Below are 115,343 nucleotides of genomic sequence, written 5' to 3'. Positions count from 1 at the left end.
ACATCGGAACCCAAACGTCCGCTTCCGGTAAATTTTCAATCAACGTGCCTTCGTCGGGTACCACACTGGTTTTTACCTTTATTGGGTTTGCGAAAACCGAAATGCCAATTGGTAGCACCGGGGTTGTAAATGTAGCTTTAGCTAACGATTTTAAGCAACTGAGCGAGGTTGTTGTAACAGGATCGGGTGTGGCTACCAGTAAGGCTAAATTAGGCATCTCCGTTGAAGCTGTTGCAGGCAAAAGCCTTTCATCTTCTCCGCAAGCTTCTATTGACCAGGGTCTGATAGGTCAAGTTGCCGGTGCCCAAATTTCATCTGTCGACGGTACCCCCGGGGCAAAAACCAACATTGTACTAAGAGGTATAAACACCGTTCAGGGTAGTACATCGCCCATGATTTTGGTGGATGGTATCGAATCGCGGTCAACCGATATTAGTCAGCTTGATCCTGCTACAGTTGACCACATTGAGATTGTACAAGGTGCTGCCGCTTCAACTATATATGGTGCACAGGGTGCCAATGGGGTTATACAGGTTTTCACTAAAAAAGGTAAATTAGGTAAGGCCCGGATAGATATCACATCAAGCGTAAGTGCGGGTGACTATTTGAATATAGGGGATGTACACCAGGCAAAACTGAGCAGCTTTAAAGTTGATGCCAGTGGTGTATTTATTGATGCATCAGGCAACCCGGTAGTAAGGAATCAGGATGGAAGATACCTGGGTATCCAATGGGCATACGGTGCCGATCCGTCAAACGGCCATCCTACGGCGATGTCAAACCCGTTAAATATTGCGCATCAGCAATACGGTACCAACTTAAAATATTATGACCACCTGGCACAATTATTTAAAACAGCGTATACAACTAATAATAGCGCAGCAATTTCGGGTGCCAATGATAATTCTGATTATAATTTAACCATATCTAATAACCATCAGCAAAGTAATATCAGGAACAACGGTTATAACGACAGGACAAACTTAACCGCGAATATTGGCGCTGAATTATTCAAAGGATTTACAATCCGGTCGATAACGCAACTTATTTATACCAAAAACACACTTAATCCAAATTACGGTATTGGTAATGCCGGCGGGATATTTGATGTTTTAAATGCGTCGCCGTATTACGATTTTAATCAAAAAAATGCAGATGGCAGTTATCCATTATCGTTAAACTCGGGTACAGTCAGCGTAAATGGCTCTAACCCTAATTATTATACCCAATGGGCAAACCGGGTGTCAAACCGGGAAGATATATTGCAAAATATACAGGCCGACTACAAAATCAATAAGTTCATAACATTAAACGCCAAATACGGGATCAATTATCAACATACCGAACAAAATACTATTTACAAAAATCAGTCGGGTACGCTTACCGCTATCGATCTTGGCTCGTACTATGGCGCCTATGCCGCTAACCCTAAAGGCGAGTTAGACAAAAATACCAGCAGCACTACGTTCCAAAACTTTAATGCTTCGGCAATTATTAAAACCGACTTTGAAAAAGATTTTCATATCAATTTGCCCATTACAACAAGCACGTTGGTAGGTTACGATTATAGAAAAAATGTTGATAAACAATACAATACCTATGGATTGGAGTTGCCGGAATACGCTATTTATAATTTTAACCAAACAGCAACACAGGCAGTGGCTTATGATTACACCACTCCATTTATTACCTACGGTTTTTATGTAAACCAGAAAATTGACTTCGGCGATTATGGCGGCGTAGCCGGCGGGTTCAGAAGCGATTATTCATCGGCGTTTGGTGGCGGTTCAAAGCCGTTTACTTTCCCGAATGCAAACGGTTATATCAGGCCGTCGTCGTTTGATTTCTGGAAAAACTCAACTTTGGGCAACGTAATCCCTGAATTTAAGTTAAGGGGCGGTTACGGCGAGGCTGGTACTCAACCAATGCCTTTTGACAGATATCCTACTATCAACCCCGGAAACCTTGGTTCGGCCCTTACATTTAACTTGCCAACTTCACTTGCTAACCCGAACTTAAAAGTAGAGGTTTCAAAAGAATATGAAATTGGTACCGATATAGCTATAAAAGGAGCATCGGGCAATTGGTTTAGCGAAATCAATGTTAGTGGTACCTATTGGAACCGTAAGTCAGATAACGTTATTTACAATATCAATACAGCTCCATCAACGGGCGGCAATCAAATAAAAACCAATGCAATAGGCCTTTCTTCTCACGGTATTCAGGCTTCATTAAATATTGGCATACTGAAAACCAGGGATTTTAACTGGAATTTCACAACCAATTTTAGTAAGGCAACAACAATGATAACCAGCACCAGTGGCGCACCAATCATCCTGAATACAGCAGCGGGTAGCACCTTTTTAACTTTGACTGCCGGTCAAAAGATTGGTCAGATCTTTGGCAATAAAGCACTAACAAGCCTGAGCGAGACAAACAGCGCGGGCGTGCCATACATACTCCCTGCCGATTACAGTAAATATACAATTGTTGATGGTCGGGTTGTTAATATAGCTACAAAGGGGATTCAATTTGCAAGCGAGGCTTCTTCCTTCGGCGATCCAAACCCTAAGTTCAACGCGGCGTTTATAAACAACTTTACCTATAAATCACTTTCATTTGGTTTCCAGTTTGACTGGGTTTACGGCAGCCACCTTTATAACCAAACCAGGGAATGGCAATACCGGGATGGCATAAGCGGCGATTATGACAAAGCTGTTAATATAGCTGGCACATCCGCCGCATACACTGCTTACTACAGAAGCGCTTATGCAGATATTATTGGGGGGGTAAATGGTGCAAGAAACGGCACTAAGGATTATTTTTACGAAGGGGCCTCTTTTTTACGATTGAGAAACGTCTATCTGGGATATGATTTCTCTCGCCTTATAAGTAAAAAGGTATTCAAAAGGGCAGTTTTAACATTTACAGGCCGCAACTTGCTAACCTTTACCAAGTATACCGGGTTTGATCCGGAAATCAGCTCCGGCACATCTAATTCTCCGTTTGATAGAGGGGTAGATCATGATTCTACACCTAACAGCAAATCATACCAGGTAGGTTTAAATCTTGGGTTTTAATTGACTTTAAATAAAATAAAATGAAAAAATATAAATATATTATAACATCAGTACTCTTAGCTGGTTTTGCTGTGTCGTCCTGCAAAAAGGAATTAGACGTAAAAAACCCTAATTCGCCTACGCTTGAACAGGCAAAAACAGAATCGGGCTTAACCTCGCTTGCGGCTGGAAGCGTGTACATTAATGGTTTTGTAAATGGTGACGGATGGTTAGGAGATAGCTTTTTCTCCCTATGCTATGGATATCATGAATTATTGGCTGATGATGTATCGGCACAGGCTGCAAATCAAAACGTTAACCTTGTTAATGTGCCCGATTATGCGATACTTGATGATGGAACAAAAGTAGTAAACACCCAGCCCCAGATAGCAAACTTAAGGCTTAATAACACCCGTGATAAGCAAAGCCAGAATATGTTCTACTATGAATGGCAAAGCATGTATGGGTTAAATAATGCATGTAATCAAATTCTTGCTTTGGCAGGTTCGGTAAGTTTATCAGGCGATGCGGCAACAAAGCTGGCCACTTACAAAGCCTGGGCTTACTGGTGGAAAGGCTATGCTTACGCAAGGCTGGGTTCGGTTTACTATGCAGGTCTTATTAACAATGAAGTAAGTGCAACAAATGCCATTTATGTTAACAGCGCCGCCTTATTAGCAGAATCAAACAAAAACCTGGCGCAGGCAGCTTCTATTTTGAATGGAATAACCGCTACCGATACCTACACCGCTTTAATGGGAAAGTTGATCCCTTCATTTTTCCAGGTAGGCAATGGCAAAGTGCCTACCCCGGCCATGTTTGTACATAGCATAAATACACTAATGGCGCGTAACCTGTTGGCTAACACCAGTACATCTGCCATGACAGCCGCCAATTGGCAAACTATCCTGACATTAACCGCTGCTGGCATTCAGTCCACCGATAATGTTTTTGCGGGATTTTCAACAGAGAATAACTACGTATTTTCACCAGGCGGAGGATCAGTGGCTGTTAATACTGCTGGTGACGAAACTGCAAGCAGTTTTACAATAAGCGAAAGGCTGATACAGGATATTAAACCGAAGGATAAACGTTTAGCTCAAAATTTTTTACAAGTTACGCCATTCTACAATCAGGTTGGCGGGTTTACTTTTAGCACAAGATGGAAGCTATATGATGCGAAAATTGACGCTGTCCCGGATAGTGGCGCTATCCAGCTTGCCAATAAAACAGCTGGTAAGCAAGAAGTTTATATAGGTGCAAGCTACGAAGAAAATGAGTTGATGAAAGCAGAAGCGCTGATCAATACCGGTCAGATTGATCTTGGGTTAGCAAGTATAGACAAGGTAAGAACTTACCAGGGAGCCGGCCTTGCAAAGGTCTCAGGTACCGGGTTGACTTTGGCTGCCGCGAAAGAAGAGCTGCGCAAAGAAAGACGCATTGCCTTATTGTTCAGAGGAACAGCATTTTACGATGCCAGGAGATGGGGCGTAATTTATGATATATCAAAAGGCGGAGGCCGCACTAATGCGGTTATACTATCGCCCAATGGTGTATTAAGCACGCATGCAACTATCAACTATAATTTCCTTGATTATTGGGATGTGCCGGCAGATGAGGTGGTGCTAAACCCGCCTGGTGCAGGAAGCGCACCTGTTAAAAACCCGAATTGATTTGTATCGTTCTTTATATAATATCAGTTAATACTGTTAAGGCCGCGCAACAAATGTGCGGCCTTTTATATTTAAAAAAAGTAAATAATTATATCTCCACTACGCCATCAAACACCTGCACAGCGGGGCCTTCTAAAAATATATCGGTAAAAACTTTGCCGTCGTAATTAAAACGGATGTTAAGGTTGCCGCCCAATACTTTTATAGGCGTATCAATGTGCCCGGTTTGCTGGTTGTGGCTGGCCATGGCAAGCGCTACAGCTGTAACTCCCGTTCCACAGGCAAATGTTTCGTCCTCTACACCCCGTTCAAAGGTGCGCACAAAGTATCCATCATCGGTAGGTTCAACAAAATTTACATTGATGCCTTTTTCGCGGTAGGTGGCGTTGTTGCGAATGGCTTTACCTTCATGGAAAACGTCGCGGTGGGCCAGGTCGTCAACCAATTTAACGTAATGTGGCGATCCGGTGTTGAGCACATAGGCATCCAGGTCGGTTTTCAATTCCTTTACGTCTATCATTTGCAGGCTTACCCAGTTGCCTTCAGCTGAAATTTTGGCATGGTGCGGTCCGTCAACAGCCAAAAATTCAGTTTCGGCGTCAATCACACCCAAAAATTTTGCAAAGGCTACAATACACCTGCCGCCGTTGCCACACATGCTGCTGGGCTGGCCGTCGGCATTATAATAAACCATCTCAAAATCAAAGCCCTCCTTGTTTTGCAAAAACATCATACCATCGCCGCCGATGCCAAAACGGCGGTCGCAAAGGCTGGCAATCAGCTTCGGATTGTTATGATCTACTATATTTTCGCGGTTATCCACCAGTATAAAATCGTTACCGGCACCCTGGTATTTATAAAATCGTAACTTCACAATAATGTCATTTAGTATCAACTACTTAACCCAAACAATTCTTTAACAACAATGGTTACAGTTTAAGTAAAATCATTTTAACAAATTTTAACAAAAAACCTGATAACTTATCGTTGCTTATGTAGTCTATATGGTATTAAATTTGATTTGTTAATTATAAACAAAATAAAGAAAGGCAAATATAAAGATGAAAAAGATTGGTTTAACATTATTAACCGCTTTTGTTGGAGGAGCCATGGCTTTAGGCACTTACAAGGTTATCGAAAACAAATATTCTGACAACCTAAGCTTCGAAGACAAACAAAAAGTTTATTTTACCAGTAACCCGTCGGCACCGGTGGTATCCTCAACCGGTTCGCTTGATTTTACCGAGGCTGCTGCTGCTGTAACGCCTGCGGTGGTTTACATTCGTACTACCTATAGCAGCCAATCGGGTAGTAGCGGGCAAGACCAGTTTGAGCAGATGTTTGGCGACATGTTTGGCCAGCGCATACGCCCGCAGGGGCCGCAAATGGCATCAGGGTCGGGCGTAATCATCTCTAATGACGGGTACATTGTAACCAATAACCACGTGGTTGAAAAAGCCGATAAAATTACCGTAGCTACCAACGATCACCGCACCTTCCAGGCTAAGGTGATTGGTACCGACCCAAGCACCGACCTTGCCCTGATCAAAATCAGCGCTACCGACCTGCCTATTGTAAAATTAGGCAACTCAGACGATGCACGCGTAGGCGAATGGGTGCTGGCAGTAGGTAACCCTTTTAACCTTAATTCAACCGTTACAGCTGGTATCATCAGCGCCAAAGGCCGCAACATAGGCATTATTGGCAGCGAAGACAATCAGGACGAGAGCAACCCGTTTGGCCGTACCCGTAACCAGCAAACCACACCAAAATTAAACAAGGCGATTGAATCGTTTATCCAAACAGATGCTGCCATTAATCCAGGTAACAGCGGCGGAGCCCTTGTAAACACAAAAGGCGAGCTGATAGGCATTAACGCCGCGATAGCATCGCATACCGGCTCATATGAAGGCTACGGCTTTGCTATCCCGGTTAACCTGGCCAAAAAAGTACTGAACGATATTAAAAAATATGGCACTGTAAAACGTGGCTTTGTTGGTGTAAGCTTTACCGAACTTAACCCTGATGTAGCACAAAAATTAAACATCAACAATACAACCGGCTTATATGTTAACGACCTGGTTGAGGGCGGTGGCGCGCAAGCAGCCGGTATCCAGAAGGGCGATATCATTGAAAAAGTAGAGGGCGTGCCTGTTTATGAATCGTCTGATTTACAGGAGCACGTAGGCCGCTTACAGCCCGGCGACAAAGTAAACATGACCGTGCTGCGCGATGGTAAAGAGAAAACGTTTGCAGTAACGCTTAAAGCAGACGCCAATCCTACTGGTACCAAAACTGCAGCGGTATCAAAATCGGCCGAGGAGTTGTTTAACAAGCTTGGAGCAAGCTTTCAGCCATTAAGCCCGGCTCAAAAGGCAAAATTCCATGTAAACTCTGGTGTTATGGTAACCCAGGTGCGGGAAGGCAGGGTGTTTGATAGCTTCGAAATTCCAGTGGGCTCAATCATCACCAGTATCAATAAATCGCCGATAAACAGCGTAGCCGATATTGATAAAGTGATTACCAACCTGCGCAATGGTAACCTGGTAATTTCGGGCTACTATCCGGATGGCACAAACTTTAACAACATGTTCCAGGTACAGTAAGCAGATGTGCAGATATGCAAATTTCAGATGTGCAGATGAACTAATAAATACAAAGCCGGCTTAAGCCGGCTTTGTATTTATAGGAGATTTAGCTGCGATGACCTGTTATTTAATATAGCGAAAGGAATAAGCCAATGAGGTATAAGACTATATAAGCATCAAGCGATACCGGGTGTTTTATAGTCTGATCCTGATTAAGAGATCCAGATCGCTTTGGTATTGTTTTGACCAACAACAGGCACAAAGTATAAATACGCTAAATTGCGCAAAACGCCACTTTAATGTTAACCATGTAATATTATAAATTGCTTATTGCCAGGTATTTATAAATTGCATATCTGAAATCTGTTAAGTTATGTTAACCCAATTTAGATGCGTTTGCCCTGAATCGGATCTAATCGCTTTTCAGCTTTCCGCCTTTTGCTTTCCGCTTTAAGCTTTCCAAACTAATCTACCGAGTTATCAATCACCAACTTACTCCAGCCCTTTGAGCCGGCGTTTTTAATCTCTTTTTTCTGAGCCTCCATGGCCTTTTTAATACGGGTGCTGTATGCCCAGCAGGTACTTTGACGGATAGATAGTATTTCTGATAATTTGTGCGATGAGATTTTACCCTTGGTAGAGTACATCAAAAAAATCATGTAAAAAGCTTTATTGATGGGAATGCGGGTATTTTGTAAAATGGTATAAGCAATCACCGATTCTTCGTAACCGCATTTGGAACAACGGCGGCTGTACGGCAGGTGCCCGCCCCCGTAATGTGTACTATTACACTTGCGGCAGGCATAACCATTTTCCCACTTCAAATTACTCAGGAATTTAAAACAGGTTTCCCTGTCGGGGTAAATCCTGCTAAACTCCTCAAAATCAACTTCTGCCGACATCACCCTGTCGTGAGTCACCTTTTCAATATCGTTATGCAACGTAACATTGTCTTTCTCAAGCAGCACGTTCATGCGCGAAATTTCTTCGGCTTGCTGCTGCAGCAATTCGTTTACAGATAGTAGCTCATCGTTCTGGTCGGCTATCATGGATGATTTTTCAACCAATTCCCTGGTGCGTTCCTGTACTTGTTCTTCCAGGCGTTTGTTTAGCACATCTTTTAGCTCCTCGTTCTGCTTCATCTGCTTAATGATAGCCACCTGGGCATCGTCTTTTTCTTTTTTCAGGATGCGTACCTTGTCGCCAATAGCAAAGGAGATGAATAGCATTTCGGTAATAAAGCAAACGCTAAGGCTGTAATAATCAAACTCGGTAACAGGCAGCCACCACATGTTTAGGGCAATACAGCTTTTGATGATAAAACCCGTGAGTAAAAACAAATACCCGATAACAAAAAAACGGGCCGGTTTGTACCCTTTTGCCCAGGTATAACAGCCAGCGTAAAATGCCAGGAGTAACGGTATAAACTCGATGATCTTGTAATTGAACCAGCTATTGTTTATGGTGATACACGCCACAAAAAACAGGCAACGCAGTGCAATAACCCAGCTGGTAGCTTTATATAAACGCGGCGCGTTCACTTTTAAATTGAGCAGGCTTTGCGTAAACAACACGGCAAATATACTGGCGGCAAACAGGGCTATGCCATAAGCATATTGATTCCAGCCCGGGTTATTTGGCCACATGTACTGGTAGGCAATTCCATCGGCGCACATTTCATAAAGGCCAATGCTAATGTTGTAGGCAATGTAATATAAGTATTGCACCTTGCGCATGGCAATAAACATCATGAGGTTATACAGGCCGAAAACCAGGATCATCCCATAAAAAACACCGAAAAAGAAATATTCATCCAGTGCATAACTGATAAACCAGCTCACGGTGCGCAACACCATAATTACGTTAACCGAATGGTGCGACCGGATACGGATGTAATAAATCGCGTCGCCCGTTCCGGGGTTATTTAAATTAAGGCTAAAGTTTTTATGGTGATAAAACCGTTCTGAAAACGGGCGGCTGCTCCCCAAAAGTATGGGTGTATATTTATTTGCGGCTATCGGCGAATAAACGGTAATACTATCAATCGTTTGATCAAAAAACTCCAGCAGCCAACTGTTTTTGGTAGCAGGGTTACCGCCAATTTTGATGCGGTACCAATAGGTAGAATTTACGTTCCTGGTAACAGGTGTTGGCTCGGGATTTACTTTAAAACGGCTATCAAAAGCTGGCAGGCCATCGCCGGTAAACTGCAGGCGGCCGGTGGTATCTTCAAAATAATAAACCTGTTTGTATTCAAATATATGCTGCTTAACATGGTCATCCAGCCGGACAATATTTTGGGCGGAAGCGGGGGTAATAATGTAAAAAAACGATAGTAAAACAGCGGGAAAGTATCTCGTTAAAAGTTTACACATACGCAGGTAAAAGGGGTAATTATCTTTCGTACCCGCAGCTTGGTTTTGCGGGCACGAAAGCTGTTTAATTTGGTTAGCGTCAGGCCGGGTACAATGATAATATATTTCTTTTTATAATCCTATTAAAGGTGTATAATACAGTTATTTAATATGATTTTTATCAGGCTTAAATGCCTTTTTAATCTATCTTTTTGTTTTTTTTTATAAAGTAACCAAACTTGCCGAACATATATAAAAACCACACCCGGGGCAATCATATCATTTACGAATTTTAACGCTGCCGGCATCAATCAATTAACCGCGTAACAAGCTTATATTTGTAGTGTTCAGGAGGCCTGGTAACACCATTAAGCTAAAAAAGAGCTAATTCGGCTGCCTTTACCAAACAAATAAAACAGATACGCATGAAGCATAAAAAATACAATAGCAAGCCATTTAAAATTTTCCTGATGGCCATTTGCACCATGGTGCAGTTGCCTGCTTTTGCTCAAAATGTGAGGGTTGCCGCTGCTGCTAACCTGCAATCGGTTATTGAAGTGTTGCAAAAGGATTTTAAACAAAAAACAGGGATCGGCATTGAACCCATCGTAGGTTCATCCGGTAAATTGGTAGCGCAAATTAGCAACGGAGCGCCCTTTGATGTGTTCCTATCGGCTGATATGAACTTCCCCGAAGCGCTTTATAAGGGAGGCTTTGCTACCAAACAACCAGTGGTGTACGCTAAGGGCAGCCTTATTATCTGTAGTTCGCAAAACATTGGATTTGAGAATTGGGAGCGGTTGCTATTAACTGCGAGGGTAAAGAAAATAGCTATAGCCAACCCGGCCATCGCCCCTTACGGTAAAGCTGCCGAAGAGGTTTTAAAATATAAAGGCGTTTTAGACGAGGTAAAATCTAAAGCCGTTTATGGCGAGAGCATCTCGCAGGTAAATACCTACATTACTACCGGTGTGGCCGATGTTGGTTTTACCACCCAATCATTAATAAAAGAGACTAACCCTAAAATGGTGCTGTACTACAAAGTTATCGCCCCTAAATACTATAAACCTATTTTACAGGGCATGGTGTTGTTAAAACATGGCGCAGGCAACCCTGATGCTGAAAAGTTTTACTGGTATATATTAAGCCCGGCGGCCAAAAGTATTTTTGCAAGCTATGGCTACCGTGTGCAATAACTACTATTTTTGTTGATGGATTTATCCCCAATATGGCTCACTTTAAAGCTGGCAGGTGTTACCACGGCGCTGTTGTTTATTGTGGGTGTGCCTTTTGCCTGGTGGCTATCCCGGGGGCGGTCGTTTTTTAAGATCATTGTGGAGGCTATTATCACTATGCCACTGGTGTTGCCGCCATCGGTATTGGGGTTTTATTTGTTGCTGGCTTTTAGCCCGCAATATGGTTTAGGCAAATGGTTACATGATAACTTTGATGTGCAGTTTGTATTTTCATTCCCGGGCCTGGTGCTGGCATCGGTAATTTATAGCATGCCTTTTATGATTGGCCCGGTAAAATCGGCATTGCAACAGTTGCCCGCTGCGCTGGCCGAGGCCTCATATACCTTGGGCAAATCGCGCTGGCAAACATTTAAGAGTGTGTTATTGCCCAATATCAAACCATCGCTATTGACGGCTATTGTACTTAGTTTTGCGCATACCCTGGGCGAGTTTGGAGTTGTGCTGATGATTGGCGGTAATATTCCCGGCGTTACCCGCGTGGCCTCTATTGCGGTTTATGATTCGGTAGAGAAAATGGATTATGCATCGGCCAATAACTACTCACTCATTTTATTTTCCATAACCTTTGTGATGGTGATAGCTGTTTTTGTATTTAATAAATATCAAGCCAAAAGCCCTTTAGGATGATCAGTATCAATATCGAAAAGAAGCTAAAGGCCTATCACGGGCAGCAGGTATTGCATATTGATAAACAATTTGCAACGGGCAGCATCACCAAAATATACGGGCCATCAGGCTCGGGCAAAACAACATTTTTAAAAGTAATAGCAGGGCTTATCAATCCCGACAAAGGGGTTATCAAAGCAGATCATGAAACGTGGTTTAATGCGGAAACAAATATCAACCTATCAACCCAAAAAAGAAATATCGGGTTTGTTTTCCAGCAGTATGCCCTGTTCCCCAACATGACCGTTCGGCAGCACCTGGAATATGCAACCGCTGATGAAAACTGGATAAACCGCCTGTTATTACTGGGCAAATTAGAAACGCTGCAAGCGCATAAACCCGATTATCTATCGGGCGGCCAGCAGCAACGCCTTGCCATATTGCGGGCACTGGCTACCAAACCCCGGTTACTTTTAATGGACGAACCCTTTTCGGCCCTCGACGCAAAAATGAAGACGGAGCTGATAGCAGCATTAAAAGAATTGCTGAAAGAGCTAAATGTAACCACCATCATAATAAGCCACAACCCGCAAGAGTTAGACGGCTGGGCTGATAACGAAATGGTATTCAGTTAAGCCGAAAGTCTTAAGCCGGAAGCCTCAAGTCCTTTTTTACCCGGCAAATACCCCCAGTTGTTTTATATAAATACCATTTCCCTGACTTAGAATTTAAGACTTTCCACTTAAGGCCTGGGCTTTATATTCTTTGTTCCAGTCAATATACCCTATGGTGGCTAAAACGAGCAGGATAACGTATAAAATAGCAGTTACATACAGGTTTTTGTAGATGTACAGCGGCACATAGCAAATATCCACAAATACCCACAGCGCCCAGTTTTGCAGAATCTTCCGGGTCATCAGCAATTGGGCCATAAAGCTTACCGAGGTGCAAAAGCCATCGATATAAGGCACCGTGCTTGATGTAAAGTGCTGAAGATACAAACCCAGTAGTCCCGATAGCAGCAGTGTGATCAATAGCGCCAATAAATATTCTTTGTGGCTAAGGCTAATTACCGGCTTTTCTTGCCGCTCTTTTTTCCGCAGCCAAAAATACCAGCCATAAACGCCTGTACCCAGGAAATAGATTTGTAAATAAGCGTCGCCAAATAAACCACTCTGGAAAAACACCACCATATAAGCTGTTACTGCAATAATGCCGGCCAGCCAGTTCCAGATGTTTTGCCGCGCCGCCAGGTAAACGCAGGCAATAGTAGTAGCGGCCCCAAGCCACTCCAGGTAGCTGGTTTGTTTGATGCCCTGGATGATGTTTTGACCGATGGAAAGGTATTGCATTTATATCAAAGATATAATTTTTGATATTTTGTAGCCATAACAGGGAAAGCAAGTGGCAATAAATGGATGACGCAGAAAAACTTACGAAGTTTGAAAAACCTCGTAAGTTTAAAAAAATGTGTCTTTATTTTATATCTCCACCACAACTTTCCCCACAGCCCTTCCGCTCTCCAGCAAGGTATGCGCTTCACCCACCTGCTCCAGCTGGAAAACTTTGGATACATGCGATTTGATGATGCCTTTTTCTAACAAGCCTGCAATGGTTTTCATATCATCGCCACTTGGGTAAACCAGTACATTGTGGCCATGTACACCTAATTCCTTTGCTTTTTGAAGCAACTCGTCGTTGAAAGCATGTAAGATACAGATTACCGCACCTCCTTTATTTACGATATGGAGCGACTGTTCGGTATTTGCACCACCTATCGGATCGAAAATAAAATCAATATCACTTACTGCTTCTTCAATTTTTTGTGTTTTATAATCTATGTGCTCATCTGCACCTAATGATAAAACAAAATCTTTATTGGCTGCCGATGATGTACCAATAACGTAGGCCCCCAAATGCTTGGCTATTTGTACCACGTAGTGTCCAACACCGCCCGCGGCAGCATGAACTAACATCCTATCGCCTTTTTTAACTTTTACCTTGGTAGTTAAAACCTGCCATGCTGTAAGCGCGGCAAGGGTGGCCGCCGCAGCCTCGTTATGAGTTATGTTTGCAGGTTTTATCGCCAGCTCAGACGGTTTGGCAACAACATATTCTGCATAAGTTTTACCTAATACCGGAAAATTAATCATCGCAAACACTTCGTCGCCGGGCTTAAAGCCGGTAACCTCGCTGCCTGCTTCGGTTATTACGCCCGAGATATCCCAGCCTAAAATTATAGGCAACTCCATTTTGGTGCGACCTGCTGCGCCCTTTCCCTGCCGAGTTTTCGCATCAACCGGGTTTATGCTGATGGATTTTAACTTTATCAATACTTCATCGGCCCCGATGGCTGGTACTGGTATGTTAACGGCCTCAAAATTTTCTATACCGCCAAATGCTTTTAAAATTATTGCTTTCATTCTTTCTTTTTTTGACAAGGCAAATATCTACCAATAAAAATAATCAAATTGGTATATATTTACTATAATTTGGTATTTTTGCTTTATGATAAAGGAAAATCTGTACGAACCATTTTCAATTGCTTATCTAACATTAGATAAATGCCCAAAGTTTGAACATCAGCATAGCTTTTTTGAATTAATTTATGTGATATCCGGCACCGGCAGGCAATGCATCAACAAAAGTCACTTTGATTACCGGGCCGGGCATATGTTTTTAATCACCCCCGAAGACTGCCATTCGCTGCATATTGAAACTACTACCGAATTTTTCTTTTTGCGTTTTAACGATATCTATCTCAAAAATGGCAGCCTCCTGCACGAAAATATCCAGCGGTTGGAGTACATATTGCACAACGCCAATCACCAGCCAGGCTGCATTCTTAAAAACCTGCCCGATAAACGCCTGGTAGGGCCAATGGTAGAAGCCATCGTCCGCGAATATGAAAATAAGGACATTTACAATAAAGAGCTTATTCAGCAACTGGTAAATACGCTGATCATCGTGGTAGCCCGGAACATTGCCCGCTACCTGCCAGAGCAGTTAAACATGGGCACCGAAGAAAAGGCGATGGATATTTTACAATACGTGCAAAGCAATATCTATTATCCCGAAAAACTAAAGGCCGATGTAATAAGCAATACCTTCAGTATCTCTGAAGCTTATATGGGCCGTTACTTTAAAAAGCACGCCAGCGAAACTTTGCAGCAATACATTATCAATTACAAAACCAAACTAATTGAGCACCGCCTGCAGTTTAGCGATAAGCGCCTGAATGAAATTGCCAATGAGTTTGGCTTTACCGATGAAAGCCACTTTAACAAATTTTTCAGAAAGCAAAAAGGCAATAGTCCTAAAGAATACCGTAAAATGATACAATTGCCGCGCGCATCGTAACCAGGTGTAACACTTTGGATTGGCAGGCGTCTTACTCCTGAATTCTGATTACATTAGCTGATATGACCCTTAAAACCCGGTGCCTGCTTGTCTTGCTTTTTTTATCATCAATTACGTTTGCACAATCCTCCGGGGCCGCGAAACCCGATTTCACCCTGGTTATACTAACCGAAACCGGGCAGGCTGCAGAAGGTGCTACAGTAAAACTGATAAAAGACGATAAGCCAGTAAAATCGGCTATTGCAGATGCCCGCGGAGCGGCCCGCTTTGATGTTATACCAGCAGGTTCCTACCTGTTTTCGGCCACTTATACAGGCTACAAATCGCAATTTAGCCGCACCTATATATTTCCGGGACGTAATTATGCCGATACCATTAAGCTGCAGCCCTTAAACACGGCGCTTAAGGAGGTGAATATTGTGGCCCACGCGCCAGTGGTACAGCAAAAAGATGGTAAAACCATATTAAATGTTGATGCCTCGGTTACCAATACAGGCTCGACAGTATTAGAAGTGCTGGAGAAATCGCCGGGCGTTAGTGTTGACAGGAATGGAGGCATTTCTTTACAGGGCAAGGCCGGCGTTATGGTGATGATAGACGACAAACAAACCTATTTATCAGGTGCCGATTTAAATAATTTATTGAGCAGCATGAGCTCGAGCCAGGTTTCCCAGATTGAGTTGATTACCAACCCAACCGCTAAATACGATGCCAGCGGCAATGCCGGTATCATCAACATAAAAACAAAAAAGAATAAGCAAAAGGGATTTAACGGCACATTTACCACATCGGTAGGGCAAGGCGTTTACCCAAAAAACAATAACAGCTTGTTACTTAATTTCCGTACCGGAAAAATTAATACCTTTTTTAATTATAGCATGAACCTGGTGCAATACCTCACCAATATATATGCACTAAGAAAGTATTATGATGCCGGCAACAACATAACGGCTAAGCTCGATCAGCCTTCCTATTTTTCGGGCACATCGTTCAACAACACCATCAAAACCGGGTTAGATTATTCCGTAACCGATAAAACTACCATCGGCGTTGTATTAGGCGGCACGCTGGTTAACCGCAACGGCAACAACCGCGCAGTGGCAACATGGTTAAATACCAGCGACGTAGTTGACTCGGCGATATCAACCACCAACCACAACAAAAACCGGTTTAAAAACGGCTCGGTCAACTTAAACTTACGGCATACGCTCTCATCGTCGCAAACGCTTGGGGCTGATGTTGATTACCTGCATTACAATATCCAAAGCGAACAAAATTTTAACAACTCGCTGCTTGCACCGGGCGGCTACCAGGAACTGTCCAGGAGTAACATCCCCACATCCATCAGTATCTTATCCGGCAAGGTTGATTACAGCATTAAAACAGACCAGTATGGCACATTTCAATCGGGCTATAAATCATCTTACAGCAGCACCGATAACGCCGCTTTATATGAAAACCTGAATAGCGGGCTATGGGCCGAAGACTACAGCAAAAGCAACCGGTTTTTATACAAGGAAAACATTAACGCGGTGTATGGTACTTTCGAGAAAAAGTATACTAAGATAACCGCGCAGGCCGGCTTGCGGTACGAGTACACCAGCTATAAAGCCCACCAATTGGGCAATGTGCTGCAACAGGATTCGGCTTTTAAAAGAAATTATGGCGGTTTTTTCCCCAGTGGTTTTATCAGCTACCAGGCCGATTCCTCGCATAGTTTTACATTAACCGCCGGCCGCCGCATCGACCGCCCTATTTTTCAAAACCTGAACCCTTTTTACTTTATCATCAATAAATACACCTACCAAACCGGCAACCCCTATTTGCTACCCCAATACAGCTGGAATTTGGAGCTAAGCCACCAGTACAAAAACCTGCTTACCACTACGCTGCTATACAGCAATATCAAAAATTATTTTTCGCAGCTGTTTTTAAACGATGCCGCCAAGGGAATCCTGTTGTATTCGCAGGGGAACGTAGGCAGCACGCATAATTATGGCCTGTCATCAACACTATCGGTATCGCCGGTTAACTGGTGGAGCCTTACCTTTCAGGCATTATATAACCATAAGCAACTGAAAGGATTTAATGGCAATACCTATACCAGCCAGGCAGATCAATTGAACATAAACACCAACAACCAGTTCACCATCGCTAAAATTTACACTGCCGAGCTATCCGGTTTTTACACCACCAGGGCCCGTAACGATATACAGGAGCAATTGTACCCAACAGGGCAGCTATCTTTAGGTATATCAAGGCCAATACTTAAAAAGAGGGCTACCCTAAAATTCAGCGCACGCGATATTTTTTACACCAACGCCATGGAAGGGCTTACGCAATTCCCCAATGCTACCGAGTATTTTAAATTGACACGAGATACCCGTGTATTTACACTGGCGTTTACCTATCGCTTTGGCAAATCATACAAAGTGGCCAGCCGGTCGGATGGTAGTGCAGGAGACGAGAAAGACCGGGTTGGGAATGGCTAATAAAAGGAGCTAAAAGCATAAAGCTGAAGGCTAATTGAGAAATTAAAGTATACTGGCCGGGCAGGCGTTATTTTTTTGCCTTTGCTTCTCGTTTTTTTGGCGATATCATTTTGGTGATGGTTTTGCCATGAACAATATCCTTAGGATTCTTGACTTTGGCCAATGAATTTTCCCAGGCCTGCTCAATTAAAGCAGTAATATAATCTTTGGGGAAATCATCAAGGTTGTTTACAAGCAAGTATCGGTATTGACTGCCGTTACCCAACAAAAGGTTTTGTGGGTCGGCAATTTCTGATCCCCAGTAAAATCCGAAATGTACGTTTTGATTGCCCCCGCGATAAGCCGCTACCGAACAAAAAGTCTGCCCCAACTTTTCGGTAGGCGACCAGCCAAAGGCCAATGCATTGTAGTTGTCATATATAAGTTCATTAGCCTGGGGGTATAAATCCCACACAAATTCGCGTAGCCAGATTGCTTTTTCACGTACCTCGGGCGAAAACTCATATAGAAACCTGAGTAAATCGGTTACTTCATCTTTTGGCATGGCTTGCTGGTTTGGTATGTTAAATATATTAACATAAACCTTGCAAAGCAACAGTCAGGATGGGATGACGAAATCAAAAAAATATAAAGAAGAGCAAAATTAACCTGCGATTGGCATAAGTGTGACAGGCGAAGTAACGCAGGTTTACAGCATCTTCTTTATAGTTTTTATACAATAAGCAATTAGCCCCCAAGCCCCCTAAAGGGGGAATGTAATTTTACACTCGCCCTTTAGGGGGCTTGGGGCTAAAAAAAGGGCAACAGACAATAAGTATCTCTGCATCATGCTCTAACCAAACTGAGCTACTGCGGTTGCCCGCAGGCTGGACTTGAACCAGCGACCCTGACGTCCCAAATCGAAGTATTACTTATTTACGACACCTTTATTAGTTTCCCAGCCTCAAAAAGGGTTGGGTATTCATTAAAAAAATGGCCTGCAGACCGCGCATAATATCAAGAAGGGTAACTGACAACAAGTGACTTGCACCTTGCGGTGCCCCTGCTCTATCATCTGAGCTACTGCAGCCTTAGCTACAGGCCGGACTTGAACCGGCGACCCGGGGGTTATCAATCGAAGTAACACTCGTTTACGACACCTTCTTTTTATTTTTAATAACATAAGAAGCAACAAACGACCAGGAAACGGGGACTCGCGTTAGGGACTCGAACCCTCATCACAGCTTGCGCCACAATGCCCTCCCCTTATTGGCGAAGTAATCCTGATCTACGGCATTCTTAAGCCCCCCAGCCCCCTAAAGGGGGAGCCAGAAGTTTTCTTAATTCCCCCTTTAGGGGGTTAGGGGGCTCAGATTTCCACCTTATTGATTTCGCTTAAAGCCGAGTTTTCTTTTTCAAGGGCTTCCAGTACTTCAAACACTTTATCGCTCCAGCCAGCTACCAGGTAAACATCGTTTTTCATTACCTGCAATGGTACCTTGCTGTAGCCTTTTAAATCAAACAGGTATAGTTTTGCTTTTGGCGCAACTGCTGTTTTATAACGCGACCATAAGGCGTTAATGTTATCGCCCTTAGCTGGCATGCTGTCATAAAGCTGGCAATCGGTAAATAATATTACTTTATCCATTTGCACGTTACGGTCAAGCAGGTCTTTGATTACCAGGTAACCGTTGGTTGAATAACCAACCTCGCCTTCGCGTTTGTAAAATTCCTGCACATTGTTCAATATGTTGTGGCGTGGTACCGTAATAGTTTTCCATGTATCGCCAAACATACCCACTTCTACATTTTTACAGCGCGATTGCAGCAACATGGCCAACATCAAGCCCACATCGTACAGCAAAATTTTTGATTTTGCCGATACCGCTGTTTGCATCGAGCCGGATACATCGCAGGCCAGCAATACCCTGGTATCGTGATCAAAGCCTTTGATGTTCACCGCGCTTGCCTGTGCCGCTTTTTCCAACGCATCCAATAACTCGCCGGTATAGCCTTTGTTGCCTGTTAATAACGCTTTAAGCTTTTGGCCCAAACCTTGTACAGGGGTTACGCTTCCGGCACTTAACAGTTCACGGTATGCAGCCAGGTAACGGAACGGAAACTGCTTTGCATTTGCCACTTTATCGGCATCGGCAAGCGTTGCGCATACCTTTTGGATATGGGCATAGCTTACACCGGCTTCCTGTATATTGCGCAGGTTACGCAGCAGGGCCATATAACCCAACTTGCGACTATCTATCAACTCCTCCCATTTGTTGCGGAAAGCCATCGCTTTGGCCTCCTGGCTATCGTAATTAAGCTGGCCTAAAGCCGATAGCTCAGTTTCCCAGGTGTATGGGGTTTGCAACGTACCGCTTACTATGTTGTTAAATACCAGTTGCTGTGCATCATCCTTTGCCTTTGGGTGCACCAGGAACAACGCATCGCGCATTTTTATAGCGGTATCGCGGTTGTACTTGGCAAACTGGTACTCGTCAAAGTTATTAAATGCGGCTTGCAGGCCTTTTTGTATTTGCTTTGATAAGCGGTTCAGTTTTTTAGTACCGGTGCGCTGGTTCAGCATTTCGTAACAGGCCAGCAATTCGGTTATTTCATCGGCGCGGTTAACAACCCCGGCTGTAACTCGGGCAACCAAATCGTCGCCCGAGTGCAGCTTAGCCAATTCAGTAGCCAAAACCAATGGCACCGAACGCATGTACATTTTGGTACGGGCATATACTGCCAGCCTGCCCACAAATTCGGGCTTGCACTTATGTATAATGTTGCGCAGGCGCTCCATACGGTCATCGTTTTTTTCGTAAAAGGAATCGCTCAGGCTCCAGGTTACTACCAGGGTATACAGTTCCATCTCGGGCGATAACGCAAACGCTTTTGCACCCTCGTGATTAGTGAACTGATTTTTTACTTTGCTTAACAGGTTAAATTTCATTGTTACCTCCTTTTATTTGTTTTGATGATACAAAGGTTAAGAGGCGCTGCGCAGCCTATTTGCGCAGTGAAAATTATTTTTATTTTTTTTGAAAAAAAGATTAGAAGGAGTGGTAACTATACATAACCTTACGAAGCATTTATGAAATTCTTTCCCTACGAAAACTGTTATATTACCAGCGCCCTATCATATGAAGAGGCACAACTGAAATTAGAAGAAATTTTATCACCGGGTAAGGGCTTGTTTTCACCAATACCATATTTTAAAGGCTACACGGCAAATGGCGTGTTCCAAATCTCGCCCGATATAACTTACCGTAACTCATTTCTGCCTCAAATAAAAGGGTCAATACAAGCAAATTCAAAAGGATGTAGCATACATTTGACAATGAGAATGTATACCGCAGTTGAGATATTTGCAACGTTGATTGCAATCGGGTTCGGTATTGCAGGATTAATAAATGTAATTTACGGTAACATCGCCAATAATCTCAAACCGGTCGACTTCAGTCTGTTTTTAGGGGCGTTATTTGTGTATATGTTAGCGACCGCGGCCTTTAAGGCAGAAAGCTTCAAGGCAAGGGAGAAGTTACTGGAAATATGGGATGGTGAGTTGATTAAAAAAAAATAATTAAATATTTTCTTGTTTAATAAATATTTATGTATCATTGCATCATGAAAAATACAATATGTATACAGAGCCAATACCCCCAGCTGATTTATCAGAGGAGATAGCTATGTATTCATAAAAACGACATAAACTAATGCAATCCTCTTAGATAAACCTAAGGGGATTTTTTGTTTTACAGGGTAGTATATCAATGGTCAGATTACTCCGTTTGGAACGGAGAGGCTCCCGGTTCGAGTCCGGGTTACCCTACTATGGAAATGTAGCTCAATGGTCAGAGCAGCACCCTTATACGGTGTCGGTTAAAGGTTCAAGTCCTTTTATTTCCACTATAAAACAGTTGTTTATATAAATAGAGTTAAAAAACTAAAACGATGCGATGAGCGGATAAAGATAATTTTATAATGCCTTGGCCGGTTGCCCGAGTGGTTTAAGGGAGTCCTCTGCAAAAGGAATGTTCGCAGGTTCGAATCCTGTACCAGCCTCTGTTTATTTTCCTGTGGTGCAACTGGCAGCACAACTGATTTTGGTTCAGTTAATCGTGGTTCGAATCCATGCAGGAAAACCCATGCATTTTATTTATTATAATACGTATTTTAATTATAAATTACGTATTATTTTACGTGAGCTGTCGTATTTAATGAATTATCTCACCTGCGCTATTTTTAATATCAGGCTTTTATTTTTTGCCTATGGTTTAAACCCCACTGCACCAATGTTTCCGTAACAGGAAAAACACTCAGCCCATAATCGGTGATAGAATAATTTACGGTAACAGGCCTGGTATCCATCACTGTTCTGGAAACAAGCAGGTTCATTTCCAGGTCCTGCAATTCTTTAGACAGCATCTTGGCCGAAATCCCTTCAATTTCGCGCTGGAGCTTTTTAAATGTATTTTTCTCGCCAACATGGTTATTCAGGTGCCGCATAATGCGCAATTTCCATTTTCCGCCCAATATTTCCAGGCTGTCTTTAATGGCTGCCAATTCCTGGTCGCAGCTTGCTTCCTGTATGTTCCCGTTGATGATGATAGTGGCCATAATTATTGATAGTTAACCAAAGGTAACCGGTTACCTTTGGTTAACCCATAACAAAAATAAACTATCGGGCCTTACTTTTGGCATCATGTTAATTAAATAAAAATGAAAAAACTTGATTATTACGTGCTGGATGTATTTACCGATCAGAAATATAAAGGCAACCAACTCTCGGTAGTTTATACCGATGATGAACTTGAGCTGAGCCAGTACCATGCCATTTCCCGGGAATTTGGCTACTCCGAAACTTCATTTGTAAATTATTCAACAACCGAAAACGCGCTGAAGGTACGCTCGTTTACCCCGGCAGAATTTGAGGTAGTAGGCGCCGGCCATAACCTGCTGGGTGCGGTGTGCCTGGCTTTGATAAAAGGTTGGGATATTTTTAAACACCAGGATGGGCCTCCGTCTGTAATAATCGCGGATACAAGAATCCCGCTGCAGGTTACCCAACATGGCGGGCTTCCGTACGTGGCCATGAAACAGCAGCCCGCCAGGATAATAACAGAATTGCCTGCCGGGGAGGTTGCCAAAGCTATTGGATTGGATTTAAAAGATTTAGAATTAAACAACTGGAAGGTTAACGTTGTTGAAACAGAAGTTGCCCACCTGATGGTACCTGTAAAAGATCTGGACGCATTACAACGTGCGGTGCCCGATAAGGCACTTTTGAAACAACTCTCTGCAAAATACCAATTTGAGGGCTTTTACCTGTTTACCACAAATGGCCAGGATGCCGGTTATGTTGCCGAAACACGTTTTTTTAATCCCGGTATAGGGATTGATGAGGACCCTGCAACAGGTACGGCTGCGGGCCCACTGGCCGGTTACCTGGAAAAGCTGGGACATATTAAGCAAGGGCAGGATTATCGAATATTGCAGGGCACAGCCGTTAAGCACCCATCGTCAATCCATATCAAAGTTGAAGAAAACGGTATTTGGGTAAGCGGCTCGTCAGTTATTGTTATGGAAGGCACCATATACCTGTAAAAGGCGGGCAAGCGGCGTTTATTCCTTTTCATAATAATCTACCGGCGCATCGGCCGCACTGCCTATAGCGACGCCCAGGCTAAACTTGTTCCCGGTAAGGCCTATATATTTTGCCTCGCTGTTGTAATCGTTATCAAAAACAATACGGTTAAGCTCGGTGCCGTTTACGTTTTCTTTAAACAGCTTATAAGTGCCGCTTTTTTTCAAAACGTGTTTAAGATAGTATTTGTAATTAGTGGCCGAAAAGTTGTAAACGGTGCCATTGCCCGGCTTATAAGCGCTGCTGTCGGTTGGTGGCGGGCAATAACAGGTTGTCCCCCGGTATTCCCAGCTCCCGTTAAGGTTAATGCCTGTGTTATTATCTTTTTTACAGGCGAATAAAAATAAAGCGATGGCGCCTGCCAGTAATGTTTTTTTCATTGATACTCAGGTTTATTAAGTTTATTACGTTTGCGATAACGAAAATGCTACAGTAATTTATTGGCCAATAACTAAAATTTCAGTATTATCGTGACAGGAACCTTTTACAATTAAAATGAATATTATTAAACATCTTACGAAGATATCCGTCTTTTTACTTTTCATAGCCGTATTGCAAAGCTGCGGCGGCCCCAGTGGTCCGGGCATTTATAAAAACGAAAAAATAAGTTCAGGCGATCAAAGCCGCTTTCATGATTTAAACGACAAACTGTTTGCCGCGCTGAAAACCAATGACGAACCCCAGCTGGAATACATCATGTCGCAGGATTTTATAGCTGTTACCAACAGGAAAAGAGTTGTTGAACTGGTAAGTAATCGTTTTAAGGAAGATGATTACAAAATACTTGACGAGTACTATGTGGTTAACCGCTACATTCGTGGCGATACCATTAAACCGGCCTTAACGGGCGGCAAATACACCGTTTACTGCCCCGGCGGTGTTAAAGAGATGTACATTGCCTTTTTTGTGCCCAAACGCATTGCCAACCAGTATATGATAACCGCACTTTATTGCAAGTATGATTATGGCTGGAAGCTTAGCCAGCTGGAAACCAACGCCTATGCCAAAAACGGGAAAAGTATGACAGCGCTTTTAGCAGATGCTAAGGCTGCTTACACAAAAGGCTTCCTGGTTAACGCCCTGAATGACGGCGCTTCGGCTATCAATTGTTCAAGACCAAGCAGCCTCTGGAAATATGATAGTGAAGCCGAAGCCGGTGAGTTTTACAGCAACGTTTTAAACCAGGTATCTGCGAAGTATCGGGTTCCGTTGCCCATTAAAGGCGCGCCAACCCACCTTGAAATTATACGCATTTTTACCCAGGAAGATAAGGAAGGCACATTCCCGATGATATATTACCTAACCAATATTAAGCTAAGCGACACTACAGCTATCAAAAAAGAGAATGAAGTGATCAGGAAAGTGATAGACAAAACCATTCCCGGCATTGATAAGGATAATAAATATGTGCTATATTCTGCTTTTAACGAATGGCCAACGGGCGTTAAAACCGTCGAGCATTTTGATATGAAGCAAAAAATGTAATTAAGCAGAAGGCTTAAGGCGGAAATCTAAAAGCCAGATTGCAAAGAAAAGGAGCTATGGATAATAGTTCCTTTTTTGTTTGCTATTCGCTATCCTCGTTTTTAATACCTTTTAGCAAAGCATAAATAGCCATGGCATGGCCGTGGCCAAGGTCAAAGTCGGTTTTAAGCCAGATCACAATGTCGCCTGCTTTTGCTTTCAATTCGCCGTCTTGTGTAAAACCCTTTTCTTCAGCTATCGCCCTGAAGTCTGCCGGGCCTTTGCCTGTTTTGGTTTTGATGGGTTTTAAATATCCCTGGAATGACATAGTTGGTTATTTAGTATTGATTTATCGGGATAAATATAAAAAAACGACAATTGATGGGGCTGCATTAAAAAGCCTTGTTGGTAACCTCAACTAAATAAGTCAGCCCGGTTTCATCAACCTGCAATTTCACTGCATAGTTTTCCAGGCCGCTATCTGCCAGCAGGCGGTAAATATCCTGTTCTGTGCGTTCAATCAGGATCCAGTCTGATAGGTATTCCATGTAAATGCGGTAGGGATTATGGTGCTTAATGTTGGTGAAAAATATCTTCCCGCCCGCAGCCAGGTTTTGTTTTAAGGCAGATAAAACCCTGGTTATTGCCTTATCACTTAAGTAATCAAATACACCACCAATAATAATCAGGTCATATTGTTGGTTAAGCGTGCGGGCAATTTTATAAATGTTGCCATGAACGGCACTCACATTATACTTAATGGCTTCGAGGTTTTGCATCGAACAGGCCAACGCATCCCTATCCGCATCAACAATAGTAATATCAATTTGTGTACCCTTTATCAGGTCGATGTTTAAGCGGATATCTTCAGATGTGCCGCAACCTATCGACATAATACTTGCCAACGGATTGCCGGTTACAACTTTTTTTATCAGTGCCGATTGGTATTGCACCTTTTGAATATGCTGTTTGCAGATATCGGATGTTAAAAAGAAATCTTCCAGCAGGTGTCCGGTAGTGCCGGGAACAGCTTTGTTTTCGCCGGATATTAGATGGCCGATAGTCTCAAAATCGCCCTGGTATCCCCTGGGCCACTGCTGCGCCTTATTCACAAACGGCGAAGTAGCGGCAACGCTCCGGATGTTGGGGATCAGGTTGATAATATCTTCGCGGTGATTGCTTATTTCCAGGCCGTTCACCAGCTCTTTAAAATATTTGAAAAACAACTTAAGTGATCTGCCATCGATAGTGGCCACGGCGGCTACATTAGTATCCAGTTTTTTTAATTGCGCTACAGACATACGGGGTGTTTAATTATAGTGCAAGGTAGGCCGGGCTGGGTTAATTATGATAGTGGATTTTACGTGATTTGGCGTCCAAACATATCGTATTTGTACGGAATTTTCGCCGTCATACATCATTGACATTGTTGCTGGTAAATACTTACTGGATTGATTAAAACCCAGGTAAAGTTTAATTTTGTTCCAGCATACATTTACCACGCCATATGTCGAAAAATAAAAAAGGGAAAGTAGTACCATTAAAGCCGGTTCAGCTAAGTGCGGAAAAATATATAAAAACACAGGCGCGCCTGTTACCCATTGCCGAATGCATTATAAACGAAGATTGGGAAACCGCAGGGATAGCCAATATCCTTGTTGCCAGGAAGCACAAAAACGGCAATTTAACCATCGGACTATTTTTGGTTGATATGTATTGCCTTGGCCCTAAGGATGCATTATATGAGTTTAACCTGAGCCCGGAAAAATATGACGAGTGGAAAGACAAGTTGGCCTATGGGATAATAGCGTGCGACTATGTTTTAGCGCACAATATTATTTATGGCGCCGTTGCCTATGCCGAAGACTATGGTTTTAAACCGCATAAGGACTTTGAAATTGCTCAGTATATTTTAGAAGAGGACAGCGAGGATATTGAACTGATAGAAATAAAGTTTGGCGTGGATGGCATGCCCTGTTTTGTGCCCGGCCCTAATGACTCCGACCACAAGATTCAAACCATCATCAATACACTTAACCGCACCGCGGGCTACGGCAACTATACATTTTTGGGCGATGGCGATGACTGGGATGATTTTGACGACGAGGATTGGGATGATGACGATGAAGAAGAAGATGATGATGACGACGATTTTGACGAAATACAGGCTGGCATAAATGAACTGTTGCTGGATGGTTATGAAAAAATAAGCGCGGTATATGACGAAGTTTTGCGAACAGACGGTGCCAGGGAAGCGCTTAAACAACCTTTTATTGGCTTAAAATATCGCCTGAGCAACGATACCAAAGAAACAGCCTATATGAAATTTGATAGTGCGGCAGAAGAAAACGAATATTTCCGCCTGCTAAACCTGGCATCGGTTGACCATGAATATGACCTGGTAATAACGGGCGTACGAAAAGCCATTGCTAAATATACCGGTTCGGCACCATGGTATATGCTATGGCATTCGGCGCTCCAAGCCGACAGGCAGCATGATGAGAGCTATAGGATAGCCGAAGTGATGTACATTGCGTTTCCCGATTATTTGCCCGCCAAAGTGAGCTATGCCAATATGCTTATTGATACCGAAGAGCCGGAAGGCGTACTTGCTGTGTTTAACGGACAGCCAGACCTGGGATATGTTTATCCCGACCGTAAGGTATTTAACCTTACCGAAGCTGCAAATTACTATGCCTGTATGTGCCGCTATTTTACTGCGATTGATAATATCGACTCGGCCGATATGTATATGGAAGCCATCATCAAAAATGACCTGACCGATCAATTCGGTATCCAGGTGGCCATACGCCAGCTTTGCAAGGCAAAAATGGAAAAGCTTGGCATCTTAACAGATAACGAAACCGCCGATGATGAATAGGCTGTGCTAAATGATTTCAGGCCCGGTTATTTGAAAGGTAAAAGCATTATATTGCCGTTACCAATTAACAACCCTAAAAATCATGATCAAACGTATTATCCTTGCCTGCACGGTGCTTGTCTTTATAACCTTAGGTTTTGCTCTTGCTCAATCAACAGCCGGCAATAAGCCGGTTTCGCCGCGGATGCGGATTATCATTGATAACGATTTTAGCGGCGACCCGGACGGCTTATTTGCCCTTACGCATTTGATGTTATCGCAATCGGTAGATGTTAGGGAAATCATAGGCTCGCATCTTAAGGTGGGCGATGGTTTTGATCCTTCAAAAACCCAGGCAGACAATGCCGCAAAAAAAGCGGCAGAACTGTTAGTTATCCTGAAAATGAACGGGCGGGTGCCTGTAGTAGCCGGCTCAAACACCGGGATGCTAAACGATACTACCCCGGTTAAAAGTGCTGCAGTTGATATGATTATTAAAGAGGCCTTGCGGACCGATACGCAATTGCCACTATATGTAGTCTGTGGTGCCGGGCTTACCGAAATTGCATCTGCGGTTTTAACCAACCCAGCTATTGCCGGCAAGCTTACCCTGATATGGATAGGCGGTCCCGAATATGCCGACCTGGCTTTGCCCCCGCCAGGCTACTCCAATCCCGAATACAATTTAAATATTGATATTGCTGCAGCCCGCGCGGTTTTTAACCATTCGCAATTGAAGTTGTGGCAGGTGCCGCGCAATGCATACCGCCAGGCTTTGCTGCCGTATTCGCAGCTGCAACTCAAAATTAAGCCCCAGGGCGAGGCCGGTAAATATCTGGGTAATGTAATCGAAGCCCTGATGGCGCGCATTCAGCAATGGCATCTGAATATTGGCGAAACGTATGTTTTAGGAGATAGCCCCCTGGTATTACTCACAGCCCTGCAATCATCGTTTGAGGCCGATCCGTCAAGCAGCGAATATGTACTTAAAAATTGCCCGAAGATAAATGCGCAGGGTGGCTACGACTATAATGCCGGCGGCCGCAACATCCGGGTATACACCCGATTGGATATTAACCTGATGTTTAATGATTTCTTTGCGAAACTGGAGTTAAATAACAAATAACCCTTCTGAATTATCAAAAAAAGATAGTTTATAAATTACAAGATAAATTTATAAACTTAAAAATGTCGTTTATTCATATGCAGATCGATAAGTTGTATAGAATAATAACCTATTTACCTTGTTTTAAGTACAGCAAACAGGCAATGAAAGCGTTATTCCCGGCGATTTAAGGTGGAAAACAGAGTTGGTATTTAAATTGTAAATGATTTAATACATCATTTGAAAAACAATTTTTATAAACAATTAAAAAAATCTATCATGAATTCATTACTGTATATTATTGCCGTTATCCTGATCATAGGATGGGCAATTGGAGCGTTTGTTTACTCTGTAGGTAGTTTAATCCACATCCTGTTGGTTATTGCTATTATAGCCCTAATACTCGGCTTTTTACGCAGGGACACAGCAATATAGTCTGCTGTTCTGAATAAAATTCAACCCCGGCCTGTTTTGCATGCCGGGGTTATTTTTTAACTCCTTAGGTACGATGCGCCGTTAATATCAATAATACTGCCGCTACTAAATTCCATCCCCTCAGATGCGAAAATGGCTGCCAGCCGGGCTACCTCTTCTGCTCTGGCCACGCGGCCAAAAGGGCTTTGGTTTTTTATTGCCTGCCCGGCCGGACTGTTCAAAATGTCGGCAGTCATATCTGTTTCTGTAAACCCTGGCGCTATAACATGTATGCTTACACCCTTTGGCGCCAATGCAATAGCCAATGATTGGCTCAGGGAGTTCAGCCCTGCCTTACTTGCACCATAAGCAGGGCAATCAGGCTCACCGCGGAATGCCCCACGGGATGAAATGTTCACTATTTTACCGCCGCCCTGCTCCGCCATCTGCCGGCCTGCAAAGTAACACAGGTTGGCAACACCCATCAGGTTAACATCAATGGTTTGTTTCCACATAGCCAGCCAGTGAGTATAATCAGCATCCATAATCTTGTGTTCCAGGAATACACCCGCATTGTTCACCAATACATCAATCCCGTTATGCTTTGCTATAAAAGCCTTCATAAAGGTTTCAACCGCGCTGGCATCCTGTATTGCCAATTGCCATGCACTGTGCCCGGTTCCCGGCAGCAAGGCAATTGTTTCTTCGGCGGCCTGCTGATTGCTTAAGTAGGTTATGGCAACCTGTGCACCCGCAGCCGCGAATAACTGCGCGCAAGCCCGCCCTATACCGCGCGAGCCGCCCGTGATTAAAACCCTTTTGTTTGTAAAATCAAATGTCATGATAGTCTTGTTGCTTGTATAACAAATAACGGAAACCTAAGTCATAAGCGCATCAAAATTTAAGTTTACGCTGTGGTTTTATGTAAAAAACATACCCGGTCTACGGTTCACATTTTCGGTACATAATTTAATCCGGCATTCATATCATCAAAAAAATCTCTACTTTTAACTATCACTCCCACATTATGAAACACTTGAGCTTTAAAACGCTACTGGGCCTTAGCCTGTTTGCCTGCACGGCAGCCTATGCGCAGCAAGAACCCATTGATACAGCGGCCTTCCGTAAAATCAGGAACGCCGAGCTTAACAGTTCCCAAATTCCGCAAATTGCGCATTACCTTACAGATGTTTCGGGCCCAAGGCTCACCAATTCGCCCGGCTACAAGCGGGCCGCCACCTGGGCTGTTGAAACTATGAAAAAATGGGGCTTAACCAATGCTAAAATGGAGCCCTGGGGCGAATTTGGCAAGCAATGGGAGGTGCAGGATTTTAGCATATCAATGCATGCTCCGTATGTGCAATCTGTACGGGCATATCCAGGCCCATGGAGCGCTAATACCAAAGGCTTACAGCAGGGGCAGGTAATACTGCTTACACCTGCAAACGCCATGGATACCGCTTACCTGGCCAGCCATGCAGCCGATTTTAAAGGCAAATTTGTACTGGTAACCGGCGGTGCCGCCAGCAGCGCCGACAGATTTGAACCATCGGCAACGCGATTGGCAGATACCGCCTTGGCCAACCTTAAAGATGCCTACATGATTGACAAACCGACGATAGCGATGTATAAAGGCTACTTTAAAATTTTTGCTAAGGTTGATGAGTTGCTTAAATCATCAGGCGCACTGGCCTATATTACTACCGGCAGCAATAACCATAACGGAACCGTGGTCGTGCAGGGTTATGGCGGTTACAAAACAACCGCGGCCGAAACCGTACCCAAAGTAACCATGTCGGCCGAAGACGGACAAAAAATAAAAAGGCTCATCCTATCCGGCCACAAAGTAGAATTGGCTTTAAATATCAGCGGCAACCTCACAACCGATGATCCCAAAGGCTACAACGTGGTTGCCGAAATTCCTGGCACCGATGCTAAACTGAAACCCCAGCTGGTAATGCTTGGCGGCCATCTTGATTCATGGCAGGCCGCCACGGGTGCCACTGATAACGCCGCCGGCTGTATTGTGATGATGGAGGCCGTGAGATTGCTGGATTCATTGGGACTTAAACCTAAACGAACCATCCGTATAGCCCTTTGGAGCGGTGAAGAACAGGGCTTGTTAGGTTCTTTTAATTATGCAAAAAAACATTTTATGGATGGTACAACATTCGCCCTAAAACCCGAACAAGCAAAAGTATCAGCCTATTTTAACCTTGATAACGGCACCGGCAAAATAAGGGGTATTTATGCCCAAAATAACCAGGCTGTAAAACCCATATTTACCGAATGGTTTAAACCCTTCGCAGACCTGGGCGCTCAAACGGTTACCATGAGTAATACTGGCTCAACAGACCACCTCAGTTTCGATTGGGCGGGCATCCCCGGTTTTCAGTTTGTGCAGGATCCTATTGATTACGAAACCCGCACCCATCACAGCAACCTGGACGATTATGACCACCTGATAATTGACGACCTTAAACAAGCCGCCATTATTGTGGCCTCGTTTGTATACCAAACCGCCACCCGCCCCGATATGCTGCCCCGCAAACCGCTGATTAAAGAAAATTTTGTGTTTGATGGGTTTTAGGGATGAATGAAAACCAGCATTTAAAAAATGCCGGCGGGTTATTTTGCTTCAACAGCAGTTTAAAAGATAACCGTTAACATCCGTGTGCATTCACCATATCCCTAAATTTCTCCAAACCGCTTATAACGCTATCACTTTACCTGCAAGCTTAAAACACCATTTACAAATTATACTGCAATATAAACTTGGTAAGTTCCACCGGGTTTTTCAGATTCAGTTTTTGCATGATGTTTTTGCGGTGTGTTTCAACAGTATAAATGCTTAAGTGCAGGTGATTGGCCATTTGCTGGTTGGTATAGTCCTGCTTAATAAATTGCAGCAATTCGGTTTCTCTTTTCGTAAGCTGAAATTGCTTTAAAAAAGGGTCGGCGTCATCAAATGTGGAGTTAACAACCGGCGGTTTGTACGGAAAGCATTGCTGCCCCTGGGCTACTTGCCGCATTACCCTCAATAGTTCCTCTTTTTCGGCATTTTTAAACAGGTAACCATCGGCGCCGGTGGCCTTTGCTTTTTCAATAAGGTGTTGTTCGTTATAGGTTGATAGCATTACCACCTTTATTTTGGGATAGTAAGACTTTATCCGTTTAAGCACCTCGAAGCCATTAATGCCCGGCATGTTAATATCAAGCAATACCAGCGTGGGCGTATGGGTATGCAGCAGCCCCAACACCTCTTTGCCATTTGCCGCTGTATTCATGATCTCAATATCCGGCTCATTTTGCAATAACATGCTAAGCCCGTTTATAAATAATGTATGATCATCTGCTATGATCACTGATAGTTTTTCAGTTGTCATTTCCATCGTACTAATTACTTGTAAACCTATGTTTTATTACCGCCGCAAAAAATACAAACAGCTTTGTATTGCACGCCTTGCCGCCACCCCATAAAATTGTATAGTTAAAAACAACTAATAAATGCACCGGAAAGCAGCACTGTTGTAGCCTTAATAAACGGTACAAGATACACAAACAACTAATACATTAAACCCCAAAGCCATGGAATATATCCTTGTAACAATAGCAATAATGCTGATATGCATCACGGCGCTTACCCGGCAAAATAAAAACACCTATTAAACCCAATACCAATGAAAACCTTTATCTCCACTCTTTTAACCATGTTTTTTTACATTGTTGCCTATGCACAGCAAAGTAACACCAAAACGGAAACCGGCAGCGGCAATACCGCGCAGTTTGTTTCGCCTATATCCTTACAGGTACTTGTTGGCAGCCAGGGCATAGGCGCCGATGTGAAATATGGTTTTTTGCCAAAATTATCCGGCCGGCTTGGCTTTGGCATCATCCCGATAAATGCAAACAGGGGCTTCCAGTTTTTCGGTTTCCCGGTACAGGGGCAGTTTTCAACCAGTTTCTCTAATGTTCATTTGCTGGCCGATTATTCGCCTTTTAATACCAATAGCTTTAGGCTGGTAGGCGGTGCCTCATATATTACAGAAGGTAAGGCAACTGCCGTTATTACACCATCTGGTGGTTATAACATCGGGAGCCAATCGCTCACCAAAGATCAGATTGGTGTGCTGCAGGCCGATGTTACGTGGAAAGGTGTTGCGCCTTACCTGGGCATCGCCCTTTTTAAAGGATTTCCGGGCCGGCTTTTAAATGTAAATCTTGATGTTGGTACATATTACCTATCCAGGCCAGGCACTTCGTTTACGGGCACAAAGCTACTATCAGATAACGATGCCAATAATATACAATTCAATAAAAATATGCAGGGATATCGTTGGATGCCTGTTGTTCAGCTCAATTTTAATTTACGAATCAGATAAAATATCATCATGAAAAACACCTTTAAACTCCACTCACAAATTAACCCGGCAAAACAGGGTAGTGCGCTTATTAATATTTTTTTAATGATTGCGTGCATGGTACTGGTACTAACCCTGAATAGCTGCCGGAAACCCAATGAAGGCATAGCACTCACCATTAACGAAACCACGCTTACCAAAGCGCCTGTGTTATTACGTTTTGCCAACGCTAATGCGAATTCCGCTAATCAGCCCGGCGATTTTGATGTTAAAATAACCGGCAGAGATGCAGCATTGGTACAAATGGACGGTGGATCGACCAGCGATTTTAAGGCCTCGCATGGCTTTTTACCTTTATCGCTTACCGCCAACGCTGCTCCCTCGCCTTCGTCGCCGGTAACATTCAATGTATCGGCCGATATCCCAGGGTATGCGCCCATAGTGCAAACCGTTACCATTACAAAAGATAGTGCAAAAATTGTTGATGTTGGCGTGGTTGAATATGCCAACCCACCCGCAGGTACATCTGTTTTGGCAACTACCACACCCTTATCCAACGGCGTATCTGCCGGGGCTACCCTTAACCTGCCGCAACGGTCGGGCATGGTTGAAACGGCACAGATTAAAATTTTACCCGGTACAGAAATGCTTGATGCAGATGGCTCGGCTATAAATGCATCGGCGTTAACATCCAATATTGTTGATTTCAGCGCCGTTTCTACAACTTCATACGGAGCCTTTCCCGGAGGTTTTAGCCCTACCAATGTGATAGATAAGGCGGGCAACCAAGTTAATGGCGGCAATGCCATCAATTTTGTGTCGGCGGGTTTATTATCCATTAAAATGTCGGCTGCCGGTACACAGGTAAGGCATTTTTCGCAGCCTATACAGGTGAGCATGAAGCTGGATCCTAACACCACAAACTTTATTACCGGCAATAATATTAAAGCCGGCGACACCGTGCCGCTATGGAGCCTTACCGAAGAAACCGGGCAATGGAAAAGCGAAGGTGATGTAACTATAACTAATGATAGCAGCGGCAACCTTATTGCCAATTTTGAAACCTCGCACCTGTGCTGCTTTAACCTTGATTGGAGCTGGGCGGTGGCCGGGCATCCATACGGCACCTGTTTTACGCCGCTAACCGTGCGCATTCACTGCGGGGCGGGCAACAGTGGTATTTATGATGTAACCATTGTTACACCCAACAACCAATACCTGGCCGGCGCCCATGGCGAATTTGTACACGATGGCGATGTAGTAGTATTTCCATATGTGCCCAGCATTGCGCAATGCAAGGTTGTTATCAGCAGCTTTAACTTATACCTTAACCCGCGGCTGCCCATACTTGCACAAACCGGCCTGTTTAACCCATGCAGCCAGGGTTCTGTCGATTTGAGTTTTGGTAGCCCGGCTACGCCTTCGCTCATCAATGTTACCCTTAATATGCAGGGCTATTGCAGCAATAAAAACATCAACCTGCTGCCTTCAGGCTGGTTTTTCCTTTACGATGTTGGTGCAGCGCGGCTCAATCAAAACGCATGGACTTACGCCTACGTAAACCGGGGCGTTATCCAATATGCTTTTGGCGCAGGTATTACAGGCAGCAATGGCAGGTATAGCATTAAATTATTTAACGGCGATCAATATTACATGTACGCTTACAATAGCTACGTATGGTACCAAACATCGGTGTTTACCATGGCGCCGCGAAACTTCACTTTACCGTCTGTAAGCGGTATAAATGGCTCGGCTATTTATGATGCAGGCAGCAATACCCTAAACATCACTGCTAAATTTAGCGTGCGCTGTCGTTAAAAGAAATTGGCCGTTAGGTTAATAAATAGGGGAGAGGCCCCGTCAATAGAAATATTGCGGGGCTTTGTTGTTTTTTAGGATGACAAGGCGATATATCAACAGGCTGGCCGATGATTGGACTTTGATGACTTGCGAACGGTTTTTTATCGCGCTCAAGGGTGGTATAAAATCACTTTTGTTTATTTATGCCCTCTGTTACAATTTGTTATGATTATTGTTGAACAAAAAATGTACCTTTAAACAGCCCATTTCGTTACAAGTATACCTAATCTTCACAGCTCATGGCCCAACCACTTAACGCCCCCTCAATACAACAGTCCACCAAGCCTGTAAGGTCGGTACTTCAATACATGCGGATGGCTTACCGGATACAAATGCTTACGATTATATTGGGTATCATATTTTATCTGCTGGCCTCTTATTTCAGGGTGAACTATATTTTTGAAAAATCGAGGTCAATAGACCTTGTTTTGTCTACAAACAAGGTACTTGCCAGGCATCTTAACAAAAAGCTCACGCCCCAATATATTGATAGCGTACGTACAGATATGACGCATGAAATGGCTCACGGCGGCTACATGGCAATACCGATAGACCGCTTTATGACAACAGATAGCGTTATCCGCATGGATAATGATAAGCAGGTGATTGAAAGTTTAAGCAAACTTTCAGATACGGCAGGCTATAATCCCAATGAATTGACCGATAGGGTGCAAAATACGGTATCAAAATCCTTTTTTAACAAGTATGGCCTCAGCCAGTTTATAACCGGCGGTAATTGGTGGTCGCCATGGGCAACGCCAATTGCGGTATTTTTAGGTGTCGACATTTTTTTGCTGTTGATAACCGGGTACCGGATAAGCCTTGAGCGCGACAAGGCCGAACGCGCCAGGGCCCAGCTAAATGCCAGCAATAACCCAAAGGATATCAGACTGAGCTGGGTATCGGCCCAAACTACCCTTGATACCTACTATCGCCGTAACCTGGAACAAAATACCTGGACTTTTATACTGAGCGTTATTGTAATGGTCATCGGTTTTATACTGATATTTTGGGGCATAGGTAAGGCTATCAGCAGCGATAGCACCGATAAAAACACATCGTTGGTATCCATTTTGTCAACATCGGCAGGCATAATTACCCAGTTAATTGGCGGCACATTTTTAGCCATATACAACTCTACTTTAAAACAGGCGCTTGATTATACCACCAACCTGCAAAAAACAAGTACAGTAGGTACATCCCTGGCCATACTAAACAGTATTGAAATAGACGACGAAGATGTAATGCTTGCCGACCCAACTATCGCCGGCAAGCTTGTCGATGCCAAAATAGGAATAGCCAAGCAACTGATTGAGCAATCGAAGTGAGGTATTAGTATTCTTAATTGTACAAAGTGGTCCGAAGTTTCATTACCTGATAGTGAGGTGATATAAATGTAATAAAAAGTCTCAAATCTTTCGAATTGAGACTTTGCCACAGTGATAGTAAATTTAAATAGCTTGCTGTTAAAAGCAGCGATAATACCTTACAATTTCGAATCGGACTTTTTTACCATCTTAGGTAAATCTTTTTGCAGCGCGTTCATCAGTTCTGTCAATGCACTTTCGCACATTGGCAATATTTTTTCAGCAGTCAAAACAGGTACACCGCCAATAAGCGCGCTCCCACCTTTTGATTTTGCGTCTTCTTTGATAGAAAACACTTTATCTCCTGCTTTATTGAACAGTGCAATATTGGCATGGGCATTAACTTTAACTACACCCATTCCGCCAAAACCAATTTTAACCAGGTCAAAATCAATATAAACTTTCATAACGCCATCGGCCTGGCTAAATATCTTAAGCAAAGCATCTTCGTTGCTATGCCCCATTAAAGGTAGTACCACTTTATAGCCTTCAATAGCTATATTATAATTGTCTTTCAAAACCCCGCCTGTTGCTTCGCCCGCCGGGGTAAATGCTTTATAGTCGGCATTAGTAATCACCTGCGTCTCTGGCAAAAGCTCAAAAGGAAATTCTTTTGAATAGGTGTTAAAAAATTGATCATGAAAATTCACCAAAAGTGGTGACATGTTAAAATTAGGATCGTCAACAAGTTTAGAAACAGCAATGGTAGCAGCTGAGCCAAAATCGGCAACGCCAATTTTCTTCACAGCATAAAAAGTAACCACAGCTACTTTTTTACTTTGCGCATAGCTAAATGTAATGCACAGCATTAAAAGCAAAGACAGAATTGATAGTTTTTTCATTTTGATTAAAAAGTTTGATTGATTGAGTTGAGCGCAGGTCAATAAGGTTCGGTTTTGGCGTCTAATATAAAGAAAACATCCAATATACACGCCAGTTGCTTTCCTGTTTTTTTTAAGGAGAAGCAAAATAATTTCCAAACCGCATATCAGATATAAAGCATTAATGAAGATTAACCCGCGCAGTTTGATATCTACAATATAGACTATTTTACCTTAAGCCTCTGTTTTAACTATAATTACCCAGCCCAGCCCTCTCTATCCAAACTCCTGAAATGAATAGCTTCGGCCAGGTGTTCCAGTTTAATGTCTTCGCTGGCGGAAAGGTCGGCAATGGTGCGGGCCACTTTCAGGATGCGGTCATAGGCGCGGGCGCTCAGGCCAAGCTTTTCCATGGCTTTTTTCAGGAGGGTTTGGCCGGCGGCATCTATTTTGCACAGGTCGCGTACCATTTGGGGGCTCATTTGGGCGTTGGCATGTAAATCGGGGCGGTTGCCAAAACGTTCTATCTGAATTTCGCGGGCTTTGATTACGCGTTCTCGGATGTTTTCACTTTTTTCGGCCAGCCTGTCTGACGATAGCTCGTTGAAATTAACCGGGGTAACCTCCACATGCAGGTCGATTCTGTCCAACAACGGGCCGGATATTTTGCTCAGGTATTTTTGCACCATTCCCGGCGGGCAAATACATTCTTTTTCGGGATGGTTGTAATAGCCGCAGGGGCAGGGGTTCATACTGGCTACCAGCATAAAGCTTGATGGGTAATCAACCGTAAACTTTGCCCTTGATATGGTTACACGACGTTCTTCAAGCGGCTGGCGCATTACTTCCAGGGCGCTGCGTTTAAATTCGGGCAATTCGTCCAGGAACAAAACTCCATTGTGGGCCAGCGAAATTTCGCCGGGGGCGGGATTGCTGCCGCCGCCTACGAGTGCTACGTCGCTGATGGTATGGTGCGGGCTCCTGAAAGGTCTGATAGTTACCAATGCATCGGCAGCGGCAAGCTTACCTGCAACAGAATGGATTTTGGTGGTCTCTAACGCTTCGTATAAGCTTAGTGGTGGTAAAATAGATGGCAGCCTGCGGGCCAGCATGGTTTTGCCGGCTCCCGGCGGGCCTATCAGGATAACGTTATGACCGCCCGCGGCTGCAATTTCCAGGGCGCGTTTGATGTTTTCCTGGCCGCGTACTTCGCTAAAGTCGCTGTCGTAGTTGCACAGGCTGTCGTAAAACTCTTCGCGGGTGTTTACTATTACAGGTTCGAGCTTGATATCGCCATTAAAAAAGCCTACCACTTCTTTAATGCTTTCAACACCATAAACCTCCAGGTCATTTACAATGGCGGCCTCGCGGGCGTTTTGTTTAGGGAGGATGAATCCTTTAAACCCGTCTTTACGGGCCTGTATAGCAATGGGCAACGCACCTTTGATGGGTTGCAGGCTGCCATCAAGCGATAGCTCGCCCATGATGATGTACTTATCCAGTTCTTCGGCATCCAACTGGCCCGAGGCAGCCAACACGGCGGTAGCAATGGTAAGGTCATATGACGAGCCTTCTTTTTTGATATCGGCCGGGGCCATATTTACCACCACCTGCTGGCGCGGCATCCTGAAATTGCAATTTTTTAGTGCCGAATCAATACGGAAATAGCTTTCCTTAATAGCCACATCGGGCAGGCCCACAATAAAATATTTGGTCCCTGCCGCTATATTTACCTCAACTGTAATGGTGATAGCCTGTATCCCATAAACCGCACTGCCAAAAGTTTTAACTAACACGATGATAAAGTTTGTTCAAAGCGTAAGATAAAAATTTTTAAGTATCGCAACATAAAAGGAATATAAAAATGTGCCCTAAAACAAAAACGGCGCCTTATGGGCGCCGCTGTCAAATGTTATAACCGTTGTTTATACGTATCAAAATCGCTTGCAAAATCTTTCAGGATGTTGTACCACGAATGTGCCCAATAGTTACGGAAGCCGAAACCACGGCTGTTCCCGGTTTTGTAAACGGTAAATAAAACCGTTTTATCGTTCATGTTTACAAAGGTTACCCAGGCACCGGCCTCATGTGTTGCTTTACTCATACCTTCAACAAACATCATCATGCCCAGGCCTTTCTGGCCCTGGAAATCATAATTCTTTACCAAATCAACAATGTCTTTTTCTTTAAGGGTACTAAAGTCGCTTGGCTTCTCGGTAAAAAAGTTTTTGGTGATGGCGTTATTTACAGCTTCGGTAACCTTGAATGCAAAGTGTACACTATCTCGGTGCGAAGCACGGGGCACGTTGTATGTTTTTGGCTCGGTTATAAACAGGTTTGCCCATGCCGGGATAAATTTACCTACAAACTCGGAGTTCAATAGTTCGCCCGACGCCTTGTATGCCGCTTCAGAACCAATAAACCTTGCCTGGGAAAAATCCATTCCCAGCCAGGTAACCGGTACTTTAGGGTTAAACACGTCGGCTTTGGTTTGTGCCTGGGCAACGTTTAGTATGGCGCAGGTAAGTAAGGAAATAAAACAGCTGAATTTTGTGATTTTTTTCATGGCTACGGTATACTTTATATTACCCGCCGGTATTGCCGGCAGATAATACAAAATAACACACAATTCATGTAATTAGCATAGCCCTAAAATAACCGGATAGTTAAATTTTGTTATTGTGTACCCAACACGGTCAAAATCAGGCTGATATTTTTTGAAAGATCAAAGGGTATTTACAAACAGGAAAAAGACACAGGAAATCACAGCATAGGCCATCAACATAATTGACCATACTTTTTGATTGTTTTTGCTCAGTTTTTCAAATGCAATATTCCATTTTTTAAACCGGCCGTTGTTTAGTAATATAAAGTAATTAAGCAGCAGTGCGCCCGAGGCGGCCAAAAGCATTACAGTTGCAGTTACCTGGTTAATATTAAACCATTTTTGGTGTAAGCAAAGCTGGGTAAACATCAGCAGGTTGGTTAGCAAAAGGATTAACAGGAAACTTACGCCAAAAAGCGAGTTAAATTTGGGTAGGCCACCTTGTCCGAAATTTCTGGCGTTCCATCTGTAAGCGGTTACATACATGGATTTAATTGCTGCTGTGTTCATGATGTTAATGGTTTAAAGGTTAATAGTTGGTAGTTAAACGAGCCGATGGAATGGATTGTTTGGTTGATAACGCAAACTGCAAAATTATATTATGTAAAAATTTCAAATTTTTGAAGATTGCCATATAAAAGTTTGCGCGAGCGACTAAACGTCAATAAACCGGGATAGCGTTACCTTTCGGGTAAACAAAAACGGCCACCAAAAGGCAGCCGTTTTATATTATTAAACTTGCAGATTTTTATTTTGCCGATGCCATTTGAAGCAGGGCAGCGTCATGATGATATTTTACTTCGGCTTTGTTATCAAATAACATAGCCGCGCCGTTTTGGGCGGTGTAAGCAGGCCAGTTGGGTAAGCCTTTGGCATTTGGGTTACCGGTACGGGCAAAATTTATCCAGGCCTGGCTCATTTTATTGGCTAAGGCGTAGGCATCCTTACCACCGCCGGTCATTTCTTCGCAGCGTTTAATGTTATCAAACTCAAAACAGATATCGATACAATGGATGGATTTAAACATGCCATCGGCCACTGGTGATTGCCAGGTAAACATATACATATAAACCGGCGCCGCGCCGGTTACTGCCGATTTTGCGTTGGCCTGGCGGATAACACCCGGCCTGAAAGTTGCTAAATCGATATCCAGGTAATCGGATGGTTTTACAGTGCCCGGGTAGGCTTTTAAAACCTCGGCCATATAAGCTTCTGTTTTATCAGCATATTTTTTTTGAAGATATCCTTTAACATCGTCCATACTAAAGTTACGGATAGCCGGGTTTATCAGCGAGGCCATAAATTCGGTTTTAGTTGAGCCAACCAGTAAGGGAATGTTTTTTGATAGTTCGGCAGCGGCCGGGTCATTTAACTGGTAGGGTAAAAACACGCCATCGTTAACCGGCTCCCAGCCCAGGCCAAAACCGGCAACGGATTTACCTTCGGTTTTTAATTGCTGGGCAACTTTAGGTAACGCTTTTTTTGCGGCGGCGCTCAGGCGTTCGTATGATATGGTTTGTAACGAATCAGCCTGGTTTGGCTGCAGGTTCAATACTTCCAGCATAGCCGCGCCAATTCTTTTTGATACATCGTTATCCATAAATTTTGACTGGTAACTGCCGCTTTGTACAATAGCTTTATGGAACAAGCCTTTTGCTGATGGCGCCGCCATTAAGGTAGTAACCTTGCCGCCACCACCCGACTGGCCAAAAATAGTTACGTTATCCGGATCGCCGCCAAAGCTGGCTATATTTTGTTTTACCCATTGCAGGGCAGCAACAATATCCATCATACCCACGTTGGCCGATGATTTATATTTATCGCCATAGGCCGACAGGTTTAAAAAGCCCAGCAGGTTTAAACGATGGTTAATGGATACCACCACAACATCGCCTTTTTTGCTCAGGTTTTCGCCATCATAGGATGGCAGTTCAATGGCCGAGCCGGCAGCAAAACCGCCGCCATGCAGCCAAACCATTACGGGGCGTTTCTTTTGATCGTTAATGCCTGGAGTCCAAACGTTGAGTTTCAGACAATCCTCATTCATATAGCCCCAGTTGTGCTGAAAGCCAAACTCAATAGGGTCGTTAACAGTAGTGGTTGGGTCGATAGGACAAACAGCGCCGTATACCAGCGATGCGCGGACACCCTGCCATGGAGCGGGCTTTTCGGGTGCCATAAAACGTTTGGCAGTTGCGTAAGGTATGCCTTTGTAATTAAAGGTACCGTTGTGGACGTACCCGCGTACCTGCCCTGCATCGGTGCTGGTTACGGCTACACTTTCGCCGGCAATAATGGCATCGCTGCTTTGGCTGTAGCCAAATAATGGCAGCAGGCAAATGGCCAGCAAAGCCCAAAATGTTGAGTTTTTATTCATGGTTATCTGGTTTAATATAATTGGTTTATGGATTATCCGGGGGCTGAATAACGTATACCATTACCATGATTTATTGGGCAATAAACCAATAATTATCATTGTGTAGGTATTACACAATGATAATTATAAAAATTTATAAATCAATAGGCTGTTGATTTATTTAGCAAATAGTAACAAGCTTATTACTTCTGTGCAGTAATGCCTTCCAGGCTAAAGGATGCCAGTAAATTTACGTTAGGATCAACCATTATTTTAGCGTCACCAGTAGTCACCGGCACTTTAAGCCCGGTTTCTTTATTTTTAATATTCATGGTGTAGGGCTTGCCGTTAACCGTAAGCTCCAACGGGAACTCGTAAAGCGATGCCTGTTTTTGTGTTACCGATATTTCGACAACAGAACTATTTGCGCGTTGCATCCATGTTATCTTTAAATCGGGGTGACCGGCTGTTCGTAACCATTGTTTAAAAAATAGTTTTAGGTTTTGGCCGCTGGCTTTTTCGATCACTGCGCATAGGTCGGCAGTGTTCGCGTTGCGGCCATTATACATGGTGTAATAATTACTTACGCCTTTCCAAAATATAACATCCCCCAGCTTGCGTCTAAGCATATGCAGTACCCAGCCGCCTTTTTGGTAACTGTTGGCGTTTAGCAATTGCATGTACTTGTTTTTTACAGCGGTATCAACCACCGGGCTAAGCCTTTTCTTTTCAAAATCAATAACGGTTTGCCTATCCTCAATTAGCCGCTTTTTTAAGGTATCGGCCCCATATTTATTTTCCAGGTATAGGTTGGTCATGTAGGTGGCAAAACCTTCACTTAGCCACAGGTGGGCAAAGTTTTTTTCGCTTGCGCCATCACCAAACCATTGGTGGGCTATTTCGTGCGCCATTAACTCCTCGATGCCTTTGCTGGTAACCGACTCTTCAAAGTAAAATATCGCGCTTGCATTTTCCATCCCGCCAAATATCGTTTTCGATTGTACGTTGGCCAGTTTCTCGTAACTGTAAGGGCCAACTTTTTTGATGAAAAATGGCAGTATATCTTTGGCAATAGCATAGTTTTTAAAACCGGCCTCCTTGTTTTCGGGAAACACATAGGAATAAACCGGGATACCGCTTACATCGCCGGGATGGTCAATGGCAAATTCGGCAACGCCAATAACCATTACTTTGGTAGGTAGCACCACGTTTTCCTGCCAATGGGTAAGTTTTAAGTGATTATCCAGGGCTTTCTCTTCCAGTTGTAAACCGTTGGCCACCACTTGGTAATGATCGGGCGCGGTTACTTCAAAGTCAACGGTAGCTTTATCTGCCGGGTCGTCAACGCAGGGGAGCCAATTATGGGCCCTATTTGGCCAGTTATCGCCAAAAAAAGTACGGTGGCCAAAGTTGTTGGTTGATATGATCAATCCATCGGCAGGTACACCTTCGTAGCTAATTACAAAGTTATGCCTGCTGGGGGCTTTTACCAGTGTGTATATTTTAACAGCATCGCTATCCTGTTCAAATTTAAGAGGTTTACCATTTTCGGTCACCGCAGATACGGTCATCCCTTTGCCTCCTGCATTCTTTTTTGTCAGGTTCAGGCTAAAGGAGGCAGCATCCTTTATAAATTTTATGGCTATGGTGGCCTCGCCTTTTATATTGTTATTGTCGTCATTAAGCTGTAACGCAAAATTGTAGTGCTGCACATCAATTGCCGAGCCGGGAACCTGGGCATGGGCAGATAACGCGAAAAAGGCAAAAGCAGCAGGAAATAGTTTTTTATAGTAGAGGATTGAACGCATACAAAACGGTTTAAATGCGAAGTTTATAAAAAACCATAGCATTTAAACCATGTGTTAATATTTTTACGCGAGAAAAAACGCAATTATATTAAAAAGTTACGCTGGCCCCCGCCGAAAATAAAAAGTAAAGCCCATTTTTTGATGTATTACTCACATAATCAACCTGGTTAAATGGTTTTATGAGGTATGGTGTAAAAACTATCTGCACTTTGTTTATAACATAGGTAACCGGTATCGACCCGCTAAAGGCAAGCAACTGATATTTCCTTACTTCCTTTTGATTTTCCTGGGTTACGGTTTGGGTGATGATAGTTTGTTTAGGCTGATTTGGGAACAATATGTTAATAGGCGTTTGTTTCTGCGGGGTCTCTACCGATCGGGTTACCTGCGACTCGGTGTAGTAGGTTTGGTAAAACGATTGTGTACCGGCATATAGCGATGCGGTTGGCGTAAGCTTAAGGCCATTTAATTTCGTGGCACCGGTTTTAACTGCAAATATCTCCTTAGATAGTTCGGCAGTATTGATGATATCGTTTTTGTTGTTTTTGTCAAAGCGGTAACTACCGCCAATGCTCAGTTTTACAATATTATCGGGGTTGGCGTACAATGAACCATCAATGGTGGCATTAAAAGACGAGAGGATGATAGGGCTGCTGCCGGTGATAAAAAACTTGGTGGCCGATATGGTGCCGCCGTAATACTTTTTACTATCAAACCCAAAAACATATCCGGGAGTTATACTTAATCCTTCGGCGCCCGATTTTGATCCGTTAAGATCAAAGTAACCGATGGCACTCAGGAAAAATCCATGTTTGCTTACCAGTGTAAGCGTTGGCAGTAATAATGGCACGCTGCTATCGTCGCGACGTCCGGCGTACGTTAAGTTGGAAATATATTGAAGTCCGGCATTTACAAACAACTCCTTTAACTGCGGCTTTTTTGATGCCGTATCGGTAACGGTTCGCTGTGCAAATGAGACTGTACCGCTGCCCATAATAATAAGCAGCACGATAAGTTTATATTTTTTCATAAAGGATTTGATGTGCTTAGCGTATGTTTTAAATCAACAAAAGGGCCGTTAACGGCCCTTTTGCTAATGATATTATTATAATTTGATGTTATTGTTTAGCAGCGCTTACTTTAGTTGAGCTGCTGCCCGAAGCGCTAACAGTAGCGCTTTTTTTACCTGCTTTTACCGTGGTTGCAGATGAGCCACTGTGTGATAAGCTTGCTTTGGTACTTTTTGTAGTTGTAGCTGCACTACCAGAACTGCTTACGCTTCCTTTGCTGCTAATACTTACGTTTTTCCTGGCAGCTATTGCTTTTTTGCTTGCTGCAGAAGCAGCATTAACCGAGGCATTTTTAGCTGCTGCGGCTTTAGCTGCAACGTTATTTGCTTTAGCGCTAACATCTGCTGAGGCATTGCTTGCGGCATCTTTTGATGCTGTAACTGCGCTACCTGCGGCTGTTGCGGCTTTATCTGCCGATGCTGAACCACTTACACTACCCGAACCTGCAAGGCTTGCGGCAGCGTCGGTTTTGTTAACTGCTGCATCGGCATTTGTTACGGCGGCAGCGTTAGCTGTTCCGCTTACGTTGGCAGCCTGGTTTGCAGTTGACTGCGATTGTGCGGCGGCCGCGTTAGTTGCTGCCTGAGTTTGGGCTGCGGTACGGGCGGCAGCGCTTTGGGCCTGTGCGGCGGCCTGGTTGCTGATATTGGTAGTTGTAGCTGCGGCTTTTTGAGCCACAGTAGCAGCATTCACAGATGGTAATGCAGTTTGGGTAACAATTTTTGTTGCCGTTGCTGCACCTACGTTAACCTGTGCAATACCGGATTTTGCTGCGAATAAAGCTGCTGTAAATAATACTGATTTAACTAAAGTTTTCATTTTATCTATCTATTAAGTTTATGTTGCATGCCGGGTTATTAAACCGGTATCATGACATTACATAGACAAATGATATGCCATTGGAAAAATAAAGCCAGAATAATAGGAAAATTGAACTGTTTTTGTATAGAATAGCAGACAAAAGACAGCAAAAGCTTGCCGAAAAATAAAAAAAAGCAGACAGTTTGCCGGGCATTAAAAGCAATGCCCTAAAGCAAAAAAAGCCCCGGTAAATATCCGGGGCCTAAGTGTATTTTTTAAATATGCGCTATAAAAAGCCGGCAAACTTACATTTTGGGCATCCGGCGCATCATGCCGGCCATGGCGGCGGGGTTGCTCATTTGCTTCATTACCTTTTTCATATCGTCAAACTGTTTCATTAGCCGGTTTACTTCGGTTAAATCAGTTCCGGAACCTTTGGCTATCCGGTTACGGCGGCTTTGGTTAATAGTTTCGGGGTTCGATTTTTCGAATGGTGTCATGGATTGGATGATGGCCTCGATAGCTTTAAAAGCATTATCATCAACTTCAACATCCTTCATCATTTTGCCTACGCCCGGAATCATGCCCATCAGATCCTTCATGTTACCCATTTTTTTGATCTGCTGTATCTGGCTGTAAAAATCGTTAAAATCAAATTTGTTTTTGCGGATCTTCTTTTGCAGCTCGGCAGCTTCCTTCTCGTCAAACTGCTGCTGGGCGCGCTCAACCAGAGAGACAACGTCACCCATGCCCAGGATACGGGATGCCATACGATCGGGGTGGAAAACATCAAGCGCTTCCATTTTTTCGCCGGTACCTATAAACTTAATCGGCTTATTTACAACCGATTTAATAGATAAGGCTGCACCACCGCGGGTATCACCATCAAGCTTGGTTAATACTACCCCGGTAAAATCAAGCCTGTCGTTAAACACTTTAGCGGTGTTTACGGCATCCTGGCCGGTCATAGAGTCAACCACAAATAATATCTCATGTGGTTTTACTGCGCTTTTTACCTGCTCAATTTCCACCATCATGGCTTCGTCAATAGCCAGGCGGCCGGCGGTATCAATAATCACTATATTATGGCCATTTTGTTTGGCCAAAGCAATACCCTCCAGCGCAATGGCAACAGGATCTTTCGATTCGCGGTTTGAATATACCGGTACGCCTATTTGCTGGCCTAATACTTCCAGCTGATCAATAGCCGCTGGGCGGTAAATATCATCGGCAACCAGTAAGGGCTTTTTGTTTTTTTGCGTTTTAAGATAATTGGCCAGCTTGCCTGTAAAAGTTGTTTTACCCGCACCGTTTAAACCTGCAATCAGGATAATGGTTGGCGAGGCCTTTATTTCCAGCTCGGCTGTGGTACCGCCCATAAGCGCGGTAAGCTCATCGTTCATGAGCTTGGTAAGCAACTGGCCTGGCGATATGGCTGTTAATACATTATTACCCAGTGCTTTTTGCCTTACATCGTCAGTGAATGCTTTGGCTGTTTTATAGTTTACGTCGGCGTCAAGAAGGGCCTTGCGGATTTCCTTCATGGTTTCGGCCACGTTTATCTCAGTAATAGTTCCTTGCCCCTTCAGTACCTTAAAGGCCCTGTCGAGTTTATCCGAAAGATTTTCAAACATTGTAATATCCCAGTTTTGAGGTTACAAAGGTATGATTTTGAAAGTTAATTTTAAGACAGATGTATATGCCGTTTTTGGTGCGGCAAAATCGGCCCAAAAACAAAGTCCGGTTTTTTTTTAAATGTTTTGCTACCGGTTTTTTCAAGAGGCCCTTTAACGCTGTTTTTGCAATATTTAATGCAAAAAAACGCGAAAAATCACAAAAATTGCATGATTTGATTCAAATAAGCTGTAAGAAACTTCAAAAAAACACAACTTTTATACAATTGCTTTTTAATGGCATGCTGCCGGAGGAGCGTACGGTTTTTTGAGAAAAAAACGGAAATAAAGTCAAAAAAAGCAAAACAAACCTGCAGCTACCAAATTTTCACCACTCACCACTCACCACTCACCACTCACCACTCACCACTCACCACTCACCACTCACCACTCACCACTCACCAATTAAGGGAACCTATACAACATTCCCAGCGCCAGGCCTTCTGTAGCCTGGGCATCTTTTGAGGTATGCTGATCATATAACAGCGTACCATTAATGGTAACGTTGATTAAACGGTTTACCCGGGCCGATAACACGGCATCAACACGGTGGGTAACATATTTAAGCGACTGGCCATATGGGATAAACAATGCATACCGTGTGTTCAGGTGGATATTTTTCATAATATCCTTATCAAATAGGGCTACCATTTGAAATGCTAAATCGTTTTTTACGGTTTTGTTGGTATCTACGCCGTAGTTATCTGTTTGAAAGCGTCGTACGCTTTTATCTAAAACAAAAGTTTGCCTTGCGGTACCCGTACCTAAACGCAAATCAAAATAAGGGGCTGGCTTATACTCCAAACCCAAAGATTCGGTTAAATACCCCGGCGCCATAAAATTCGAGATCTGCTGAGCATCAAAACGGCCGTTGCCCTGGTCTACATAGTTAAATCCTTTGTCAAACTGCGACTCAAACGTTAGCGCCCCGAAAAGATACCAATGTTTTGATAATTGCGAGGCTACCTTATTATCAAAGTAAATCCTGTCGTTGGTTTTACGTTTGCCCTGGCCTTTATTTTTGGCTACGCCATAAGTAAGGTTAAGCTCGGATACATAGCTGAAAGGCGCGTTGTTATACTCGGTGTGGTATACAAAGTTTGTGCCCAGGGCCACCGAATTTACACCTCCGGCGCTATAGTTGCTGGTAAAAGCCGACTGACTGAAGTTGAGCCCGAACGCTACCGCTTTTTTCCAATGGATAACCTTATAGTCAAGCATGGTAACCGGGATTTGCTCGCGCTGGATCTGGATGGGCCTCACCCGTGTAGGAATTGAGTTTGGGCGCGGGCTCACACGCAACCTGTTAACCACGGCGGTATCAATTTTAACGGTGTCCTTTTTCAGCGAATCGGTTTGCTGGGCAATTGCCGATGTGCTGCAGGCTATCGATGCTAATAAAAGCAGGGCAAGTCTGATTTTTAACATAAAAGCAAAATAAAGCAAAAAAGTTTAAAGAAGTATCAAGTAGTTAGTATCAAGTAGCAAGATTTTGACCCGTGATTTTTTTTGCAGCGGTCTTACCACTTGATACTAACGACTTGATACTGCTATTGCTATTGCAACAATTTTGATACTTACTACTTGCTACTTGATACTAAATCAACGGTTAACTTTTTCAGGCAAATTCCTACATTTGCCAAAACTAAAAGTTGATGACTGAAAAAATTTTAGTGATTGGTGCCAATGGTCAAATTGGTACCGAATTGGTTATGGCATTACGCGGCATTCACGGTGCCGAAAATGTAATCGCCTCCGATATTAACGATCCTACCTACGCCATCCGCAACAACGGCCCCTTCGAAATTGTAAATGTGCTTGATAAGCATAACCTGCACCACATATTTGATAAACATCGCCCAACCCAGGTTTACCTGCTGGCTGCTATCCTATCTGCCGTAGGCGAAAAAAAGCCAAAAATGGCCTGGGATTTAAACATGACCGGCCTTATCCATGTGCTTGATTTTGCTGTAGAGTTTAAAACGGCCAAGGTTTTCTGGCCAAGCTCTATCGCCGTTTTCGGCCCGCACTCGCCGCAGTATAATACGCCGCAGTATTGCGTAATGGACCCCAACACGGTATATGGCTTTAGCAAACTGGCTGGCGAGCGCTGGTGCGAGTATTATTTTGAAAAATATGGTGTTGATGTGCGCAGCATCCGCTATCCCGGCCTTATCGGCTGGAAAGCCTCGCCCGGCGGCGGCACCACCGACTACGCGGTGCACATATTTCACGAGGCGTTAAAGAATGGTAAGTACCAAAGCTTCCTTTCGGCAGATACCGCCCTGCCGATGATGTATATGGAAGATGCCATCAGGGCTACCATTAGTTTGATGGATGCACCGGCAGAGCAAATTAAAATCCGCTCGTCATACAACCTGGCCGGCATCAGCTTTACACCAACGCAACTGGCCGAAGAAATTAAAAAACATATCCCGGCCTTCCAGATTAGCTATACAGATACCGACCCGCGCCAGGCCATTGCCGATAGCTGGCCCAAATCAATTGACGACAGCAGCGCGCAGCAAGACTGGGGCTGGAAACTGGAATATGACCTGCCCAAAATGACCGCCGATATGCTGGAGAATTTGAAACGGGTACTTTAGGAAGGTGAAAGGTAAAAGGTTAAAGGTTTTCCTTTCTTGTACTTCAGGTATCCCTGATGCCTTTAAATTAAGGTTGATTTAAATATCGAACAACGAATGTCCAATATCGAATAAAAAAAATAGATTTGGACATTCGATATTCGTCATCCAATATTTATTTGCTTGTTTTCTTGCGGTCCACTCAACGATCGTCAATGCTTTTAAGTAATTACCCCCCCCCAGCGGGCCAAAGCAATCAGATATTCGCTGGCTTTACTTTTTTTGACTACCTGTTCGGGCAATCTAACCAAGTGCAGGCCTGTCGCAAATTTGGTTGCAAATTGTCGTTTCCTGCCCTGCTCAATATCTTTTTTTACCTGCATTTTTGTTAAACAAATAACAACAAACGGTGGAGCAGCTACCACTTGCAAAAACGGGCGATCCGAAAAGCCAAACGAGTAGGAATATAAAAAAACGATTTTATGTCAGACAACAAAGTTTCATTGCACAGAGTTATTAAGGCTTCGCCTGAAAAGGTATATCGTGCCTTTACCGAGGCTACGGCGATTGCTTCATGGCTGCCGCCTTACGGTTTTCTTTGTACCGTACACGAAATGGACGTTCGGGTAGGTGGTACTTTTAAAATGTCATTTCATAATTTTACAACAGGTAACGGCCATTCATTTGGTGGCGAATATTTGGATGTGAAACCCAATGAGTTCCTGAAATATACCGACAAATTTGATGACCCCAACATGCCGGGCGTAATGACCACCTCTGTTTGGCTTCAAAAAACAATGGTAGGTACCGAGCTAAAAGTACTGCAGGAAGGAATACCTCCAATGATACCCGCCGAAATGTGTTACCTGGGCTGGCAGGAATCGCTGGAGAAACTCATTAAACTGGTAGAACCTAATATACCGGATGCCTGATTAAGGCAAGTTCGCATCTCTTTTGGTGAATATCAGCTATGGTAAAATGTAATTGCCAGAAAAAGCATTCATTGCCCGATAATCACTTTTGTGGATTGGCGTTTGGATATCCATGCCATTGCTGAAGTTATCTCAATAGGTGCTTGGAAGAAAAAAAGCGCAGGGTGTGTGCGATTCCTTCCCTGGGGAAGGAGGAGGTAGGGGTTAAATCAGGCGTTCAAGTCGCTTTGCAACTCGGCGCTCGTATAAACCCCTCCCTGCCTTTGCGCTCAAACTTAGCCGCACCTCCTGTTGGGAGGAAACTAAAAAGCCGTCCTGGCACCTATGGAATTATCCAACGCCGACACGGGCTTTATTGGCTGTGTCTCCGTATTCAAAAACACCCGCTACAATTAATGCGCCCTGCCTTGTTCGCTTTCGGCGCCGCCGGTATCACGTTTTTGGGGTGTGTTGGTTAATTTACCAAAACTATAGGTAAACGCCAGTGTGGCTACCCGGGTATCTAAAAAGTTATGGAAGGTGGCATTGGCGCCCACAATATTGGTAATGGTGCCGCTTGGCCTGAAGGTGTGGAAAATATCGCGCGCATTTAACTTAATGGAGCCCTTATTGTTCAATATTTTTTTCTGAATGGCGGCGTTAAGCATACCTTTGGGTAGTGTAACAAACTGTCCGTAAGTGCCCCCGCTATCATAAAAGCCGCTTAATTCGGCGCTCCAGGTTTTGGATAAAGTGAACTGGTTGTTGCCGTTGCCCGAAAATGTGTATTGCGACTGATTAAGGTACCCGGTGTAAAACGCCCCCTGGTAAGTGTTTTTATAAACCTCGGCATATAGGTTAACCGACCACCATTTGGCCGGTTGAAAGTTGGTATTGGCAGACAGGTTGATTGTTTTCCGTCGCCCTATATTGCCCTGGGTGCTGATGAACACGTTGTTGCTGTTGTGAATGGTTTCGCCCTGAACATCGGTAGTATAATTATAGGTAAGCGCAACGGTAAACAAACTCCGGTAGCTATACGCCAGTTTATAATTATCAGTAAACTGCGATTTAAGGAAAGGGTTGCCCGAAAAGTAAGTAAATTTATCTACAAAAAAGGTAAAAGGATTTAAGCTTCCGTAGCTGGGCCTTCCAATGCGCCGGCCATACGACATGGCAAGCACATTATGGCCGGCGGTATCCAGGTTGTATGAAAAATAAGCCGTCGGGAACAGGTTGGTATAGTGCTTAACAAATGATGAGTCGGCTTTTTGGGCATTCCCCAGCTGATGGCCGGAACCATTGGTGTTCTCGGCCCGTAAACCGGTTTGTAATGAAAACCGGCCGAGGGTTTTGTTAAAATTAACGTATGCAGCATTGATGTTTTCTTTATATAAAAACCGGTTGGTGTTGTTGTAATCAATGGTGCTTACATTATCAATCACATTAAAATAATTGGCCGCATTATCTGTACTCACATAGCTGCTTTTAACCCCGGTCTCCAGCTTTGCCTTGCCCTTAAGCGGACGGGTGTAATCGGCCTTTGCAGAATAGATATTAATGGTGGATGGCAAATTATCAGTCAGCGTTTGCGAATTTGTTAAAGTACCATCGGGTAAAAAAGTGTTGTTTACAAACATCTGGTTACTGCCGGCTGCATTGTGAATATAATCCAGGTCGAATGTAAGGGTCCTGCCTGTACTATCGTACTTATGGGTATAATTCAGGTTTATACCCTTGCTGTCAAACTTATTGGTGGATGTATTCAGGGTATTTATGGTTGAATCCAGGCCGCCGCTTTTACCATATAATAAGCTGTATACCGGGCTGCTGTCATGATCGCGTGATATTTCGCCGGTAAATACCACACCCCAGGTAGTTTTTGACGATGAGTAGTAATCCATCCCGGCTTTAATATTGGTGTTATTACCGGATGGCCTGAAATAGGATATATCCTTTAAGGACGAGGTTCTATCTCCATTGGCATCAAAATAATCGCGGTCAATTTCCAGCCGCCTGAAGGTTTTTTGCTTGTTATAGGCAAGGTTGGCAAAAATATTAATTTTATCAACGCGGTAATTCATGTTGATGCTTTCGTCTGTACGCCCATAAAAACCGAGTGCATAATTGGCCGAAACCACCGCATTAAACCCCCTGGTGGTGTTCTTTTTAGTTTTTATATTAATTACGCCTGCATTTCCTGCGGCATCATATTTGGCCGGCGGGTTATCCATCAGCTCTATCTGATCTAATGACGATGACGGTAACGAGCGCAGGTAAGTTGCCAGGTTTGCGGCCGAAAGATAGGTTGGTTTATCATCAATCATCACCATTACACCGCTTTTTCCCTTAAAGGTGATATTGCCATCGGCATCTACCTGTACACCGGGTGTTTTAGCCAACACTTCCAAAGCGTTGGCGCCGGTGTTTGATATCAGCGCCCCAACATTAACTACCGTGCGGTCAATTTTTTGTTGTACATATGATTTTTGGGCAGTTATGGCCACCTCATTTAACTTTTTGCCTGCGAGCGATAAAATAAACGGGGGTAAATTAACCGGTTTTTGCCGGCTTACAATCACCGGGTCGCTTAGGTAAGTTTTATAGCCAATATAAGTAGCCTTAATAAGGTATGTATTATCCTTTATGTTTTTAAATGCGAAGCCACCATCCGGGTTAACAAGCTGGGTACTTACCACGCTTGAATCTTTTGCGGCAAGTAAAATAACGGTTGCGCCATCAAGTGGTTTCTTAGTATCATCTAAAACCGCCCCTGAAATTTTACCGGTGTTGGTTTGCGCCTGGGTAAAGTTAAAAAGTAACAGCATGAATAAGGGCAACAGAAATACGTGTATCAGTTTCATCATGATTATAAGACATGTGCTGCGCCATTATCGTTACATGATTTTATACTTTATTTAGATGGGTGGCGAGTATCTCCGCTGCCCCGATACCAGGTAAAAGGTTAAAGGATAAAGGTTTTAATCGTATTTTTGCATACGTATTAAAACAGTATTATATTCGCTGCCCGTCCATGGTCTATAGGCTATGGACCATCGACAAAACAAAAGTTATGGGAAGAGCATTTGAATTCCGCAAAGAAAGAAAGTTTAAGCGCTGGGCCAAAATGGCGGTGCAGTTTACCCGTTTAGGGAAAGAAATTGTAATGGCCGTAAAAGCAGGCGGTGGCGATGTAAACACCAACTCGCGCTTACGTACCGCGGTACAAAACGCCAAGGCCGTAAATATGCCTAAAGACCGCGTGGAAGCCGCCATAAAACGTGCCAGCAGCCGCGACGAAAAAGATTACGAAGAGCTTGTATATGAAGGCTATGCGCCTTATGGCGTTGCCGTTTTGGTTGAAACGGCTACCGATAATACCAACCGCACCGTTGCCAACGTGCGCAGTTATTTCACCAAATATGGCGGCTCGCTGGGAAAAACCGGCTCGTTAGATTTTATTTTTACCCGCAAATCGGTATTCACTTTTGAGCCTGGCGACCGCGACCTGGAAGAATTAGAGTTTGAACTGATTGATGCCGGCCTGGAAGACCTGTTTGTTGAAGCAGATGAAGAAGGAAAAGATATCGGCGTAATCCATACCGCGTTTGAAGATTTTGGAAAAATGCAAAAAGCGCTGGAAGAAGCCGGAGTTGAAGTAAAATCGGCCAAACTGGAGCGTGTACCGCAATCATTCCATGAAGTAACCGAAGAACAGGTGGTTGATATCATGAAACTGATTGACCGTTTGGAAGAGGACGACGACGTACAGGCGGTGTACCATAACATGGCGGAGTAAACTTTGATTTGAAAATTTGAGGATTTGAAAATTTGAAGATGGTTTGATAGGGTAGTAATTTGAAGACGGCCTGATAAAGGCGGAAATTATTTTTAAGCGCTGATACTTTTTTATTTTCAAATCCTCAAATCAATAGTGCTTTTTTCATTTTCAAATTGACACATCTTCAAATTCTCAAATTAAAAGAAACATGCCACTATTCAGCTCACGTAAGGAAGAAAAGAAAGTAAAGGTAAGCTTTGCTAACGGCCTGCTTTTTGTAGAAAAGCCCGATGGTAAGCAGCAAGCTTTCCCGCTGGAGTGGTTCCCCAAACTGATGAACGCTACCGACGAGGAACGTGACGACTGGAAACAAACAGATAAAGGCATCCACTTTAACCAATTGGATGTGGACGTGACTTTATAGGCGATTTGAAAATTTGAAGATGTGTCAATTTGAAAATTAATGAGCTCATTTTCAAATCTTCAAATTTTCAAATCTTCAAATTAACACATATGCTATTCGAAGAGTTTTTTAAAAAGAAAAAGATTGACCTTGCTGCCTTACAAGTAGCCGAGGGATCATTGTTTTCGGAATTTAAAGATCACTTTGAGCAAATGGGCGAGAAAAGTTTTGATCATACCAAAAAATACTGGTTCAATAAACTAAGGCGCCGGTTTCCGTTGGCCCCCGAAATTAAAACCGAACGTTTACACATTGCCAATCCTTTGGCCGAACAAACGATTACCGATGGTTTGACAACACCCGCAACACCGTCGCCAAAAGTTGGTTTTACACCAAAATTCGGGGCCACAGCCGTACCACCAAAACCTGCTGAAGAAAAGCCTGAAGAAACGACAGCGGCAGATGCATCAATACCATCCGAAAATATAGCACCCAAACCAGCATTTAAACCACGTTTTAACCCGGGCATGGTGAAACCCAAAGCGGCTGAAGATGCTATTGAACAAAAAACGGATATTGCAGGCGGAGCGGCTACACCGCCCGCAGAAACACCTGCTGCGAAGCCTCCCGGTTTTAAACCACGGTTTAACGCGGCAATGGTAAAGCCAAAACCTGCCGAAGAAAACAATGCCCCTGCTGATAAGCCGGAAGTAAAAGAACAACCGCCTACACCAGCCGCTGAAACGCCTGTTGCCAAACCCGGCTTTAAGCCACGGTTTAACGCGGCCATGGTGAAGCCAAAGCCTGCCGAAGAAAACGGTGCCCCTGCTGATAAGCCGGAAGTAAAAGAACAGCCACCTGCACCAGCCGCAGAAACACCTGTTGCCAAACCCGGTTTTAAGCCACGGTTTAACGCGGCCATGATGAAGCCAAAGCCCGTTGTAGAAGAAGATGTAGCACCGGCCCCCGAAGTAAAAACCGAACCCCTTGCACCATCGCCACCTGAAGCAGAAAGCGCCGGGCCCGCCATAGAAACGCCTGCCGCTAAGCCAGCTTACAAGCCCAAATTCAACATGAAAAACCTGCCGAAAAAACCGGACCAGGAATAGTTTTCCCGGTAAAGTATGCTGTGAATTTTCCTGAAGTTATGAACATGCAAATGATGCATATCGTAACGCGGGGCTAAAAGAATAACCTCACCCTTTGTGCGGCGTAACCCGGCGGGTGGTCGGCCGGCGCTGCGTAGCCGGCGTTCAAATTGATGTTGATGTAAACCGCAATACATTATGCCTGTAAACGCAGTTATGCATCTTTGCGTTCAGGAAGAAACCCCTCTTATTTGTTAAAAACACATAATAATATCATAATTCCGCTATCTTTAATTTTAATAAACCTAAGGCTATGGATTTTTTTATCGTTGTTTTACTCGTATTGATTATTGTTTTAATTGTAAATAACAAAAGCAGCGTTGGCCGCCATATAGAAGCGCTTGAAACCCAGGTGCTGGAATTAAAGCGGATGATTGAACATTTACGGGTATCCAAACTGACGGAAGAACCTCCCGAACGCGAAGAGGTTGCTAAACCTGTTATCAAAGACATTCCCGTTATAAAAGCCCCTGAACCTCCTGCTACACCGATACCACCGGTGATAAAACCTGAGCCGGAACCTGTTAAGGTTGAAAGACAACCCGAAGTAATCAGCGATAGCATACCGGTTATTAGCCGCCCTGTAAAAACAAACCCACCCACCCCGCCTGTACCCGAACAGCCACAGCTTTCCTTTTTTGAACGCTACCCCGACCTGGAGAAATTCATTGGCGAAAACCTGGTTAATAAAATAGGTATAGCCATATTGGTGCTGGCCATTGGCTACTTTGTAAAATTTGCTATTGATAGCGGCTGGGTTGGCCCTGCCGGCCGTGTAGGTATTGGTATTGCCTGCGGCGCTATATTGGTAGGTATTGCCCATTGGTTACGCAACAGTTATAAAGCGTTCAGCTCGGTATTGGCCGGTGGCGGTTTGGCCGTGTTTTATTTTACCATAACGCTGGCCTTTCACCAGTTTCACCTGTTCAGCCAAACCGCGGCATTTATTATCCTTATTGTTATTACCATTTTTGCGGTGCTGCTTTCATTGCTATACGATAAGCAGGAACTTGCGGTTATAGCGCTTGTTGGCGGTTTTGGCAGTCCGTTTATGGTGAGCACGGGCAAGGCCAATTACGATGCTTTATTTATTTACCTGCTCATACTGAATACCGGCCTGCTCATCATTGCCTATTATAAAGCATGGCGGGTGCTCAATATCGTATCTTTCGCGTTTACGGTAATTGTTTTTGGCGGGGTTGTGTATACACTTACGGCGCCAACCTATCACTACGGGTTAATTTACGGCAGCATATTTTATGTACTTTACTTCGCCATCAATGTGGCCAATAACGTAAAAGAGAACAAAAAATTTATCGGGTCAGATTTCAGCATCCTGCTAATCAATACCGGGCTTTATTTTGCGGCGGGCTTGTACCTGCTCACCGCTATGCACCAGGAGCAATTCCGCGGGTTGTTTTGCATTAGTTTGGCAGTAGTAAACCTCATCCTGTCATACATCCTGTTCCGTAACCGCAAGGTTGATACCAATGTATTGTACCTGCTTATTGGCATTACGCTCACCTTTATATCGCTGGCTGCGCCTATTCAACTGCATGGCAACAGTATTACCCTGTTCTGGGCTGCCGAAACGGTGGTACTTTACTGGCTATATCTCCGTTCGTCAATCAAATTAATGAAGCTTACCTCGCTTATTTTATGGATAGCCATGTTGCTGAGCCTGCTGATGGACTGGTCCCAGATTTACCCCGATCACCTCATTAAGCTTACCGTTATTGCAAACAGGGGCTTTATTACAACACTGGTAGCCGCCATCAGCTCGTTCCTGTTATCGGTGCTGGTAAGCCGCGGCGAAAGTGACGACACCGGGATAAAATTCAGCAAAAACCTATTCTGCACCGTAGGGCTGGCGCTGTTATTTTTAAGCGGCCTTGTCGAGATTAACCACCAGTTTTTAAACAGGTATCCAGATACATCGCTCAATATATTGTACATGATGCTGTATACGCCGGCTTTTATACTGGGCTATTACCTGGTATCGTTAAAAGTACCGGCAATTCAATTTAGTAACAACATCCGGATAGCCATACTTTGGGTTTGTATTATCATATACCTGGTTTTAATGCCGCAGTATTTTGGCTTATTGACAGATATCCTCACCGGCAAAAAAACGCCATCGGGCCATTTTGCAGCACACTGGATAAGCGCCGTGCTTATCGGCCTGTTATTTTACCGTACCATCCGCCTTTGCCAAACCACTATGGACGAAGGGATGAAAACGCTTTTCACCTGGATCCTGAGTGCCGGCATTGTAGTGTTTTTAAGCCTGGAGTTTTGCCTGCTGAGTAACCTGTTATTTTACAGTAATATGCACTCCATTGAACGTGTAGAAACGGTATACGTTAAAACCACGCTGCCTATATTATGGGGCTTGCTGTCTTTCGCCCTTATGTGGCTGGGCATGCGTAATAAAATGCGTACCATGCGGATAGTATCGTTAACCCTGTTTTCGGTAACGCTGCTCAAGCTGTTTACTTATGATATTGTAGATATACCGCAGGCCGGAAAAATAGCGGCATTCTTTTGCCTGGGCGTACTGCTGCTTATTATATCCTTTATGTACCAAAAGGTTAAAAAAATTATTGTTGATGATGAAACTGCTAAAAACAAGGAAGACTAACATTGCCTTAACCGCTTTTTTGTGTGGATTGATGTTTACGGCATCGGCGCAAAAAAGCTTTAAATATGGCGCTGCCCTGCAACAGGTGGATAGTACGGGCTTTTACCGCATCAGCCTGAAACCCGGCTTTGTGGCCAAGGCCGGGAATGACATGGCCGATATCCGCATTGCCGATGCCAAAGGCAACTTTGTGTCTTACATACAGGCCGGCAGCCTGCCGCAAAAAAATCAGCAAAGCTTTGTTGTCTTTAACCGGGTAGATACGCGCCTGCCGGCCGATACAGGCACCACTTATGTAGTTGAAAATAAAACAGGCCTGGCGCTTGATAGGCTGTGGATAAAACTGCAAAATACCGCCGTGCAACGCAAGGTAAACCTGATGGGTAGCGACGACCTGCAGCAATGGTTTGCCATACAGGAAAACATCCCCTTGCAGGAGGCAGTACAAAACAGCGAAGGCTCGTACCTGCAATTGCTCTCGTTCCCGGCCAGCAGCTATCGTTATTTGAAAATGCTGGTAAACGATAAAAACAAAACCCCTATTAAGTTTTTGCAGGCCGGTATTTATACCGAATATGCCAAAACGCTGGCTTATACACCCATCCCCTCGCTTCGGTTTACGCATGCCGACAGCAATAAAACCACCTTTATCAGCATAAAACTAAATGATAATTACCAGGTAAATAAGCTGCATTTAAATATCAGCGCGCCTAAATACTTCAAACGGAACATAACGGTGTACCAAATTATTGGCGGTTATAAAGAAGTTATTGCCGAAGCTGAATTAAACTCAACCAAAAACAACGACCTGCTGCTTTCTGCAAAGGCCAGCCAGCTGTTACTACAGATAGCCAATGGCGATAACCAGCCATTAACCGTTACCGGCATTGATGCCTACCAGACCGACCAGTTCCTGGTAAGTTATCTTGATGGCAAACAAAGCTACCGCCTGCTGGCCGGCGATTCGACCGCGCAGGCACCCGAATACGACCTGAAGTTTTTTGCCGATAGTATAAAGGATAATATCCCAACCATCAGCCACGGGGCTGTTCTTAAAAACAATGCTGTTTTGCAGGCCCAGGCTCAAGCCGGAAAGGATTATACCGTGTTGATTTGGGTGGCCATTATAATTGCTTTGGGGCTTTTGCTACTGCTTACTTTGAAAATGACGAAAGAGGTGGGGAAGAAAGTGGGGGATGATATTTAAATGCGGGCTGTTACTCCTCAATATATTTTGCTGATTTTCAGGTTTTGCAATTTTTAAGGGGAAAATAAGGTGCATCAAACGTAGACTCGCCAGCGTTCAAAGCTGATGCTTATTTGATCTCAAATACGTTATGGATGCAGAATTTTCGGCAAACGCTATTTCCCCGATCTGTGTCCTCACAGATTAATGTTCTCCATTTGATCAGGTAAACCGACAGCATAGCGGCAAGATGCCTGTGAGGACACAGGCATCCGATTCCTACCCCCTTATACTCAAAATATCATGTATCGCATGCTCCGCCTTTTCGTACTGAAAGGTAAAACCAGCATTAAGCAGGCGCTGCGGTTTTACCCAGCGGCTTTTTAATATCAGTTCTGGTTCGGTGCCGATAATAAAGGCGCCAATTTCCAGCAACCATTGTGGTGCAGGCAGGCCAACAGGCAGGCCGTAAGCTTTGCGGATGAGCCGCATAAAATCGGCATTCTTTTCGGCATAGGGTGCGGCGCAATTGTAAATGCCTTCCAATTCAGGATGATCAAGCAAAAAATGCGTGCTGCGGGCAACATCGTGCTCATGCACCCAGGCAAGGTATTGTTGCCCGCCGCCTTGCCGGCCCCCCATTCCCATTTTTACCAGGTTGAGCAGGCGCGGAAAAACACTGCCGCTGCGACCAAGCGCGATGCCCAGGCGCAAAGCTATTTTACGGGTGTGAGGCGTTTCGCACTTAAAGAAAGTGCTTTCCCAAATGTTGCATACGTCGATGCTGAACCCGTAACCTATCTCGCCGGTTGCTTCGTCCTGCGGATGGTCTTCGGCGTGGCGGTAAATGGTGGCAGAGGTAATGTTGATCCACAGCTTTGGCGGATCAACCATTTTATGGATCACATCGCCCAACAGCTTGGTAGGTATAATACGTGAGGCGATGATTGCGGCCTTGTTCTTTTTGGTATAGCGGCAGTTTACGTTTTTACCACAAAGATTAATAAGCATATCGGCGTGAATGAGCTGCACAGTCCAGCCGTTTTCTGTTTTGCCATCCCAAACCACCGTGCGGATGTTGCCGGCAGCCGGGGCTTGTTTGCGGGCCAGGATAATAACCTCATCGGCCAAATCTTTATAATATTGGGCCAGCACAGTACCCAGGTAACCATTGCCACCCGCCAGCACGATTTTTTTGTACGCTTTCATGATATCAGTTTAGGATAAGGATCAATAAAACAATGCGGTAAATTACCCAGCTGATGGTCATTACCCAGCCCAATTGCAGCAGCTTTGTACGTCGGATGTGCTCTAAAAACATCAGCCCGGCCACACCTATAAAAAACATGGTGCACATTAACGGCCCGGGATGAAACCAATGGTTAACAGCAAGCGGGATAAGCAGCAGCAAACTGCCGGCAAAAGAGATAGTCATCATGTTGCCCAGGTAGACCCAAAGCTTGTTTTTGGCAAAGCCGCTGATCACAGCGGCCTGCAAAATTACCTGCCCGCCACAAATCAGGTATTCGCGGTAAGCATTGCCCGGCGGTACCATGCCCACCAGCAAATGCGCATAGCGGGTTAATATATACGCGGTGCAAAACCAGGTAAACAGCAGGTAGGCTATCCGGTAATGCAGTTTAAAAGAAGGTTTGTAAGCAAAGTCCGTATCCTCATGAACCGGCGGAATGATAACCCGCCTGTTGTAGGAGATAAAAGCGTATACTTTGCTCATCAGCCAAACAAAAGGTTTAAAAGCAAATAAGGGTGTAAATACCGGCCAGGCGTTGCCCAATATTTTAAACAGGCTTTGGATGCCATAGGTAACCTCGCCGCTTTTTAGGTTGATGAGGGCGATTTCGTTTACGGCACGTTGCCTATCATAAACCGGGCAAGCAATTTGGGGCATGGTTTGGTAGGCAGCCCTGCCGCCATCATCAAGCATGCCGGTTTTTACAAAGGCTTTGGTATAAACACTGCACATGGGGCATTCGGCATCAAAAAGGATCATGTGGTTATTAAGCGTTTTCATTGTTGCGGGTATTGTTGTTGATTAACAATACAAACATACAGTTTATTTTATATTTTCAATAATTATTGAAAATATAAAATAAAAAACAAATGGATTATTTTCAACCGTCACGTCCTTTAATTTTTAGTCTGCTTTTGCAAATTACCTGACGATAGTCAACGACCCCGACATGGTACTCCTGCCATGTTTGGGGTTGATGATATAGTAGTATACGCCACCGGGCACGGCTGCACCATTGTAGGTTCCATCCCAGGGGACAGCATACCCTACCGAAGCAAATAACCTGGCGCCGTAGCGGTTATAAACTTCAACCGTGCAGTTAGTGTAGGTGTTCAGGTATTTGATATTCCATTGGTCGTTAACGCCATCGCCATTGGGCGAGAAGGCATTAGGCACCACCGGCCCCTGCAATACCGAAACATTCACCTGCCCGCTTACCTGGCAGCCCGAGCTGTTGGTTACCGTGAGTGTATAGGTGATATCGTCGGTAGGTGTAACCGTTGGGTTTAACAAAGTAGCATCATTAAGATAAGTTGCCGGCGACCATAAATATGTGAGGCCGGTACCCGTTGCAGTAGCCGGCAGCTTGGCAGTTCCGCCCGATAATACTGTTATATCTGGCCCCGTAGTAATAACCGGGATAGGATTTACCGTAATAGCCTGGCTTGCCGAGACCGGGCAGGAATTTGTGGCTGTATAAACATAAGTTATAGTAAAAGTGCCTGCCCCTGCTGCAGCCGGATCAAACAAACCAGCACTGCTTACCCCTGTGCCCGAGTATACACCCGTACCGGCTACCCCGGCAGTTTCCTGGGCGGCCAACTGTACAGTGCCGCCGTTAACACATACTGCCGATGGCGCGGTAAATGTTATATCGGGTACGGCAAGCAGCGTAATGGTTTTATCCATAACGGATACACAGCTACCGCCAGAATAAGCTACCATGCGCACCTGGTAGTTTTGCGTGGCCGGGGTATGGAAAGCCGTATAGGTGTGGTAATATAGCTTGCCGTAGGCCGGGCTTTCATCGGTTTCAACTGTGCCGGGGTTATTGCCATAATCATAATACCACTCTATTTTGGTAATACTGCCAAAATCCACAGTAGAGGTGTTGGTGAAGCTTACCTGCTGATCGCTGCACAGCGCCGATGAATTGGCTTCAGTAAATGATGCTACCGGTATGGATCCATTTACGGTAAAACTTTGGGTGATGGTGGACGTACAGCCACTTGCCGATGTTACCGTAAGCGTAACCGGGTACACCGCCGCCTGGGTATATTTATGCGACGGGTTTTTCAGGGTGGATGTATTGGGATTGGCGGTAGTTGCGTAGGCATCGCCAAAATTCCACAAATAGGTAAAACTGCCGGTGGTATTATCGGCAATAGTGCTGTTATCTGTAAATGTAGCCGATGCATCGGCCAGGCAAACATCGGGCATACTGAATGCCACCACCGGCAACGGACTTACCGTAAGGCTTTTTGTAAGCACAGCCGTACACCCGCCCGTATTGGTAATGGTTAGCTTTAAACTATAAGTGCCTGCATTGGCGTACAGGTGAGTAAAAGCTGTATTGGTGGTTTTGGTTTCGGTTGTGCCGTCGCCGTAATCCCAAAGCCAGGTTGTAATTGTACCCGTGCCTGTTGTTGATTGATCGGTAATGGTAACCGGCTGGGTTAAACAATCGGGCGTGGTAAAGCTGAACGCCGCTACAGGCAACGCATTAATAGTTACGGTTTTGGTAGCAACCGACGGTGTGCAGCCAGTATTGCCTGCTACGGTAAGTGTTACTGTATAAGTGCCGGTTTTAGCGTAGGTATGTGTAGGGCTTTGTAATGCCGATGTTTGCCCGTCGCCAAAGTTCCAGGCCCATGATTGTATAGTTGATCCGTTGGTTACCGAGGCATCGGTAAATACATTTGCCGTGCCCAGGCAGGTTTGATTGGCAACAGTAAATGCGGCTACCGGCGCCGGGGTAACTGTCAGCGTTAAATTATTGGATGCCACAACGCAACTGGCCGATGTGATATTTGCTGTTATAGCCGAAACCAGGCGGTATAGGTAGGTACCGGCCGTGGTAGGTGCGGTTATAGTATAAGTAGTTGCTGTGCCGGCGGTACTGAGGTCTGTCCATGTGCCATTGATATAAACCTGCAGTTTTTGCACATATCCGCTGGCCAGCGTGCTGGTAGCATTAATAGTATATGTTTGCGCCGAACCCGCGCAGGTGGTTTCGGTGCCGGTGGTTGAACCGTTGAAAGCCGCCGAAACCGTTGATCCGTAAGGACTAAAGGTAATGTCATCTACCGCAAAATCGTTACCCTGAGTGCCGCTGGCATTACTTACCAGTTTAATTACTACGTCGCCTGTACCCGCTGGTAAGGTAAAGTTTGCGGTGTAATTATGCCATACGTTACCGGTAGGTACATCGCCGGTTGATACGCCGGTACCTAATTCGGTTACACCATCGGCAGCGTAAATATGAAAAACCATATTAGGCAGTATGCCGCCGGTTGACAGTACGTTTTTAATCCAAACGCCAAACTGGTATTGGGTATTGCCGCATAATCCGGGTACAGTTCGGGTATAAACGGTGCCGGCCTGTACGTTGCCGTTTACCACCATCATATATCCGTTGGTATTGCCTGTTGTTTCATAGTCGTGATCATAACTGGTTACAAAACCGCCGTGTACCGTAGTATTACTTTGGCTGGTTATAGTGTAATAGTTTTCGCCAATTTGCCCGCTTGCGCTGTAAACATAAGTGGTAGATCCCGAATCGGCCGACAGCGCGCCCGCTCTGGAGGCGGTGCCCGATCCAAAGGTTATTTTAACAACCGGATCGCCCAGGCTTTGTGCCCCGGCCCGGCGGAATGAAAACAGGCTGAACAAAAAACATGCGATAAGGGCAAGCAACTTGCCGGGTTTTAAAGTAAACAACATCTATAAGCACAATTAATTATGGGTGAATTGGCGCAACAATACCAGCTGAGTAAGCGAGCAGCCAATTTGTACTAAAGATGTTGTAACAACGGCGTATTTATAGCGATGTATCGATTAACGGGCTATTTCAATCGGTAAATGAAACACAACATTTAAACTATTGCAGGTTTAAGCATTGGGTAGTTTTTTTGCTGGTTTATGCAGCCGATAGTAAACGGTTAATCAACGGTATGCGAGCCTTTTTAGGTGCATAAGTATGCCGCTGTAAAATTAGCGGTCAACCATCTAAACAGCCATGATCAGTATCATTTTGCTTCATGGCGTTAGGCATATTTAGATATTTTGAAGCAAATACCTTTGACCTGTAATTAAAAATTAAACAACATGAACAAATTATTATTATCCGTTTTTTCAATATTAATGATAACCTCTTTAAGGGGTTTTGGTCAACAAAAAAATGAGTTGGACGTACGCGTTCGCGGCGTATATGTTGCCCCGCAGGAAAGCGCAGCTATTGGTGTAATTGGCGGCGGTATCAATATCAGCAAGGTTGTTATTCCCGAAATTGACTTTACGTACTTCTTTATGAAGGATTTTTCGGCCGAACTGATATTGGGCACATCAAGGCATAAAGTAAACACCACGGCCTCAAATTTAACGGCTATTGGCGGTAGTTCGTCTGCCGATGTTACGTTGGGCAAGGTTTCGCTGTTGCCGCCAACGCTTACACTGCAATATCACCTGCCAACGGGTACTGCATTTAAACCATACTTAGGCGCAGGGGCCAACTATACTATTTTTTATAATGCCAACGCAGGCGGAGTGGTAAAAAACGTTAGCTATCAAAACAAATTTGCCTTCGCCACGCAGGCGGGATTCGATTATGATCTGAATAAGAAATTCTTTTTGAACATAGATGTTAAGAAAGTGTTCTTATCAACCAACGCCACCGTTGACGCATCAAATTTAACACCGGCATCAAATCCGGAACTGGCGCCTGCACTTGCCGGTATCAAAGCTGATGTTAAAATTAATCCGTGGCTTATTGGCATTGGTTTTGGCGCCCGGTTTAAATAAAAATCAGGTAACGATATCAACAAACAACTAATTGCAACCATCGCAGGCAACCATGCTTACGGTGGTTTTTGTATTTATATTATATTATATGTTGGTTTTTTATCAACAAAAAAGCCCTGCATGTTGATGCAGGGCCCATCGTAATATGATTTAACAGGTCGGTTAGGACATTTTTAGTTTCTTTTGGATGTCGGCAACGTAGCCTTTGAACTTTTTATCGGTATCAATCAAATCTTCTACTGTTTGGCAGGCATAAATCACAGTAGAGTGATCGCGGCCACCAAAGAAATTCCCTATTGATTTTAATGAACTTTTAGTATGCGCTTTGGCCAGGTACATCGAAATTTGACGGGCCTGCACAATTTCGCGTTTGCGGGTTTGCGATTTTACCATCTCGATAGGTACTTCGAAGTATTCGCAAACAAGGCTTTGGATATACTCCATCGAAATTTCTTTTGATGAGTTCTTCACAAAGTTTTTCAACATTTGTTTAGCAAGGTTCAGGTCAATTTCCTTGCGGTTAAGAGTTGATTGTGCCAGTAATGATACCATTGCGCCTTCCAGTTCACGTACATTGTTATCAATATTATGGGCCACATATTCAATAACATCGTTTGATAGTTCGATACCATCCTGGTAGATCTTATTTTTAAGGATAGCCATACGGGTTTCCAGGTCGGGGATCTGTAAATCGGCCGACAGGCCCCATTTAAACCTTGATAACAGGCGTTCTTCTAAACCAGCCAAATCCTTTGGCGCTTTATCTGATGTAATGATCAGTTGCTTGCCGCTTTGGTGCAGGTGGTTAAAAATATGGAAGAAAAAATCCTGTGTTTTTTCTTTACCGGCAAAGTTGTGCACATCATCCATAATGAGTACATCAATGGCCTGATAAAAGTTAACAAAATCGTTAATGTTATTATGTTTAAGCGCGTCTACAAATTGCTGTGTAAATTTCTCGCACGATACATAAAGTACCAGTTTATCGGGCAGTGAACGTTTTATTTCGTTACCGATGGCCTGGGCAAGGTGTGTTTTACCTAAACCAACGCCGCCATAAATCATTAACGGGTTAAATGAAGTACCACCAGGTTTCGCAGCGACTGCGTAACCTGCCGACCGGGCCAGGCGGTTACAATCGCCTTCAACAAAATTTTCGAAGGTGTAGTTTCTGTTCAGTTGCGGGTCAACATTTAACTTTTTGAGGCCGGGTATCACAAAAGGATTTTTAATGTCCTTATTAATAGAGATAGGGATCGGCATCGATTGATTTTTTGACTCGGCTCCATTTCCGTTCGAAGGCATATTAGTTGTATAGGGTTTACTTGATGATGATTGCTCAACAACAATATTGTACTCTAAACGTCCTTCATCGCCCAATTGTTTTTTAATCGTTTTGCGTAATAACCCTACGTAGTGCTCTTCAAGCCATTCGTAAAAAAACAAACTTGGTACCTGTATCGTCAAGACACTCCCTTCCATTCTCAAGGCTTTTATCGGCTCGAACCAGGTTTTAAAGCTCTGGGCCGGTATGTTGTCCTTTATGATCTGAAGACAGCTATTCCAAACGTTAGTACAAGTTTTTTCCATAGTAAATATAAGTAATTATTTGATTTCCAACCCCTCAGTCAACTTCTTTTGGGACTGTTACGGAACATCAAATGTGTCCAAAAAAAGTGTATAAAAAAATTAAATTTTCACTTTTTTAACATTTCGTTAGTTATCAACAAAAGTTGTTTTTAAGTATAAAATTTGTATATAACGCAATGTTTTGTAATAAAAAATGCAATTGAATTATTTTAAAATTAATTTTTAGGCTTTTTGATTAATCCGTTAAAAACCACCTGGATAGCCCCGCTTTTTTTGCTGCTATATGGTAAAATAAAGGCAATTGTTTAGCCATTTTAGCCTTTTACGTTGCACTAAAAACTAAAGCACTGGTTTAATGCTTATTAAAAATAAAAGCTGTTCTTTTGTTAATTATGGCACGGTACCCACACAAATTCTGAAGCCACACCCGCGATACTAATATTCCCCAAAAACCTCCCGCAGTATATCCGCGATTTCTCCTAAGGTAGCATAATTTTCAACCGAAGATATTATAAAAGGCATTAAATTTTCTGTGCCCTTTGCTGCTATTCTTAATTGTTGTAAAGTTGTTTCAACAGCCTGGTTATCCCTTTTGTTTTTGAGTTTTTTAATTTTTTCTATCTGCATTTTGCGGATGGAGTCGTCAACCCTGAACACGCCCGAGGGAGCATCTTCCTGCTGGGTAAATTTGTTTACGCCAACCAGGATTTTTTCGCCGCTTTCGATATCGATCTGGTACTGATAGGCCGATGCGGCTATCTCCTGTTGAATATAATCCTGCTCAATGGCTTTAACGGCGCCCCCCATGGCTTCTATCTTATCCAGGTATAATTGCGCAGCGGCTTCTACTTCGTCGGTCAGGGCTTCTATAAAATATGAACCTGCCAGCGGATCGACGGTATCGGTAACGCCGCTTTCAAAGGCGATGATCTGCTGGGTGCGCAGGGCTATTTTAGCAGCTGCCTCCGTTGGCAGGGATAGTGCTTCGTCATAACCATTGGTATGCAGCGATTGTGTGCCTCCTAATACTGCGGCCAAAGCCTGGTTACTTACCCTGATGATATTGTTAAGCGGCTGTTGCGCAGTTAGGGTCGATCCCCCGGTTTGGGTATGAAAACGCAGTTTCTGCGCCCCGGCTTCGGTTGCTCCTAATTCTTTGGTAATATGCGCCCACATTCGCCGTGCGGCCCTGAACTTAGCTATCTCCTCGAAAAAGTTATTATGGCAGTTAAAAAAGAAAGAAAGGCGCTTGGCAAATACATTAATGTCCAGCCCTTTTTCAAGTGCCGCCTTTAAGTAGGCTTTGCCATTGGCCAGGGTAAAAGCCAGTTCCTGTACCGCCGTTGAACCCGCCTCGCGAATGTGATAGCCCGAAATGGATATGGTATTCCATTTAGGCACCTCTTTGCTGCAATACTCAAATATATCGGTAATTAACCGCATGGATGGCGTGGGCGGGTATATATAGGTACCACGCGCGGCATACTCCTTTAATATATCGTTTTGAATAGTGCCCGAAATCTGACTTAAATCGGCTCCTTGCTTTTTTGCTAACGCGATGTACATGGCCAGCAAAATAGCGGCGGTAGCATTAATGGTCATGCTGGTGGTGATATCCTTTAGCTGGATGCCATCAAACAATATTTCTATATCTTCTAACGAATCGATAGCTACACCAACTTTACCCACTTCGCCTTCGGATAGCTCATGATCGCTATCGTAACCAATCTGGGTAGGCAGGTCAAAAGCTACCGAAAGGCCATTGGTGCCCTGGCTTAATAAATAATGATAGCGTTTGTTTGATTCCTCGGCTGTGGAAAATCCGGCGTACTGGCGCATGGTCCAGGCTTTACCCCGGTACATATCTTTTTGAATGCCGCGGGTAAAAGGGAACTGGCCGGGCAGTTCGTCCATTTTGGAGGAGGCGGTGTAAACCTCCTTTATTTCGATACCCGATGTGGTGCTGAATTTTTTAGCCATCGTGGTTTAAAATAATTCTTCCAGGTCCTGTCGTACCAGGTTAACGGCTATCTCATACGGATCATCTTCCAGCTGACTTAGGTGGATGAGCACGGTTTTGCTCAGGTCCATGGCGGTAGCGTTTTGGGGAAGGCCTTTTACGGCGTTGTTCACCAGGCTCAGGGTATCGTCCTTTACTCTTTTCATCACAGCCCAAACCCGGCTGCTTACATAAATTTGCTGGGTAACATTGTGCTGAAACTCGGTACGGATCTCGTTAACAATAACAATATGTAAATCGGCAGCCGAAAGGCCGCCCGCATTAAGACGGATGAGCATATTGGCCGGGTTAATACGGTCAATAAATAACACAACACGCTCATAAGCCTGTAACCGTAAAGGCAGGGTTTGGCTGCTTACACTGCGCTTAAGCTCCAGCAGCTGTACCTGGTTTTGTTTATCAAGATAGGGCTTAACCAGGTAAAAGGCTATCCATATAACACCGGCACCGGCAATGGTAAACTTTAAAATATCTAATAAATATTGGGTTGTAAGCATGGTTATTAAAATGTTATACAGAGGTCATAAAATAGCTGTGGATGTAAAAATCCACATTTTACCTTATATTTGTATAGTTAAATATAAAATAAGATGAGTACTGCTGTTGAAATTTTGCCGGTATCATTTACACCGGGCGCCGTTAAGGAACTTTTTAAATTGAAGGACCAGCAAGAGATTGGCGAAGAGTTTGGCCTGCGTGTTGGTGTTGAGGGTGGTGGCTGCTCGGGTATGAGCTACGTACTGGGCTTTGATCAGAAAAAAGATGGCGACCAGGAATATATTATTGACGGCATAAAAGTATTTATGCACAAAGCCCACGGGATGTACCTGATGGGCATGCAAATAGATTTCCAGGATGGCTTAAATGCCCGTGGCTTTACATTTAACAACCCTAATGCAGCAAGCAGCTGTGGTTGCGGAACATCGTTCTCGGTATAAAAATAGAGTCAGGAGTTAAGAATCAAGACTAACAATATTTAAGAAAAGCAGTCATGTATAAAGTAATGTAAATTTGTAATTTTATTACTTACGATATTTAGGCAACTCGGTGAGTTGCCTTTTTTATTGGTGTGCAAAATGGCGTGTGTCTTATTTATGGAATCCATCATTCCTGTTTTTATTGTTAAACGTATTTACTTTTAAATCGCTGTAACAAACCGGTAGGCTTGTTAGTCATATAACTGCTTATTATTACATAATTACGCCCATGCCGGTAAAAACCTCTTACAGAGAAAATATTTCGATAGCGTTACAATCCATTGCCGGTAACAGGTTGCGTACATCGCTTACGGCATTAATTATTGCCATTGGCATTATGGCACTGGTGAGTATTTTAACGGCAATTGAAGGCATCAGGCAATTTACCAACGATGCGTTTGCCGATTTGGGGGCTAATTCCTTCACCATCCAAAACCGGGGCGAAGGGTTAAACTTTGGCAATGGCGGCCACCGTAAAATGTACCCGCCCATTACTTATGACCAGGCCGACCGCTTTAAAAAGACTTTTAAACTGCCCGTTACCATTGCCGTTAATATTGATGTTACAGGCACCGCTGTTGCTAAATTCGGCAGTGAAAAAACAAACCAGAATATCTCGATATCCGGCTCAAACGAAAACTACCTGGCCACCAGCGGCAAAAAGCTTTCTTTCGGCCGTAATTTTTCAACTTCCGAACTTGAGCACGGATCAAACGTGGTGCTCATTGGTGATGAGATTAAACAAAAACTTTTTAAACACTCCGACCCGGTTAACCAAAACGTTTTTATTGGCGGCAACAAGTATAAAATAGTAGGCGTAATTGCTTCAAAAGGGTCAAGCTCATTTGGTGGCGACAAGTTTTGCATTATCCCGATATTAAAAGCCAAGCAAATTGACACCAATAAAAACGCATCCTATACGGTTACTGTTAAAGTGAAAGGCCCCGGAGCTTTGGATGCTACTATTGGCGAGGCAACCTCATTATTCAGAAATGTGCGGGGGCTTAATGTGGCCAGTCAGGATAATTTTGAAATATCACGAAGCGATTCGATCCAGAAGGAATTATCCGGTCAGCTGCAGGGGATTACAGCAGGAGGGTTTGCCATTAGTATTATAACGCTGATTGGCGCAGCCATAGGCCTCATGAATATTATGCTGGTATCGGTAACCGAACGTACCCGCGAAATAGGGGTACGTAAAGCCATAGGCGCCACACCGGCCGTAATACGTAAGCAGTTTTTAATTGAGGCCATAGTAATTTGCCTCATAGGCGGGGCCGCCGGTATAGTATTAGGTATGGCCGCCGGTAACGTCATAGCTGTTCAGATAAGCGGAACATTTGCTGTGCCATGGGGATGGCTGATATTCGCTGTAGTACTTTGTACATTCATCGGCCTGATATCTGGTTACTACCCGGCTAAAAAAGCCGCAAAGCTTGACCCGGTTGAAGCCTTGCGATACGAATAAGCTGAAGGCTCAAGGCTGAAAGCGGGAATAAAAATGAATAACCCACTGTAATTCTTATCATAATAAAAATGCCGCAAGTTGTTAACGGGCGGCATTTTGCATTAATATCTTTTTTTAAGTTAGCAGGTAAATTTAAGTCTGAATATAATACAAACCAGCCAAAGCACGGCGTTGGAATATACGCCGGCCAGCACGTCGTCCATCATTACACCGGTACCACTGGGCAGGGCTTCCATTTTACGGATACCAAGCGGTTTAACGATATCAAAAAACCTGAACAGCACGAGCCCGCCCAATAAAATGTAAAGGTTTTGCGGTAAAAACAATACCGAGATGAGCATACCGGCAACCTCATCTATCACCACGCGCGAACTATCTTCGCCCCAGTCAGGTTCAACCTTGTTGCTCACGTATACACCCCACAGGGTTATAAGGATGGCTATCGCCAGCAAATAGAACGGATTTTGTAAAGCGGGACATTGCCACAATAACCAAATACCGCCGCAGGTAACTATAGCCGCATAGGTGCCGCCGCCTTTTAAAAAACCGATGCCGAATATGGAAGCTATTATTTTGTTAAAGTTCATTGGTATTCGTTCATTTGTTCACTGGTTCATTTGTTCATTGGTGCGTAGTTTGTTAGACTGATTACTGCCGGCCAGTTTTGCCAACTGCCAACTGAAAACCGCCCACTGCCAACCGAACTACTGCTTATCCAAAACATCCTCCGCGGCTTCGGCTACTTCCGGTTCGATGGTGTGGCGCTTGGGGAAGTTGAATAACAACGATGTTAATACAGGTATAATGAATATGGCTACGGTAAATACCGATGTAGCTATATCGGCTCCTTCGCCTTCCATCATCTTAGAGAAACCTGTTTCGGGGTAAAAGTGGATATATAATGATGCTGATAATTTTAAGCCCAATACTCCTATCACAATAAACGCTACAGTTTCCAGGAAGGTAAATTTTTCCATCAGCTTAACAAAGGCCTGGGCAACAAAACGCATAGCCAGTATACCAATGAATACGCCTATGTAAATCAAAACCACGTGGTCTGTAAAAGCTACCGCAGCGAATACGTTATCAATAGAGAAGGCCAGGTCCATTAATTCAACCAGCGCAACGGTGGCCCAAAACACCCCAAATACACCCACTGTTGATTTATATAACCAATTTTTGCTTTTGTCAACTTCCTCCTCTTCGCCGCCCGCGTTTGCTGCCTGAATTTTACCTTTAAAATAATCAAAGCAAAGGTATAACAGGTATAAGCCGCCAATGGGTTTTAACCACCATATTTTTACCAGCCACGCGGCCAGGAAAAGGCAAACGCCCCGTAGTACATACGCGCCGATGATACCATAACGTAAAGCTTTTTTACGCTGATCTTTCGGAAGATCGAGCACCATAGTTGCAAGCACAGCAGCGTTATCTACAGATAGTAAACTCTCTATCAGGATCAGGTTTAAAATAATGAGCAGGCCCGCTTTAATATCGGGGCCTAATATTGTATGTAAATCCATATAAACAGGTAATGTATTTTTGTTAAGGTTAAATAAACTAAATTAAATCGGTATTGAGCATGCTTTTTAAAATATTGGCTTGCACATCAATATTGCTGATATTATCAAGGAAGGTGATATCCGAGATCTTTTTATAATTGTCGGCAAGCAGGGCGGCAATTTCTGACGGCATGTGCGCTTTCATCGCAGCGGCATTGCCTTCAAGCCTGTCGTTCTTGTCTTTCAGTTCATACATCAGCCGCTCTTTTTTCGACATGTTGGTGGTCATATCCAGCCCCGCTATTTTTGCAACGTCAAAAAACACAAACAGGTTATCGCCGGGGGCATATATAAAATACCTGTCGGTATCAATAAACTTGTAAACCTCTATTACCTGCGCTCCTGATTTTAAGCCGCAATAAAACTCTGTTTTAAAATCATATTTGCACAACACCCCCATTAGCTTACGCTGAATTTTGGCGTATTCATTTTTGTAAACGTCCGCAAGATTAAAAGCCGTAACTTCTTCCATCAGGTCGGTACTAATAGTATAAAAAAAATCGGCCGCAAACCTTGAGCTAAACGCGTTGATGTTTTTAGACAGCGGATTTTCTGTTGAACTATCAGACAATACCTGGAACAGCTTACGCAACGACAAATTGATTTTGAGTGCCTGCCTTTGCTTTTCGAGGTTGAAATTTGCCAGGGTATAAGTTGGGTCGTTCAGCCGTTCAATCATTTCGCGGTTAATCTGTATCTCGTCAAACAACAGGCTTACGTTGGTCTCGTTATTTTTTTTGATCTTGCGGAGCAGGTCGATAAGGCTTTGGGTAAACTGGAGGTGGAACAGGTCGAGTTTATTGATATCCAGCTCGGGATTGGCCTCAAACAGCTTATGGATCACCTGGCTGCGCAGGTAAATTTTATAAATCATATCGTCGCCAAAAAATACAGAAAGTAGTTGCAGCTTACTGAGCATCCGGTTACTCTGATTTAAAATATTTAACCTGTTTTCGTCCATGAATCAAGTACAAATTTACGAAAAAAGAAACCCCACCCAAACCCTACCCTGAAGGGCAGGGCTTTAAAAGAAAATCGCCTGTGTCATGCAGGCGATTTTCGGAAGATCGTTAAAAGTCTCCCCTGAAGGGGAGATTTAGAGGGGTTTCGCTTACGCGTTAGTCACGTGCTTTTTCAACTCTGTTTCCAGTGTCTGCAATTCGGTGTTCAATACCTTCCTGTTGGCAGTACCTTCATCGTGAATGCGTTTTACCTCGGTAAGGGTTTCAATCAGCGATGCGGTTGTGCGTTTCAGGGTATCCAGCGATACTACCGTTTTCTCATTCTCGCGGGCAACATCAATGCTATTTTGTTTCAGCAGCTCGGCATTTTTTTGCAGGATGGTGTTGGTGGTGTCCGAGATCTTTTTCTGCATCTCCACATTTTCCTTCTGGCGGTTTAGGGCAACAGCTATTGTAAGCTGGTTTTTCCAAACCGGGATGGTTGTTGAAACGATGGATTGCGCTTTCTCGGCTATGGTAGTGTTATTGCTTTGCACCACGCGTATTTGTGCCAATGATTGCATCATGATAAACCTTACTACCTTTAAATCGGCAAGGCGTTTATCCAGGCGGTTCACAAAATCGCGCAGGTCGGCAATTTCGTAATCGTTATAGGCCGATGGGTTGGCATCCATTTGTGCCAACTGCTCACTCAGTTCATTGTATTTTAACTGGCCCGAGATAATCAGCTCTTCCATTTGGTGGATGTAAGTTACGTTGCTGTCAAACATAGTTTGCAACGAACTATTATCTTTTAACGAGTTAACACGCCCTGCCTTTATCTTATTAGTGATCTTATCAATGTTGTTAATCACGGTATCGTACTTCTGGAAAAGCTTTTTGGCATCAAACACCAGCTTTTTCATAAAAGGGATATGCGAGATGAAGGAGGTGAACGCGTTTTGGTTAAGTTCATCCACGTCAATATAATTCAGTTCGGTAAGCAGGTCGTTTATCAGTAAACCAACTTCGCCGGAGTTATAGGTACGTACCGAAGTTAAAAAGTTGTTACTATACTTCTCCATTGAAGCCTGCACATCGGTGCCATAGTTAAGGATGGAGTTAACATCTTTAGGGTCGAGGGCCTTGGCCACTTCGCTGTACTTTTGTACTTCGGTAGGCGTAATGTTAGCTAAATCTACATTGCCCTCCTTATCCAGCAATTTTACAGGAGTTGTTGTTCCCGGTGCCGGAGTTATATCCAGGTTAACCGGGGTTATATTTATCGGGTTGTTATTTGGTGCGCCTTCCATTTTCTTGAGTTTTAAGTTATAATCTGAGGTCTGATTTCTGAGGTCTGAGGTCCGATCTCAGAAATCAGACCTCAGAACACCGACCACAGAATATTATAAATAATTATTGGTAACTGTTTTAACGGTTTCTTCCAGTTTGCGGTCGCGGGTTGGTTCGCCAATGGCGTTAAATTTCCATTCGCCGTTCTTTTTGTAAAAAACGCCCATCACCATGGCAACGTGGCCGGCAAAATCTTTGCTGTGTGCAATATCATAGGTAGCAAACACTTCGTTTACGCGGGTTGGCGTACCTTCATAAATGCGGATAGACGCAAAAGGAATGGTGCCAAAATCCTGCCCACGGAAACTGTTCAGCATAAATGCCACGTAAGTTACCGATGCAGGCAAACCCGGAAGGTTTACAGTAATTACTTCATTGTCTATACCGTCGTTGCCATTTAAATCACCGGTAAGATCATCTCCGCTATGTTTTACCGAACCATCTTTTGATTTTAAGTTGCCGAAGTAGATCACATCTATCAGGCGCTTACTTTCATCAAACAAAGCACAGCTGGCGTCAAGATCAACCGCTTCTTTGGTTACGCCAAAGCCAAAAAGACCTTTTTTTTCAATAGCCCCCCAGTTTATGCCCACGCAAACACTTTCTAATTTATTGCCGTTACTTTTCTCGAGACTGATGCGTTGTCCCTTTTGAAGATTAATTGCCATAGCTGTTATTGATATTTGTTTAAATAATCCTGCAGGCCGCCTTTCATGCCAACGCCAACAGCTTCGAATTTCCAGTTGTTATCTTTTTTGTAGATGCGGCCAAATTCAACAGCGGTTTCTATCGAGAAATCTTCTTCCAGTTCATACTTCAAAATATCGGCGCCGGTTTCAGCATCAAATATCCTGATGAAGGAGTTGCGTACCTGGCCAAAGTTTTGTTTGCGCGCCTCGGCCTCGTGAATGGTTACCACAATGCAAATTTCCGAGATTTTAGCATCAGCCTTTGATAGATCGACCTTTACCTGCTCGTCGTCGCCGTCGCCGGCGCCGGTAAGGTTATCGCCGGTATGCTCAACTGCGCCATCCGGGGATACCAGGTTGTTATAAAACACAAAATATTCGTCGGCCAGTAATCTTTTATTGTCGCCCAAAATAAAAACAGAGGCGTCTAAATCGAATGCGCTGCCTGTTGATGAGCTATTGGTATCCCAGCCCAGCCCTATAGTGAATTTTGGGGCATGGATGCTTTCGCGCTGGCCTTTTTGCAAATTAATTGCCATGTTTAATCAGATTTTTATTGTTTATAAATAGGTTTTGGGTAATAAAGTTAAGGTTTTGGGCGTAGGCATCAATAGTATGGTAACCATTGCCCAAAGCCATATCATATAGCAAGTTTACAAAATCCATCGCTTGGTTTTGTATAAAAATGCTAAAGCAATCGGGATTATAATTTAATATGTATTTTACTATGCGGGTATTAATGGCAAAACTGCCGCTTTGAATAATAGGCTCGAGGTCGAAAATGGTTTTTACCTGGTGATAGTTTAAAAAATTTTCGATGTTGGGGTGGATGTTTTTATTCATCAGTTCGGCAAAGTAAAGCATGTAAATATCATTGCTTAGGCCGTATGCATTCACCATTTTCATGATCATGCGCTCGTGGCTGCCGGTTATTTTAATATCATCCAAAAATATCAGCGTTTTGCCGGTCAAAAAGTCCTTATCAATATGGAACGAATCGTTACCTATCAGGTTCATCCTTTGCTCAGCATCCAGTTCGCCATAATCCTCTTTATAAGTAATAGTGCGGTGTACTTTGGTTTCCTGCACCACCGGGTAGCCATGTTGTGCCAGCCAGCGGTTAAGCCCGTAAACAAACCATGTTTTCATGGCAAAAGTAGCCGTCGGGATAAACGAATAAGGGCTCGATATCACCACAATTTGTTGCGTTATAGGTTGTGCCAACAGTACTTCTGCTATAAAACCATCAATCAAAGCGCTGCCAAATTCACGGGCTACCGCTTCATCGCCAAATTTGAAACGGCTGTAGCTATCCGGGCAAAAGCCGAAGTTACTATCGTTGCTGATATGATGTAATGAGTAGGTAGTGTTCATTAACTTAATAAGGCTAAAATAGATTGGTTGTTTGAGTTGATGAGCAAACTTTTTATGCCCGCCGCACGGGCGCCTTCAACATCAGCTTTAGGGTTATCGCCTATATGTATAATATCGCTTAAAAGGATATCCTTACCGGCGTTAACCTGTTTGATGTTTTGCAGCATTAAATTAAACAAGGCCGGGTTTGGCTTCGACATTCCCACCTCATCCGAGTACAGTTGAAAATCAAAGTAGTTATTCATCTTTAACTCCACCAGTACCTTTCTTAAGGTTGCCCCTTTTATAAAACCGGTATTGCTTAACAAACTAAATGTACTACCTGTTTTATCTTTTAGATGCTGCAACGTGGAAATTGTTACAGGCGAGTATACCAGCGGCATGTAATAGAACAACAGCTTCTCCATATTCAGGTACAGCTTGCCGGTATCAATATCTGATAAGCTGAGCTGGTTGTCATTAATCAGGCTAATCACCATCAGGTACATCTCATCGGCATCAATGTTTTTGCCTGTACTTTCGTTTACGGCGTTGCACATCAAATCCACCTGCCTGAAGGCTTTAGCCACCTCGTCAATACTTTTACCCATCGGGTTAAAATCCCGGTGGAAGATTTTGGTACGCTCTATTTTAAAATAAGGGTTTGATTTAATCAGCGTAAGCCAGAGATCGAAGGAGTAGTGTTGATACATTGCAGGCGGTGTAGGTTGTACGTGATACGTTGTAAGTTATACGTTTTGCCCGAATTGGCAAATATAGATGTACAACCAAATTTCAATATTGTTAGCTGTTCTAAATAAAGGTTATACGCGATATGTTGTAAGCTATACGTTTTTTTACCAAACAGGCACATACAACGTATAACTTACAACGTACAACCCAATTTAATACTGTTTAAGTAACTCTAAAAAATTATCCGTTGCATACGGTTCGCCAATGGCTCGGAATTTCCAGGTGCCATCTTTGCGGTACACTTCGGCAAATTTCATCGAGCACATGCCGTTGTAGGTGGCATCGCCCGATAGGCTGAATTTGGCTATCTCCTTACCGTGATTGTCAACGGCGCGGATAAAGGCGTTCTCGACCATGCCAAAATGCTGGTTTTTCCGCTGGCCCTGGTATATGGCTACGATAAACAAAATTCGGTCGTATTTGGGGTCCAGCGAATCCAGTTTTACGATGATTTGCTCATCATCGCCATCGCCCGCGCCTGTACGGTTATCGCCGGTAAGCCAGATGTGGTTTGACGGATGGCGCATGGAGTTAAAGTACACCACATCGCCCTCGTATAAATTTATTTTATTACCGTTTGGCTTTTGAAAAGTGCGGCCCCTGCTGGCCACATGGCCGTTTTTATCAAGCACAAAAGCGATGGCATCCAGGTCGTATTCCACTTCTTCGCTGCCGCCGCCGAATAGTTTGCCCAAAAAACCGCCGCCGCCATGGCTTTTCCTCACATCCCAGCCTAAGCCGATGGTTACCGACGACAAATCGAAGCTTTCGCCTTTATCATTTTTACGCAGGTCAATTGTTTGACCCTTTACCAGATTAATTGCCATAGCCTTGCTTACTTAATGATTTGCCCTTTAAAATATTTACTTAAAAAGAAGGCCAGATCTTCCTTGTAACCCACGCCCGATGCCTCAAATTTCCAGGCCCCGTTGCGTCGGTATAAACGGCCAAACTCAACAGCTGTTTCGATAGAAAAATCCTCGCCCAGCTCATATTTACAAACTTCGCTGCCGGTTTGCTCGTCAATAATGCGGATATATGAATCGCGCACCTGGCCAAAGTTTTGCCTGCGAGGTTGCGCTTCGTGGATGGTTACCACAAACAATATCTCCTGTATTTTGCCGTCAACTTTAGTTAAATCAATATTGATGGATTCGTCATCGCCGCCATCGCTGTTACCGCCCGAAGGATCGTCGCCGGTATGATGAACGGCGCCGTCCGGCGAATCTACGTTGTTATAAAAAACGAAGAACTCGTCTTCCGGTACAAACCTGTTGCCATCTATCATGATAGCCGATACATCCAGGTCAAAATCATAACCTGTGCCTTCATTTGGGTTCCAGCCCAAACCAACTGTCATTTTCGACAGTCCGATATCTATTTTTTGTCCTTTTTGAAGATTAATAGCCATTGTAAAATGTATTTATATATTGACAAGCAGGCCGCGTAATTGTTACGAAAACGGCCGCGAATTTTGCTTAACTAAGGTTTAAAATGCAGAACTAAGGTATATGTTTTTTTGATATACAGTATGAAATAAAAATGAAGGAGGAGCCCCTCCTTAGAGCAAGGTGATATGACGCCTTAATTTCAGATTTGTTTGATTTTTAACAAATAAGCAGAAGCAAAATTATTGCCGCCTATTTTTTTCGGAATTAAATCCACTTCAAATTTGTTGTCAACATCAATCCATCGTGACTCATTTTTTACTTGCTTTAAATTGGGGTAATAAATTTTAAGATCGGCTATTCTTTTTTCTGCAAGATCATTTCCCCAGTAATCCTCATAATATTTAAAACACTTATTTTTTAGCGTTAAACAATAGATGGTTTTCATCAGGCAGCTATTTCCTTCTGGTGGCAATGGGTACGAAAAAATAACTTTTTTGTAGCGTCCATTCGTCTCTATGTTTTTTTCGATGAAACTTCTTCTCAATCTCCCACCTTTTAACCCAACTTCATGCTTTATTTTAGCGTAGTCGGCATTTAAAATTACTTGTGATTTTACGCTGAGGCAGCTAATTATCAAGACAAAGAGAGGTAGAATGCATTTTGAGGACATATATTAAAGTTTTAGGTTTGGATATATACCCGAAATTACAAAAACAGACTAAATAAAATCTCATTAAAAAGCCATGCCCAAATTAAACGCCCAGCTGGTAACAGAATACATTGAAAAACTGGATGCCCCGGTTGCCCAAATTGTGCAAGCCATCAGGCAGATAGTTTTAAACGTCGACCCCGAAATTGGCGAGGAAATTAAATGGAACGCCCCCAGCTTTTTGTACACGGGCGAAATGAAGCCTTTTAACCCGAAAGAATATAAAAGGTATATCATGGTGATGAACCTGCATAAACGCATTCTGCTCGTTTTCCCCAGCGGGGCAAAAGTTAATGACACCAGTGGTTTGTTAACTGGCGATTACACAGACGGCCGCCGCCTGGTATACATTAAGGATATGGATGATTTAAAAAGCAAAGAGCCCGCCATAAGAAAAGTGGTGCTTGATTGGCTGGCGCTGATTGAGAAATAAGCACGGTTGATTTATCAAAAACAAATCTTGTTTTCTGAGCCGCCAGGCGCTTCCTTTTTTAAATTCATCTTAATCTGCAGTTCGTTTTCTATCCCGGCAAACCACCTTATTATAAACTTGTAATATTTGCGATACTAAAGTTACGCAATCGATGGAAATGGCTACATTTGGCCGGCTTTAAGTATAAAACGGCAAGCCATAACAACCAATAAAACCTATCAATAATTTTATATGCGATTAAAAATTACTTTACTGCTGGCGCTTGCTATGCTTGTATTTAACTTCAGCAAAATAGTTGTTAAGCCCAAAATCCTGGTATTCACAAAAACATCCGGTTATCATCATGCATCCATTGCGGCAGGCTCTGCAGCTATCATTAAACTGGGTGCCGAAAACGATTTTTCGGTTGATACCACATCCAACGCTGCAAAAATCAGCGAAGCCAATCTTAGCCAATATGCCGCAGTTGTTTTCCTGAGCACTACCGGCTATATGCTTAATAATTACCAGCAGGCCGACCTGGAACGCTATATGCAGGCAGGGGGCAATTTTGTAGGCGTGCATGCTGCCGCCGATGCCGAATACGACTGGCAATGGTACGGCCGTTTGGTAGGCGCCTACTTTGACAGCCACCCTGCTATGCAGGAGGCCATATTAAAAGTGGTGGATAAAAACCATCCCTCAACCCGCGCTTTGCCCGATGAATGGAAAAGGACAGATGAGTGGTACAACTTTAAAAAGATCAGCAAAAACCTGCATGTGCTTATTAAAATTGATGAAAATAGCTACAAAGGCGGCATCAACGGCGATAACCACCCAATGGCCTGGTATCACAATTTTGAAAACGGGCGCGCCTTTTATACCGAACTTGGCCATACCGACGAATCGTACAGCGACCCTGTATATTTAGGCCACCTGCTGGGCGGTATTAAATATGCCATTGGCGACAATAAAAAACCCGATTACTCCAAATGTACCACCCTGCGCGTACCGGAGGAAAACCGTTTTGTAAGAACATCCCTTATTCAGGGCACTTTTTACGAGCCTACAGAAATGACCATTTTACCCAACCTGGATATTTTAGTAACCCAGCGTCGCGGCCAGATCATGCTGTTTAAAAATGCCACCAAAACCATTAAACAGGTTGGTTTCCTGAACGCTTATTTTAAAACGCTGCACACCAAAGGGGTAAATGCCGAAGAAGGCGTTTTAGGCATCCAGGCCGATCCGGATTTTAAAACCAACCATTACGTTTATATTTATTACAGCCCTGCAGATACTTCGGTAAACCGTTTATCGCGCTTTACACTTACGGGCGATACCATTGATAATAAGTCAGAAAAAGTTGTATTGCAGCTGTACTCCCAGCGCGAAATTTGCTGCCATACAGGCGGCTCCATAGCGTTTGGGCCAGATCATTTGTTGTTTGTATCTACCGGCGATAATACCACGCCATTTGATGAGGGCAAAAACCTGCCCCATGACACACATTCATTTGCTCCGTTGGATGACCGCCCGGAGCACTTAAATCACGACTCCAGGCGCTCTGCCGGGAATACCAACGATTTAAGAGGCAAAATCCTGAGAATAAAAATAAAAAGTGATGGATCTTATACCATTCCCGAGGGCAACCTATTTAAACCGGGCACCGCAGGCACCCGCCCGGAGATTTATGTAATGGGCGACCGAAACCCATACCGTATAGCCGTTGATAAAAAGAACGACTACCTGTACTGGGGCGAAGTTGGCCCCGATGCCAATAACGATAGCTTAGCCACCCGCGGCCCCCGCGGTTATGATGAATTTAACCAGGCCAAAGCAGCAGGCTTCTTCGGCTGGCCGTTGTTTATTGGCCCCAATATCCCTTACCATGCATATAACTATGAAACCGGCGAATCGGGCCCCAATTTTGACCCGCTGCATCCGATAAATGATTCCAGGAACAACACAGGCTTAAGAGAACTGCCGCCTGCGCAGCCTGCATTTATCTGGTACCCGTATGGCGAATCGAAAGATTTTCCGCAAGTTGGCTCTGGCGGCCGTACTACTATGGCCGGGCCCATTTATTATACCGACTTGTATCCAAAGGCAACCCGACTGCCCGATTATTATAATAAAAAGGTATTTTTTTATGATTGGATCCGTGGCTGGATAAAAGTACTTACCCTGCAACCAAACGGCGACCTGGACAAAATGGAGCCATTTATGGCCACTACCAAATTCAACTCACCTATTGATATGGAGACCGGCCCGGATGGTAAAATTTATGTGCTGGAATATGGCTCGGGCTGGTTTACCAAAAACAAAGATGCCGGTTTGGCCCGCATTGATTACAACACCGGCAACCGTGCGCCCGAAGTAAAAAGCATTGCTGCAAATAAAGCTTTTGGTAAATTGCCTTTAGCGGTAACTTTTACCGCAACAGCAACCGATCCGGAAAATAACACAATGACCTACACCTGGAACCTGGGCAACGGCATCAAAAAAACAACGGCTTTGCCAAAACTGGTTTACACCTATACCAAAAAAGGTAACTACAATGTATCGGTTGAGGTTAAAGATGATGAAGGCGCAGCCACGCTAAGTAAAACCACCCCGGTATTAGCCGGCCAGGATTCGCCTGATATGAAGCTAAAAATGGCCAACATGAAGGCTAACGCCGCAGGTATGAACTTAATGATGTCGTTAGATTGCAAGGCCTGCCATAAGGTTGCCGAAAAATCTGTAGGCCCGGCATTTGCCGATGTTGCTAAAAAGTATGCAAAAAACCTGGCTTCAACCAATCATCTGGTTAAAAAGATAGCAACCGGTGGACACGGCGTTTGGGGCGATGTGGATATGCCCGCGCACCCTAACCTTAAACCAGCCGAAATTAAACAGATAGTGAACTGGGTATACTCGCTTAAATAACCCACTCTTATTTCATACCAACAAATCCGGCTTGCAAAACAGGCCGGATTTGTTGGTTTTAGAGCAGTATTATATACTCCAGTTATAGGCCGCATTGAAACTGTCGATATAAACTGCAACTTTAGCATCACCGATATAGTGGGTAATTTTAACTAACATGTAATGGAATCACGCAAAAGTTTGTTTGTTAATGGTATTGTTCTGGTGCTGTTTTTAGTGGGATTGCTCATGGCCTGTAATAAGCCGTTAGCCCCCAGGAACAACGAGATAACCAAAATAGAAATTGCCACAGGCGGGTGCTTTGGCCCCTGCCAGTTCACTGCTACAAGTATAGATAGTTCGCTCAGCTTTAAATTTTATGGTGGCAAGCTTTTGCAGGGCAATAAAACGAAAGTTATTAAAGGTTATTATTCGGGTACAATAAGCAAACAAACCTGGGATACATTGAACATGAAGCTGGAAGCTATTCATTATAAAAAACTTGCCAACCGCTATGACCATAGCGCCGACGATCAAAGTTTGGAACTGATTATTTATTACCAGGGAAAGGTAAAGCGCATCACGGCCCAGGACGGGAGTTTGCCAGATAGTGTTAATAAGGTTTTTTATTGGCTGGCCGACAAATATAAAAGTGTTAAGATCACGCCGACCAAAGCCCCCATCAGATTTGATGTAACGTTGCAATACCTCCGTGTGGGGGGTATTAAATTTCTGCCACCAACTAAGCAAATAAAATAATATTTCTGCCATTTTTCACCCCGGCCAATGATAGGTTGAAAGGCAAAGACCACTGAGATCCGCAGTTAAAAGAGAGTCATTTTTGTGATTTTTGATTGAAAAAATGGCAAAATAAGGGCCTTTTTTTCAAAAAACACGCCTTTTTAATCAAAATATGGCGTTTTTTCATAAAAATGAAGCTTTTTTTGCCAAAAATTAGTCTACTAACCCTATAGTGCTTATATTTGTCCTAATTGTTATTATCGATCTAACCAATTAGTTCTTTATGGTAAATAATGAGGTCAGTCAACTTAAAAAAAAAGAGAGAGCCACCTGGCTATCTCTTTTTTTATTTTAGGCCCGTATTTATACTTAAATAAAGCATCCAACCGGCAATAATAATATTCACCAACGCCATATTATAACCCATCTTTTAGGAGAGAAAAGAACTTTCAACTCAACGGCATTGGTTTATAAAGAAGATCTTTTTTTGACTTAAAACTTAAGACTTCCGGTTCAAGGCTTAGGAAAGAACCTCTTCCAGCACATCGCCCGACCGGATATTGCCAAAGCCCTCAATATGCAGGGCATAATACTCCATTAATTTTTGGATCAGGTAACGCCGCTCGTCGTTGGTTAGTTTCAGCTCATCCATGCTGTCAAAACTGCTTTTAAGCAGCAGGCTAAAGTTTTGCGTATGCGGCGGCGAAAGGTACATTACCGTATCCGGCTTATATTTGCTAAACGTGCCGTTCTTCAGGTCGAAGTAATCGGCGTTATCAATCAGCGCCCTGTCGGGATAAAACCCCAGGTACCGTGTAAGCCGGGTTAAAAACAACAGGTGGAAGTTGGCTACGTTGCCTGTCTGATGATCCAGCCACTCTATCGCGCTAAAAACAAAATCAAAAATATTCTCTTCGGCCGATTGCTGTTTGATGGATTTGTATAGCACCTCGTTTAAAAAAATAGCGATGCAGCTTTTAATCACATCATAAGGGATGCTTTGTAATACAGGCGAATTTTTAAGCTCGGCTATGCGCTGTACGCTGCCGGTGTTTTTATGGTAAACAACCAAATCAAGCAGGTGCAGGGGTTGCAACATATTGCGGCCTATTTTTGCCTTTGGCTTTTTGGCCCCGTTTATGATGTATGATTGCAAGCCGAACTTCTCGGTAAAAATTTGCACAATTACACTGCTTTCGCCATAATCGGTGGCTTTAAATACTATACCACGGGTTTTATGCAGCATGCCTTACCAGTAAAATAAGTTTTGGTAAAAATATTACGATGCCTGTTATAAGCGCAAATAAGGCCGCTATTACCACTGCGCCGGCGCAAACATCTTTAACTCTGCCTGCCATTTCATTATAATCCGGCGATACCAGGTCGGTTAACGTTTCAATCCCGGTATTTAAAAGCTCAATTACCAGTACAAGGGCAATGGCCAGCATAATCCATTGCCATTCTGCAAAGGCAATATGGAGCGCAAAACCCAGCATAACCGCAATGAAAGCCAATACCAGGTGTATCCTGAAATTGGGTTGCGTTGCCGCAGCATACCTTAATCCTTTAAAAGCAAAACCAAAACTGCGTATCAGTCTTTTCATAATTCAAAAATACGTGTAATTGGTGTAACTGATATATTAAAGATTCTTTCGCGCAAAGCCAGAAAAGGCTCAGCGTAAAAAGGCTTAACTCCTGGCGGCTTTGCCTCTTTGCTTTAAAATACAATATTGGAGCCCTGCACATCTGTAATGATATTGATATATTACAATTGGCCGATTAGTTGTAATTTCATCGCTGCTAATCATAATACATGAAAAAAACATTACTACTCGCGCTTGCTTCCCTGTTTTCGGCCGCTGCCATGGCCCAGCAGGATGCACCAAAAGCTATTTATTATTCCATATCGTTCCCTAATGCTGCCCACCACGAGGCCGAGATTACCATCACCATTCCGCAGGCCCCAACCGGCCCTTTGCTGGTTAGGATGAGCCGTTCATCTGCCGGCCGCTATGCCACGCATGAGTTTGGTAAAAATATTTATAATGTTGCCGCTACCGATGTAAACGGCAAGGCCCTTGAATTGAAGCAGGTTGAAGGCGATGTTTACTCGATAGAGGAGCACCCATCAACCGTTAAAGTAAGCTACACCCTTTTTGGCAATTGGACAGATGGCACTTACGCCAGCATCGACCCAAGCCACGCCCACCTGAACATGCCTGCCACTTTTATGTGGGTTGTTGGGCAGGACAAAAGGCCGCTTACCTTCCAATTTAACGATTTAGATAAATATGGCTGGCATGTGGCTACTCAGCTAAAACATGAGGATAAAAATGTGTACAGCGCTCCCAACCTGCAATACATGATGGATTGCCCAACGGAACTGTCTGATTATAAAATTGCCAGCTGGGATGTGGTTAATTATGACAATAAAAAAGAAAAGATAAACCTTACCGTTCACTCCGATGATAGCCAGGCCGTGATAGATAATTTCGGCAAAATGGTTGCCCGGATGGTACAAGAAGAAAAAGCCGTATTTGGCGAATTCCCGGCCTACGATTATGGCGAATATACTTTTATCAGCGACATCCATCCAACCACATCAGGCGATGGTATGGAGCACCGTAACTCAACCTGCATCACCATACCTGCCCCTAAGGTTGAAGGTTTGGAAAAAAGGCTGTTAGGAGTTTATGCGCACGAATACTTCCATAGCTGGAATGTGAAACGCATCCGCCCAAAATCATTGGAGCCTTTCAATTTTGAGCATGCCAACATGAGCAGCGAGCTTTGGTTTGCCGAAGGCTTTACCCAATACTATGGTGAGCTGCTGCTGGTACGCTCAGGCTTTATTGATCTTGATGATTATACCGGCACCGTAGCAGGACTGGTAAACCAGGTATTAAACACCCCTGCCGCTGCTAAATATCCCGCAACCCAAATGAGCCGTTATTCGGTATACGCAGATGCGGGTGTTTCTATCGACCCGAACAACAACGCCAATGATTTTACCAGTTACTACACCTATGGCGGCGCCATTGCCCTCGCGCTTGACTTGCGCCTGCGCAGCGATTTCAATATTACGCTTGACGATTATATGCGCCAGGTTTGGCTAAGCCGTGGTAAGGTAATGAAACCTTATACCATTCCTGATTTGCAAACCGACCTGGGCAAAATAACCAACCCCAAATTTGCTGCCGACTTTTTTAGGAAATACATTACCGGCATTGATAAAAACAATTACGAAGAGTTATTGGCCAAAGCAGGTTTGGTTTTACGCAAAATTAACCCCGAAAAAGGCTGGGCAGGATCATTGGCAACCACCGCAGGCCGTGGCAGGGCAGGCCAGCCTCGTGCGGTAATGCCGAAGGTTTGCCCATACTATCAAGCACCATTATCGGCTCGCCGGTATATAAGGCCGGCCTGGATGCAGGTGATGTGATATTGAAGGTAAACGGCGCTGACATTAAAGACCAGAAAGGTTTTGACGACCAGCTTACAGATAAAAAGCCGGGCGATAAGCTTACCATAAATTATAAAAACCGCACCGGCAGCCACGAAACAACCATAGTATTAGAGGCAAATCCTAATTTTGAAGTAGTTACCTTTGAAAAAGCAGGCAAGCCATTATCAAAAGAACAGGAAACATTCCGCAACAATTGGTTGCAATCAAAAGTTAAATAATAAATGAAAAAGATTTTTATAGTAACCGTAGCATTATCAGCAATTACCGCGTTGGGTTTTGCCCAAAATGTAAATAAGCTGATTAAAGAAAAAAATGTAGGCCGCATTATTAAAACCCTGTCGGCAGATGATATGCAGGGCCGCGCGACATTTACCCCAGGCATCGAAAAAGCCGCCAAATTTATTGAAGGCGAGTTTAAAAGCATTGGCTTAACGCCACTGGCAGGTAACACCGGTTTCAGGCAGGATTTTAAAATGATCCGTTCTACCCCCGTTAAATTAACGCTGCGCATTAACGGCAAAAGTATTGCGGCTGACAGCGCTTTTGCAACCGGAAGCGAATCATTTAGCTGGGCCACCAATGCCGATGTACAGGTGGTACAGGTAACCGGCGATAAAAATTTCAGGCAGGAGTACGGCGCCATTACACGTAGCGGCAAAAAATCGCTGGTGCTGGTAGACCCTAAATTTAAAGATTTGTTTACACGCGTACGCGGGTTTGCCGGCAGGGGCAGTGTAATATTTAAAGGTAAAACAACGCCGCCTGTTGTATTTGTGCTGGGGAGTTTTGATAAAGTAACCGCATTTGATGTGCGCTACGAAATCAAAAGCGAAGAACTTCCTTTGTTTAATGTTGCCGGCATGATACCCGGTAAAACCAAACCGGATGAGTTTGTAGTATTCTCGGGCCATTATGACCACCTGGGTATCCTTAAACCGATGGAAGGCGATAGCATTGCCAACGGCGCGGATGACGATGCATCGGGCACAACGGCGGTAATATCATTGGCTAAATATTATAAAAAGCTAAAAAACAACGCCCGCACCCTCATTTTTGTTGCTTTTTGTGCCGAAGAAATTGGCGGTTACGGATCGCAATACTTCTCAGGCCAGGTAAACCCCGATAAAACGGTTGCCATGTTTAATATCGAAATGATTGGCAAAGCATCGAAATTTGGCCAAAATTCCGCATTTATAACCGGTTATGAGCGTTCGGATTTCGGCAAGATCCTGCAAAAAAACCTGGATGGTACGGCTTTTAAATTTTACCCCGACCCATACCCCGAGCAGGATTTGTTTTACCGCAGCGATAATGCAACGCTGGCCAGGCTTGGCGTACCCGCGCATACCATATCAACCGATCAGATAGATATTGACAAACTATACCATACCGTTAAAGACGAGTTTGGCTCGTTAGATGTAAGTAATATTACATCAACCATCAGGGCTATTGCGCTAAGCTCGCGCAGTATTGTTGCCGGTACAGATACACCAACAAGGATAGCAAAGCTGGAGCGATAGCAGGTGTGCAGATGGAGTAAATGTGCAGATTTCAAATGTGCAGATGAAATCAAAAACAATTAGCTATTAACAAATGTGCAAGACGAAGTCAATACATCATCTGCACATCTGAAATTTGCATATCTGCACATTTGAAATTTTAAACTCATGCCCCACATCCCCAAAATAGCAGTAGTAGGCCCCGAATCGACGGGAAAATCAACCATGTCTGATTACCTGGCGGCGCATTATCAAACCATTGCTGTACCTGAGTACGCGCGTGGTTATTGCGAAAAACTGACGGAACCCTGCACCTGGCAGGATGAAATCAATATGTTTTACGGCCAACGGGCTTTGGAACAGCAGTTGCTGCCTATGGCCAACAAGATCCTGATCTGCGATACCACTTTTATCACCGTAAAAATATGGAGCGAAGAAATGTTTGGCCGCTCGCCCCAGGAAGTATTGGACGAATTGCCGCGGCACCCTTACGATTTATACCTCCTGCTCAACATAGATCTGCCCTGGCAGGATGATCCGTTACGCAATTTCCCTACCAAACGGGAGTATTTCATGGATGTTTGGCATAAAGAACTTCGTGCCCTTAATGCTGATTATGTGCTGATATCGGGCATCGGCACAGATAGGTATGAAAGCGCCGTAAAAGCAATAGACAAGTTTTTGACTAAATGAGCCAGATGTGCAGGTTAACTACGTTGAGGGCTTCGCCGTTTCAGATGTACAAATTCAATCTGCACATCTGGAATTTGAAATCTGCACATTCTTAATATGATCGCCGTTCCGCCTCAATTCAGCTTCTTATTTACAATCCTGTCGGCATAATCCTGGATGAAGGCTTTGCAATCGGCTATGCCGGTATTCATTTCGGGATTCGGGTTGTTAGTCATCAGGTTTTTTTTCAGGCCTTTGTCGGCAACGGCGTATATCCCGGTAATATTTTTCCCGTCGAACAAATAGGTGTAATTGCCCTGCATCAGCTGATAAATATTGCCGGTGGAGTTGATTACCCTTGGTAATTCGGCAGGTGCAGGGTTAATCAAACTTCGGCCCCACGACCTGAAGGGTTTGTTGTAGCCTATTAAATCTGCAACCGATGGGTATATGTCCATTTGCGAGGCCAGATCGGTGCGCACGCCCTTTAGTCCATAGGCATTATTGGCGCTATAAAACAATATCGGCACAGCAAAACGGTTAACGCCCTCACTGTATTCGGGATAGTACGTTTGGCTGGTGTGGTCAGCAGTTATTACAAAAATCGTGTTGCTGTACCATGGCTGGGTTTTGGCATAGTTAAAAAATATCCGCAGCGCGTTATCAGTATATTGAACGCATTTATCAATTGCGAGGGGGCCACCCTTAAACCTGGCCTTATATTTTTCGGGCAGTTGATATGGGTCATGCGATGACAGGCTGAACAAAGTGGCCATAAAGGGCTGTTTTTGGGTACTGAGTGTTTTGCCCATAAACTGAAAAAAGTGCTCATCCCAAATGCCCCAGATGCCGTCGAAATCCCTGTCGTTATTATATTCTGTTCTGCCGTAATAATTTTTAAACCCTAAAATGCTGCCAAAGCCCTGGAAGCCCATCGAACCATCTGCCGCGCCATGAAAAAACGAAGTTTGGTATCCCATGCTGTTACATACTGATACAATAGATTCGATTTTTTGCTTGGCAAAAGGTGATGATGTAAATGCTGTTTGAAACGAAGGAATGCCCGCCAAAACCGATGACATAGCGTGAATAGACTGGCGGCCATTGGCGTAGGCGTTGGTAAATATCAGGCTATTATCTGAAAGCGAATCTAAAAACGGGGTGTACGATGCAAAGCCGGGAATGTTGGCCCCCTTGTTCATGCTGCCCCAATACTCTTTGGCCATGCTTTCTAAAATAATGATCACCACGTTGGGTTTTGCAGCGGGCTTACTGTTGTATTGTTTTATGGGTTTAATGTTGGCGTTAATATAATCTGTAGTTGTCCAATGCTGAAGCTTAAAATTGTTGCTGCTGATTGTGCGGATAATGGCGAAGGGGGTATTTAAAACCACATCGCCCTGGTTGGGCACAGTAACGTGTTTATAGGCATCAACCATGTTGATAGGCCTGGTACTGTGTGCAAAATCGCCCCTGATACCGCCGATAACCAGCGCCACAGCAACAAGTAGCAAAACTACCGATGTTATAAAGTAGGGCTGCAAATGCTTTACAGGCCGCGGTTTAACTTTTACGCGGGAGTACAGCCAAACCCAGCAAATACAACACAATATGTATATCACCAGGATATACCAATAGGCCCAGGTGAAATGCTCGAGCAGTGCTTTTTTATTGGTTTCATCGGCCAATACATCAAGTACCGCTTTGGTTGAGCGTACCTGGCTGAAGCGATAGTAAATGATATCGACAAAATTTGTGGCATAGGCCAAAAAATTGGTCACAAAATATAAAATGGTAATGCCTTTTTGATAGCCCGGCCGGGTGTTTACGGTTAAAGGCAGTATGCTTAATAAAATAAATAAGCTGTTAACGTAGAGTAGGGCAGTGGTATCAAAAGCCATCCCGTAATAGCAAAGTTTTAACAGCGTGGAAAGATTATCAACGGCCAGCAGGTGCGTGTTATAGGCAAAAAATAAAACCCGGGCTATAAAATAGAACAGGTAACCTAAAAACAGGCGATATATAAGAACCTTATATTCGGATAACCTAAATTTATCTTCCATGAAAGTATTGTTTTGGCTACCCCCAAATTGTGTAAGGCGAAAGGTGGTTATTCCTGATTAAGGAATAATTGTGAATTTATCGTCGTTTAAATGCAGGGGCGCTTGTAAAAGCAACGAATGTAATAAATAAGCAAAAACCTTGCTTTGATTTTTTGTCATAATTTAAAATAACTTGTGAGTTTAGTTAGTGTTATAAAATTATGAAATAAGAGGGAGCGTTTTAACGTCCACGATCTGCGTCCTCACAGGCGCTATTTGGAATTGCTTAGGGGGCAAAGACAACGGTTGGGAAAGTTGCCGCCTGTGAGGACACAGACGCCGGGGTAGGAGAATGTTTTTTTTCGCTGCCCGGGGTGGGGGAACAGACCGCAGGGGAAGACATCATAGCCGCAGGGTGTGCCTAACGAAACAGGGCCGCAAAATTTCTTCTGTGGCCCTGTTTCTGTCGTTTAATCTTAAAAACCTGGATAGGCTATTCTACCAACCTCTCCGGATTCCGTGATGTATATAAAACGGCAAAAAGTTAGTTTTGTTTTATTGATGTGACAAACAATTAAAAAAATTAACTGAAAGAAGATGCCAGGCTGGCTAAAATAACCCCGGCAAACCGCCAAATAACCAGGGCACGCCAATAACCGGAATAATAATAAACCAACATTCAGATAAAGCTAATTGGTGCCCGATGTTTTTGATTTAGCCCAAAGCCAGTCAAAGTTCGAGGTGATGTTCAGGAAGCCAAAAACCTTACCGGCTTTGGGATCATATTTAATATCAATTGGTATCCACAAATCATCGGTAACCCTAAACCGCAATACTCCATCGGCAGTAAACCTGCTTTTTGTTTCGCCGGGCATAAATGCCGCTCAATACATTGTCATAAGCTAACGCGGGTGTGCCGTGAATTACGAGCCTTCTGAATAAAGGTAAGTAAATGTTGTATAAAAGATGGTAGTAGGCCTACCAGTGTCGCTGTGCAAGCAGAGGCATTAAACCACCTCTCGGTGCTTGATTAGTAATAGTTAGGTATTGAACGGAAAGAGGAAAAGGCTACGGGAAATAGTCAGGTATGAAAAAGAGAGATGAATGCAAATGAACCATCGATGAAGTGATGAGAGAGCGAAACCCATTGTCAAAAGCTAATGTTCTTGCGTATTAGTGAAAGATTATAGCGGGAACTTGCATACTGGCTATAAGGCAATCGTCATAGAGGTGGCATGACTCTTATTCAGGCTTTTATACGAAACACGGGAAGTCCTTAACGGATGTTAAGAGAAAGGCACAAGCGGGCAATACCCGTGAGGCCGAATACCGAAGCTGTTAAGGATGACGGATGATGCTGTAGTAGTGAAGAAGCCTTTGTAATGAAGGTGGAGCGAAGGGCATCAATTATACAGTTAAGAATATTCTAACAACTTTAAAAAGAAGGAGGATTAAAATGTTTGAGACAACATCAAGACCAGTACCGGTAACGAAAGAAATGGTAAAGAAAGCCTATCGGAAAGTAAAGGCAAACAAAGGATCAGCAGGAGTAGATAAAGAAAGCCTCGAAGATTTTGAGGTGAACTTATTAGACAACCTGTATGTATTATGGAACCGAATGAACTCCGGCAGTTATTTTCCCAAACCAGTTCGCTCAGTATCGATACCCAAAGCAAACGGCAAGAAGCGGGTGTTAGGCATCCCGACAGTAAACGACCGGATTGCCCAACAAGTAGTAAAGGATTACTTAGAACCACGCTTAGAGGCACAGTTTCAAGATCAATCGTATGGCTATCGCCCATTGAAAAGCGCCCATCAGGCAGTAGCAGCAGTCCATGAAAATGTACTCAGGTACGCATGGGTGATTGATATGGACATCAAAAGTTTCTTTGATGAGGTAGACCATGAACTGCTAATGAAAGCTGTAGAGCGGCATGTAGCGGAGCCATGGGTAAAGATGTACATTAGGAGATGGCTGGAAAGTCCGGCGCAACAACCCGATGGAACACTTATTCAAAAGGGAGGGCAAGGTACGCCACAAGGCGGAGTGATAAGCCCTTTATTAGCAAACCTGTTTTTGCATTATGTACTGGACAAATGGCTTTTGAAGCAATACCCCGGAGTAGCATTTGTACGCTATGCGGACGATATTGTAATTCATTGTCACACAGAAACGGAAGCGAAACAATTGCTGGAGGCTATCCGGGCAAGACTTGCAGAATGTAAACTACGTCTTAGCGAAGAGAAGACGAAAATGGTATACTGCCAGAACTATCGAAGGCCCAAGAGGAAAGACTATGGAAAGAAATTCGATTTTCTGGGGTTCACATTCAAACCAAAACCAATAATATCCAAAAAAGGAGGGTTGTTTTTAGGATATGGGAGTACCATAAGTCAAAAAGCACAATCGAGGATAATCGAAGGATGGAAGCAGCTCAGGTGGCATCGGCGAAGTGATTTAACGATGCAAGACATAGCCGATCAGATAAACCTACAAATGGTAGGGATTATCAGGTACTATGGGAAATTTAAGCTACGAGGCCTACAACCATTGATGAAACGCTTTGAGTTTCGTTTAGCCAAATGGGTATTAAACAAGTACAGGAAGTTTAGAGGCAGTTATGGAGAAGCGCATAAATGGATAAGTGAGTTAAAAATCAGCTATCCGGCCATGTTCTATTACTGGACTGTTTTTAAACACGTTTGATGGTATAATAAGAGCCGTATGAAGTGAGAGCTTCACGTACGGTTCTGTGAGAGGCTTGGGCTGAAATGCCCTTGCCTACTCGACCTTAAATTCAACGTACGATTTCTGCGTAGTTTTTTAAAAACAAGCGCCTATACGATAGGTATGGCGCTGTAAAATTAGGCGGGTTCCGGATACGCTTTTTAGTGTACAATGGCGGTAATATGCTACCGTATTTTTACGGTGATAAAAGGGGGTTTAATACCATTGGCTAAAATTTAATGTAATTGCAACTTGCACAAGCATTTACAATAAATTACATTTAGATAATTAACAACTTAAATCACAATTAAACAATCAAAATTATGCCAGTAAAATTAAACGACGACTTAGGTGCTCCGGGCAATCAGCCAATTATTCCAGCCGCAATCAAGGTAATGGTTGATAATTACAGGAGCACTATGCCCGCAGGGGATGCAAAATCAGCCTGGGTGAGCATTTCTGAGGTATTGGAATTAATTGCCCAAAACAATGCAAATGGTATCAGGATTTATTATGGCCGCCATGGTGACGACGATGCCGATTATCCGCGCAAACACAATGTTATTTTGGTAGCAACCCGAGACGCTATACATCCAGAGAACCCCTCGCCGGAAAACAGCAACGATTTATTGAATTATGACGCAAACAAAGGGCCTGTAGATAGCATTACTCTGGGCAGATTTTCTGGCCTGGGCGATGATGTTATACCGTTATGCCCTCCCCATTGTCCTTTGGTTACTTCTTTGTTGAGTTAATTTAAAAACAATCGAATGGACGAAATTATAATCGGTTCAATCCCATTGCTAATTGCATTCGGCGTATCGCTTATCCGTTACAAAAAGCTGGAGCCACGGTGGCTTCGGCTTTTTACGTATTTTTTGCTGGCTACTTTTTTAATACAAACAGTAGGTTATCTTTATTCTGCATTATTAAAAAAAAGCAACCATTTTATCTTTAATTGCTATACACTTTTTGAGTTCGAATTTTTATTCGTTGTTTTTTTTAAAGCACTCGGCCGGAAAATCTTTAAGAACATAGTAATTTTCATTGCCCTGACTTTTACATTGGTCTACATCTATGAGGTTTTTATTCAGGGCCATTTTTTCATCTATAGTCCTTTTGCAAGCAACGCCGGCAAGTTTCTTACTTTGCTTTGTTGTATGTTATATCTTACAGAACTTTTAATGGCTGATGAATATGTTAGTTTCTTTAGAACCCCAATGTTCTGGATAGCAACCGGAATTATGATAGCAGCGGTAGGAGATTTTCTTTATTTATGTTTCTTCGATTATATAATTACAAATAAACTTGATCCCGAAGGGCGCGTATACGGTATCATCACTACATCGCTTAGCGTAATAGAATACGGTTTTTTTACGATTGGCTTCTTATGTAAAAAAACATGGATAAAGAACAAGTAATATTTTCCATTTGCTTCGTCACTATTTTACTGTTGCTATTGTTAGGCTTCCTTTTTTTTGTGGTTTTATTGCAGCGGGCCAAAAGCAACAGGTTTATTAACGAGCGGGAAACAATGAAGACGAACTTTAACGAACAGCTGCTAAAATCGCAGCTGGAAATACAGGAACAAAGCTTCGATACCATCAGCATGGAAATTCATGACAACGTTGGGCAAACGTTAAGTGTATTAAAAGTGCAACTGAATATTATGGACCAACAGGAGGTTATGAACAAAACCTTGTTGGCCGAAGCCAAACAAAACGTTAGCAAAGCCATGACCGATTTGCGTGATATTGCCAAAAGCCTGAGCCCCGAGCGTGTTTTGTTTTCAGATTTACCCGAGATGGTAAAGCACGAATTACAACGAATAAGCCAAACCGGTATCATACGGGTTTCGCTTAATAGCACAGGGGATGAACGGGTTATAAAAAACGAAAAAAAGCTCATTTTATTCCGCATGATGCAGGAGAGTTTTCAAAACGTGATCAAGCACGCCAATGCCACGGATGTAACCGTTAATTTTACATATGATACTGATAATTTGAAAATTGAAATAACCGATAACGGAAAAGGATTTGACAGCCAATCATCAACCTGTAAACAGCATGGGCTTGGCCTGCAAAATATTGTAAAGCGCGCGGCAATTATAGGTGGTAAAGCCATAATTGAGAGCGGGGCAGATATAGGGACAACAATTACCATTATTACACCTTATGAGTGAAAAAATAAAAATAGCAATAGTTGATGACCATGCGCTTTTCAGAAAAAGCCTTACGGTTTTGATCAATCTTTTTGCAAACTATCATGTTTCATGTGATGCCTCAAACGGCAAGGATTTTATAGCACAATTAAAACCGGGCAACCTGCCAGATATTGTTTTAATGGATATAAACATGCCTGTTATGGATGGATATGCCACCACGGCCTGGCTACGGGCCAATTATCCTGCAATAAAAACACTTGCACTTAGTACGATGGATGCCGAAGCGGCGATTATTAAAATGATTAAAAGCGGCGCAAAGGGATATGTACTAAAAGATGCCGACCCCGCCGAATTAAAGCTGGCTTTTGATGAACTAACCACCCGGGGATACTTTTACAATGAACTGGTAACACGCAAAGTCATGAACTCGGTAATGCAATTAACCGAAGCAAAAAACAGCGCCGGCCTTTTTGCAAAATTATCCGACAGGGAGATTGAATTTTTAAAACTTACCTGCACCGAGTTTACTTACAAGGAAATAGCCGACAAACTATTTGTGAGCGTACGCACTGCAGAGGGTTACCGCGATATACTTTGCGAAAAACTGGAACTTAAAACGCGGGTAGGGCTGGCCATGTATGCCATAAAAAACAACCTGGTTACTTTATAAAGCTTCAATCGGGCTTAATATTAAGCTTAAACCGACAGGGAAATTGTGTTGAAGTTTTTCAGGATAAAGCTCCCGCTTGCTGTTCAATTGTGTAAGTTGATAAGTTTTGGGGGACTCAATAACGGATAGTTAAAATTTAATGACGATGGATTAAAGCCAATTATGGTTAACCGTTGTACTATAAGTAACGGCCTTTTTAGCATTTACAGTGGCTTGCTTATAATTTTTCTATTTCCTCAGCCGAAAGCCCGGTGAATTTTTCGATCTGGGCAACCGGCATGGCTTCTTTTTTCATTTCACGGGCAATGGCTATAGCTTTTGCTTTTTCACCTTCATTTCTGCCTTTTCTCTCACCCTTTCTCTCACCCTTTCTCTCGCCTTTTTTCTCAGCCCTGTCTAATAAAAGTTCTTCGATGCCCATGGTGTTGCTCCTTCCTGTTAAAATTTCTACCTGTTGCTCAAATTTAGTGTTTATATCCTGATTTTCAAAGCGTATGTAATACCTCAAAAAATTCATCAGTACCCTTATCTTTTCTTTCGCTATCTGTTTGGCCAGTAATAGCCTGGTCAGGTTAAGCTTTAAGTTCAGCAATAGTTCGTCACGCTCCCTGCTGCTTTTCAGGTCTTTGCCTGCTAGCGCCGCCTTTGCAGTAAGCACCACCAGGGCAAAAGGGTTATCACTGGCTTTCAGCGCTTCATCGCTTTGGCTGGCTATTTTGTAGGTATTAAAGGTATAACGTAAGCTCGTGCCCATAAAGTCTATCGCAAAATGATCGGGCCTTACTTTTGTATTGGCTTCGGTAAATATGGCGTAGGCAACTATTGGCTTTTGATACTTATCCAGTATGCGGTAAAAATAGGTGTACATGCGGCTGGCAAAATCTTTTTGATATTGGCCCTGCACTTCCACATGCACCAAAATCCATTCTTCTTTGCCTGCTTTGGTAAATACCTTAACCAGCTTATCGATCACTTTTGGCGAGTACTCGTTGTTTTCGGGCGGGAAAACCTGTTCCAGCTCTTTATCCAGGAATTCGAAACCTTTATCAAAGTCGAAAACCTCTGCAGCTTCAGGATTAAGAAAACACAAAAAATCGTCAAAAACATCTTCCAGGATCCCTTTCCAAAGAATGTCGTCTTTTCTTCTCATTAAGCAATAATAAAAATAAAAAGTCCGGTTTATTAAAGCTTAATAAAGAAAAACGCGGTCCCCTGTTAAATTTAAAGCTTAAACAGAGGCGCCCTCCCCAAAAAAAATGTGCAGGTGTTTTATCAACATCTGCACATCTGTAACCGGCCTTTCATCTCTCAAACATCTGCACATTTGAAATCTGAAATCTGCACATTTTTTATAATTTGATCTCTTCGTCTTTTGAGGAGAAGAAGTGAAATTCGGTAATCTGGTAAGCAGGATTGCTTTTAACCTTAATCCACTGTCCGTATTTCAGGAACCATTTCATTTGGCGGGTATAAATACCCTGTTTAATATAAGCTTCAATATATGGGTGCACAGATAGGGTGATGCCCTTTTCGTTTTGCTCGTCCAATATATAATTGAAGTTATTTTCAATGTCGTCCATCAGCAAAATGGTTGGCCTAATGGTACCGGTACCATTACATGTAGGGCACACTTCGCTGGTTACAATATTCATTTCGGGCCTTACACGCTGGCGGGTAATTTGCACCAGCCCAAATTTACTCGGCGGTAAAATGGTGTGCTTTGCCCTGTCAAGCTGCATTTCGGCACGCAGGTGGTCAAACAGCTCTTTGCGGTTTTGGGGCTTGTGCATATCAATAAAATCGATAACCACAATGCCGCCCATATCGCGCAGGCGTAGCTGGCGGGCAATTTCTTTAGCCGCTTCTTTGTTCACCTGGTAGGCGTTCTCTTCCTGGTTTTCCTTACTGGCTGTGCGGTTACCGCTGTTTACGTCAATAACGTGCAACGCTTCGGTATGCTCAATTACCAGGTAGGCCCCACCGGCAAGATTTACAGTTTTACCAAAGGCCCCTTTAATCTGCTTATCAACGCCAAAATGCTCAAATATAGGCTCCTTATGCTTATGCATGCGCACTATACTTTCCATATCCGGCGAAATCTCGTGGATGTACGACCGAATTTCTTCGAACATACTGTTATCATTTACGTAGATGTGCTGAAAATCGGGGTTCAATATATCCCTAAGGATAGTTGATGTACGCCCAATTTCGCCCAAAACCTTTTTAGATGGTTCGATAGACGGCAACCTGGTAATAAATGCTTCCCACTTTGATATCAGATCAAGCAAGTCTTTCTGTAATTCCTCAACGCCCTTGCTTTCAGATACCGTACGGATAATTACGCCAAAATGCTTTGGCTTAATACTTTCAACAACCTTGCGCAAGCGATTACGCTCTGTGTTACTTTTTATTTTTTTGGAGATAGAGATGGCTTCCGAAAACGGAACCAGTACTACATATCGCCCTGCGATAGAAAGATCAGAACTTAAGCGCGGCCCTTTGGTTGATATAGGTTCTTTGGCTATTTGTACAGGTATAAGCTGGCCTTTTGTCAACAGGTCAGAAATCTTTCCGCCCTTATTGATATCGGCTTCCAGCTTAAAGCCGTCCAACAGCTTTGACTGATATCCCCCGCTACGTACTTGCTTGGTTAGCTTAAGCAGGCTTTGCACCTGCGGCCCCAAATCAAGATAATGCAAAAAGGCATCCTTCTCGTAGCCTACATCCACAAAAGCGGCATTTAAACTGGGCATTATTTTTTTAATACGCCCAAGGTAAATATCACCAACAGTATAATTGTTGCTGATTTGCTCTTTATGAAGCTCTACAAGTTGTTTGTCCTGTAATAATGCAATGGTAGCCCCATTGGGGGATGAATCGATAATTAATTCTTTTATCAACTGCTACTCCATTTCTTAAAACGGTAAACACCGTATGTAAATAAGAGGGTAAAAAACACTCATAATAAAAAGTACCCACCTTTAAAAAAGGCGGGTAAAATCTGCTTTGGTTATCGCAGCCTATTTCTTTTTATGTCTGTTTTTTCTCAAACGTTTTTTACGTTTGTGGGTAGCCATTTTGTGTCTTTTACGTTTTTTACCGCTGGGCATAATAATAATTTTTAAATGTTGATTACTTCTTTAATTCGTTTATATCGTCATCAATACGTTGCACAAATGCTTGATCCGGCACCATACTTTTGCACTTTTGGTAAGCCTCAATGGCTTCCTTTTTCATGCCCAGTTGCTTATAGCTTTCGGCCAGGTAAAACTCCGGCTCAAGCTCTGTTTTTTGGGCAAGCAATGTTTTAAACCTTGCAACTGCTTTTTCAAATTGGCCCGATTTCATGGCAAACATTCCTAAATTAAGGTTGGCGCTCCAGTTATTCGGGTCCTTTTTTACTACTTCAAGCAGCAAGGCTATCCCCTGCATAGGTGCGCCTGCGCCATTTACGTACGCTACGCCTAATCCTGTTTTGCCTGCAAGGCTTTCAGGTTGTAACTTTAAGGCATTTTGAAAAGCCTCGGCAGCGTTGCTTACAAAAGCGGGCTGCAATAAAGTATCCTGGGTAAGTTTGTATGCATCGTTAAAACGGCCACCTGCATTTAACCAATCCTCGGCTTTGTTATTTTTCCGGGCCAGGGCCTGGTAGTAAAACGCCGCGGGTGCGGGTTGGTTATCATCGTCCCACTGTTTGGCAAGTTGCAGCTGCAACTTATCGGCATCAGCGCCCGATGCAGTTTTCAATTGCCCTTCAAGGTCATTTATCTTTGCTGCCAATGCTGCCCCAATTGCTGCTTTGGCGGGCTCAGATACCATATCAACCGTTACTGTTGTAACAGCTTTACGGCTGTTAAGTACCGTTGTTTTATCGCTTTTGGCCTCTTTAGGTTTTATTAAACCTTTAACAGGTAAATAATACAAATAGCCCATAACAGCAACTATTGCTACACTAACGGCTATTTGTTTCTTATACATATTTTAAAATTATTTGCTGGTTTTGTTGCCTGTTTTCACTTTTTCAACAAAAGTTTTTGCTGGTTTAAAGCTTGGCACAAAATGCTCTGGAATAATGATGGCAGTATTTTTTGAAATGTTACGTGCTGTCTTTTTTGCTCTTTTCTTTACTACAAAACTACCGAATCCTCTGACGTAAACATTTTCGCCACCTACCATTGAGCTTTTAACAACTTTAAAAAACGCCTCAACAGTTTCCTGCACGTCTACTTTCTCGATACCTGTCTTAGATGAGATTTCAGTTATAATTTCTGCCTTAGTCATGTCTAATTTTTCTTATTTAATTATATAAATACTTAACTGTTTTGGGGTTGCAAAAGTATCGCTTTAATATTTAAGTGCGAAATATTTAACAGTTTTTTTTTACCCAGTACCTAAAACGCACATTTTCGTTACAAAGTATAGACAATCAAGGGCAAAAGGCTTTATTTTTAGGTGAAAGGTAAAAGGCGAAAGGTTTTTAAGCCCGTTACCCTCTCAACCGCAGCTATCTTTTACCTTTCGTCTTTTCCTTTTATTCTCCCCTCAACCGCAGCTACCTTTTACCTTTCCCCTTTATCCTCATTAACTTTACCCCCAATGAACTTTACCGACGAACTGGTACAATGGTACCTTGCAAACAAGCGCGACCTGCCCTGGCGTAATACTACCGATGCTTATACCATATGGCTGTCAGAAATTATTTTGCAGCAAACCCGGGTTGAGCAGGGTTTGCCATACTTTAACCGCTTTGTTGAAAAGTACCCAACAGTGACCGATTTTGCGGCCGCCAGCGAGGATGAAGTGCTTAAACTTTGGCAGGGCCTTGGCTACTACTCGCGTGGCCGTAATATGCTTAAAACCGCACGGCTGGTGCAGCAAATGTACAATGGCGTGTTCCCCAAAACCTACAACGAATTAATTAAACTAAAAGGCATCGGCGAGTACACAGCCGCCGCCATTGCCTCCTTTTCATCAAACGAGGCCAAGGCCGTTGTTGATGGTAATGTGTGCAGGGTGCTGGCGCGATATTTTGGAATTGATGAAGCCATTAATTCCGCCGGCGGTAAAAAAACTTTCCAGTCGCTTGCAACAGATTTGCTTAATAAGAAAAATGCAGCATTGCATAACCAGGCCATGATGGAATTTGGGGCGATGCTTTGTAAACCTAAAAACCCGGCCTGCGGCGTTTGCCCCGTACATATGGGATGCGCCGCTTTTTTAAACAACGCAACTACAGCTTTGCCGGTAAAATTAAAAACCGTAAAAGTGCGCGAACGCTTTTTTAATTACTTTTTAATCACCGATGGCCAAACCGTTTTAATGAATAAAAGAGGCGATAAAGACATATGGGCCAATATGTACGATTTGCCCATGATTGAAACCGCATCATTATTACCGGCACACGAACTGGCAAAACTGCCCGGGGTGACCGGTATTTTTGGCGATAAACTGAACATTATAGAAGATACCCCCGTAATAAAACACATCCTTACCCACCAGCGGTTATTTGTGCGGATGATTAAAACCGATAATTTCCCATCCGTATTGAACCAAAACTGGGCTTATATCCCCGTGAAAACCCTGCATGAATTGGCACTTCCGAAGGTCATTTTTATATTAATAAAAAATATTTTTAATTTATAAAAGAATTTTTCGTTATTTTATGGCATGTCTGGAATTAATAAAGTTATCCTTGTCGGCCATTTAGGCAAGGACCCTGAATTGCGTACATTAGATGGCGGAGTATCGGTAACAAGCTTTCCGTTAGCCACTTCTGAAACATTTAACAAGGATGGCCGCAAGATAGAGCAAACCGAGTGGCACAATATTGTAATGTGGCGCGGCCTTGCAGATATGGCCGCAAAATTTTTACAAAAAGGCAAACTGGTTTATATAGAAGGCAAACTGCGCACACGCTCGTTTGAAGATAAAGACGGCATTAAAAAGTACACTACCGAAGTAGTTGCCGAAAACTTTACCATGCTTGGTCGCAAAAGCGATTTTGAGGCCGAGGGGCCAAAGACTGTAAAACACGGTGAACAGGTAACGTACGCAGACGACGACGACCTGCCAGCTGCATACTAAAATCAACATTTTAGCCAAATTATAATCACTACCCTTTGCACTTAAAGCAAGGGGTATTTTTTGTGCTTTTTATTTAGATAGCAGCAGCGGGCCAAGTTATATTTTATCGCTATATTGAGTGCAGAAAACCTTTAGCCCAAAATCATGAAACTCTTAAAATGCCTGCTATTTATATGCCTTGCCCCCGCCATTGCATTTGCGCAAACCAACCCCAATATTCAGGAGTTTGACAACTACGTGCAGCAGGCCGTTACCGACTGGCATGTGCCGGGCCTGGCCATAGCAGTAGTTAAAGATGGCAAGGTAATATTTGCCAAAGGCTATGGCGTACGTGAACTGGGCAAGCCCGATAAGGTTGATGCGCAAACTATTTTTGCTATTGCATCAACAACCAAGGCTATGACCGCCGCCTGTGCAGCCATGCTTGTTGACGAAGGTAAACTGCATTGGGATGATAAGGTAACAGATTACCTGCCCGGTTTTCAGCTATATGACCCCTACGTAACCCGCGAACTAACCGTACGCGATTTATTTTTGCACGATACCGGCGTGGGCAATACAGATTATTTATGGGCCTACATGAACATTCCGGCTGATGAGATGCTTCGCCGTTTGCGCCTGGTAAAACCAGAATATGGCTTCAGGGCCGGCTTTGTGTACCAGAACATATTTTATGTAACCGCTGGTAAAGTGATTGAAAAAGCCAGCGGCATGCCCTGGCAAGATTTTGTACAGAAAAGGATTTTTACACCGCTAAAAATGATACGTTCTGTACCCACCTTTAGCAAAATCAAAGGAGTACCCAACCAATCATCAGCACACATTAAGGCTGATAGTAGTATTGTTGTAGCCCAAAAGGATGTTACGGATGCCATTAGCCCGGCCGGTGGGGTATGGTCGAGCGTAGAGGATATGGCCAAATGGGTTAATTGCATGCTGGATAGCACCAAGTATAGCGGCAGCCAGCGCCTGCTTAAACCCGAAAGCTGGGCCATGATGCTTAAACCGCAAACCTTTGTCCCCGAGAGTGAATTTTACCCCACAGCCCGTGTTACCAAACCCCATTGGATAACTTACGGACTGGGCTGGTTTCAGCAGGATTACCAGGGGCAAAAAGTTGATTTTCATACCGGCAGCTTAACCGGCCTCGTTGCCATAAACGGAATGATTGTCGATAAAAAGGTAGGCGTATACATACTGGCCAACCTTGACCACGCCGAATTGCGTCACGCCCTGATGTTTAAAGCCTTTGATTTTTTTGCATTAGGCGGCAACCGCGACTGGAGCAAGGAATTCTTAGCACTTTATGGAGATATCCTTGCCAAACGGCAAAAATCAACCAAAGAATATGAAGCCAAGCGGGTGATGGGCACCCATCCTACACTTGACTTGAAAGCCTATGCCGGCACCTACTCCGATCCGCTTTACGGAACTGTGGTAATAACAGCCGCAGCCGATAAACTAACTTTCAACATCAACAATTTTATAACCGCCGAAGCCACCTGCTGGAACTATGACACTTTTGTTGGCCCATACGCACGCAAGGAGTACGGCAAACTTGGCGCTACATTTAACATTGATGAACTGGGCAAAGTAAGCACGGTTAATGTGGATGGGATGTTACTGACGAGGCGGTGAAGATGATCATTTGAAGGCAGAAATTTTGCTAAAATGAGAAACTGTTGATTTACTGCATCTAATAATTTATTTTTTCAATTTCAACCCAAATTGTTTTGCCCATTCAGGCAATTCAATTATTTCCTCCACGATTTCGCCTCCCACAACAGTCATTAAAGGTGTCATTTTTATTAATTCGCCTGGTGCCTGAAAGTTCTGATAAAGGTGAACAGATGTAAAACTCTTATAAAAAAGGCCGAGGTTTAGAAGGCTATATTGGTAATTATAATTTATATTTTCAACGCTAACACTGTGCCCGCCTTTTGCTACTCTCAAATTTACCCGATCAATACTTGCTTCCACCGAGTCCAGGCCCATAAATATAAGCCTTGTCTCGTATCCTTTAACTGCAAATTGTTTAACGGAGTCTATTACTTCGGCAGTGCGGAAATTTGTTTCAAAAGCTGCGTCAGCACCTTTACTTATAACTTCAAGCTTCCATGCGGGAAAAATATTATCATTGACCGACATCCGGATATAATCTTCATCAAGGTCATAAAAGGTTCTTTTTAATTTCAGGAATTCGACATCTCCATCGAAAATACTCGTCCCAGGAGCTATCATTTCTGCAGACAAGCTACTTTTGCCGGCTCCATTTGGCCCGGCAAAAACATATAGCTGCGGTTTATTCACTTAAGAAAATGTTTTAACAGTATAAACCTTACCTGTTTGGGAGTTAACCCGGACTAACTCTTTACGATTATGATATTCATGAATAAGCAAGTCGTTACTAACACAAAGTTCATCGCGATAGCTATTATATAGCCCAAGATTTAAATTCTCTCGTTGTATATTTTTGATTTGCTTTTTCAGCAATGAAGATTGTTCCGTTAGCGAACGCTCAAAAATTGGTTTAAACTTCCCCATGGCTCTAAGAGTTTTTATTGTTAAGCTAAGCCAATCAAAATTACAAATAAAAAAACTAATTTCAATATCGATATGCCCCTTGCGCATGAGGAAATACCCCAAACAATCAAACTTATAAAACAAAACGCCAGGTAACAAAGTCATAAACATGTAACCCGGCGTTTTTAATACCAAACCTACATCCTATCTCCCACCCGGCGGGCAATGCTCTTTCAAATATTTGGTGAACATGGTGTGCAGGTGCAGGCTGGTGCCCGGGCCTTCAAAAATACCGTGGGTACGGTTGGGGTATGCCATTAGTTCAAACTGGCGGTTGTATTTAACCAGCTCGTTAATCAATTCTTCGGCGTTTTTGTAATGTACGTTATCATCGCCTGTGCCATGTATGTACAGCAGGTTACCGCGCAGGTTCTTGGCATAAGTAATTGGCGATCCTTTGATAAATGCCGCCCTGCCTTCGTCATTAACCGGTACGCCCATGTAGCGTTCCTGGTAAATGTTATCATAAGTTAACTGGTCGCCTACCGCTGCTACAGCTATCCCTGTTTTGTAAATCTCGGGGTATTGGAACATCAGGTTAAGGGTTGATGAACCGCCGCCGCTCCAGCCGTGTACTGCAATGCGGGAGGAATCAACAAAAGGCCATTTCAGAATCTCTTTGGCTGCCATGGCCTGGTCGCGAATGTTGATGATGCCAATATTTTTATAGATAGCCTTGCGCCATGCTGTTCCTTTAGGTGCCGGTGCGCCACGCCCTTCAACAGACATGTAGATGTAGCCATCGTCGGCCATACTGCCTACGTATAAGCCATTACGGCCGGTGCCCCAGGTATCAGTTACTGTTTGGCCGGCGGGCTCGCCGTAAACGGTAAATACAACCGGGTATTTTTTATTCGGATCAAAATTGGTTGGCTTCATCATCCAGCCGTCCATTTCAATGCCATCAACAGTTTTTACTTTGAAAAACTCTGGTTTATTTTTAGCGTCTTTATTAACAGCAATCACGTTGCCGCCAATATGCTTGTGATTGGGCAGGCTTACCACTTCGCTTGTAGGCGGGGTATAGCTATTGCTAAAATTATGCAGCGCCACTTTTCCGTTAGGCGAAATATCGTAACCATGGGTACCGGGCTGATCAGCAGGCGAAACACGTTCGGCCTTGCCACCGGCCAGTTTTATGCGGTATAAATATTTCTGGGTAGCATTATCCGGCGAAGCCATAAAATAAATATAGCCACCGGCCTCGTCAATAAGGCTTACGGTAATTACATCATAATCGCCCTTGGTAAGCAGGGTTTCTTTACCCTCGCGGCTCACGCGGTAAATGTGTTTCCAGCCGTCCTTTTCGCTTACCCATAAAAAGTCTTTGCCTTTGTTTATCCATTCCCAGCCAATTGGGTCGCCATTGTTCCAGCGCTCTTTGCCGTCAATCCATGAGTTGCTTTTTTCCTCACGGATAAGGCGGGTTGTGCCGTTTGATATATTGCCGATAAATACGCGGCTTTCTGTTTGGGCGCGGTTCAGTTGCTCAACAATAATTTCGTTAGGGCTTAAAGTCCATTCCATACGGGGGATATAGTGCTGCACGTTATCGCCGGGAATATCCATCCATTTGGTGGTAGCAGTGCTGACATCAACCACCCCAATTTTTGCCGAACTTGGGTCTTCGCCCGCCACAGGATATTCTACCGGTACCACAAACGGATATATCGAGTCGGTTGTGTTCAGCATATAATAGCTTTTAATTTTGGTAGCATCTATCTTCCAGTAAGCTATATTGCGGCTATCGGGCGACCAGCGAAAACCATCGCGGCAGCCAAACTCCTCTTCGTATGCCCAATCAAAAGTGCCGTTAATAACGTGAGTACTGCCGTCGGTAGTCAGTTGCTTAACATCGCCGCTGGCCAGGTCTTCTACATAAATATTATGGCCGCTTACGTAAGCAGCTTTAGTTGCATCGGGCGATAGTTTGGCAAACATCAATGACGATTCGGGCAGATTTTTGCCTAATTGCCACAGCTTTTGCGTGCCGGTATCAAACACCCAATAATCGCCACGGGTATCATAGCGCCATACTTTTTTGGTATTGGTGTTAATGAGCACTTTTTTTCCATCGTCAGATATGGTAAACCTTTTTACACCAATAGGTGTTTTGCCTTTGGGTGTAAGCATAGCAGCACTTATCCAAACTGTTTTTTTGCTGCTGTCGCGGGTGTCGTAAACGGTAATTTCGCCGCCCGTTGTTTTATAATACTGATAGCCATCATTGGCCCAGTGTGTAGGTGCGCGTTGCGCTTTAGCCAGGTTATTGTTTAGAATAAACAGAACGATTAACAGGAACGACCAGCCTGAACGGTAAAATTTCATATAAAATACTTTGAATAATGAATGCGGCATTATTTTAAAAATAAGCAATGCCGCCGTAAATTTTGCGTTAAATTAGCACATTCGCCAAGCATAAAACCAGTGTAATGAAAAAAATACTTCTACTTATTGTTCTCTTTGTTTCATTAGTTACTGTTACCCAGGCCCAACGCGCCAACCGGAGCAAGTTTATAAGCGATAGCCTTGACCTGTATGTAAGCCGAGCCCTAACCAACTGGCGCATCCCGGGCGTAGCTGTTTGTATTGTTAAAGACAATAAGATTGTGCTGATGAAAGGTTACGGCATTAAGGAACTTGGCCTGCCAAACCTGGTGGACGTAAACACCTTATTTATGATAGGCAGCAATACCAAAGCCTTTACGGCTACTGCCCTGGCCATACTGCAAAGCAGCGGCAAACTTTCGTTAGATGATAAGGTAACCAAATACATCCCGGAGTTTAAGCTTGATAATAAACTTGCCGGCGAGCAGGCCATTGTACGCGACTTATTGTGCCACCGCCTTGGGCTGCAAACCTTCCAGGGCGATTTTACTTTTTACAATACCAACCTTAGCCGCGAAGAAATTATTCAAAAGCTGGGGCAAATTAAGGCACCTTATCCTTTCCGCACCAAATGGGGCTATACCAATTCGGCATTTTTAACGGCCGGCCAAATTATCCCGAGAGTAACCGGCAAACCCTGGGAAGTTTACCTGAAAGAAAACATTTTTGCCCCGCTGGGCATGAGCAACACCCTTGCCCTTACGGCCGAAATGCCCAAATCAATAAACCGTACCGTACCACATACCTTAAATGATGGCCGGCTAACCGCTATACCTTATTGCCAGATAGATGGGCTTGCGCCGGCCGGTGCTATCAGCTCGTCGGTAAATGACATGAGCAAGTGGGTTATGGCATTGCTGAATGACGGCAAAGTTGGCAACAGGCAGGTAATTCCGGCGGCGGCGATACAGGCCACCCGGCAACCACAGGATATTGTAGGCAGCGAACACCACTTAAATGGCGAAAACAATTTTGAACTATACGGGTTGGGCTGGTTTATACAGGATTACTCGGGCCACCGGCTGGTGATGCACGATGGCGGGGTAAACGGATATTTATCTTCGGTGACATTATCTCCGCAAGACCACCTGGGCATTGTCATTTTAACCAATACCGATCAGAACCAGTTTTTTGAAGCCCTGCGCTGGGAAATATTAGATGCTTATTTTGGCCAGGGATACCGCAATTATAGTGATACTTACCTGGCTAATTACAAAACCCGCGCCACTGCCGACCAGGCCACAGATAAAAAGCTGCGCGATTCGGTGTTGTTAAACCTGCGCCCTGCCTTACCCGCCGAAAACTATACCGGCAAATATACCAACAGCCTTTACGGCAGCATGACTGTAACCCAGGGCGAGAATAACGACCTCGAGATGCGTTTTGAACACCATCCTAAAATGTTTGCCAAACTGCAACCTTTAGGTGGCAACCGCTACTACGTAACCTTTTCAGATCCTACTTTAGGCAAGGCGGTGTTCCCCTTTACCGTTCAAAACGGCCGGGTAACCGGCGTACGGGTTAAAGTAGCCGATTTTGTGGAGCGTAATCCTTATGATTTTAAGAAGGAGTGATATGGAGAATAGTGAATAGAGAACGGTGAGTGGTTAAATGCGGCCTATTTTAAGATTAGGCCAACATAAACTGGTTATCAATTACAACCAACTCAATCAACCACTCACCCAATCAACTATTCACCAAAACACCAACCCTAAAACTTCAAATTCGACTTAAGCCAAACCTGAACATCTTCCTGGGTAAATATTTCGGCGGGTAATTTATCGTGAATAAGTTTTTCCATTTTGTTGCCCGTATTCGCAAAACGGTAATCCCACAATATCATCAGTTTGTTTATCAGGTAAACAACTTCGTTGCCTTCATCTTTTGCAAACGGGGTTGCATCTGGTTTGCCGTTTACGCGTGGATCATTTTGGGTATAATTAGTCCATTTGTAATCGGTATAATGCAGGTTTCGCTTCGAAAAAAGGATCATGAGCTTAAAGAATTTCTTTAAAGGTACGGATAATTAACCCGGTATTTGGCGATAGCCCATTTTATATGCGCCTAATCATTAAAATAAAGTTAACAAATTGCGGTAGTACATAGCTTATAGTAACGTCGTTAGCAAGCTTTAACAGGCGGTAACATTATTTCTTGCATTTTAAATTTTGGATACCTCCCTATTGTCATAAAGTCAATATCTTCAACGGGGGGTTAAATCTAAATTCGTAGTTTAGCGGCGGTCATAATTTACTGTTCATGTTCTGGAAAAAAACAGCATCATTTATTCTTAAAAACAGGCTTCTTGTGTTGATAAGCGTTGTGGCGTTAAGTGTTTTTATGAGCTATGAGGCATCCAAAGTAAAAATAACTTTTAATGGCGGCAAGGTGTTGCCCGTTACCGATTCGGCCTATATCCGGTATAACCAGTTTAAAAAAATGTTTGGCCAGGATGCATCGTCCATGGTTATCGGCATCAAATCGGATAAAATTTTTGATAAAAACATATTTAACGACTGGTTTCAGATAGGCAACGATTTGAGACAGGTAAAAGGTGTTAAAGCGGTTATTTCGGTAGCCAACGTTTATAACCTGCAAAAGGACACCGCCAAACACCGTTTCATTATAAAACCATTGGTTACCGGCATGTTGCCAACAGCACAGGCGGTTGATAGTATAAAACAAAAGCTGGCCAGCCTGCCTTTTTATAAAGGGGTGGTATTGAGCAACGATGGCAAATCTACCCTGATGGCTATCACTTTTGACGATAAGATCATCAACACCCCATACCGTGTACCCATTATCAACAAAATAAAAAAGCTGGGTGCAGCATTTGAACAAAAGCATGGTATTAAAGTGCACTACTCGGGTCTGCCACTTATCCGTACCGTAGTTGGCGATTTGGTGGCGCATGAGTTTTCCATGTTCCTGAGCCTGTCGGTGTTAATTACTGCCATCATATTGCTGGCATTTTTCCGCTCGTTTTTCCCGGTGGTATTTCCCATCATCATTGTTGTGCTTGGGGTAGTTTGGAGCCTGGGCACATTGGTGCTGATGCATTACGAAATGACTATCCTCACCGGCATCATTCCGCCGCTTATTGTGGTTATCGGCATTCCTAATACCATCTTCATCCTTAACAAATACTACCACGAATATGAGTTGTGCGGCGATAAAATGAAAGCGTTGCACCTGGCTATTGAAAAAGCCGGCATAACCACCTTTATTGCCAATATTACAACCGCCATAGGTTTCGGCGTATTATGCTTTACCAACAGCGAACTGCTTACCCAGTTTGGCCTGGTAGCCTCTATCAGCATTATAGCTACTTTTGCTTTAAGCTTAATTTTAGTACCCATTATTTTCAGCTACCTGCCATCGCCTAAACCACAAAAGGCCGGCATTAAGGATAGCAAACTGATGGCCAAAGTACTTAGCGGTTTAGATAAGCTGGTGCATAACAAACGCAAAACTATTTATATAGGCACGTTGGTATTAATTGCCATATCGTGCGTAGGTATTTATCAAATAAACATTAACGGCTTTGTGGTTGACGACCTGCCCCAGCATAACAACACGCTGGAAGACCTTAAATTTTTTGAGGCTAACTTTAACGGCGTATTGCCCTTAGAGGTAAGCATTGATACCAAACGTAAAAACGGCGTGGTAAACCTGGGCGTAATCCGCAAGGTAGAGAAGCTTGAAAAACTAATTTCGTCGTACCCGCAGTTTAGTCGGTCGATATCGCTTATCCAGGTTTTAAAATTCAGTACCCAGGCTTTTTACGGCGGGGCGCCCGAATATTACCGGCTGCCCGATGGACTGGAGCAAAATTTTATCCTGAACTATGCAGGCAACTCTACGGGGAAAGGCACCAGCGCGTTAAACAGTTATGTAGATAGCACCAAACAGGTTACCCGCGTAACGTTTGAGATGGTTGATGCAGGGTCAAAAAAAATGAATGTGGTGCTGGCCGAATTGCAACCGCGCATCGACTCTATCTTTAACCCTAAAAAGTTTCATGTAGAGCTTACCGGCAGCAGCATCATATTTATTAAAGGCACCAATTACCTGCTTATTAACCTGTATGAAAGTTTGGCCTGGGCTATTTTCCTGATTGCCATTGTAATGTGGATATTGTTTCGAGGTGTTAAAATGATAGCTGTATCCCTGGTACCCAACCTGGTACCGCTTATTATTACAGCCGGCATTATGGGGTTTTTTGGCATTCCGCTTAAACCCTCAACTATCCTCATCTTCAGTATAGCCATGGGTATTTCATCCGACCAGACCATTTATTTCATCACCCGTTACCGCCACGAACTGCGCAACACCCGCAAAAGCATATCGGTAATTGTATCCGATACCATCCGCGAAACCGGGGTGAGCATGATATTTATAGCAACAGTACTGTTTTTTGGCTTTGGTGTTTTTGTGGTATCAAAATTTGGCGGTACACAGGCCCTGGGCATCCTGCTATCAATTACATTGTTAGTAGCGATGATCAGCAACCTTACCCTGTTGCCGGCATTTTTATTAACGCTTGAAAAAGGGGTGGACAGGAAAAAAATAAAGGGGCCGGATATAGAGGAGTAGGCCTCACCCTGCCTTCTCCAAAGGAGGAGGTTCGCTTTAATAATGACATGTCGAACGAACGAACCGGGGCAGGGCTTGGGCGCAGCGGTGAGGAGAAATCTTATACCCCCCGCATTCGAACTTTGCCTCATGGGATGCAAGGCGTATAAGATTTCTCTTCGCACCACTCCACTTTGGCCTCCCTGGCTCATTCGAAATGACATTTTCCTTTTAGAATTTAACTAAACGAAGAACGTTTAACATGGATCTTAAACTCAACAACAAAGTAGCCCTGGTGCTGGCAGCCAGCAAAGGGTTAGGCAAGGCAATAGCCACAGCGCTATCTGCCGAGGGTGCCAAGGTAATTATCGGCTCGCGCGATGAGGCAGAGTTAAATAAAACTGCCGGGGAAATCAGGAAGCTAACCGGTAACGAGGTTGTGGTTATTCCTGTTGATGTTTCCAGCGCTGATGAAATTGATGCCTTTGTTGCCAAAGCAGCAGCCACATTTGGCCGGATAGACATTTTGCTGAACAACGCCGGCGGGCCACCCTTTGATAAGTTTGAGAACTTTGACGATGAGCAATGGCAAAAAGCATTTGAGCTTAACCTGCTTAGCGTTGCCCGTTTTAGCAAACTGGTATTGCCCCATATGCAAAAAACCGGTAGCGGCCGAATCATCAACATCATCAGTGGTTCGGTAAAGGCAGTATTGGGTAATTCCGTACTATCCACCACCATGCGCATGGGCGTTGTGGGCATGGCCAAATTAATGGCCGACGAATTTGGCCCTTACAATATCACCGTAAACAATGTGGCTCCCGGCTTAATCCTTACCGACCGTATTAAGCACACCCTCCCTAAAGATGTTGACCCGGAACAAGCTATAAAAGATAAAGCAAAAGCCATCCCCCTTGGCCGCATTGGCAAACCCGAAGAGTTGGCGGCACTGGTTGCCTTTTTAGCATCAGAGCAGGCGGCTTACATTAGCGGGACTACTATACAGGTTGATGGTGGGGCGAACAGGGCTATTTTTTAGAATTAGGAGATTCGCTTTTTAGGCAAAAATCGTAGAGTGCAATTGTGGTAATCAAATCTGGCCACGTTTCATAAGATACCAACCCAGGTAGCACGGGTATTATAGATGTTTTAACCCATTTCTTCTGGTTTAATAAATTGATTTGAGCGCTGTAATCAAGCTTTTTTGAGAAAGGGTTAACGACACTTAATATCATCTGCTGATGTATACGCCCTTCTACACTTTGGGAAAAAGATATTTTTATCGTCTTTTCTTTATGAATGTTCTCTGGCACAACCTTT

99 protein-coding genes, 3 tRNA genes and 1 pseudogene (2 of these 103 cut by a window edge) are annotated in these 115,343 nt (G+C 43.6%); 49 read left to right on the top strand and 54 right to left on the bottom strand.

What is annotated here, in order from left to right; translation table 11 throughout:
* Both PQ469_RS28645 and PQ469_RS28640 read left to right on the top strand, forming a co-directional pair.
* A protein-coding gene (locus PQ469_RS28645; protein WP_274210718.1) for a SusC/RagA family TonB-linked outer membrane protein crosses the window boundary here: on the top strand, positions 1 to 3,080 show its 3' portion. 154 nt of this gene lie to the left of the window's left edge; only the last 3,080 of its 3,234 coding nucleotides appear in the window; its start codon lies off the left edge, out of view; its stop codon occupies positions 3,078 to 3,080.
* 20 nt (positions 3,081 to 3,100) lie between these two features.
* Positions 3,101 to 4,732, top strand: a complete 1,632-nt coding sequence (locus PQ469_RS28640; RefSeq protein ID WP_274210717.1) for a RagB/SusD family nutrient uptake outer membrane protein — start codon at positions 3,101 to 3,103, stop codon at positions 4,730 to 4,732.
* An 88-nt stretch (positions 4,733 to 4,820) separates the two neighbouring features.
* On the opposite strand, the gene dapF is transcribed toward PQ469_RS28640, so the two are convergent.
* Positions 4,821 to 5,606, bottom strand: a complete 786-nt coding sequence (gene dapF, locus PQ469_RS28635; protein ID WP_274210716.1) for a diaminopimelate epimerase — start codon at positions 5,604 to 5,606, stop codon at positions 4,821 to 4,823.
* Between the two features lie 187 nt (positions 5,607 to 5,793).
* Here dapF and PQ469_RS28630 point away from each other — a divergent pair, with 187 nt between their 5' ends.
* Positions 5,794 to 7,338: a Do family serine endopeptidase gene (locus PQ469_RS28630; protein ID WP_090651505.1), complete on the top strand. Its 1,545-nt coding sequence runs from the start codon at positions 5,794 to 5,796 to the stop codon at positions 7,336 to 7,338.
* Positions 7,339 to 7,784: 446 nt separating this feature from the next.
* On the opposite strand, the gene PQ469_RS28625 is transcribed toward PQ469_RS28630, so the two are convergent.
* Entirely contained in the window at positions 7,785 to 9,695 is a 1,911-nt protein-coding gene (locus PQ469_RS28625; RefSeq protein ID WP_274210715.1) for a 7TM diverse intracellular signaling domain-containing protein, read from the bottom strand.
* A gap of 404 nt (positions 9,696 to 10,099) precedes the next feature.
* Here PQ469_RS28625 and modA point away from each other — a divergent pair, with 404 nt between their 5' ends.
* The 3 genes and pseudogenes from modA to PQ469_RS28610 form a co-directional block, all read left to right on the top strand.
* Complete coding sequence (gene modA / locus PQ469_RS28620) at positions 10,100 to 10,870, top strand: molybdate ABC transporter substrate-binding protein (protein ID WP_274210714.1); 771 nt, start codon at positions 10,100 to 10,102, stop codon at positions 10,868 to 10,870.
* A gap of 15 nt (positions 10,871 to 10,885) precedes the next feature.
* Positions 10,886 to 11,557, top strand: a complete 672-nt coding sequence (gene modB, locus PQ469_RS28615; protein WP_274210713.1) for a molybdate ABC transporter permease subunit — start codon at positions 10,886 to 10,888, stop codon at positions 11,555 to 11,557.
* Positions 11,554 to 12,043, top strand: a pseudogene (locus tag PQ469_RS28610) (ATP-binding cassette domain-containing protein); the annotation flags it as partial. The gene modB and the pseudogene PQ469_RS28610, both read left to right, overlap by 4 nt.
* 221 nt (positions 12,044 to 12,264) lie before the next feature.
* Here the strand turns inward: PQ469_RS28610 and pnuC are convergent.
* Both pnuC and PQ469_RS28600 read right to left on the bottom strand, forming a co-directional pair.
* A complete protein-coding gene (gene pnuC / locus PQ469_RS28605) occupies positions 12,265 to 12,888 on the bottom strand; it encodes a nicotinamide riboside transporter PnuC (protein ID WP_274210711.1) in 624 nt (207 codons plus the stop codon).
* A gap of 129 nt (positions 12,889 to 13,017) precedes the next feature.
* Entirely contained in the window at positions 13,018 to 13,959 is a 942-nt protein-coding gene (locus PQ469_RS28600; protein WP_274210710.1) for an NADP-dependent oxidoreductase, read from the bottom strand.
* 85 nt (positions 13,960 to 14,044) lie between these two features.
* On the opposite strand from PQ469_RS28600, the gene PQ469_RS28595 reads away from it, so the two are divergent.
* Complete coding sequence (locus PQ469_RS28595) at positions 14,045 to 14,896, top strand: helix-turn-helix domain-containing protein (RefSeq protein ID WP_274210709.1); 852 nt, start codon at positions 14,045 to 14,047, stop codon at positions 14,894 to 14,896.
* A gap of 62 nt (positions 14,897 to 14,958) precedes the next feature.
* Positions 14,959 to 17,388 (top strand): TonB-dependent receptor domain-containing protein, encoded by a 2,430-nt coding sequence (locus PQ469_RS28590; RefSeq protein ID WP_274210708.1) that lies wholly within the window; start codon positions 14,959 to 14,961, stop codon positions 17,386 to 17,388.
* Between the two features lie 67 nt (positions 17,389 to 17,455).
* Here PQ469_RS28590 and PQ469_RS28585 read toward each other — a convergent pair whose 3' ends face one another.
* Complete coding sequence (locus PQ469_RS28585; RefSeq protein ID WP_274210707.1) at positions 17,456 to 17,932, bottom strand: DUF1801 domain-containing protein; 477 nt, start codon at positions 17,930 to 17,932, stop codon at positions 17,456 to 17,458.
* 804 nt (positions 17,933 to 18,736) lie between these two features.
* The gene (locus tag PQ469_RS28580) at positions 18,737 to 20,317 is read right to left on the bottom strand and encodes a TROVE domain-containing protein (protein WP_274210706.1); all 1,581 of its coding nucleotides are present in this window, start codon (positions 20,315 to 20,317) and stop codon (positions 18,737 to 18,739) included.
* A 141-nt stretch (positions 20,318 to 20,458) separates the two neighbouring features.
* Between PQ469_RS28580 and PQ469_RS28575 the strand changes: the two genes are divergently transcribed.
* The 4 genes from PQ469_RS28575 (at position 20,459) to PQ469_RS28560 (ending at position 21,429) form a co-directional block, all read left to right on the top strand.
* Positions 20,459 to 20,947: a hypothetical protein gene (locus PQ469_RS28575; protein WP_274210705.1), complete on the top strand. Its 489-nt coding sequence runs from the start codon at positions 20,459 to 20,461 to the stop codon at positions 20,945 to 20,947.
* 176 nt (positions 20,948 to 21,123) lie between these two features.
* Positions 21,124 to 21,196: transfer RNA gene (locus tag PQ469_RS28570), tRNA-Pro, on the top strand.
* Between the two features lie 4 nt (positions 21,197 to 21,200).
* A tRNA-Ile gene (locus tag PQ469_RS28565) sits at positions 21,201 to 21,273 on the top strand.
* 82 nt (positions 21,274 to 21,355) lie between these two features.
* A tRNA-Cys gene (locus tag PQ469_RS28560) sits at positions 21,356 to 21,429 on the top strand.
* A 186-nt stretch (positions 21,430 to 21,615) separates the two neighbouring features.
* Here the strand turns inward: PQ469_RS28560 and PQ469_RS28555 are convergent.
* Positions 21,616 to 21,984 carry a winged helix-turn-helix transcriptional regulator gene (locus PQ469_RS28555; protein ID WP_274210704.1) on the bottom strand — a complete coding sequence of 123 codons (369 nt, stop codon included), beginning with the start codon at positions 21,982 to 21,984 and terminating at the stop codon, positions 21,616 to 21,618.
* 102 nt (positions 21,985 to 22,086) lie between these two features.
* On the opposite strand from PQ469_RS28555, the gene PQ469_RS28550 reads away from it, so the two are divergent.
* On the top strand, positions 22,087 to 22,971 hold the full coding sequence (locus tag PQ469_RS28550) for a PhzF family phenazine biosynthesis protein (RefSeq protein WP_274210703.1): 885 nt from the start codon (positions 22,087 to 22,089) through the stop codon (positions 22,969 to 22,971).
* Positions 22,972 to 22,989: 18 nt separating this feature from the next.
* On the opposite strand, the gene PQ469_RS28545 is transcribed toward PQ469_RS28550, so the two are convergent.
* Entirely contained in the window at positions 22,990 to 23,391 is a 402-nt protein-coding gene (locus PQ469_RS28545; protein WP_274210702.1) for a hypothetical protein, read from the bottom strand.
* A gap of 115 nt (positions 23,392 to 23,506) precedes the next feature.
* Here PQ469_RS28545 and PQ469_RS28540 point away from each other — a divergent pair, with 115 nt between their 5' ends.
* Positions 23,507 to 24,496, top strand: a complete 990-nt coding sequence (locus PQ469_RS28540) for a hypothetical protein (RefSeq protein WP_274210701.1) — start codon at positions 23,507 to 23,509, stop codon at positions 24,494 to 24,496.
* A gap of 82 nt (positions 24,497 to 24,578) precedes the next feature.
* Here PQ469_RS28540 and PQ469_RS28535 read toward each other — a convergent pair whose 3' ends face one another.
* Positions 24,579 to 24,803, bottom strand: coding sequence for a DUF4287 domain-containing protein (locus tag PQ469_RS28535; protein ID WP_274210700.1), 225 nt, complete (start codon positions 24,801 to 24,803; stop codon positions 24,579 to 24,581).
* A 64-nt stretch (positions 24,804 to 24,867) separates the two neighbouring features.
* Positions 24,868 to 25,776, bottom strand: coding sequence for a class I SAM-dependent methyltransferase (locus tag PQ469_RS28530; RefSeq protein ID WP_274210699.1), 909 nt, complete (start codon positions 25,774 to 25,776; stop codon positions 24,868 to 24,870).
* Positions 25,777 to 25,982: 206 nt separating this feature from the next.
* Here PQ469_RS28530 and PQ469_RS28525 point away from each other — a divergent pair, with 206 nt between their 5' ends.
* The 3 genes from PQ469_RS28525 (at position 25,983) to PQ469_RS28515 (ending at position 28,875) form a co-directional block, all read left to right on the top strand.
* Positions 25,983 to 27,356 carry a hypothetical protein gene (locus PQ469_RS28525; protein ID WP_274210698.1) on the top strand — a complete coding sequence of 458 codons (1,374 nt, stop codon included), beginning with the start codon at positions 25,983 to 25,985 and terminating at the stop codon, positions 27,354 to 27,356.
* Between the two features lie 82 nt (positions 27,357 to 27,438).
* Positions 27,439 to 28,461, top strand: a complete 1,023-nt coding sequence (locus PQ469_RS28520) for a nucleoside hydrolase (protein ID WP_274210697.1) — start codon at positions 27,439 to 27,441, stop codon at positions 28,459 to 28,461.
* A gap of 258 nt (positions 28,462 to 28,719) precedes the next feature.
* Positions 28,720 to 28,875 carry a lmo0937 family membrane protein gene (locus PQ469_RS28515; protein ID WP_143065492.1) on the top strand — a complete coding sequence of 52 codons (156 nt, stop codon included), beginning with the start codon at positions 28,720 to 28,722 and terminating at the stop codon, positions 28,873 to 28,875.
* A 56-nt stretch (positions 28,876 to 28,931) separates the two neighbouring features.
* Here the strand turns inward: PQ469_RS28515 and PQ469_RS28510 are convergent, their stop codons facing one another.
* Positions 28,932 to 29,696 carry an SDR family NAD(P)-dependent oxidoreductase gene (locus tag PQ469_RS28510; protein WP_274210696.1) on the bottom strand — a complete coding sequence of 255 codons (765 nt, stop codon included), beginning with the start codon at positions 29,694 to 29,696 and terminating at the stop codon, positions 28,932 to 28,934.
* Between the two features lie 185 nt (positions 29,697 to 29,881).
* Here PQ469_RS28510 and PQ469_RS28505 point away from each other — a divergent pair, with 185 nt between their 5' ends.
* Entirely contained in the window at positions 29,882 to 31,444 is a 1,563-nt protein-coding gene (locus PQ469_RS28505) for a M20/M25/M40 family metallo-hydrolase (RefSeq protein WP_274210695.1), read from the top strand.
* 160 nt (positions 31,445 to 31,604) lie between these two features.
* On the opposite strand, the gene PQ469_RS28500 is transcribed toward PQ469_RS28505, so the two are convergent.
* Positions 31,605 to 32,246, bottom strand: coding sequence for a response regulator (locus tag PQ469_RS28500; RefSeq protein WP_090651525.1), 642 nt, complete (start codon positions 32,244 to 32,246; stop codon positions 31,605 to 31,607).
* A gap of 288 nt (positions 32,247 to 32,534) precedes the next feature.
* On the opposite strand from PQ469_RS28500, the gene PQ469_RS28495 reads away from it, so the two are divergent.
* From PQ469_RS28495 to PQ469_RS28485, 3 genes are all read left to right on the top strand, one after another.
* A complete protein-coding gene (locus tag PQ469_RS28495; protein WP_274210694.1) occupies positions 32,535 to 33,236 on the top strand; it encodes a hypothetical protein in 702 nt (233 codons plus the stop codon).
* Positions 33,237 to 33,245: 9 nt separating this feature from the next.
* Positions 33,246 to 35,033 carry a hypothetical protein gene (locus PQ469_RS28490; RefSeq protein WP_274210693.1) on the top strand — a complete coding sequence of 596 codons (1,788 nt, stop codon included), beginning with the start codon at positions 33,246 to 33,248 and terminating at the stop codon, positions 35,031 to 35,033.
* A 281-nt stretch (positions 35,034 to 35,314) separates the two neighbouring features.
* Positions 35,315 to 36,403, top strand: coding sequence for a TRADD-N-associated membrane domain-containing protein (locus PQ469_RS28485; RefSeq protein WP_274210692.1), 1,089 nt, complete (start codon positions 35,315 to 35,317; stop codon positions 36,401 to 36,403).
* A 158-nt stretch (positions 36,404 to 36,561) separates the two neighbouring features.
* Here PQ469_RS28485 and PQ469_RS28480 read toward each other — a convergent pair whose 3' ends face one another.
* The 10 genes from PQ469_RS28480 to PQ469_RS28435 all read right to left on the bottom strand — a co-directional run bounded on the left by PQ469_RS28480 (position 36,562) and on the right by PQ469_RS28435 (position 49,004).
* On the bottom strand, positions 36,562 to 37,284 hold the full coding sequence (locus PQ469_RS28480; protein WP_274210691.1) for a hypothetical protein: 723 nt from the start codon (positions 37,282 to 37,284) through the stop codon (positions 36,562 to 36,564).
* 236 nt (positions 37,285 to 37,520) lie between these two features.
* Positions 37,521 to 39,059 carry a YifB family Mg chelatase-like AAA ATPase gene (locus tag PQ469_RS28475; protein WP_274210690.1) on the bottom strand — a complete coding sequence of 513 codons (1,539 nt, stop codon included), beginning with the start codon at positions 39,057 to 39,059 and terminating at the stop codon, positions 37,521 to 37,523.
* Between the two features lie 116 nt (positions 39,060 to 39,175).
* Entirely contained in the window at positions 39,176 to 39,829 is a 654-nt protein-coding gene (locus tag PQ469_RS28470) for a hypothetical protein (protein WP_274210689.1), read from the bottom strand.
* A 159-nt stretch (positions 39,830 to 39,988) separates the two neighbouring features.
* Positions 39,989 to 40,378, bottom strand: a complete 390-nt coding sequence (locus PQ469_RS28465; protein ID WP_274210688.1) for a hypothetical protein — start codon at positions 40,376 to 40,378, stop codon at positions 39,989 to 39,991.
* A gap of 238 nt (positions 40,379 to 40,616) precedes the next feature.
* Entirely contained in the window at positions 40,617 to 42,245 is a 1,629-nt protein-coding gene (locus PQ469_RS28460) for a carboxylesterase/lipase family protein (RefSeq protein ID WP_274210687.1), read from the bottom strand.
* A gap of 182 nt (positions 42,246 to 42,427) precedes the next feature.
* On the bottom strand, positions 42,428 to 44,032 hold the full coding sequence (locus PQ469_RS28455; protein ID WP_274210686.1) for a M1 family metallopeptidase: 1,605 nt from the start codon (positions 44,030 to 44,032) through the stop codon (positions 42,428 to 42,430).
* A gap of 88 nt (positions 44,033 to 44,120) precedes the next feature.
* Entirely contained in the window at positions 44,121 to 45,062 is a 942-nt protein-coding gene (locus tag PQ469_RS28450; RefSeq protein ID WP_274210685.1) for a hypothetical protein, read from the bottom strand.
* 88 nt (positions 45,063 to 45,150) lie between these two features.
* Positions 45,151 to 45,921 carry a hypothetical protein gene (locus PQ469_RS28445; protein ID WP_274210684.1) on the bottom strand — a complete coding sequence of 257 codons (771 nt, stop codon included), beginning with the start codon at positions 45,919 to 45,921 and terminating at the stop codon, positions 45,151 to 45,153.
* Positions 45,922 to 46,208: 287 nt separating this feature from the next.
* A complete protein-coding gene (ffh, locus tag PQ469_RS28440) occupies positions 46,209 to 47,537 on the bottom strand; it encodes a signal recognition particle protein (RefSeq protein WP_274210683.1) in 1,329 nt (442 codons plus the stop codon).
* Between the two features lie 444 nt (positions 47,538 to 47,981).
* The gene (locus tag PQ469_RS28435; RefSeq protein WP_255369881.1) at positions 47,982 to 49,004 is read right to left on the bottom strand and encodes a DUF3078 domain-containing protein; all 1,023 of its coding nucleotides are present in this window, start codon (positions 49,002 to 49,004) and stop codon (positions 47,982 to 47,984) included.
* 227 nt (positions 49,005 to 49,231) lie between these two features.
* Between PQ469_RS28435 and PQ469_RS28430 the strand changes: the two genes are divergently transcribed.
* On the top strand, positions 49,232 to 50,182 hold the full coding sequence (locus PQ469_RS28430; protein ID WP_274210682.1) for an NAD-dependent epimerase/dehydratase family protein: 951 nt from the start codon (positions 49,232 to 49,234) through the stop codon (positions 50,180 to 50,182).
* 200 nt (positions 50,183 to 50,382) lie between these two features.
* Here the strand turns inward: PQ469_RS28430 and PQ469_RS28425 are convergent, their stop codons facing one another.
* Positions 50,383 to 50,544, bottom strand: a complete 162-nt coding sequence (locus tag PQ469_RS28425) for a hypothetical protein (RefSeq protein WP_274210681.1) — start codon at positions 50,542 to 50,544, stop codon at positions 50,383 to 50,385.
* A 99-nt stretch (positions 50,545 to 50,643) separates the two neighbouring features.
* Here PQ469_RS28425 and PQ469_RS28420 point away from each other — a divergent pair, with 99 nt between their 5' ends.
* The gene (locus PQ469_RS28420) at positions 50,644 to 51,093 is read left to right on the top strand and encodes an SRPBCC family protein (RefSeq protein WP_090651540.1); all 450 of its coding nucleotides are present in this window, start codon (positions 50,644 to 50,646) and stop codon (positions 51,091 to 51,093) included.
* Between the two features lie 392 nt (positions 51,094 to 51,485).
* Here the strand turns inward: PQ469_RS28420 and PQ469_RS28415 are convergent, their stop codons facing one another.
* Positions 51,486 to 53,939: a TonB-dependent receptor gene (locus PQ469_RS28415; protein ID WP_274210680.1), complete on the bottom strand. Its 2,454-nt coding sequence runs from the start codon at positions 53,937 to 53,939 to the stop codon at positions 51,486 to 51,488.
* Positions 53,940 to 54,145: 206 nt separating this feature from the next.
* Between PQ469_RS28415 and PQ469_RS28410 the strand changes: the two genes are divergently transcribed.
* The 5 genes from PQ469_RS28410 to PQ469_RS28390 all read left to right on the top strand — a co-directional run bounded on the left by PQ469_RS28410 (position 54,146) and on the right by PQ469_RS28390 (position 60,252).
* On the top strand, positions 54,146 to 54,871 hold the full coding sequence (locus PQ469_RS28410) for a YebC/PmpR family DNA-binding transcriptional regulator (RefSeq protein ID WP_090651649.1): 726 nt from the start codon (positions 54,146 to 54,148) through the stop codon (positions 54,869 to 54,871).
* A 190-nt stretch (positions 54,872 to 55,061) separates the two neighbouring features.
* The gene (locus tag PQ469_RS28405; protein WP_090651542.1) at positions 55,062 to 55,277 is read left to right on the top strand and encodes a DUF2442 domain-containing protein; all 216 of its coding nucleotides are present in this window, start codon (positions 55,062 to 55,064) and stop codon (positions 55,275 to 55,277) included.
* An 89-nt stretch (positions 55,278 to 55,366) separates the two neighbouring features.
* Entirely contained in the window at positions 55,367 to 56,365 is a 999-nt protein-coding gene (locus PQ469_RS28400) for a hypothetical protein (protein WP_274210679.1), read from the top strand.
* Between the two features lie 292 nt (positions 56,366 to 56,657).
* On the top strand, positions 56,658 to 59,045 hold the full coding sequence (locus tag PQ469_RS28395; protein ID WP_274210678.1) for a DUF2339 domain-containing protein: 2,388 nt from the start codon (positions 56,658 to 56,660) through the stop codon (positions 59,043 to 59,045).
* Positions 59,014 to 60,252, top strand: a complete 1,239-nt coding sequence (locus tag PQ469_RS28390; RefSeq protein ID WP_274210677.1) for a hypothetical protein — start codon at positions 59,014 to 59,016, stop codon at positions 60,250 to 60,252. The genes PQ469_RS28395 and PQ469_RS28390 overlap by 32 nt, the downstream gene beginning before the upstream one ends.
* 258 nt (positions 60,253 to 60,510) lie before the next feature.
* Here the strand turns inward: PQ469_RS28390 and PQ469_RS28385 are convergent, their stop codons facing one another.
* The 3 genes from PQ469_RS28385 to PQ469_RS28375 all read right to left on the bottom strand — a co-directional run bounded on the left by PQ469_RS28385 (position 60,511) and on the right by PQ469_RS28375 (position 65,206).
* Positions 60,511 to 61,440 (bottom strand): TIGR01777 family oxidoreductase, encoded by a 930-nt coding sequence (locus PQ469_RS28385; RefSeq protein WP_274210676.1) that lies wholly within the window; start codon positions 61,438 to 61,440, stop codon positions 60,511 to 60,513.
* A 4-nt stretch (positions 61,441 to 61,444) separates the two neighbouring features.
* The gene (locus PQ469_RS28380) at positions 61,445 to 62,263 is read right to left on the bottom strand and encodes a thiol-disulfide oxidoreductase DCC family protein (protein WP_274210675.1); all 819 of its coding nucleotides are present in this window, start codon (positions 62,261 to 62,263) and stop codon (positions 61,445 to 61,447) included.
* Between the two features lie 141 nt (positions 62,264 to 62,404).
* Positions 62,405 to 65,206 (bottom strand): PKD domain-containing protein, encoded by a 2,802-nt coding sequence (locus PQ469_RS28375; RefSeq protein WP_274210674.1) that lies wholly within the window; start codon positions 65,204 to 65,206, stop codon positions 62,405 to 62,407.
* A 384-nt stretch (positions 65,207 to 65,590) separates the two neighbouring features.
* On the opposite strand from PQ469_RS28375, the gene PQ469_RS28370 reads away from it, so the two are divergent.
* Positions 65,591 to 66,283, top strand: a complete 693-nt coding sequence (locus tag PQ469_RS28370) for an OmpW/AlkL family protein (RefSeq protein WP_090651549.1) — start codon at positions 65,591 to 65,593, stop codon at positions 66,281 to 66,283.
* Between the two features lie 162 nt (positions 66,284 to 66,445).
* Here the strand turns inward: PQ469_RS28370 and dnaA are convergent, their stop codons facing one another.
* From dnaA to PQ469_RS28355, 3 genes are all read right to left on the bottom strand, one after another.
* A complete protein-coding gene (gene dnaA / locus PQ469_RS28365) occupies positions 66,446 to 67,873 on the bottom strand; it encodes a chromosomal replication initiator protein DnaA (RefSeq protein ID WP_090651550.1) in 1,428 nt (475 codons plus the stop codon).
* A 435-nt stretch (positions 67,874 to 68,308) separates the two neighbouring features.
* Positions 68,309 to 69,853 (bottom strand): acyl-CoA mutase large subunit family protein, encoded by a 1,545-nt coding sequence (locus PQ469_RS28360; RefSeq protein ID WP_274210673.1) that lies wholly within the window; start codon positions 69,851 to 69,853, stop codon positions 68,309 to 68,311.
* Between the two features lie 6 nt (positions 69,854 to 69,859).
* Positions 69,860 to 70,390 (bottom strand): DUF7935 family protein, encoded by a 531-nt coding sequence (locus PQ469_RS28355; RefSeq protein ID WP_274210672.1) that lies wholly within the window; start codon positions 70,388 to 70,390, stop codon positions 69,860 to 69,862.
* A 93-nt stretch (positions 70,391 to 70,483) separates the two neighbouring features.
* On the opposite strand from PQ469_RS28355, the gene PQ469_RS28350 reads away from it, so the two are divergent.
* A complete protein-coding gene (locus PQ469_RS28350) occupies positions 70,484 to 70,831 on the top strand; it encodes a HesB/IscA family protein (RefSeq protein WP_090651553.1) in 348 nt (115 codons plus the stop codon).
* A 268-nt stretch (positions 70,832 to 71,099) separates the two neighbouring features.
* A complete protein-coding gene (locus tag PQ469_RS28345) occupies positions 71,100 to 72,338 on the top strand; it encodes an ABC transporter permease (RefSeq protein WP_274210671.1) in 1,239 nt (412 codons plus the stop codon).
* Between the two features lie 119 nt (positions 72,339 to 72,457).
* On the opposite strand, the gene PQ469_RS28340 is transcribed toward PQ469_RS28345, so the two are convergent.
* The 11 genes from PQ469_RS28340 to PQ469_RS28290 all read right to left on the bottom strand — a co-directional run bounded on the left by PQ469_RS28340 (position 72,458) and on the right by PQ469_RS28290 (position 81,050).
* Positions 72,458 to 72,925, bottom strand: a complete 468-nt coding sequence (locus PQ469_RS28340) for a phosphatidylglycerophosphatase A family protein (RefSeq protein WP_090651555.1) — start codon at positions 72,923 to 72,925, stop codon at positions 72,458 to 72,460.
* A gap of 117 nt (positions 72,926 to 73,042) precedes the next feature.
* Entirely contained in the window at positions 73,043 to 73,861 is an 819-nt protein-coding gene (locus PQ469_RS28335) for a TerC family protein (RefSeq protein WP_090651556.1), read from the bottom strand.
* A 37-nt stretch (positions 73,862 to 73,898) separates the two neighbouring features.
* Positions 73,899 to 74,861 (bottom strand): hypothetical protein, encoded by a 963-nt coding sequence (locus tag PQ469_RS28330; RefSeq protein ID WP_274210670.1) that lies wholly within the window; start codon positions 74,859 to 74,861, stop codon positions 73,899 to 73,901.
* Between the two features lie 150 nt (positions 74,862 to 75,011).
* The gene (locus tag PQ469_RS28325; protein WP_274210669.1) at positions 75,012 to 76,154 is read right to left on the bottom strand and encodes a toxic anion resistance protein; all 1,143 of its coding nucleotides are present in this window, start codon (positions 76,152 to 76,154) and stop codon (positions 75,012 to 75,014) included.
* Positions 76,155 to 76,247: 93 nt separating this feature from the next.
* Entirely contained in the window at positions 76,248 to 76,862 is a 615-nt protein-coding gene (locus PQ469_RS28320) for a TerD family protein (protein WP_090651559.1), read from the bottom strand.
* A 5-nt stretch (positions 76,863 to 76,867) separates the two neighbouring features.
* Positions 76,868 to 77,422: a TerD family protein gene (locus PQ469_RS28315; RefSeq protein WP_090651560.1), complete on the bottom strand. Its 555-nt coding sequence runs from the start codon at positions 77,420 to 77,422 to the stop codon at positions 76,868 to 76,870.
* A complete protein-coding gene (locus PQ469_RS28310; protein ID WP_274210668.1) occupies positions 77,412 to 78,257 on the bottom strand; it encodes a phosphoribosyltransferase family protein in 846 nt (281 codons plus the stop codon). Before PQ469_RS28310 ends, PQ469_RS28315 begins: the two co-directional genes overlap by 11 nt.
* On the bottom strand, positions 78,257 to 78,949 hold the full coding sequence (locus PQ469_RS28305; RefSeq protein ID WP_274210667.1) for an HAD family hydrolase: 693 nt from the start codon (positions 78,947 to 78,949) through the stop codon (positions 78,257 to 78,259). Before PQ469_RS28305 ends, PQ469_RS28310 begins: the two co-directional genes overlap by 1 nt.
* A 192-nt stretch (positions 78,950 to 79,141) precedes the next feature.
* Entirely contained in the window at positions 79,142 to 79,816 is a 675-nt protein-coding gene (locus PQ469_RS28300; RefSeq protein ID WP_274210666.1) for a TerD family protein, read from the bottom strand.
* 8 nt (positions 79,817 to 79,824) lie between these two features.
* Positions 79,825 to 80,400, bottom strand: a complete 576-nt coding sequence (locus tag PQ469_RS28295) for a TerD family protein (protein WP_090651564.1) — start codon at positions 80,398 to 80,400, stop codon at positions 79,825 to 79,827.
* A gap of 179 nt (positions 80,401 to 80,579) precedes the next feature.
* Positions 80,580 to 81,050: a hypothetical protein gene (locus tag PQ469_RS28290; protein ID WP_274210665.1), complete on the bottom strand. Its 471-nt coding sequence runs from the start codon at positions 81,048 to 81,050 to the stop codon at positions 80,580 to 80,582.
* 73 nt (positions 81,051 to 81,123) lie between these two features.
* On the opposite strand from PQ469_RS28290, the gene PQ469_RS28285 reads away from it, so the two are divergent.
* The 3 genes from PQ469_RS28285 (at position 81,124) to PQ469_RS28275 (ending at position 85,170) form a co-directional block, all read left to right on the top strand.
* Complete coding sequence (locus PQ469_RS28285; protein ID WP_274210664.1) at positions 81,124 to 81,522, top strand: DUF1801 domain-containing protein; 399 nt, start codon at positions 81,124 to 81,126, stop codon at positions 81,520 to 81,522.
* Between the two features lie 231 nt (positions 81,523 to 81,753).
* A complete protein-coding gene (locus PQ469_RS28280; protein WP_274210663.1) occupies positions 81,754 to 84,432 on the top strand; it encodes a ThuA domain-containing protein in 2,679 nt (892 codons plus the stop codon).
* A 162-nt stretch (positions 84,433 to 84,594) separates the two neighbouring features.
* Positions 84,595 to 85,170, top strand: a complete 576-nt coding sequence (locus tag PQ469_RS28275) for a DUF6438 domain-containing protein (RefSeq protein ID WP_274210662.1) — start codon at positions 84,595 to 84,597, stop codon at positions 85,168 to 85,170.
* Positions 85,171 to 85,672: 502 nt separating this feature from the next.
* On the opposite strand, the gene recO is transcribed toward PQ469_RS28275, so the two are convergent.
* Together recO and PQ469_RS28265 are read right to left on the bottom strand one after the other, a co-directional pair.
* A complete protein-coding gene (gene recO / locus PQ469_RS28270; RefSeq protein ID WP_090651568.1) occupies positions 85,673 to 86,398 on the bottom strand; it encodes a DNA repair protein RecO in 726 nt (241 codons plus the stop codon).
* Positions 86,388 to 86,756, bottom strand: a complete 369-nt coding sequence (locus PQ469_RS28265) for a diacylglycerol kinase (protein ID WP_274210661.1) — start codon at positions 86,754 to 86,756, stop codon at positions 86,388 to 86,390. Before PQ469_RS28265 ends, recO begins: the two co-directional genes overlap by 11 nt.
* A 209-nt stretch (positions 86,757 to 86,965) precedes the next feature.
* On the opposite strand from PQ469_RS28265, the gene PQ469_RS28260 reads away from it, so the two are divergent.
* The 4 genes from PQ469_RS28260 to PQ469_RS28245 all read left to right on the top strand — a co-directional run bounded on the left by PQ469_RS28260 (position 86,966) and on the right by PQ469_RS28245 (position 90,810).
* Complete coding sequence (locus PQ469_RS28260; protein ID WP_274210660.1) at positions 86,966 to 88,594, top strand: M61 family metallopeptidase; 1,629 nt, start codon at positions 86,966 to 86,968, stop codon at positions 88,592 to 88,594.
* Complete coding sequence (locus tag PQ469_RS28255) at positions 88,525 to 88,836, top strand: PDZ domain-containing protein (protein WP_274210659.1); 312 nt, start codon at positions 88,525 to 88,527, stop codon at positions 88,834 to 88,836. The genes PQ469_RS28260 and PQ469_RS28255 overlap by 70 nt, the downstream gene beginning before the upstream one ends.
* Positions 88,837 to 88,839: 3 nt before the next feature.
* Entirely contained in the window at positions 88,840 to 90,138 is a 1,299-nt protein-coding gene (locus tag PQ469_RS28250) for a M20/M25/M40 family metallo-hydrolase (protein ID WP_274210658.1), read from the top strand.
* 147 nt (positions 90,139 to 90,285) lie between these two features.
* A complete protein-coding gene (locus tag PQ469_RS28245) occupies positions 90,286 to 90,810 on the top strand; it encodes an ATP-binding protein (RefSeq protein ID WP_274210657.1) in 525 nt (174 codons plus the stop codon).
* Positions 90,811 to 90,923: 113 nt separating this feature from the next.
* Here PQ469_RS28245 and PQ469_RS28240 read toward each other — a convergent pair whose 3' ends face one another.
* Positions 90,924 to 92,852 carry an LTA synthase family protein gene (locus tag PQ469_RS28240; RefSeq protein WP_274210656.1) on the bottom strand — a complete coding sequence of 643 codons (1,929 nt, stop codon included), beginning with the start codon at positions 92,850 to 92,852 and terminating at the stop codon, positions 90,924 to 90,926.
* Positions 92,853 to 93,520: 668 nt separating this feature from the next.
* Positions 93,521 to 93,706, bottom strand: a complete 186-nt coding sequence (locus tag PQ469_RS28235; protein ID WP_274210655.1) for a hypothetical protein — start codon at positions 93,704 to 93,706, stop codon at positions 93,521 to 93,523.
* Between the two features lie 581 nt (positions 93,707 to 94,287).
* Here PQ469_RS28235 and ltrA point away from each other — a divergent pair.
* The 5 genes from ltrA to PQ469_RS28210 all read left to right on the top strand — a co-directional run bounded on the left by ltrA (position 94,288) and on the right by PQ469_RS28210 (position 98,393).
* Complete coding sequence (gene ltrA, locus PQ469_RS28230) at positions 94,288 to 95,538, top strand: group II intron reverse transcriptase/maturase (protein ID WP_274210654.1); 1,251 nt, start codon at positions 94,288 to 94,290, stop codon at positions 95,536 to 95,538.
* Between the two features lie 344 nt (positions 95,539 to 95,882).
* A complete protein-coding gene (locus PQ469_RS28225; protein WP_274210653.1) occupies positions 95,883 to 96,314 on the top strand; it encodes a hypothetical protein in 432 nt (143 codons plus the stop codon).
* 15 nt (positions 96,315 to 96,329) lie between these two features.
* Positions 96,330 to 96,980 carry a hypothetical protein gene (locus tag PQ469_RS28220; protein ID WP_274210652.1) on the top strand — a complete coding sequence of 217 codons (651 nt, stop codon included), beginning with the start codon at positions 96,330 to 96,332 and terminating at the stop codon, positions 96,978 to 96,980.
* On the top strand, positions 96,962 to 97,741 hold the full coding sequence (locus tag PQ469_RS28215) for a sensor histidine kinase (RefSeq protein WP_274210651.1): 780 nt from the start codon (positions 96,962 to 96,964) through the stop codon (positions 97,739 to 97,741). The genes PQ469_RS28220 and PQ469_RS28215 overlap by 19 nt, the downstream gene beginning before the upstream one ends.
* Entirely contained in the window at positions 97,734 to 98,393 is a 660-nt protein-coding gene (locus PQ469_RS28210) for a response regulator transcription factor (protein ID WP_274210650.1), read from the top strand. Before PQ469_RS28215 ends, PQ469_RS28210 begins: the two co-directional genes overlap by 8 nt.
* A 217-nt stretch (positions 98,394 to 98,610) precedes the next feature.
* Here the strand turns inward: PQ469_RS28210 and PQ469_RS28205 are convergent, their stop codons facing one another.
* The 4 genes from PQ469_RS28205 to PQ469_RS28185 form a co-directional block, all read right to left on the bottom strand.
* Complete coding sequence (locus tag PQ469_RS28205; RefSeq protein ID WP_274210649.1) at positions 98,611 to 99,543, bottom strand: RpnC/YadD family protein; 933 nt, start codon at positions 99,541 to 99,543, stop codon at positions 98,611 to 98,613.
* Positions 99,544 to 99,742: 199 nt separating this feature from the next.
* Positions 99,743 to 101,293 carry an Rne/Rng family ribonuclease gene (locus tag PQ469_RS28200; protein ID WP_090651588.1) on the bottom strand — a complete coding sequence of 517 codons (1,551 nt, stop codon included), beginning with the start codon at positions 101,291 to 101,293 and terminating at the stop codon, positions 99,743 to 99,745.
* 232 nt (positions 101,294 to 101,525) lie between these two features.
* Positions 101,526 to 102,371 carry a tetratricopeptide repeat protein gene (locus PQ469_RS28190; RefSeq protein ID WP_274210648.1) on the bottom strand — a complete coding sequence of 282 codons (846 nt, stop codon included), beginning with the start codon at positions 102,369 to 102,371 and terminating at the stop codon, positions 101,526 to 101,528.
* A 9-nt stretch (positions 102,372 to 102,380) separates the two neighbouring features.
* Positions 102,381 to 102,674, bottom strand: a complete 294-nt coding sequence (locus PQ469_RS28185; RefSeq protein ID WP_076378439.1) for an HU family DNA-binding protein — start codon at positions 102,672 to 102,674, stop codon at positions 102,381 to 102,383.
* Between the two features lie 315 nt (positions 102,675 to 102,989).
* Between PQ469_RS28185 and mutY the strand changes: the two genes are divergently transcribed.
* From mutY to PQ469_RS28170, 3 genes are all read left to right on the top strand, one after another.
* A complete protein-coding gene (mutY, locus tag PQ469_RS28180) occupies positions 102,990 to 104,036 on the top strand; it encodes an A/G-specific adenine glycosylase (RefSeq protein ID WP_274210647.1) in 1,047 nt (348 codons plus the stop codon).
* Positions 104,037 to 104,060: 24 nt separating this feature from the next.
* Positions 104,061 to 104,477 carry a single-stranded DNA-binding protein gene (locus tag PQ469_RS28175; protein WP_274210646.1) on the top strand — a complete coding sequence of 139 codons (417 nt, stop codon included), beginning with the start codon at positions 104,061 to 104,063 and terminating at the stop codon, positions 104,475 to 104,477.
* A 144-nt stretch (positions 104,478 to 104,621) separates the two neighbouring features.
* On the top strand, positions 104,622 to 106,115 hold the full coding sequence (locus PQ469_RS28170) for a serine hydrolase (RefSeq protein WP_274210645.1): 1,494 nt from the start codon (positions 104,622 to 104,624) through the stop codon (positions 106,113 to 106,115).
* A gap of 66 nt (positions 106,116 to 106,181) precedes the next feature.
* On the opposite strand, the gene PQ469_RS28165 is transcribed toward PQ469_RS28170, so the two are convergent.
* The 3 genes from PQ469_RS28165 to PQ469_RS28155 are packed head-to-tail and all read right to left on the bottom strand — an operon-like array spanning position 106,182 to position 109,388.
* Positions 106,182 to 106,787: an ATPase gene (locus tag PQ469_RS28165; protein WP_274210644.1), complete on the bottom strand. Its 606-nt coding sequence runs from the start codon at positions 106,785 to 106,787 to the stop codon at positions 106,182 to 106,184.
* A complete protein-coding gene (locus PQ469_RS28160) occupies positions 106,788 to 107,171 on the bottom strand; it encodes a hypothetical protein (RefSeq protein WP_274210643.1) in 384 nt (127 codons plus the stop codon).
* Between the two features lie 33 nt (positions 107,172 to 107,204).
* Entirely contained in the window at positions 107,205 to 109,388 is a 2,184-nt protein-coding gene (locus PQ469_RS28155; protein WP_274210642.1) for a S9 family peptidase, read from the bottom strand.
* A 104-nt stretch (positions 109,389 to 109,492) separates the two neighbouring features.
* Here PQ469_RS28155 and PQ469_RS28150 point away from each other — a divergent pair, with 104 nt between their 5' ends.
* Entirely contained in the window at positions 109,493 to 111,022 is a 1,530-nt protein-coding gene (locus PQ469_RS28150; RefSeq protein WP_090651583.1) for a serine hydrolase, read from the top strand.
* 137 nt (positions 111,023 to 111,159) lie between these two features.
* On the opposite strand, the gene PQ469_RS28145 is transcribed toward PQ469_RS28150, so the two are convergent.
* The gene (locus tag PQ469_RS28145; protein WP_090651582.1) at positions 111,160 to 111,441 is read right to left on the bottom strand and encodes a hypothetical protein; all 282 of its coding nucleotides are present in this window, start codon (positions 111,439 to 111,441) and stop codon (positions 111,160 to 111,162) included.
* A 266-nt stretch (positions 111,442 to 111,707) separates the two neighbouring features.
* Here PQ469_RS28145 and PQ469_RS28140 point away from each other — a divergent pair, with 266 nt between their 5' ends.
* Positions 111,708 to 114,044 carry an efflux RND transporter permease subunit gene (locus PQ469_RS28140; RefSeq protein ID WP_274210641.1) on the top strand — a complete coding sequence of 779 codons (2,337 nt, stop codon included), beginning with the start codon at positions 111,708 to 111,710 and terminating at the stop codon, positions 114,042 to 114,044.
* 241 nt (positions 114,045 to 114,285) lie between these two features.
* Positions 114,286 to 115,062, top strand: coding sequence for an SDR family oxidoreductase (locus tag PQ469_RS28135; RefSeq protein WP_090651579.1), 777 nt, complete (start codon positions 114,286 to 114,288; stop codon positions 115,060 to 115,062).
* On the opposite strand, the gene PQ469_RS28130 is transcribed toward PQ469_RS28135, so the two are convergent.
* Positions 115,052 to 115,343, bottom strand: partial view of a hypothetical protein gene (locus PQ469_RS28130; RefSeq protein WP_274210640.1) — the 3' portion only. The gene runs 236 nt beyond the window's last position; 292 of the gene's 528 nt are visible here — the last part of the coding sequence; the start codon falls outside the window, past its right edge; the stop codon is at positions 115,052 to 115,054. The genes PQ469_RS28135 and PQ469_RS28130 overlap by 11 nt on opposite strands.

The sequence above is a fragment of the Mucilaginibacter sp. KACC 22773 genome (assembly GCF_028736215.1).
In the GTDB taxonomy this organism is placed as follows: Bacteria; Bacteroidota; Bacteroidia; order Sphingobacteriales; family Sphingobacteriaceae; genus Mucilaginibacter.
This window is presented reverse-complemented; position numbering and strand designations above follow the sequence as displayed.

What these genes read in the sequence shown, in the direction of transcription:
- PQ469_RS28435 (WP_255369881.1), bottom strand. Translation starts at nt 49,004, where the DNA reads ATGTTAAAAATCAGACTTGCCCTGCTTTTATTAGCATCGATAGCCTGC.
- PQ469_RS28425 (WP_274210681.1), bottom strand. Translation starts at nt 50,544, where the DNA reads ATGCAGGTAAAAAAAGATATTGAGCAGGGCAGGAAACGACAATTTGCA.
- PQ469_RS28215 (WP_274210651.1), top strand. Translation starts at nt 96,962, where the DNA reads ATGGATAAAGAACAAGTAATATTTTCCATTTGCTTCGTCACTATTTTA.
- PQ469_RS28370 (WP_090651549.1), top strand. Translation starts at nt 65,591, where the DNA reads ATGAACAAATTATTATTATCCGTTTTTTCAATATTAATGATAACCTCT.
- PQ469_RS28320 (WP_090651559.1), bottom strand. Translation starts at nt 76,862, where the DNA reads ATGGCAATTAATCTTCAAAAGGGACAACGCATCAGTCTCGAGAAAAGT.
- PQ469_RS28390 (WP_274210677.1), top strand. Translation starts at nt 59,014, where the DNA reads ATGATGAAACTGCTAAAAACAAGGAAGACTAACATTGCCTTAACCGCT.
- PQ469_RS28430 (WP_274210682.1), top strand. Translation starts at nt 49,232, where the DNA reads ATGACTGAAAAAATTTTAGTGATTGGTGCCAATGGTCAAATTGGTACC.
- PQ469_RS28145 (WP_090651582.1), bottom strand. Translation starts at nt 111,441, where the DNA reads ATGATCCTTTTTTCGAAGCGAAACCTGCATTATACCGATTACAAATGG.
- PQ469_RS28340 (WP_090651555.1), bottom strand. Translation starts at nt 72,925, where the DNA reads ATGAACTTTAACAAAATAATAGCTTCCATATTCGGCATCGGTTTTTTA.
- PQ469_RS28350 (WP_090651553.1), top strand. Translation starts at nt 70,484, where the DNA reads ATGAGTACTGCTGTTGAAATTTTGCCGGTATCATTTACACCGGGCGCC.
- PQ469_RS28345 (WP_274210671.1), top strand. Translation starts at nt 71,100, where the DNA reads ATGCCGGTAAAAACCTCTTACAGAGAAAATATTTCGATAGCGTTACAA.
- PQ469_RS28600 (WP_274210710.1), bottom strand. Translation starts at nt 13,959, where the DNA reads ATGAAAGCAATAATTTTAAAAGCATTTGGCGGTATAGAAAATTTTGAG.
- PQ469_RS28550 (WP_274210703.1), top strand. Translation starts at nt 22,087, where the DNA reads ATGAAAAAACTTGATTATTACGTGCTGGATGTATTTACCGATCAGAAA.
- PQ469_RS28575 (WP_274210705.1), top strand. Translation starts at nt 20,459, where the DNA reads ATGAAATTCTTTCCCTACGAAAACTGTTATATTACCAGCGCCCTATCA.
- PQ469_RS28285 (WP_274210664.1), top strand. Translation starts at nt 81,124, where the DNA reads ATGCCCAAATTAAACGCCCAGCTGGTAACAGAATACATTGAAAAACTG.
- PQ469_RS28170 (WP_274210645.1), top strand. Translation starts at nt 104,622, where the DNA reads ATGAAACTCTTAAAATGCCTGCTATTTATATGCCTTGCCCCCGCCATT.
- PQ469_RS28190 (WP_274210648.1), bottom strand. Translation starts at nt 102,371, where the DNA reads ATGTATAAGAAACAAATAGCCGTTAGTGTAGCAATAGTTGCTGTTATG.
- mutY (WP_274210647.1), top strand. Translation starts at nt 102,990, where the DNA reads ATGAACTTTACCGACGAACTGGTACAATGGTACCTTGCAAACAAGCGC.
- PQ469_RS28410 (WP_090651649.1), top strand. Translation starts at nt 54,146, where the DNA reads ATGGGAAGAGCATTTGAATTCCGCAAAGAAAGAAAGTTTAAGCGCTGG.
- PQ469_RS28400 (WP_274210679.1), top strand. Translation starts at nt 55,367, where the DNA reads ATGCTATTCGAAGAGTTTTTTAAAAAGAAAAAGATTGACCTTGCTGCC.
- PQ469_RS28265 (WP_274210661.1), bottom strand. Translation starts at nt 86,756, where the DNA reads ATGAAAAGACTGATACGCAGTTTTGGTTTTGCTTTTAAAGGATTAAGG.
- PQ469_RS28335 (WP_090651556.1), bottom strand. Translation starts at nt 73,861, where the DNA reads ATGGATTTACATACAATATTAGGCCCCGATATTAAAGCGGGCCTGCTC.
- PQ469_RS28520 (WP_274210697.1), top strand. Translation starts at nt 27,439, where the DNA reads ATGATCAAACGTATTATCCTTGCCTGCACGGTGCTTGTCTTTATAACC.
- PQ469_RS28595 (WP_274210709.1), top strand. Translation starts at nt 14,045, where the DNA reads ATGATAAAGGAAAATCTGTACGAACCATTTTCAATTGCTTATCTAACA.
- PQ469_RS28405 (WP_090651542.1), top strand. Translation starts at nt 55,062, where the DNA reads ATGCCACTATTCAGCTCACGTAAGGAAGAAAAGAAAGTAAAGGTAAGC.
- PQ469_RS28470 (WP_274210689.1), bottom strand. Translation starts at nt 39,829, where the DNA reads ATGAAAAAAATCACAAAATTCAGCTGTTTTATTTCCTTACTTACCTGC.
- PQ469_RS28325 (WP_274210669.1), bottom strand. Translation starts at nt 76,154, where the DNA reads ATGGAAGGCGCACCAAATAACAACCCGATAAATATAACCCCGGTTAAC.
- PQ469_RS28555 (WP_274210704.1), bottom strand. Translation starts at nt 21,984, where the DNA reads ATGGCCACTATCATCATCAACGGGAACATACAGGAAGCAAGCTGCGAC.
- modA (WP_274210714.1), top strand. Translation starts at nt 10,100, where the DNA reads ATGAAGCATAAAAAATACAATAGCAAGCCATTTAAAATTTTCCTGATG.
- modB (WP_274210713.1), top strand. Translation starts at nt 10,886, where the DNA reads ATGGATTTATCCCCAATATGGCTCACTTTAAAGCTGGCAGGTGTTACC.
- PQ469_RS28235 (WP_274210655.1), bottom strand. Translation starts at nt 93,706, where the DNA reads ATGCCCGGCGAAACAAAAAGCAGGTTTACTGCCGATGGAGTATTGCGG.
- PQ469_RS28295 (WP_090651564.1), bottom strand. Translation starts at nt 80,400, where the DNA reads ATGGCTATTAATCTTCAAAAAGGACAAAAAATAGATATCGGACTGTCG.
- PQ469_RS28380 (WP_274210675.1), bottom strand. Translation starts at nt 62,263, where the DNA reads ATGAAAACGCTTAATAACCACATGATCCTTTTTGATGCCGAATGCCCC.
- PQ469_RS28480 (WP_274210691.1), bottom strand. Translation starts at nt 37,284, where the DNA reads ATGAAAAAACTATCAATTCTGTCTTTGCTTTTAATGCTGTGCATTACA.
- PQ469_RS28545 (WP_274210702.1), bottom strand. Translation starts at nt 23,391, where the DNA reads ATGAAAAAAACATTACTGGCAGGCGCCATCGCTTTATTTTTATTCGCC.
- ffh (WP_274210683.1), bottom strand. Translation starts at nt 47,537, where the DNA reads ATGTTTGAAAATCTTTCGGATAAACTCGACAGGGCCTTTAAGGTACTG.
- PQ469_RS28590 (WP_274210708.1), top strand. Translation starts at nt 14,959, where the DNA reads ATGACCCTTAAAACCCGGTGCCTGCTTGTCTTGCTTTTTTTATCATCA.
- PQ469_RS28330 (WP_274210670.1), bottom strand. Translation starts at nt 74,861, where the DNA reads ATGGACGAAAACAGGTTAAATATTTTAAATCAGAGTAACCGGATGCTC.
- PQ469_RS28240 (WP_274210656.1), bottom strand. Translation starts at nt 92,852, where the DNA reads ATGGAAGATAAATTTAGGTTATCCGAATATAAGGTTCTTATATATCGC.
- PQ469_RS28420 (WP_090651540.1), top strand. Translation starts at nt 50,644, where the DNA reads ATGTCAGACAACAAAGTTTCATTGCACAGAGTTATTAAGGCTTCGCCT.
- PQ469_RS28290 (WP_274210665.1), bottom strand. Translation starts at nt 81,050, where the DNA reads ATGTCCTCAAAATGCATTCTACCTCTCTTTGTCTTGATAATTAGCTGC.
- PQ469_RS28535 (WP_274210700.1), bottom strand. Translation starts at nt 24,803, where the DNA reads ATGTCATTCCAGGGATATTTAAAACCCATCAAAACCAAAACAGGCAAA.
- PQ469_RS28415 (WP_274210680.1), bottom strand. Translation starts at nt 53,939, where the DNA reads ATGATGAAACTGATACACGTATTTCTGTTGCCCTTATTCATGCTGTTA.
- PQ469_RS28640 (WP_274210717.1), top strand. Translation starts at nt 3,101, where the DNA reads ATGAAAAAATATAAATATATTATAACATCAGTACTCTTAGCTGGTTTT.
- PQ469_RS28135 (WP_090651579.1), top strand. Translation starts at nt 114,286, where the DNA reads ATGGATCTTAAACTCAACAACAAAGTAGCCCTGGTGCTGGCAGCCAGC.
- PQ469_RS28300 (WP_274210666.1), bottom strand. Translation starts at nt 79,816, where the DNA reads ATGGCAATTAATCTGGTAAAGGGTCAAACAATTGACCTGCGTAAAAAT.
- PQ469_RS28630 (WP_090651505.1), top strand. Translation starts at nt 5,794, where the DNA reads ATGAAAAAGATTGGTTTAACATTATTAACCGCTTTTGTTGGAGGAGCC.
- recO (WP_090651568.1), bottom strand. Translation starts at nt 86,398, where the DNA reads ATGCTGCATAAAACCCGTGGTATAGTATTTAAAGCCACCGATTATGGC.
- PQ469_RS28150 (WP_090651583.1), top strand. Translation starts at nt 109,493, where the DNA reads ATGAAAAAAATACTTCTACTTATTGTTCTCTTTGTTTCATTAGTTACT.
- PQ469_RS28220 (WP_274210652.1), top strand. Translation starts at nt 96,330, where the DNA reads ATGGACGAAATTATAATCGGTTCAATCCCATTGCTAATTGCATTCGGC.
- PQ469_RS28355 (WP_274210672.1), bottom strand. Translation starts at nt 70,390, where the DNA reads ATGCTTACAACCCAATATTTATTAGATATTTTAAAGTTTACCATTGCC.
- PQ469_RS28385 (WP_274210676.1), bottom strand. Translation starts at nt 61,440, where the DNA reads ATGAAAGCGTACAAAAAAATCGTGCTGGCGGGTGGCAATGGTTACCTG.
- PQ469_RS28375 (WP_274210674.1), bottom strand. Translation starts at nt 65,206, where the DNA reads ATGTTGTTTACTTTAAAACCCGGCAAGTTGCTTGCCCTTATCGCATGT.
- PQ469_RS28360 (WP_274210673.1), bottom strand. Translation starts at nt 69,853, where the DNA reads ATGGCTAAAAAATTCAGCACCACATCGGGTATCGAAATAAAGGAGGTT.
- PQ469_RS28465 (WP_274210688.1), bottom strand. Translation starts at nt 40,378, where the DNA reads ATGAACACAGCAGCAATTAAATCCATGTATGTAACCGCTTACAGATGG.
- PQ469_RS28260 (WP_274210660.1), top strand. Translation starts at nt 86,966, where the DNA reads ATGAAAAAAACATTACTACTCGCGCTTGCTTCCCTGTTTTCGGCCGCT.
- PQ469_RS28585 (WP_274210707.1), bottom strand. Translation starts at nt 17,932, where the DNA reads ATGCCAAAAGATGAAGTAACCGATTTACTCAGGTTTCTATATGAGTTT.
- PQ469_RS28175 (WP_274210646.1), top strand. Translation starts at nt 104,061, where the DNA reads ATGTCTGGAATTAATAAAGTTATCCTTGTCGGCCATTTAGGCAAGGAC.
- PQ469_RS28505 (WP_274210695.1), top strand. Translation starts at nt 29,882, where the DNA reads ATGAAACACTTGAGCTTTAAAACGCTACTGGGCCTTAGCCTGTTTGCC.
- PQ469_RS28515 (WP_143065492.1), top strand. Translation starts at nt 28,720, where the DNA reads ATGAATTCATTACTGTATATTATTGCCGTTATCCTGATCATAGGATGG.
- ltrA (WP_274210654.1), top strand. Translation starts at nt 94,288, where the DNA reads ATGTTTGAGACAACATCAAGACCAGTACCGGTAACGAAAGAAATGGTA.
- PQ469_RS28495 (WP_274210694.1), top strand. Translation starts at nt 32,535, where the DNA reads ATGAAAACCTTTATCTCCACTCTTTTAACCATGTTTTTTTACATTGTT.
- PQ469_RS28205 (WP_274210649.1), bottom strand. Translation starts at nt 99,543, where the DNA reads ATGAGAAGAAAAGACGACATTCTTTGGAAAGGGATCCTGGAAGATGTT.
- PQ469_RS28395 (WP_274210678.1), top strand. Translation starts at nt 56,658, where the DNA reads ATGGATTTTTTTATCGTTGTTTTACTCGTATTGATTATTGTTTTAATT.
- PQ469_RS28450 (WP_274210685.1), bottom strand. Translation starts at nt 45,062, where the DNA reads ATGAAAAAATATAAACTTATCGTGCTGCTTATTATTATGGGCAGCGGT.
- PQ469_RS28455 (WP_274210686.1), bottom strand. Translation starts at nt 44,032, where the DNA reads ATGCGTTCAATCCTCTACTATAAAAAACTATTTCCTGCTGCTTTTGCC.
- PQ469_RS28540 (WP_274210701.1), top strand. Translation starts at nt 23,507, where the DNA reads ATGAATATTATTAAACATCTTACGAAGATATCCGTCTTTTTACTTTTC.
- PQ469_RS28460 (WP_274210687.1), bottom strand. Translation starts at nt 42,245, where the DNA reads ATGAATAAAAACTCAACATTTTGGGCTTTGCTGGCCATTTGCCTGCTG.
- PQ469_RS28155 (WP_274210642.1), bottom strand. Translation starts at nt 109,388, where the DNA reads ATGAAATTTTACCGTTCAGGCTGGTCGTTCCTGTTAATCGTTCTGTTT.
- PQ469_RS28140 (WP_274210641.1), top strand. Translation starts at nt 111,708, where the DNA reads ATGTTCTGGAAAAAAACAGCATCATTTATTCTTAAAAACAGGCTTCTT.
- PQ469_RS28250 (WP_274210658.1), top strand. Translation starts at nt 88,840, where the DNA reads ATGAAAAAGATTTTTATAGTAACCGTAGCATTATCAGCAATTACCGCG.
- pnuC (WP_274210711.1), bottom strand. Translation starts at nt 12,888, where the DNA reads ATGCAATACCTTTCCATCGGTCAAAACATCATCCAGGGCATCAAACAA.
- PQ469_RS28580 (WP_274210706.1), bottom strand. Translation starts at nt 20,317, where the DNA reads ATGAAATTTAACCTGTTAAGCAAAGTAAAAAATCAGTTCACTAATCAC.
- PQ469_RS28275 (WP_274210662.1), top strand. Translation starts at nt 84,595, where the DNA reads ATGGAATCACGCAAAAGTTTGTTTGTTAATGGTATTGTTCTGGTGCTG.
- PQ469_RS28225 (WP_274210653.1), top strand. Translation starts at nt 95,883, where the DNA reads ATGCCAGTAAAATTAAACGACGACTTAGGTGCTCCGGGCAATCAGCCA.
- PQ469_RS28445 (WP_274210684.1), bottom strand. Translation starts at nt 45,921, where the DNA reads ATGAAAACTTTAGTTAAATCAGTATTATTTACAGCAGCTTTATTCGCA.
- PQ469_RS28490 (WP_274210693.1), top strand. Translation starts at nt 33,246, where the DNA reads ATGAAAAACACCTTTAAACTCCACTCACAAATTAACCCGGCAAAACAG.
- PQ469_RS28185 (WP_076378439.1), bottom strand. Translation starts at nt 102,674, where the DNA reads ATGACTAAGGCAGAAATTATAACTGAAATCTCATCTAAGACAGGTATC.
- PQ469_RS28530 (WP_274210699.1), bottom strand. Translation starts at nt 25,776, where the DNA reads ATGTCTGTAGCGCAATTAAAAAAACTGGATACTAATGTAGCCGCCGTG.
- PQ469_RS28510 (WP_274210696.1), bottom strand. Translation starts at nt 29,696, where the DNA reads ATGACATTTGATTTTACAAACAAAAGGGTTTTAATCACGGGCGGCTCG.
- PQ469_RS28485 (WP_274210692.1), top strand. Translation starts at nt 35,315, where the DNA reads ATGGCCCAACCACTTAACGCCCCCTCAATACAACAGTCCACCAAGCCT.
- PQ469_RS28305 (WP_274210667.1), bottom strand. Translation starts at nt 78,949, where the DNA reads ATGTATCAACACTACTCCTTCGATCTCTGGCTTACGCTGATTAAATCA.
- PQ469_RS28310 (WP_274210668.1), bottom strand. Translation starts at nt 78,257, where the DNA reads ATGAACACTACCTACTCATTACATCATATCAGCAACGATAGTAACTTC.
- PQ469_RS28625 (WP_274210715.1), bottom strand. Translation starts at nt 9,695, where the DNA reads ATGTGTAAACTTTTAACGAGATACTTTCCCGCTGTTTTACTATCGTTT.
- PQ469_RS28525 (WP_274210698.1), top strand. Translation starts at nt 25,983, where the DNA reads ATGTCGAAAAATAAAAAAGGGAAAGTAGTACCATTAAAGCCGGTTCAG.
- PQ469_RS28500 (WP_090651525.1), bottom strand. Translation starts at nt 32,246, where the DNA reads ATGGAAATGACAACTGAAAAACTATCAGTGATCATAGCAGATGATCAT.
- PQ469_RS28160 (WP_274210643.1), bottom strand. Translation starts at nt 107,171, where the DNA reads ATGTTTATGACTTTGTTACCTGGCGTTTTGTTTTATAAGTTTGATTGT.
- PQ469_RS28210 (WP_274210650.1), top strand. Translation starts at nt 97,734, where the DNA reads ATGAGTGAAAAAATAAAAATAGCAATAGTTGATGACCATGCGCTTTTC.
- PQ469_RS28315 (WP_090651560.1), bottom strand. Translation starts at nt 77,422, where the DNA reads ATGGCAATTAATTTGCAAAAAGGCCAGCGCGAAAGCATCCATGCCCCA.
- PQ469_RS28245 (WP_274210657.1), top strand. Translation starts at nt 90,286, where the DNA reads ATGCCCCACATCCCCAAAATAGCAGTAGTAGGCCCCGAATCGACGGGA.
- PQ469_RS28280 (WP_274210663.1), top strand. Translation starts at nt 81,754, where the DNA reads ATGCGATTAAAAATTACTTTACTGCTGGCGCTTGCTATGCTTGTATTT.
- dnaA (WP_090651550.1), bottom strand. Translation starts at nt 67,873, where the DNA reads ATGGAAAAAACTTGTACTAACGTTTGGAATAGCTGTCTTCAGATCATA.